The organism is uncultured Altibacter sp. (genome assembly GCF_963972995.1).
Lineage (GTDB): Bacteria > Bacteroidota > Bacteroidia > Flavobacteriales > Flavobacteriaceae > Altibacter.
This window is the reverse complement of record NZ_CAXAXI010000005.1, coordinates 1-115,343: the sequence shown is the minus strand read 5'-3', so window position 1 is coordinate 115,343 and position 115,343 is coordinate 1. Positions and strand designations below refer to the sequence as shown.

The window sequence follows — 115,343 nt, the reverse complement described above, 5'->3', positions numbered from 1 at the left end:
TGAATCTTTTCGAACTTACGTTACGGTTAAAAGGTTTTCCCATTGCGGAAGCTAAAAAGCGATTGGCGAAGATCCAAGAAATCTCCAAGGACGATTACCCGGATTATGTGTCACGCTTACAAGCCGATATCGTTGCCTATCATCAACGCGAAAACTCATGGTACCGGGAGTTCGCCGGATCCCAACCTTTTACAGATTGGAACAGCATTCCTATTCTTTCTAAAAAGGATTTACAACAACCACTTGCCGGACGTTTATCACGTGGTTTTACAGCCAAGAATGTGTATGTCAACAAGACTTCCGGTTCGAGCGGGCATCCCTTTATTTTCGCGAAAGACCGCTTTTCTCATGCCCTCACCTGGGCCATAATCATGGACAGGTATAAGGGACACGGTATCGTGTATTCACATTCTTTGGAAGCGCGTTTTTACGGAATTCCCTTAGACCGAAAAGGATATCGCAAAGAGCGCTTAAAAGATTGGTTAAGCCGCCGCTATCGTTTTCCAATCTTTGACCTTTCGGATGCGAAACTAGAAGGATTCCTGGAAACCTTCCGAAGAAAAAAATTCGATTATATCAACGGCTACACCAGTTCCTTGGTGTTGTTTGCTAAATTCCTTCAGAAAAAAGGAATCCTCCTCAAAGATGTTTGTCCGTCGCTGTGTCACTGTATCGTAACCAGCGAAATGCTTTTCGATGAAGACAAAGTACTTTTACAGCGCGTTTTTGGTGTTCCTGTCATTAATGAATATGGTGCCAGTGAATTGGACCTCATCGCTTTTACCGGTATAGACAACACGTTTTTAGTGAATAGCGCTTCCCTGTTTGTAGAGATTGTAGACCCCAACAATCGGCCTGTCCCTCATGGCACGGCAGGGCGAATTATTATCACTTCTCTATATAACCGTGCACACCCCATGATTCGCTATGATATAGGAGACACCGGCGTATTAGCTCCAGAAAGCACGCTAAAAACCCCTGTTCTGCAGCAACTCATTGGCCGAACGAATGATGTGGCGGTGCTGCCCGGCGGAAAGACCATCCCCGGACTAACCTTTTACTATGTCACTAAAAGTGTGATAGAGGACCATGGAAATGTAAAAGAGTTTGTAGTAGAACAGACCAAACCTTCCACCTTTAGAATAATTTATGTTTCTGAAAGACCATTAAGCGATAAAGAGATCGACACTATCAAGAATGCATTATACGAATACGTAGCTCCGCAGCTTACCTTGGAGTTTGAACGTGTTTCGGTACTTGACCGAAGCAGCCGGGGTAAACTGAAACAATTTAATACCTTACTGAAATAGTCACAGCTGTGCTTATTTCTTATTTTTGAACCAATAACCAACAGAGACCTCAATGAGAATTACGATTGTCGCCGGTGCACGTCCCAATTTTATGAAGATCGCTCCCATTATTCATGAGATCGAAAAACAGCAAGAAAAAGGGGCGCCTATCTCATATCGATTGGTCCACACAGGACAGCATTACGATTCTAACCTTAGCGCGACCTTCTTTGAGGACTTGAATATTCCTAAACCTCATCGAAATCTCGAGGTACACAGTGGGACTCAGGCAGAACAAACCGGTGGTATCATGGTGGGGTTTGAACAAGAACTACAAGAAAATCCAACCGATCTTGTCCTGGTGGTAGGTGACGTTACTTCAACGATGGCCTGTACCTTGGTGGCAAAAAAAGCGCATGTGAAAGTAGCGCATGTGGAGGCCGGGATCCGGAGCGGGGATCGAACCATGCCGGAAGAGATCAATCGCATTGTTACAGACAGTATCTCCGATTATTTCTTTACTACTTCTCGACAAGCAAGTGAACATTTACAAAGTATAGGCATCCCTAGGGACCACATCCATTTTGTGGGGAATGTCATGATAGACACCTTGAAGAATAATCTACATCGCATCAAAAAGCCCTTGTTTTGGGACCATATGGCTTTAGATGTTAAAGAATACTACGTCCTCACGTTACATCGACCTTCCAATGTGGATGCTCTGGAGGCGTTTACTTCCCTTCTATCCCATATTCTAAAGAACACCAACGGTGCGCCTGTGATTTTTCCTGTGCATCCCCGAACTCAAAAATTAATACAGGACGCTTCCGTTTCATTTGATAATTTGCACTGTATCGAACCGCAAGGGTATCTGCATTTTATTTATTTAGTAAAACACGCCAAAGCCGTACTTACCGATTCCGGAGGGATCACCGAAGAAGCTTCTATTCTCAACGTACCATGCCTAACCTTTAGAGACAGCACGGAACGTCCTGAAACAATTACACAAGGGACCAATATGTTAGTAGGTACCGATCCCGATGCTATAGACAAGGCATTTAGCACCTTGAAAGCCGACCACTGGAAGCAAACACAGCCCATTGAAAAGTGGGATGGTAAAGCCGCACAACGCATTGTAGCGCATATCTTGAAATATTATGGCCACTAAAAACATCTTACTTGTCACGAACTATTTTCCGCCGGAAAAAGGAGCTGCGGCTAATAGAATGGAGTCGCTGGCAAATGCGCTAAAAAGCGCGGGGTACTGCGTGCAAGTGGTTTGTCCATTCCCTAATTACCCTACGGGATCCATTTTTGAAGGCTTTCGAGGAAAGCTATATCAAAAAACTGAAATGGAAGGAATGGTGATCCACCGCCTGTGGGTATGGCCAAGTAATTCAAGTAATAAAGTGGTTCGATTGTTGTCCATGCTCTCCTTTGCCACGAGCTTGAAAGTATTCTTTATTTTGAAGACGCTTCCGAAAAAAATTATCATTCAATATTCCCCCGTGTTTGTAGGCTTCACGGCTGTATTTTGGTCATGGTGCTTCAAAAAACGAATTATTTTGAACGTATCAGACCTTTGGCCGCTGGCAGGTCTTGAAATGAGATTGATTCAAAAGGGGTTCTACTATTCAACCCTGGAAAAGATGGAACGATTTTGCTATCGTAAAGCTCATTTGATTCTAGGTCAATCTGAAGAGATCTTGCAACACGTATCTGTAATAGATCCAAAATCGAAGCGCTTTCTGTACAGGAACATCCCCGATTTCCCTGTGCCGGATGTTTCAGAAAAAAATGGCGAAAGTACTATAACTATCGTATATGCCGGACTACTCGGTTTAGCGCAAGGCGTTGCGGCTATTTGTGAAAAAATTACATTTCCGGAACACGTCACATTTCATATGTATGGTTCCGGTCCTGAGGTCAACAGGATTAAAAGCTTAACATCCCATCAGGTGATCTATCATGGAGAGGTATCAAGAGCAGTGCTGCATCAAGAAATATCTTCGTACGATCTGGCGTTCATCCCCTTGACCAACCGCATCTACGGGTCGGTTCCTTCAAAGATATTCGAATATACACGCCTAGGACTGCCGGTACTTTATTTTGCAGGGGGTGAGGGTGGTGCTCTAGTGCTGGAACATGAATTAGGCTGGGTGATTCCAGTGAATAATATTCAGGAGCTTCAGTCTTTTATAGATTCACTTTCGGCTGAAGTCCTTCAAAAGCACCCCAAAAGAGAGGTTCAGAAATCTGTTGTAAACAATTTCAGATTTGACAAGCAAATTGAAGCACTAATTCATACGATCGAAATAGTCTAATAGGCCTTTTCTTCACCCCGCAAGGCATTATAGATAGTTTGAAAGACAACTTTTAGGTCTAAGAACATTGACCAGTTCTCAAGATAGAAAATATCATACTTTACACGGTTAATGATATCGTTATCGCTTTCCACTTCCCCGCGGTACCCACTTACCTGCGCCAGACCTGTGATTCCCGGTTTAATGAAGTGACGTACCATAAACTTATCGATACGCTCGGCATACATGTGGGTATGACTTACCATGTGCGGTCTAGGCCCAACCACAGACATGTCTCCCTTCAGCACGTTTATAAACTGTGGCAACTCATCAATACTGGTCTTTCTAATAATTCTCCCCACACGCGTAATTCGCTCATCCCCCTTTCGCACCTGATGGATATGTGCCAACGGATTGGGTTTCATAGATCGGAATTTATAGCAGTAGAATTCTTGATAGTCCAGACCGTTTCGGCGTTGTTTAAAAAAGACAGGACCTTTAGACTCCAGTTTAATGATCAATCCCAGAATAGGGGTAAGCCACGAAAGAATTCCTACAATAACAATTAACGACAACAGGATATCGAAGCTACGTTTTATGAACTTATTGAAAGGCTCGTCCATTGGGATCTTCCGAAGGGATAAGATGGGTAGAAAGCCGTAGTAACTAAAATCAAGCTTCTTGCTGTATATTTCTTTATTATCGGGAAGGAATTTAAGAATACGCAGGTTATTATCGGCAAAATCGATGAGTTTAATGAGGTCTCGGTTGCTTATTTGTGCTACGGAAGAGTAGATCTCTTCGATCTTGTTCTCAATAATATAATCGAAACAATCTTCAATGGTCGTTTTCTCGGGACCGTGCAAATCGAAGGTATGCTTTAGTTTATATCCATACGAAGGGTTATCGTTGAAGAATTTGCGAAGCTGGTCGGTCTTCTGGTTAAGACCTATGATCACTACCTTTCTTGAATTTCCTCCCAATAACAATCGATATTTTTTGAGAAGGTAGTAGATGGTCAGCTTCACAATGGAGATCAAAAACATGACCAATGCCACGTATTTTAAGATATCAATAGAGCGGTTGTCAATATCTTTATAAAAGCCAAAAAAGGAAAAAACAATTAAGAAAAAGACTACTCCTTGTTTTCCAACCAACGACATGATCTTGGTTACATGCGTAAAACGGTATATTTCGTAGAAATTGGATTTCAGTGACAGAATGATCCACGCAGCACTCACAAGCAGTACATACTTAATGTACGGAATAGAATACCCGAAGAATTGATATGCCAAGATATGAATTATGGCCAAGTCGATCCCGTATGAGATGGGTCGCAGAAATCCTGAATATCTTCCTCTTTTAAATAACATCGCTATTGCCTAATGTGCTTTGAAAAATCCTTGTGTTCGCTTTTGAACAATTCTTCTTTAGAAAGGCTCTTGAAATAATCGAATGTTTTTTTCATCCCTTGTTCACGAGTGACTTTTGGTTCCCATTGCAGGATCTCTTTTGCCCTACTTATATCCGGCTGGCGCTGTAAGGGGTCATCTTGGGGAAGTTCTTTATAAACGATCTTTTGTTCTGAAGCGGTAAGTTTCAGAATTTCGTTAGCAAAATCAAGGATGCTGATCTCATGTGGATTTCCAATATTAACAGGCAGACTATAATCGCTTAAAAGCAAACGGTAAAGCCCTTCCACTTGGTCATCAACGTAACAGAACGATCGTGTCTGGCTCCCATCTCCAAAAACGGTAAGATCCTCTCCGCGTAAAGCTTGCCCTATAAATGCAGGAATAACTCGTCCATCGTTGAGCCGCATTCGGGGACCGTAGGTATTGAATATTCGGGCGATCCTTGTTTCCAGTCCGTGAAAACGGTGATACGCCATGGTGATCGATTCCTGAAATCTTTTTGCTTCATCGTAAACCCCACGAGGTCCAATGGTGTTTACATTGCCATAGTAATCTTCGGTTTGCGGATGTACCAGAGGATCTCCGTATACTTCCGAAGTAGAAGCGATAAGGATGCGTGCGTTCTTCTCTTTCGCCAATCCTAAAAGATTGTGAGTACCCAAAGAACCCACTTTTAAGGTTTGGATGGGAATCTTTAAATAATCGATGGGACTGGCAGGCGATGCAAAATGTAGGATGTAATCCACGTGCCCCGGAACATGCACAAACTTGGTTACATCGTGATGATAGAATTCAAAATCCTCCAGCTTGAAAAGGTGCTCGATATTTTTAAGGTCTCCGGTAATAAGGTTATCCATTGCGACGACCTGATATCCTTCTTCGAGGAATTTATCGCATAAATGAGATCCAAGAAATCCTGCTGCTCCTGTAATTAAAACTCTTTTCTTCATTGATGTATTGCTTTCCTGCCAATGGATATATAGGTGAACCCTTCTGATTCCATATCGTTTACATTGTAGAGGTTTCTACCATCAAAGATGACCGGATGGCTCAATCGTTGCTTCAACTCCTTATAATTTGGTGTTCTAAAAATGCTCCACTCGGTACAAATCACCAAAGCCTCGGCATTATCGAGGGCTTCGTACATTGAATCTGCATACGTAAGTGCATCACCAAACTGTTTTTTTATATTGGGCATCGCTTCAGGATCGAACACAGTTAGTTGCGCACCTTTATCGAGTAGTGCTCTCATGATATCGATAGAGGGAGCTTCGCGAACATCATCGGTTTCAGGCTTGAAAGCAAGTCCCCAGATCGCAATTCGCTTTCCTTTCAAATCGTTATTAAAGTAGGATAAAATGTGCGGAACTAAGATTGTCTTCTGTTTGGCGTTCACTTCAATCACGGCATTTAGGATCTTGAAGTCATACGCTTCATCTTTTCCCGCTTTTTGAAGTGCCTTTACATCTTTAGGAAAACAAGACCCTCCATAGCCGATTCCGGGAAATAAAAACCGTTTTCCAATACGACTATCGGCTCCAATTCCCGCTCGTATTTGATCTACATCGGCCCCTACCTTTTCACAGTAATTTGCGATCTCGTTCATGAAGGTGATCTTGGTGGCAAGAAACGCATTGGCTGCGTATTTGGTAAGTTCTGCCGATTTCTCATCCATAACAATTATGGGGTTCCCTGAACGAACAAACGGGCTGTAGAGTTTTTGCATTAATTTGGTGGCACGTTCACTACTGGACCCAATAATGATCCGTTCCGGCTTCAAAAAATCGTCCACAGCAAAGCCTTCGCGCAAGAACTCCGGATTAGAGACCACATCGAAATCACAGCTTGCTCGTTTCGCAATGACGTCCCTTACCTTGTCGGCAGTCCCTACCGGTACGGTGCTCTTGTCTACAATTACCTTGTATTCATTTATAAGGGTGCCAATTTCTTCGGAAACATTCAAAACATACTTAAGATCTGCCGATCCATCATCTCCTTCGGGTGTAGGAAGCGCTAGAAAGATGATATCACCATGCTCTAGGCCTTCAGCTAAAGAAGTGCTAAAACGCAGCCTATTCGCTTTGATGTTCCGTTCAAAAAGAACATCCAAGTGGGGTTCATAAATAGGAACCACCCCGGCCCGCATTTGGGCTACCTTTTCTTGGTCAATATCTACGCAAATAACCTCGTTGCCTGTTTCGGCCAAACACGTTCCTGTCACTAAACCCACATATCCTGTTCCAATTACTGCTATCTTCATTCGCTTGTTTCTCTTGTTACTTTGCTAGCATTTTCTTTTAAAAATCCAATAAAAGCAAATGTTAGTAAAAAAATGATGGGCTGATTCGCACTTATAATAAATCCACTGGCAAAAAAGCCTGCTATTAGATAGATAATCAGCATACCAATTAAAAAAATGCCGGCATTTAAAAACCGCATCACATCTTTTAAAAGCCACGCAAAAATACATATACCTACTATCCCAAAAAAGAAATAAATGTCAAAAAACTCCATTTCAGGTCGGTGGTTATAGAATTCTGAGCCTCCCACCAGGTAGTTCAAAAAACTCCATTTTGGAACGATGACTTCGGAGATCGTATTCGCCAGTTCGATATTTCGGGTGCTGGTTATGCTTGTGATCAAGCCCTGTTCGTGGTAAATATCTACCAATACTTTGAACTTTTCAGTTATAAAACGCCCGATAGCCTTATAAAAAGCAATCCCGATAATAATGATCCCCGCCAAACCAACCCAAAACCACTTTTGTACATATCGTTTAAAATAAAAGAAGTCGAACGCCAAAAGCAAGGGAAAGAAAAAATACATTTTCTTGGTTCCAAGCAACAACGAACAAGCTACCGCTATTATTAACTTATAGGGTTTGTAGGTTAAAAAGAACGTTTTGTAATAGTACACAACAATCATAAACATAAAATAGAAACTCGCCTGATTGTTCGAGTTATAGATCCCCATGTAGCCGTAGCGCTTAAAGCTAATATACGTTCGAAACACATGCACATCGAAAATGGCACCTAACACCATAAGACCACAGTTTATGAAAAAGAGAATTTCAAAAAATCGAAACAACTTGTTGACTTTATCCTCACTCTTCAACAAGGGAGAGAATATTAAAAATGTAATAGGTAAGAACAAGAACCTGGACAGATATACCAAATTTTCACGAATACGATACAGGTATTCACTCGTGTCGTTGATAACTGCCTGAGACAGTAAGAAGGAAAAGATCAAGATTGATATGGCATAAAGTAAATACCTACTCCGTTGCTCTTTTCTATAAATTCTGAAAAAATAAGCCAGAACTCCACCATAGCAAGCTAAAACAAGCCCTTTTGAGATAGCCGTATACCGAACAAAATCGTCGTGTGAGTTTAATGCTAATTTTCTTAATATATCCCCAAACAAGAAGATGATCAAAGTCGCAAGAAAAAGATAATAGAGCACTTTTATACGCTTGTCATCGATAGAAGGTAGGGTCATTTTTTAAGGATTTGCCGTAAGGCAAGGTAAAAAAATTTCGTGTTAGTGTAGAGATACCTTCTAAACATTCTTTTGGGCTCCATGATAAGTCGGTACAGCCACTCCAGTCCACTTTTTTGCATCCACAGCGGTGCTCGTTTGATCACCCCTACAAAAACGGGGAAAGCACCCCCAACACCATAGAGCGTTGCATTAATCTTTTCACTGTGTTCAAACATCCACCGTTCTTGTTTAGGACACCCCAAAGCTACAAATACCATATGCGTGTTCGCAGCGTTTATCCTTTCAATATACGTATCGTTATCCCAAGCCTCATTAAATGGAGGAGAGACGGCAAACGTAATTTCAATGTTCTTGTATTCATTCCTTACTTTTTCTTGAAGTGCGTTCAGTACCTCCGGAGTAGCACCTACAAACGCAACCCTCAGGGATTCTTCGTTGCATTTTTGCAACAAGTATGGAAAAAGGTCCATTCCGGCAATACGCTCTTGAGAAACGCTATATAGCAACTTGAACATTTTAGCTACCGGAGTTCCGTCGGGAAAAGCATAGGTCGCCGAATTCACCACATATTGAAAATCCGGGTCATCATAGCCTTCAATAAGCATGTGTACGTTGGTAAGACAAACATAGCTTGGCGTGTGCGATGTAGCGAGCGCCAAGAGGTTTGGTGTTTGTTCCGCAAGACTTCCTTGATTGATGTATGATCTAATTATTTTCCGCTTCATGGGTCGTTATTACTTCTTTATAGATCTGCATCAAAGAAGTGTAATTTTTCTCGTGAGTATAGTTTGCTTCAAATGTACTTCGGGCGTTCTCGTAGTATTTCAAAGCGTTGTTTTGGTCGAAATATTGTATCGTCTTTCGAAGGTCTTCAGCATTGGAAACCTGAAAAAGCTGTCCGTTCACTCCGTCTTCCACGATACTATTGATGTTGTCTATATTGGAAGCAATTACAGGAGTTCCGGCAGAAAACGCCTCAATAATTGTATTTGGCAATCCTTCATAGATTATTGAGGTGAAGAGCAAAGCCTTAGCGTTTCTTACTTTTTCACTTACCACAGAAGTCGGCTGCTGTCCCATAAACTCAATGGTATCATTAGCACGCGCTTTAAGCTTAGTTTCCAGTTCTCCCGTCCCTAAAATGAACAGTTTTAGATGAGGAAGTTCATTAAAGGCATCTATAAGGGTCTCTATTCCCTTTTCTTCTGAAAGACGGCCCACAAACACGTATCCATTCCTTAATTCGGGTGGTATAAGGGCATGCGATGTACCCTTAGTGCTATTGGGTTTTACGGCAATTTTAGCAGGATCTACCCGCAGTGCCGAACTTGTAATCATCTTTTTGGCAAAGGGCGTAAGCACAATAAATTTATCTACCGTATTCCCCCAGGTTCCAAAAACGTTGTGTGCAAACAATGAAGCCGAGAGTGTTGCAGATTTTAGATAGGAATCTTTAAAGCATTTATGCTGAATGGCGGGAAAAGGAAATGTCTTGTTTTTACATTTTACGCACACTTTGTGGTCTCTCAAGAACATGGCATTTGGACATACCAACCGATAGTTATGCAATGTCATTACCACCGGAATCCCGTGTCGCTTCGCTTCATACAGAATACTTGGAGTCGCTTTGTAGAAGAGATTATGTACATGAATAAGGTCCGGTTTAAAAAGCGCTAATTTCTTCTGAAGGGTTTTTGCCGAAGATGCGTTGTATATAAGTTGCAACGGATTGACGGAGGTGTTGTCGAAAAATAGACGTTCTACTTCCACCCCGTGGGACGTTAACAGCGTATATTCATTCTCAACGACCGTGTCCTCGCCGCCATCGAAATGGTATGTATTATGTATCTGAAGAATCCGCAAGTGCCTCTGTATTATTAGTATAAATAAATGCGCTAAAGAACGCCAAAAATAAAACTCCTGCGTTAACCTGCAAAAAAGATTCGGTCATCCCGGAGGCTACAAAGGTTGCTATAAAAATAAGATACAAATAATTTTTCTTACGTTTTGCCATCCATGACGTATAAATTACAAAAAGAAGAAACAAGAACAGACCCAATAGCCCGGCCCTAACAGCAGCCTGTAAAAAGATATTGTGGGCATGGAAGGTCTTTCCTGCCACCAATAACTGATTTCTCATGTATACCTTGTAACAAAGCGTAAGTTGGTCGATCTCGTCACCTACTCCTACTCCTAACATAGGGTCATTCGATATCACCTTTATAGCACAATCCCAAATTAGAAGGCGCATTCCCGTACCTCCCCAATAGCTATCTGAAGGGTTTTCTTCATTTTCAAAATTATACACTTCGGTCCAGCGTTCTTCGAAGGTTTCACTGTTTGATAGAAATAGTGCGCATCCCGAGACAACTGCAGCAATAATCAAAGTTGGAACTACATAATTACGATGTTTTACGGCAGAATATAGCGCAAAAGCAAAGAGGAAAAGTGCTGTAACAAAGATTGAGGTACGACCTCCTAAAATCACCAATGCCCCTGACAAAAAGATGATGAGGAGTATCATAATTACCTTATACTTTCTCTTTAATCTAAAAGATGTATCCACAAAAAGAATATAACTACATGCGATGACAGCAAATGAAGCATAGAGCGACAGCGAAAGGTATTGAATGCTAATAAGTGCAGTAGATAAATTATTTCCAACGAGCGCTTGTAATCCCGAGTCGGGCCCTTCGAAGTAAAGGGGAAGTTGCTTTAGAAACGAAAGAAAGATCAAGACAGCTACAGAAGTGCTAAACCCCAGCAATGTTATGTAAACAGTCTTCTTCGGTAGTCTGTAAGGCATGGTAAAGAAAAGCACCGGGAAGAACAGTAAAAATCCTTGCATGGTAAGTTTCCGTTGAAAAAAATCTACATTTTCAGAATAGAAAAAAGTAAGTAGATACCATAAGAAATAGCCGGTGAAAATAAGGATGATCCCTATTCGCTCTTTAGATACCACAAGCTTTCCTCGCACCAAATGAAGCAACCAGAACACGCCTAACAGTCCCACTACTATATTGGGAATTGCCGGCCCAAACGGCAGCACAAAGGCGAAGAGGATCAGCAATAACCCCCATATCTTACGATTCAAGAGTTGGTGCATCTTGGTTACTTTTAGCATTTAGTAAATCCACTTCTATAAGCTTTACCATAAGCAGCATAGGAAATACAATCTCTATCACCTCCAAATAATACTGAAACAGGAATAAGATAAGACAGTAATAGAAGATAAATTTCACAAAATTAGAACTTTCCCGTCTAGAGGTCGCCTTTCTCACCCTACGTATGCTCGAGAAGAACAAGAAAAGGATGATGGATCCAAATATGAATCCGTATTCCAGTAGTACAGAGACTAGTGACGAGAACGGTTGATTTCTTGTACCGTCATTCCACATTGTATTGGCCAAATACTTTCTGTTCAAAATTGGCAGTACATAATCGTGATGATATTCGGTTTGATAATTAAACAACTTTTTATAGGTCTTATTCTGAATAAAGTCTCCGTTGAGATAAAATGCCACCCTGCTATTATAGGTGCCGGGAGATGTGCCAAGAAAGAAGACTTTTGCATCACTAAAGAACAAGCGCCTGGATCCGTCAAGAAAAGTGATGTAACGGGGAATGTAGGTTCGACGATGATCCTTCATCTTTTCGATCTCATATTCGTAGTCGTATTCTTCAAAAATGAGTTCGGCGTAGGCAATATTAACTCGTATGTACTTAAAATTCGCCGGATTAATGAGATAGACTACCGAGAAGAAACTTACGGCAATAAATACGATCTTGAGTGTTGTAGCTACATTCTTCAGTAAATAGGGCAAAATAACCAATCCAAAGGCTATTACATATATAAAGAGACCCTGCCCGTAAAACCCAAGGATCCCACAAACAAAGAAAAATGCAAAATTTTTATATTTCTTTTCGAAGAAATAGTAGGTCGCCATCAAAAAATTAATGACCGAAAGACTATGAGAACCAAACCCCCCCTTACCGTATAATCCGGTAAATACGTCTTCGGGATAATCTGCCGTTGCCAAAACTAGAACAGCGTAGATCGCTGCCGAAATATTGACAACTACCAGAAAATAGGAAAAGATCTTAATAAAGGAGTTGAAATAGGCCTTGTCCTGAAACCGGTCTCGCTGAACAGGTTTAGCAGTAGCAAATAACAGCGTAGTAATGATCAAATAGAGGGAGAAGACGAGGTTGTATACAAAGAATCCTTCGATGATCATGGAAATAGTTCCTGCCACGATAATCGCCAAACACGCCAGCCCTACCGTTTTGTTGAGCCGTAACCTCAGCAGCAAAAAAAATAAAAAAACAAGTATGGGGTATGTGAACAGTAGAAGCGGTCTGAACAATGTCAAACACAAGAATGTTACTACTATAAATAAGAATTTCACTTGTATTATTTAGTATTATTGAAATGCGACGTCAAAAAAGTTAAGTTTAAATAGCCGTCCTTCCATAGTGTCACATACAATCCCAAGTCGAACCTCCTCAAAGCTAAACTGTTCAAGCTTCACTTCACGCATAAACACTAGTTTATCTTTTCCGGGAACATTTTTAAGATCCATATTTACCAAATGGTTGCCCCCTTTTTTGGGATATGCATGAAAAAACAGAAAGCATCCATCCCGATAGCGTTCTATATTTCCTTGATAGACGGCCTTTAAGGTGATCACCGAGTCTCGCCTGCTATAGGAAAGCGATTCCAGCCTTACGCCTGCTTCTTCAAAAATGTAGGGATGTTGAATAAGGTTATACTCTTGGGTATCCTTATTGTATTCCTCGATGGTATATAAAGAAGTATCGTAGGGCTTTCCTTCTTGGCAGGAAACAAACAGACCTAAAAGGAAAAGCAAAGAATACTTCATAATGCGAATATAAGGATTAGCTTTTTTTAACCTTTCCGATAAACAAATGTCTGTTGATCTCTAATTCTTCGTCCAAATGATAATCAAAATGTGCCGAAAAAGCCTCTTTAAACCATGCTAAGGTATAAAAATCGGGAACGGGAGGTGTGGTCTTAAGGTCACCGGCATATAGACCCAATGGCATAAACTCTACAACAACATAGGTATCGGATAAAGATTCAAGGATGCTGAAGATATGTTTTAAACCTATCTCTTGTGTCAAGATAAGATGGTGTGTTACAGCCAATGCCATGACCACATCTGCTTTGATTCGGTCTTGAATTCGTGTATCGGTAATGCGACCGTTTGGACGCACAAAGTCGTATACGAGTGGTAAGACGTTATCAGACCCTTTATTATTTTTGTAAATCGCATCTACTGCGTTCTTATCATAATCGGTGGCTATCACTTTATCGATTTGTGAATTTGCCAATAAATGGTTTGCAAATTTTCCTTGGTTGGAAGCCAATTCTATCAGGCTTTTAGCATCTTTGAGATCCGTGTTAAAAAGTTCGGTAATGCGTTGAAACCGTTTATTTGTGGCTGGATCTATTTCGTTGTGATAATTCATCCAATAAGAATCGAACTTGCTGTTCTTTAATCCTTTCATCAAGCGACGCGCTTTCTTTATGCTGAAAATATTCTGAAAATTGTTCTTGAAGAAAAGAATGTATTGGCTGTACTTATGTTTGCCAAACTTTTCTACCACCCGAAAGTGTCTCGCGTTGGCAAGTTTTCTCGCATTAAAATAGAATTTGAACACTAGATTCGATAGCCACGATCCAAAAAATGTAGCGTATTTAAACCGAAGGTTGAAAAAATCCTTTTCGTTATAATAGCCGTGAAATAATTGAATGCTCTGTGGCAGGTCTGAGTACCCTTTGGTATAAAGGTAAGTAGGAATGTAGAACGCATTATAGAAGCTAAGGTAGCCCGTCCATGATTTCCCGTCATTGGGATCTTTTCTGAAAAAGCTTCCGAGGTCGATAAACTTTGGCGTCCCCATATCGAATACCACGTTATGGGAGTGTACATCGAAAAGTTCGAAGTTATAGGATTGCGCTATTTCTGAAATGGTCAACACCGTATTTGCAGCATCCTTAAGCATTGAGAACGACCATTCGTATGGGTAATTCCAGAAGGACACCCGTTGATGCTCTACAACCAGATTAAAACCTTCGATCTTAACATCTGTGATCCATGAATTGATTAGAAGATTCTTGTCAATAAGCTCCTGTATCATTCCGCAGGAGAACATCTCCTGGACCTGCGCTTCATAAGGTGTATTGATCGCACGAAAAACACGGTCTTCATAGAAGAACAGTTGGCATACTTTATCAATTGAAAAGCCCACCGTCTTTAAATCCTTCACCTTTAATTCACTTTCTAAAATGGCTTTATCCATGTTCTAATGTTGAAAAAATGTAAGAGCGAATAGGTTTGTAAATAAAAATTCGCTCGTGTACTCTTAAATAAATAATTTACAAAATACCCGGATATCGAATACGAGATCAAGGTTGCATAAGCTGCCCCGGTGAGACCGTATAATTCAATAAAATAGATATTAAGCGCAATATTAATAACGGCACCAATGATAAGTCTAAGGCTCGCAAATTTCTCCAAATTCTCATTCAAATAATAGCTCCAAGAACCATTACTTAAAAACACAAAGACTATCGACCAAATATAAATTATCACGACCTCAACACTTTCAGCGTACTCATTACCAAAAAGAAAGGTCACGATAAAGTTTGCAAATATCGTATACAATACTGAAACAACGATGGCAATTTTCATTAAAAGGTCATATAATTGCTGCAAACGTTCTAAAAATTCCTTTCTACTTCGTTTTCGAAGGGCTACCAACGTGGGAAACACCGACTGAGTGATGGCTACCGTTACAAACAGCCAAATACTGCTTAGTTTTACAGCTACACTATACAAGCCAACGGCTCTTTCGTCCAAGATCTCCTTAATCATGACCTGATCTATCTTAAAGTACAACGCCGCAGCAATGGCTCCAATGATCAAAAACCAGCTCTTTCGCAGCAAATAACCGGACATCCTCAAACTGAACTTCCATTTAAGCGCCGAAAGCTTTTTATAAGAATAGCTTAAAAGCAATCCTAATGCTATCAAAACAGCTTCACCTACATACACATAGGCAAAGTTTATAAGGTCGGCCTGTGTTATGATAAGTGATACTTTAGCCACCGCCGCCACCCCCACAGCAATACTGTTTGTGATAACCACATATTTGCTATGTATCTTACTTTGGAAATAATAGTCGATCCCGCTGAAGCTTTTAAAAAATACCGAACAAGCAATAATAAGTACAATGCTATTAGTAAGCGTATCATTGTTGAGTAACTGTAACGTGCCCCATAATAACACCAGCATTATAGCAAAACCTATAATTCGTAGAACGAAGGTGGTTCCAAGAATCTCATTCTGCTTGGGTGCATCCTTGACCAACTCTCGAACCACTATTTGGTCTAGCCCCATGGCTGCAACGGCTGTGAACAAATATACCATGGACTCGGCATAGCTTAAAATACCAAACTGCTCGGGACCTAAGTATCTTGCCAACCATATCCCAATAAAGAAGGCATCCAGAATTCGCAAACCCTTTTCCATAAGAAGCCATGCCGTATTTTTGAAGTACTTGGCGTAACGTTGGTTTAAAAAGGAAAGGTTGCTTAGCATCAGTTACAGGGTTGAAATGGATCCAATAATAAGTGGCGGTTGAACCACATCTAAGGTCTTCGCATCTTGAAAATACAACAGGATGGTTTCATAGGCTGTTATTTGGGTAGCAGGTATTTCAAAGACGAGAAAAAAACGCTCCTTTACTCGTATAGCCTTAGGTCGTCCATACCAAATGTTTCGATCTCGACCTTTTGATTTTGCTTCACTCGATATAAATTGTTTTTGAGCTTCAATAGGTTTGCCGTGAAACTGAATTATATATTCCTCCCCTGTTGTTTGTAAAGGGCTTTTAAGCTCTAATATAATTTTTGACATATTCGAGGGCTTTGAATGGATATAAAACTTTTTAACCTGCAGGCTGTCCCACGCGGTATACATAACTTTTGTCCCGGGCAATCTATCCAAAAGCTTAGGTGTTTTTAATACATATTCGAAGTTCTCACTTTGTTCTTCAATCCACAAACTATCCTTTTGACGTTTCTTTAGTAGAAAATCTTTCTCCCTAATGTAACCCGCGAAGAATTGAGAGACCTTTTCTGCCCCAATGGCATTAACATGGGCCACATCCTTGAAGTCTGAAAAATCCAACGGTAAAGAATCATATTGCTTATTGAAATTTAAATAAGGAACGTCCAAACTATCGCTCATTCTTTGAATTGCCGTGGTAAACTCATAATAATTGCCATTGGGATCCTTATACCAGTCTAAATAAGGAGTGGAAACGAACATTAAATTTTTATTGTGCTTCTTTATAATAGAATCGATCTTAATTATAATATCCTTGACTTTTTTTGGTATAGATCTTCTAATTGTATCATAACTATAGCGTGTAGAATTAAAGTTTTTGTAATGTTGTTTATCTGAGTCTTTTAGTCGAACTTCATTGTTATTCCAAAAACCTCTATTATAAACATCATTCTCTTTAATAAAGTCAAACTTCCCAAAAATCCTATCATTCCAGTCCTTGTGATTTCGAATCGTTGGACTTAACACACTGGGAAACTCACGAACGGAATATAACGACCTTAAATACTTCAGTTTTTTCACACTGTTTTCCAGATTATCAAAAACTTCCAATTGAAAACCTTTGGCCGTAGGCGCATTGAGGTGGTAATTGTTCCCCGGAAACACATCTAGCACAATTAATTTCGGGTTGTAGTCCTCTAAGATCTCATTTATTAAGAACGCGGTGGTTTCAAGATTCTGAGCGCCGCTTCCCAGATTCATACTGTTTAGATGTAACTCTTTATCGATAATTTCCGGATTGAATGCCGTGAATACATGCGAACTTCCGCAGAAAAAAATATCTACTTCATCTGCCTCATAGCGATTCAATTCACGCATTGTTCTATTAAAATGCGTATTGGTAAGGAACAGCCGATCCATGACGCCAAACAAGAGCACCAAAACGATGATCGTGAAAAGTATAGACTTTAAGAGCAGCTGTTTCATGGGCGGTTAAAATTGAAAATAAATAAACTCTGATACTTGATCGTCTCCATAAATACCGAACACTAGCAGGGTAAATACAACCACAATGTATAAGCTCCAGCGCATATAAATAGGTCGGTGCGAAACATAACGTGCCATTGGTATCTTTCTATGGCTAAGTTCAAAGAGTACCAACAGTACAATAAAAACTACTAATAAATAGATTTCTGCTTCAGCCAACCCCATGGTGCCTAGTCCCCCATGGAAGAGTTTCCCATAATTTAGATCAAGACTGTTTTTCAGAATCAGACCTGCCTCTCGCAGACTTTCGGCTCTAAAAAATACCCACGCGACACAAACAATAAAAAAAGTTATTAGTAAGGATCCTAGGGCGTACAACTTACTTAATTTTAGTTTCTGAAAGTTCTTCTTTATATCCTCTCTTTGTTTTGTAAATGCTTTCTCAAGCACGATGATCACTCCGTGTATAGCGCCCCAAATTACAAAGGTGAACGCTGCACCATGCCATAGGCCACTCACTAGGAAAACGATGAATAAGTTGGCATAGGTCTTGTACTTTCCTCCCCGGCTGCCTCCCAATGGTATGTACACATAATCCCGAAACCAGGTAGATAGGGAAATATGCCAGCGACGCCAAAACTCGGTAATGGATTTTGAGAAATACGGACTGTCGAAATTCTTCATGAGATCGAATCCCATGGTGCGTGCGATCCCAATGGCAATATCACTATAACCTGAAAAATCACAATAGATCTGTACTGCAAAAAAGAAAGTAGCCACAACAAGTTGATATCCGTCATAGCTTCCGGGGTCACCATATACTTGATTCACTAAGATCGCTGCACGGTCTGCGATCACCATTTTCTTGAACAGACCGAATGCCATCAACAACAAGCCCGATTTTACATGTTTATAGTTAAAATGATAGGTTTTAAAGAATTGTGGCAGGAGATGCGATGCTCTTTCAATAGGTCCGGCAACCAACTGTGGAAAAAACGCCACGAACGTAAAGAAAGCTAAAGCGTTATGGGTAGGCTCTAATTTGCGCTTGTAAATATCTATGGTGTAGCTAAGCGTTTGAAAGGTGTAGAAGCTAATCCCCACTGGAAGAATGATCTGTAGCGGTGCAACTTCCAACTCTTGGCCAAATAACCTGAATGAATCTACAAAAGATTCAATAAAGAAATTAGCATATTTGAAATAGGCCAACAGACCTATATTTACTGAAATACTGGTCCAAAGTAAAAGTTTACGCTTTGCGCTTCCCGTAGCTTTGTAAAGGTATTTTCCAACGAAAAAATCTACTAGCGAACTAAACGCGATTAAGAACAAGAATCGCCAGTCCCACCAACCGTAGAAAAAATAGCTGGCCGCTAAAAGAAATGTGTTGCGAAGTGTTAGATGTTTTGCGAATGCCCAATACAGCAAAAACACAACCGGGAAGAAGAGCGCAAAATCTAAGGAGTTAAATAGCATAGGTTACTTTTTTGCTAAGTACCATTGATACATCTTTTGAATGCCGTCCTCCAAAGCCACCTTGTGTTTCCACCCTAGCGCATGTAATTTTGAGACATCGGTTAATTTGCGTAACGTGCCATCCGGCTTGGAAGCATTGAATTTGAAATTCCCTTTAAAACCAACTGTTTCTTTAATGATCTCGGCCAATGCCGCTATCGAAATATCTTCTCCGGTTCCAATATTAATATGGGTATTGCGTATTTCTGAAGGATCTTCGATCACATCCTTAAAATCTACTTCTTCCATGATATAAACACAGGCATCCGCCATGTCTTGTGACCATAAGAACTCACGCTTGGGCTTTCCGGAACCCCAGATCTCCACGCTTTCTTTAGAAATACCGAACGTATGTAATATCTTTTCTGCCTCCTGAAAATCAGCAATGCCTAGATCGTTCAAAATGGCGGTTTCGTTATTTTCTGAAAGTAATTTTGCCAAATGTATCTTTCTAATTAAGGCCGGAAGTACGTGTGATTTTTCAAGATCGAAATTATCATTATAGCCATATAAATTGGTTGGCATTACTGAAATAAAATTCGTTCCGTATTGAATGTTATAGCTTTCGCACATCTTGATCCCGGCAATCTTAGCGATCGCATAGGGTTCATTGGTATATTCTAAAACGTCGGTTAGTAAAGAAGATTCCGGCATGGGCTGTGGCGCCTCCTTTGGATAGATGCAAGTGCTTCCCAAAAAAAGCAACTTCTTAACACCATGCCGATAACTTTGATGAATAACATTGTTTTGTATCATCAGGTTCTCATAGATGAAATCGGCCCGGTAGACATTATTCGCAACAATCCCTCCTACTTTGGCTGCTGCCAAAAATACATAATCGGGTTTGTGTTGCTCAAAGAAGTCAGCAACTGCAACTTGATCTGTAAGATCTAATTGTGCATGTGTTCGGGTGAGTATGTTAGTATACCCTCGTGCGTTCAACGCCTTTACTATGGCGCTTCCTACCAATCCTCTGTGTCCGGCTACATAATAGGTTGCATGCTTGTCCATAGGCTTCTATTCGAAATAGTTCATGATCTTATAGCCGCCATCTTTCAAATAACTTTCTTTTCGCATCAATTTCAGGTCTCCGGCCATCATTTCATCGACCAAGCCTTGAAGTTCGTATTGCGGTTTCCAACCCAATTTTTTATAGGCTTTGGTCGCGTCGCCAATTAGAAGATCAACTTCCGTAGGTCTAAAATACTTTTCATCGACAGCAACCACTTCCTTCCCAATTTCAAGTTGGTACGCCGGATCATTACATTTTTTTACGATCCCTTTTTCTTCAATCCCTTCGCCAGTAAATTCAAGTTCCACGCCTATGTGTTGAAAAGCCATTCTCACAAAATCGCGTACAGCTGTAGTCTTCCCGGTGGCGATCACCCAGTCTTCTGCTTCATCTGCTTGCAGGATCATCCACATCATTTTCACATAATCCTTAGCATGCCCCCAATCTCTTTTTGCATCGAGGTTCCCCAAATACATCTTGTCTTGTAGCCCTAAGGCGATGCGTGATGTGGCGCGCGTGATCTTTCGGGTAACGAAGGTTTCTCCTCGAATAGGGGATTCATGGTTGAATAAGATCCCGTTACAGGCAAAGATATTGTAGGCTTCCCTGTAGTTTATGGTCGCCCAATAAGCGTACAATTTTGCAACTGCATAGGGGCTTCGCGGGTAAAAAGGAGTCGTTTCGGTCTGTGGTACTTCTTGTACCTTTCCGTATAATTCAGATGTAGACGCTTGATAAAGTTTCGTCTTCTTTTCCAAGCCAAGAATTCGTATGGCTTCTAATATTCGCAGTGATCCCAAAGCATCTGTATTGGCTGTATATTCAGGCATTTCAAAAGATACCTGTACATGACTCATGGCCGCCAGATTATAGATCTCGTCAGGCTGAACTTCCTGTATAATGCGTATGAGGTTGGTACTATCGGTGAGATCACCATAGTGCAAAAAGAAATTCTGGTTCTCTATGTGTGGATCCTGATAAAGATGATCAATCCTGTCGGTATTAAAAAGCGAAGAGCGCCTTTTAATTCCGTGTACAATATAGTCCTTCTTCAATAGGAATTCGCTTAAATAAGCCCCATCTTGACCGGTTACTCCTGTAATTAATGCTACTTTCTTGCTCAAAATCTTACTGTTTCTATCGGTTGTTAAAAATGTCTGCCCTGTGCGGCAATCGTGCACAAAATTACAATAATTATTGCGTTAGGTTGCGCTTTGTTGGTCTGCAATAAGCTTTTTCAAACTCACTTTCCAATGCGGAAGCATCACATTTCCAACATCTTTTATCCTTTCCTTGCTCAACACACTATAGACGGGCCGTCTTGCCTTTGTTTTAAAGTGATCTGTTCGCTCTAAGTGAATGTCGTTATTTTCGTGTTCTTGGAAGATCATTTCAGCAAAATCGAACCAAGTAGCTTCGCCTTCATTACTCAAGTGATAGTAATCAAAGGGAAGTGTTTTTTCCGCAATGATCTGCAAGCTCACCTCAGCTAACACATTAGCATTGGTAGGCGTCCCACGCTCTCCGGTGGTAATGCTAAGTATCTTTCTCTCTTTCGCCAAACGCAACATCGTGGTATAAAAATTCTTTCCGTATTGAGAATACAACCAGGAGGTCCTAAAAATATAAGCGTCTGCTCCCGATGCTGAAACCGCTTCTTCTCCTTTTTGTTTTGATGCCCCGTAGACATTGATTGGATGTGTAGGATCGGTTTCGGTATAGGGCATCCCTTTGTTTCCGTCAAAAACATAGTCGGTAGAAAAATGCACTAATACCATACGCTGTTCTTTACAGATCGTTGCCAGATGTGCCACGGCTGTATGATTTGTGTGGTATGCCTTCTCCGGTTCTTCCTCGGCTTGATCGACCGCAGTATAGGCAGCGGTATTGATCACTACATCGAATATGTGTGATTCAAAAAATGTTGAAACAGCATCCAGGTCATCCACATCAAATTCCGCTCTGGTAGCGAAGAACAGTTCAAGTTCGGGATATCGGTGTGCCGCATCTGCGATACAGCGTCCCAATTGTCCGTTTGCTCCTGTTACCAGTACCTTTCTCATCGAATCACCTCCTTGAATGTAGGAAGTTGTAAGTCTTTTTCTGAAATGATTAAATCTTCTTTCGGAAGATGCCAATCCAACGATAAGGTTGCGTCATTGTAGATGATACCTCCTTCGGAAGCTTTATCGTAATAATTATCGCACTTATAGGCAAACACCGAAGTTTCAGAAAGTGTTACAAAGCCGTGAGCGAAACCTTTGGGTACAAACAGTTGCTTTCCTTCCGAAGCATTTAAGATCATAGAAAAATGCTTTCCGAAGGTTTTAGAGTCCTTCCGAAGATCTACGACGATATCCAAAACGTTCCCTTGTAAGACCCTCACCAATTTTGCCTGTGCTCCATTCCCTACTTGAAAGTGGAGCCCGCGTAGGACCCCGTATCTTGAGGTGGACTGATTGTCCTGTACAAAATGAACCGAAAGACCCGTGGTTTCATTGAATGTTTGTTGATTGTAGGTTTCCACAAAGTGCCCGCGCTCATCTTTATACACAGGCGGAGTGAGAATAAAACAGTCTTGCAGTGGTGTGTGTTGCAGTTTCAAATCGTATTACAGTTGCATTAAATGTTTGCCGTATCCGCTCTTTAACAAGGGCTTGGCCAATTCAATGAGTTGTTCTTTGGAAATAAAACCCATTTCGTACGCAGCTTCTTCAATAGCACCTATTTTAAGCCCTTGCCGTTCTTCGATCACCTCCACAAATTGTGCAGCTTGCATAAGTGATTCGAAAGTTCCCGTGTCCAACCAAGCAGTTCCTTTGTCCAAAATACTAACGCGCAGTTTCCCACGCTTCAAATACGCGTTGTTCACATCGGTGATCTCGAGTTCGCCTCTTGCACTTGGTTTGATGTTCTCTGCGATTTCAATGACATTATTGTCGTAGAAATAGATGCCCGGCACAGCATAATTGGATTTAGGCTGTTTGGGTTTTTCTTCTATCGATAATGCTTTTCCATTGGTGTCGAAAGCGACCACACCGTAACGTTCGGGGTCGTGAACATGGTATGCATAGATGATCCCGCCGTCGGGATCATTGTTTGCCTGAAGCAGTTCTTTTAATCCCGATCCATAAAAAATATTGTCTCCTAATATGAGCGCTACTTTATCCTTCCCTATAAATTCTTTACCAATAATAAAAGCTTCTGCCAAGCCATTTGGCTGTGGTTGCTCGGCATAGCTGAAGGTACAGCCAAATTTACTTCCGTCTCCAAGCAGTTTTTTGAATAGCGGAAGATCCTCCGGCGTAGAGATGATAAGTATGTCATGGATACCGGCATACATTAGTGTCGACAGCGGGTAATAGATCATGGGTTTGTCGTAGACCGGCATTAATTGCTTGCTCACGGCAAGAGTGATGGGATGTAGGCGGGTTCCGGAGCCACCGGCTAGGATGATTCCCTTCATAGTCTATCTGTGTTTTTTAAGTACCAACGCACTGTCTTCTCAATACCACTTTCAAAATTCTCTTTGGCTTGCCATTTCAGCTCGCTCTCGATCTTCGTTGCGTCAATCGCGTACCGAAAATCATGACCCGGACGGTCAGCTACAAAGCTTATTTGATCTTTATAACTCGTGTCTTTTGGTCTTAGTGTATCCAATAATTCACAAATGGTGTGTGCAATGTAAAGGTTTTCGCGTTCATTCTTCCCACCAATGTTATAGGTTTCCCCCAAACGGCCCTTTTCTAATGCAAGGTGAATGCCAGAACAGTGGTCTTTAACATACAACCAATCCCGAACATTCTTGCCGTCACCGTAAATGGGAATAGGCTCCCCGGCCAATGCCTTCCGAAGGATGGTAGGTATCAATTTCTCCTTATGTTGATGCGGCCCGTAGTTGTTGGAACAATTGGTTGTTATTACAGGAAGGCCGTAGGTATGAAAATAACTACGCACAAGAAAATCTGAAGAAGCCTTGGAGGCACTGTAGGGACTGTTAGGCGCATAGGGTGTTTTTTCGGTGAATTCTCCGGTTTTACCGAGCGTTCCATAGACTTCATCGGTAGAGATGTGTAGGAAACGAGCCTCTCTATAGTGGGCCTTTACCGAATGTGGTCCTTCCATCCAAGCTTTATAGGCGGCCTGCAATAAGGTAAACGTTCCTACGATATTTGTTTGAACAAAGGCTCCGGGGCCCGTTATGGAGTTATCGACGTGAGATTCTGCAGCGAAATGGACGACCTTTGAGAATTGATGCATTTTGAATAATGATTCAACCAAAGTAGCATCACAAATGTCCCCCTTGATAAAATGATAATTAGGATGTTCGGAAATGGCCTCTAAATTCTTCAGATCTCCTGCATAGGTCAGCTTATCCAACACAAAAATGGAATCGGTTGTGTTTTCAAGAACATAATGAACATAATTGGAGCCAATGAAGCCCGCTCCCCCTGTAATTAATACTTTGTTGTTATTCAAAATTAATTTTTAGTTGCGCCTAAATGAATTTTTAACATTTTTGGGCGTTCATTTTTACTGTTTCTCCGCTTCGTTCTCTTCTGCGATTCGCTTCACCTGAACATAGAGGAACCGAATAAATGCTGCTATAAGAAATATGGAAACCAAGAAGAAAGGATATAGGAATTTTAATCTTCCGTCGGTAAATGCACGGACCTTTACAAGGTCTGCATTGCTCAATAGCACCACAGAATCTGTACTTTTCAATAATTCTGATTCCAGCATTTCTGTTTCCGTTTGCAACTCTAGCTTTTTATCGAAAACCTTATCTATTTCCATATTTTTCTCAACAACGAATTGTGCCGGGAGGCCTGTAATACTAGGCCGATCCTTGGCAAAGCTCTCAATAACTGCATCTATTTGAGTTAGTGTGCGTTGATTGGCAGCAATCCTGTCCTTTACATTTTCAAAATAAATAGCTCCCATATCGGCAACAAGTTTGTTCGCATTTATATAAGCAATCAATTTATCTACAACGCTGGGAGTGGCCCCCGGACCAGCAATAATTTCAATGCTGTGGTATTTGTATTCTTCGAGAAATGCTTGCGATTCCAGCATTTTTTCCTCTTCTTCTTCAAATGGAACGATATCAACAAATACATCAAGGCTCCTGTTATTTACCTCGTCGTATTTATCGATTAAATTATTAATATTCACGATAGGTGTTGCCACTACTGCGATCAATTCGTTGTGTCCTTTATCAAATCCATGAGATTGTAAAAATAGAGAGTCCTTATCTTTGATCTTTCTATCTAATTTTTCCAGTGCATTATAAGCATAGTTCACGTTATCATTGTTGATTTGAACTATAAGTGTGGATTCTTTATAACTGCGCTTGTTGGCATCCATATAAAATCCCCAAGCTGCACCAAGGACGATGAGCACGACAACAACAATCCAAAATTTCAAAACGAATTGAAACGCCCGAAATAATAAGACCAAGGTCTTTTTAAATGTACTGGAAATAAATTCTAATACCGCCTTTAAATCCAATTCTTCAGACTTGTAATTCTCGTTATTCATAGTGATTAGTTTTTACTTAAAATTTGTTTTAAAATCTTGTCGGTTATTAAATAGGTGGGTTTCACTCCTGTAGTGCCCAACCCTCCTGAAGCTAGTGTGCTTCCCGTTTCCAGTGGATTATCGGAAGCATAATACGCATAGCGTACCGCAACATTGGCGTTAATACTGCTTCGTATTTTGGAGGCCGCCTGTATCGCTTTTTGATAGTGTGCTCCTTCCATTTCCAACCCAATAACATTCCAGGTGGAGGTATGGAAAAACTTTAAAATATCTCTGTTCTGAAGGGAGGTGCCCAATACAGTGATCATAGCACCCGTACAAACATGGACATTGTCATCTTCGAACATGGATTTCTTTAACTTGTTTTTAAACGGATAATTGTCTGCTGTACCTTCAAATACGTGAGCCGAAGGGATCATAATGTCTCCTTTTCCACCTTCTAAGATTCCTGCTTTTCCCATAATCGATATGGAAGCCACGTTCAAGAAATAGCGGGTCTTGTTCTTTTCGTAAGGTTTTAAAAGTTCATCCATACTTTCATATGCCTGTTCTCCAAATGCATAGTCCATTACAATTAGTACAGGTTGAGATTCTGCCGAAGCACCTGTGTTTCCGGGTAATTGCGAAGTATCGACGATCTGGACGTCAATATTAGTCCCGCTTGTATCTTCTATAAATATCATCCCGTTTTGCAGTGCGGTCTTCGTCACTTTTTCACGTAATTTTACATTGGTGCTCTTACTTAGAGATTCAAATATTTCTAAAGGTTGCTTTTTCTTAAGTTCTGAAGCCAATGCGATGGGTGCGTAAAGACTGTTCATTACGCTATGCATATTTGCACTAATAATGTGAAGGGGTCGTGAGAGTAATCCTTTTTCATCTAAGGCTCGTTTTATGTCCAACGCCCAACGCTCGCCATGGATATGATGCCCCAAACGCTCCCGAAGCACCGGGCTGAAGGTTATAATTCGCTTATTGTCGTCAATAACCTCTTCAATGGCGTATTTTCCTAAGTAATAGATAATGCGCAAGAATCTGTTCTCGTCTTCAGCAGCGGCAAATTTTGGGTATATCTCGTTCACTTCTTCAAAGGTCCTTCCTAAAAAATTTGCCGTGTGCGTAAGGGCGATCTCCTTATCGTTCTGACTTAACGCTCCCTTTTTAAGAATGGCCTCTTCCAGTTTTCTCCAATCCCGTATCACTTCACCCTTATCGTTGATAAGCACTTGTTTCATGATCTTATGGGATTCTATATAAAGGAATGTTAGGTGTGTAAGAATGTCATAGATTTCAGATCGTCCGCGTGTGATCTCAATATTCATCTGCTCTTCATCGATCCGATAGCAATTTCTGCGTCGTTTGGCGGGTATGATCGCCTTAAAATGTGATTTCTTATACCCTTCATCGCTTGTTAGGTTCACGAACCGGCATTCTTCAATACCGTACGGCAAACGGTCCATGACGTACAACAATCCTTGAAGTTCTATTTTCTCTTCGGCTATCGATCCATAGATCTCGGGACGGAGAATAAGCAACGCTTCGCGTAAGGTTTCTCCTGAAACACCCATGGGTTTATAATACCCTTGATTAAACAGGTGCCGCATGGTAATATACATGCGCTCTATCGCGCCGGAACTCTCTTGGGCTCTTGTTCGAGTATGGGTATTCAACGTTTTCATGTCGCTGCAAATATAAACTAATTTTGCCCTTGCATCTTAACAAGTTCGTTTGCTATCTTCCGATCATTGGACAATCGAGGTGTTTTATTCTGACCGCCCAATTTTCCTTGTGATTTCATATATTTCGTAAAGCTGTTCTTTGACAAAGTTGTTATTTTTAATGGCTGAAGGACACTCCCTTGTATCAAATCTTCGTAATAGCTGTTTTGTGTCTGCATGAAAACATCTAAAGCGGCTGCAACTTTCTGAAGCTCTTTTGGTGGTTCATCGAACTCTACGAGCCATTCGTGATAGGGTAATTCTCCTGTTTCGGGTGCAATTTGCGGGGCCACGGTAAATTCAGAAATAGAAAAACCAAATTGATCTATAGCCAAATTCATTGCTTCTTCCACCTCTTTACCAATAACATGCTCTCCAAAGGCCGAAATAAAGTGCTTGATACGCCCTGAAACGATGATCCTATAGGGCATAAGCGAGGTAAATTGTATTGTGTCTCCTACATTATAGGCCCATAATCCGGCATTGGTAGAGACGATCAAGACATAATTGATTCCTAGCTTTACATCTTTTACCGTAAGGCGTGGAGGGTCGTTATCAAAAAACCGCTCAGCTTCAATAAATTCGTAAAAGATGCCCGAGTCAAGTAGCAGCAGCATACCCTTTTGAGATTGTGTGTCTTGAAATGCAAAGAAGCCTTCACTGGCCGGAAACAGTTCTATACTGTCTACACTGCGCCCAATTAAACTTTCAAATTTTGCGCGATACGGCTCGTAATTCACACCTCCGTAGATGAATAACTGAAAGTTTTTAAAGAGGTCTCCTACTTTCTTATTTGTTGCTAATTGAAGACGCTCAAAGTACATTTGTACCCACGAAGGTATCCCGCTTATCACCGTCATGTTCTCATTTTTGGTCTCCGCTACGATCGCGTCCACTTTCTCTTCCCAATCCTCAATACAGTTAGTCTTAAAGCTTGGAAGCCGGTTCTTTTGAAGGTACCCGGGCACGTAATGTGCCGCTATGCCCGAAAGTCTTCCTAATTTTATACCGTTCTGTTCTTTTAGCTTGGGACTTCCCTGTAAGAATATCATCTTCCCGTTCACAAAATCGGCGTTTCCGGTTTCATGGATATAACATAAGATGGCGTTTCGAGCAGCGTCTATGTGATGAGGTACCGATGCTTTGGTGAGTGGAATGTATTTAGCGCCGCTCGTGGTTCCGGAGGTTTTAGCAAAGTATAGCGGTTTCCCGGGCCACAGGATATCGGGCTCCCCTTGCACCACCCTGTCGATATAGGGGGTGAGATCTTCATAATCCCTAATGGGAACTTTCTTCGCAAAACTCTCGAAGCTTGTAATCTTCTCAAAATCATGATCTTTTCCAAAAACGGTATCCTTGGCATTGGTTATTAATTGTTCAAAGACCTTTTGTTGGGTTTCTACAGGCCGATTGGACCATTTACGGATCCGGCGAGCCACATAGTGAGCAAATAATTTAGCAGCAAAGGATTTTAACGACATAATTGATCAATCAAAATCTATGAAATTCGTAGGGTTGATAGGATAACCGTCACTCCACAGTTCAAAATGAAGATGAGGACCTGTAGAAAATTCTCCGGTGTTCCCTACAATAGCTATTACTTCTCCTGCTTTTACAAGTTCTCCTTGTTCTTTATTTAGAGAAGCATTGTGTTTATATACTGAGATCAGATTATTGGAGTGCTCCAGAATAATAACATAGCCTGTTTCTGCGGTCCAGCTGGCAAAAATTACGGTCCCGTCTGCGGTTGCTTTTACGGGAGCGTCCTTTACCGTAACTATATCCACTGCAAAATGTTTCTTTTTAGGGTCATATCCTTCAGAAATAGAGCCCTTGGCAGGTGCAAAGAGCGCAAAACGCTTTTCGGCTCCGGCTACCAACGGGTTGTATTTATCTTCCTGAATTACCTTCTCGCGAAGTAAAGAATCCTCGCGTGATGCAGACAGCTTTATTTTAGAAAAATCCTGATTTGCCGCTTCAATGATGGAATCCTTGTTAAATTCGACTGTTTTAACGTCTCCTGTGAGTACTTTTCGTATAGAAGCAAGGTATTGTTCATTTACATTGATAACTTGCTGTAGGGAATCTGTTTTGAAGGTTAAATCGGTGGCGCGCTTCTTCAAAGATGTTGAAGAATACCCCGGAATGTATTCTCGCAGGGGCGTAAATGCAATAATAACCGTCGTAATAGTAATTAAGAACACAGCAAAGATCGTACTAAATACAAAGACATTCAGGCGATTCAATTTAAATGAGAAGCGTTCTTCAAAAGTATCTTCATTAAGCACCACCAAACGGTACTTATGCAATAACTTCTTTTTAATCTTTCTAGCGCGTTGCTCTTTTTTTGCCATTGCCTATGCTTCTTGATGCAAATATAAAATAAAGTCCTGCGTCCCCATGCTAAACTTAGACTGAAAACGTTATATCTAAGTAATTCTTGTTACATTTGCCTTATAAATTTTTTAGAAATGAATGCATTAGTACTCCCTTTAGCCATTGGCCCCTGGCAAATCGCCTTAATCGTCGTGATCGTGTTATTGTTGTTTGGAGGACGTAAAATCCCCGAATTAATGCGCGGATTGGGAAGCGGAATCAAAGAATTTAAAGACGCTTCTAAAGAAGACAGTGATGATAAAAAGATAGACGAAAAGAAGTAATTTTCTTGTCGATTCTTGTATACAAAAAAGCCTGCTCGTTGTGATGAGCAGGCTTTTTTGTAGGTATCACTTTATCTTAGCAGACCTCAATATGGCTTCCAGCTCGAACTGAAGATCTCTTTTTGTTTCAGAAGGGGCATAAGTGAAGCCTTCCAAGATAAGATAACGGTCGTTGGCCTCATCCCGAATGGCGTAATTTAAGAAGGGCCCGGCCATGTATTGATCTTTCACCTCCCAAGTCCCCTTGGTTTCATAGGCAAACTTTCCATCAATCTCACTATTGAATAAATAAGGCGCATACGCTTCCTCCGTAATAAATCGCCCCTCGTCCTCTACCGGTAAATAACCCGCGCCTATGGAATCCCGAATTTTAATGATGTCGCTTACAACAGAATCCTTCCCAATAAGAGCCATGGGAACTTCATATACAATTATATTTGTGGTTCCCGACTTCAAGTCTTTACGGAACCAATAGAAATCATCGCTAGCAAGGGCCGTTCGATAGGCCGACGGCATTTTAAGAGTAACGCGCAATCGATCTTGCAGCGAATCCAATTGCTTTAATGAGACATTGATGCGTCTTTGTTTTTCGGTGATCTCAGATGTTTTAAAAGCCTCTAAGATCTTATCTTTATTCTCGGTAATAAGTCCTGCCAAACGTTGCGGTGACTTTGCAGTTACAAAAACTCCTGTTTGTGGCTTGGCGTAGGGATCTTCTTTTACGGTAACCTCCTCAGCAGCACCTAGAGTCACATGTAAGAAGATTCGGTTCTTACGCGCAAATCCTGTGTATGTAGCAGGCGGCATTTGGTTGATGGAATACAAAGGCTCTTCCTGAGGCAACCCGTCTGTGGGCGCTGCTAAGAAATCCCTAATCACCTCACCTACATCTCCATTCCATAGATCATTTTCGATGATCACTTGGAGCGAATTGATATTTCCTAACGATTTAGGCAAAAAAGAGGTGTCCTTCTTGCCGTTATTATTGCATGCGAGCAGTATAAACGCAAAAAGCACTCCTAGAGATAACGATTTCATTGTAATTGGTTTTGAAGGGAACTATCCTTGAGAAACCCTTAGCTTCATTCCCGGTTTTAGTTTTGTACCACTAATATCGTTCCATTTTTTTATATTCTGAACGGTTACGCCGGGAAATTTTTGTGAAATACTCCATAAAGAGTCTCCACTGCGCACCGTGTACATCTCAACTTCTCCTTTTACCGAAGCTTTTGTCTGCGTGACGCTTCCGGAAGAGGCTGTCTTTCTTGTATGGATGGTAAGTCGTTGTCCTACTTTTAAGCGGTTGCTTCGCAGCCCGTTCCAGCGCTTGATCTGACTCACCGTCACGCCATATTTTTCGGCAATCCTGCCCAAATAATCTCCACTGCGTACCCGGTACTGAACACTGCTTGATTCTTCAAAGAATTCAGGTAGCGGTTTTTCTCGATCATTGAATTCCTTTTCCGCAAAAGCATAGACAGCATCTTCATTAGCCACGAATTTCCCAACAGCATCCAACGGCAATCGCAACACATAATTTTCATCTTCAACGAAAGGGATAATATCCAATTTATACGATGGATTCAAGAACTGAAGTTCCTCCAGATCTACATTTGTGATCTTAGCCACCTGTTCTAGGGTGATCATTCGTTTTACATGAAGCGTATCAGTAGCAACGTACGGAATGGCCGGACCTTCACTGGTGAAGCCGTGTTCCTTGGCATACTCGAATATATACATGGTAGCTAAGAATGCCGGAAGATATCCCGCTGTTTCACGGGGTAAATGATGACGAATGTTCCAATAATTGGTGTAGCCGCCGGCACGACGCAGGGCCTTTGCCACATTCCCGGGACCGGAATTATATGCTGCAAGGGCAAGATCCCAGTCGCCAAGGCTGTTGTAGAGGCTTTTCAAATATTGGCTTGCCGCCTCTGTTGCCAAAAGCGGATCGGATCTTTCGTCTACATAAGAGCTTACTTCTAATCCGTATATTTTCCCGGTATTGTACATGAATTGCCACAGCCCTGTGGCGCCAACCCTCGATTTTGCCCTTGGGTTTAAGGCAGATTCGACAATAGCAAGATATTTCAATTCCAAGGGAAGATTATGCTTGTCCAATGTCTCTTCGAACATAGGGAAATAGTAATCGCTTAGTGCCATAAGTCTTCCCATCGTTCTTCTGCGATTTTTCAGATAGTGTTTGATAACACTTTCAAGAGACGGATTGTATTCTACGTTAAAAGGTGTTCGGTCATTCAGTTTTGCCAGACGTTCTTTCAGGAGCTCGGTTGGTAATTCTTCATATTCAACGGCTTCGTAAGATTGATTGGTAACGGTTCCGTAGACATCTTCGAACAACTCAGACTTGTAAAGTTCCTGAAGCCATAAGCTGTCTACTTTTCGGGCACGTTTAAGATCTTCCAAAGCGAATACTAGCGTATCCTTGGTCTTGGTAGCCACAACGGTAGTTGGCAATTCATTTGAAATTTGTTGCACCGTTATGGAATCAACAATTTGAATCTTCTTAGTTTTCAAAGAAGACGTTGTATTTTTTTCTTGGCCATACAGTATACCGACCAACAAAAACAACACAAAGGGGATGAATGTTTGTTTCATAGTGAAAATAACGTAGGTTCTTGGGCAAAATTTTGCTAAAATTAATGAAATGAGGTTACTAGGCAAATTTTTAACACTCCAAACCTACTCTTGAATTGCTTTTATTCCCGGTAATTCCTTGCCTTCCAACATCTCCAGCATTGCTCCGCCACCGGTGGACACATAACTCACCTTATCACTAAAATTAAATTTTTTCACTGCAGCTACGGAATCTCCGCCTCCAACTAAAGAAAATGCCCCGTTCTTAGTAGCATCAGCTATGGCTTCTCCAAGTGCAATGGTTCCTTGAGCAAAAGGTTCCATCTCAAAAACGCCCACCGGGCCATTCCATAGGATGGTTCTGGATTGTGCGATAATTTCAGCGAACAAATCGTTGGTCTTAGGCCCTGTATCCAAGCCCATCCAGCCTTGTGGAATATCATTGACCGGGTCGATCTCCGTGCTTGCAAATTCTGAAAAACTATCGGCGACTACAGCATCTACCGGTAAATGTACCTGTACTTTTTTCTTTTTGGCTGCCTGTAATATCTCCAAGGCCAATTTTTGCTTGTCTTCTTCTACCAGAGAACTTCCAACGCTGCCTCCTTGCGCCTTGATAAAGGTAAACGCCATGCCGCCGCCAATAATTAAATGATCAATGGTATCTAAAATGCTTTCAATGATCGTGATCTTAGAGGAAACCTTAGCGCCGCCAATAATCGCCGTCACAGGGGACTCTCCATGCGCTAAGACTCTCTGTACGTTCTCTATTTCTGAAGCAAGCAACAACCCGAAGCATTTGTGCTTCGGAAAAAAATCGGCAATAATCGCTGTAGAAGCATGGGCTCTGTGCGCTGTTCCGAAGGCATCGTTTACATAGATATCTCCCCATTGCGATAATTTTTTCGCAAAAGCCCTATCTCCTTTTGTTTCTTCCTCATAATACCGAAGGTTCTCCAAAAGCAGGATCTCTCCGGGTTTGACGGCACTCACAGCTTCAGCTACCCTAGGGCCTATGCAATCTGACACGAACGTAACCGTCACACCTAAAATATCGGAGGCGCTTTTTACAATATGTTGTAATGAAAATTCGGCTTCTTTGTTCTTAGGTCTTCCCAAATGCGACATAAGGATACAACTTCCGCCATCCTCGAGTATCTTGATAATGGTGGGTTTTGCAGCCTCAATTCGAGTGGCATCGGTCACTTCAAGGTCGTCATTGAGCGGAACGTTGAAATCTACCCGAATAAGGGCCTTTTTATTCTTAAAATCGAAGTCATTTACTGTTTTCATAGGCACAATGTTCAACTGCAAATATACAGTTTTGCAAGGTCTTATCTACTAGTAAAATTTGTGTAGTTTTGTGCATGGATTTTTCCGAAATAATTGGTCAAAAGCACCTGCAGTCCCATCTTATCAAAACCGTTGACAATGGGCGGGTTCCTCATGCTCAATTGTTTGTTGGTAACAGCGGAAGCGGTCTTTTACCTATGGCTATTGCGTATGCGCAATACTTACTTTGCCAGAGCCACGAGCCCAATAGTACAGCGCAGTTGCATTGTAAGCAGAAAATAGCCAAGTTGGCACATCCCGATCTGCATTTTGTGTACCCCGTAAATACGAACGATGTCGTAAAGAAGAATCCTGTATCCTCTCTTTTTTCTGAAGAATGGCGGGCTTTTGTTCTTTCAAACCCGTATGCATCACTATTCGATTGGTTCCAAACTTTGGGAATTGAGAACAAACAAGGAAATATCAATGTGCGGGAGGCCGAAGAGATTGCCAAGCGGCTTTCACTGAAAGCCTATGAGGGAGGCTATAAGGTCATGATTATTTGGATGGCCGATAAAATGAATACCGAATGTGCTAACAAAATATTGAAGTTGGTGGAAGAACCCCCTGAAAGAACGGTGCTTTTACTCCTTACCGAACAGGAAGAACAGATCTTGGCAACTATTAGGTCCCGCTGCCAACGGCTTCATTTCCCCCTCCTTCCCGAAGAACAAATAGCAAAAGCTTTGCAGGCCAAACACGCCGTACCGGAAAAAGTTGCGAAGAAAGTCAGCCGCCAAGCACATGGTGATTTTAATAAAGCACTGCACTTGTACCAACAGGATGGGGACGACAAAGTCTTTGAAGCGTGGTTCGTCCAGTGGGTGCGCACAGCATTTAAGGCTAAAGGGAATAAGGCGGTCATTCACAGTTTATTGCTGTGGAGCGATTCCATAGCTTCGGAAGGTAGAGAAACCCAAAAAAAATTCTTGTTATTCTGTATGGAACTGTTTCGGCAAGCGATGTTGCAAAATTACAAAGCAGATAGCCTTATCTTTTTTGAAGCGCAAGATTCAGTCTTTTCTATTGAAAAGTTTGCTCCTTTCATTCACCAAAATAATATTTATGAGATTACGAAAGCATTAGAAGATGCGATCTACCATGTAGAGCGAAACGGAAATGCAAAAATTATTTTTACAGATCTCTCTATGCAACTTACCCGCCTTATTCACGCTTCTGAGAAAGTATAGACATTTCTTATTTTTGCTGTGATTTAAATAATTTCCTCTTATCGTTTTTTACAGCCTTTTAATGCAATTCCTCGGCTTTTCTATTGCATACGCATAAGATGGCTTGGCAACCGCGCAAAACACGCTTAAAAAGGCTTAAAATGCCTATTTGGACTTTTGATAGCAGTAAATAAGAGAAGAGTATTCCTTTGTCCTCCAAGCTTCGATATTAGAGCGCAATCCAATAAAGAAAGATCGTATTAAAAAGAACACATCAGATCTTTTATATTTTTCAGAAAGCAGACTCACGTAAAAGGAATCAAAAAGCATGGGTCTCACATTTTTCAACTTCATTTTTTCCGAGAATAGCATTTTCATTGCGTCTCTGGAAAAATGCCACAAATGTCTGGGTGTATCATAAGCAGCCCAAAAGGACCCGTAATATTTTGCGTCGTACGATCTATAGTTAGGAACTGCAATAATTAAATAGCCTCCCGGAGCTACTAAAGATTCAATTTTGGTGACCGTCGTTTCCAAATCCGGTAGATGTTCCAAAACATGCCAAAGTGTTACAACGTCAAATTGCTTTTCGGTAACTGCCTCTAAGTTCTTTAACAGTTCAATATCCTTCTTTTGCGACAACGCTCTTGCTGTTTCATTTGGCTCCACACCGGTTACACTCCATCCTTTATCTTTAGCTGCCTTTAAGAAATCGCCGGTGCCTGCACCGATATCGAGAACATGGCCTTTATTTTCCTGAATCGAGCAAATTAAGCTTACTTTTTTTCGAAGTGCATATTTCTTTACAATTTGATACACTCGATCAAGCCAACTTGAGTGACTATCGGTATGCGATATATACTCGGCACTGTCATAATATTTTGTAAGCTCCGATTCATTTGGTTGCGGATGCGTATAAAGGAGTTGGCGTTGTGTGTCGAGGCGAAGCTCAAAAGATTCTCCCGTAACAAGGTAATCTTTGGTTTTTATAAATACAGCCGTTTCTTCTTTTTTAGAACTCATAAAGTAGAGTGTTCCACGTGAAACATCCTATCTAACGCCCCATATAAACAAGCATTACCGAAATATCATTGGGAGAGACTCCGCTAATTCGGCTTGCTTGTGAGACAGTAGTCGGTTTAATTTGTGTTAATTTTTCTCTGGCTTCGTATGACAACGATTTAAGGCGGGAATAGTCAAAATTATCCGGAATCTTAATACCCTCCAACCGGTTTAATTTATCAGCATTGTTCTTTTCCTTTTCTATATATCCTGCGTATTTCACTTGAATCTCGGTTTGTTGAAGTACTTCGTGATCCAAGTTATTTTCTGCCATATACTGCGCTACTTCGTCAATCGTACGCATATCTTCCATAGTGATATTAGGCCTAGAAAAAAGCTTGAACATTTTGTCACTTTGCGAAACCAAGGCAGAATCTCTAGCTTCCAAAATTGGATTTATGACTTCGGGCGTGACACTGGTATCCTTAAAGAACTGCACAAACGCTTTGGAACGATCTTTCTTATCTTCCATTTTACGCATCCTTTCTTTTGTGGCTAATCCTATCTCAAAAGATTTCGGCGTAAGTCGAAAATCAGCATTGTCCTGACGTAATAGCGTCCTGTATTCTGCCCGTGAGGTGAACATTCTATACGGTTCTTCTGTTCCTTTAGTAATGAGATCGTCTACTAAAACGCCAATATAGGCTTCGTTTCTTTTCAGAATAAAAGGGTCGCGCTCCTGCACTTGTAAGGCAGCATTGATCCCTGCCATAAGTCCTTGTGAGGCGGCTTCCTCATAGCCTGTTGTACCATTTATCTGTCCGGCAAAATACAAACCGGAAACAATCTTCGTTTCCAAAGTATGCTTTAATTGTGTTGGCGGAAAGTAGTCGTATTCTATAGCATATCCGGGCCGGAAGAACTTCACTTGTTCAAACCCGGCAACTTCACGTAAGGCTTTAAATTGTACATCTTCCGGTAATGAAGTAGAAAAACCATTGACGTAATACTCCACCGTATCCCAGCCTTCCGGCTCCACAAAAATCTGATGCCGGTCCTTGTCGGCAAAACGGTTAATCTTATCCTCAATGGACGGACAGTATCGCGGTCCAATGCTTTGAATTGCGCCATTGAACATTGGAGAACGATCAAAACCCTCCTGTAACAATTCGTGTACACGAGTACTTGTATATGTCATGTGGCAAGGCCGTTGCTCCTTTAAGGGCTTCGTAATATCTAAATAAGAAAACTTTTCAGGGTCGTCATCGCCGGGCTGAATGATCATTTTGGAAAAATCCAGAGATCTTCCGTCCACGCGTGGCGGGGTTCCTGTCTTCATTCTCCCGGCATCAAAACCGAGATCAACGAGATCCTTGGTAATTCCTGTGGCTGCACGTTCACCGGCCCTACCGCCTCCAAACTGCTTTTCACCAATATGAATAAGACCATTTAAAAAAGTACCATTTGTAAGCACGACCGTCTTTCCCTTAACTTCAAGACCCAACGAGGTTCTTACCCCAATTATACGCCCGTTATCCACTAAAATTCCGGAAACCATCTCTTGGTAAAAATCCAGATTTTTTGTTTGTTCCAACATGGTACGCCAGGTTTCGGCAAAGCGCATCCGATCACTTTGCACTCTGGGACTCCACATCGCAGGACCTTTGCTCTTATTTAGCATTTTAAACTGAATGGCAGTCTTGTCAGATACTATACCACTATAACCGCCCAGCGCATCGATCTCACGAACGATCTGTCCCTTGGCTATTCCGCCCATAGCAGGATTGCAGGACATTTGTGCAATATTTTGAAGATTCATGGTGATAAGCAGAGTGCTTGACCCCATGTTCGCAGCCGCAGCCGCCGCTTCAGAACCTGCGTGTCCTCCGCCAACTACTATAACGTCATACTCCTTCTCAAACATATTTCTTATACTGTTCCACGTGGAACATTTCGGTTTACTATCTTATTAAATTTTCGGGCTGCAAATATACTGTAAATTCCTTAGAATCAACACGTTAAAATTATAAAAACTTGATTATCAAGCAGCTATAGAAAGGTTCTGGACGCTAATGCTTTCGTTTCCCGGCTTCGCATCTCATGCTGTTGCTGTTTTGTCTTGTCCTTATACCCGCAAAAATGCAGTATGCCATGTATCATCACTCTGTGAAGCTCGTCTTCAAAACTATCGGAATATAGAATGGCGTTCTCCTTTACTCGTTCTATCGAGATGTAGATCTCACCGTGCAATTGTTTTCCCAAACTATAGTCGAAACTAATAATGTCTGTTAGTGTATCGTGATCCAAATATTCAAGATTGAGGCTCAGCAAAAACGCATCATCACAAAAAACAAAAGAAATATCTCCTTCTTCGCATCCTTCGGAAATAATCTCCTGCGAGATCCATTGCTGTACCTCTTTAGATTGCGCAATATTGAAATCAGTTTCAGAAAAAAAATCAATCATCTTTTGACTTAAAATACAGCTGAACTTTTTCTTTATACTCCTGACGCAAAGGGAGCGACTCTCTATTCAGAATTTCTGCAGCATTAAAATATTTCTTCACCTCATCCGGATTCAATCGAAGCGTGTTCTCAAAATTATTCCTATTGGTACGAGATTCGCGGCGTGACTCCTGACCCTGTTCAAAATCTGCTTTATCGAGTTTCAGCAGTTCATATTTTAAGTTCAGCATTTTTTCTAGCGTTCGTTGATTGAATCCTTTATCCAAAAGCTGCTGTTCTATATCCTCCATCTTACGAAGCAATTCTCCGCCTTTTCCATTAAGTCCTTCCTTGCTAAGTTTATCTTGAAGCTGTTGCCGGAGTAATTGTTGTTGTTTATAGATCTCGTAGAGCTCACCATTCATATCTTCACTGTTCCCTTCTCCATCACCATTCCTACCATTACTTTTGCCTTCTTTTCCATCCTTTCCATCACCATTCCCTTCACCATCTCCTTCACCTTGACCATCCCCTTCTCCCTGTCCTTGTCCTTCTCCCTCACCTTCACCTTGGCCTTGACCTTCCTTACCCTTTTGCATACCTTCCTTCATTTTATCTCCTAAGCTCTCTTGCTTCTGAATAATGTCCGGTAGTTGAAATCCGCGGCCCTGACCTTCTCCTTCTCCTTGACCTTGACCTTGACCAGTGCCAGAACCTTGCATTTGCATGGCATTCTGCATTGAATTAAGCAGTTCGCTTAACAATATTGCGAGTTCATTGGCTCCGGTAACTGTATACTGCTGACTGGCCAATCCCTGTCGCATCTCGTTCTCAGCAAGCCTTTCCATAGCCTTATCCATATTGTATTGGACCTCAGTGAGCGATTCGTTGATCGCATTGCTAATCATAGGTTGTCGCAATGAAAGGCTAAACAAGCTGTCGTCAATATGCTGGAAATTCTGTTTTAGATCGTTCTGAATCGTGAGTTTCTTTCCGAAGACAGGATTGCCGTAATCTGTAACTTTGAAGTCCTCCATTAAATTCTCCTGCTCAAAAGAGAAAACCACCAAATTATCCAAGATCTGCCGAAGCATTTCCACATCTTCCTGAATGGTTTCCATCTGCCCTGACTGCATTTGCATTTGCATCTGCTGCCCCATTTGTTTCATCTTCTTCCCTGCCTTTTTCTGATTTTCTGAAGCGCCCTTCTTGTCTTGCTGTTGTAGTTTATCTGAAGCCTTTTGCTGCTCCTCATCTACCTGCTTCTCTCCGGATTTATCTTGCGGAATATCCATAGGCTTCTTTAAAGCCTCGTTCTCCTTTTTAAGGGCGTCCATCTCCTTCTTATAAGCCTCGAACTTTTCATTGAGTTCCTCTTGCTTCTCTTGGGTGTTCTTATCTTCGGGAGCATCTGCTAATTTTTCCTGTTCCTCCCCTAGCTTATAGAGTTCTTCTGCCAGCTTCTCTGCCTTCTTGGTAACATAATAACGCTTGGTCAATTCCAACAGTTGTTCCAAGTTCTTCTCTTGATTCTTGTTTTGCTTGGCTAATTTTTCAAGTTTTTCTGTGAGGTCTTCCTTTCTAATTTTGTCTTGAAGTCGCTCCAGTTCTTCCAGCAGCTTCTCATTTTCCTCCAGTCGTTCTTCGTTCTCTTCCAATCGTTCCTTCAATTGTTCTTTAAATGCATCCTTTTCTTCATTCTCCGGCTGAAAATTCTCCAAGTTCTCTTTTAGTTCTTTGGAGAAATTCTTCATCATCTGCTCTTGCTGTTTTTGTTTCTTTATAAAGTTCTCTAGCTTCTTTTTGTCATTCCAGTTGAGTTCGTTCTTCTCTTTTTGTGTTTTTGAGATATCTTCCAGCTTCTTCTCCTGATCTTTGAGCTCTTCTAACGACTTATCCAAACCTTTAATGGAATTCTCCTGATTTTTCAATTGTTCATTCTCCAGCTCATCTTTTGTAAGCTTTCGATACGAATACACCCCCGACTTGCTTGATTTAAAATTGTGAATGGCATCATTATCAAACACTTCAAAATAATATTCGTACGCCACGCCCTCGGTTAGCGATAATGAACCCGGGAATACGTGTGCAAATTGTTCGAAGTTTGATCTATTTAAAGGCAAATCCCTTGTTTTCTTAAGTTCTTCTTCGCCTTCGGGATAATAGACAATTCTAAGTTTTGTGAGTCCGTAGTCATCACTTACTCTTCCCAAAAAGAAGAATTGCTGCATATCTGTACTATCCTGTTTAGACTGCACAGTGATCTCTGGATATTCGTCCTTTATTACCCCTAGGGTAAAAGCAAGATTCTCGTAATTCTTAAGTTGGTTGTTGGAGGTAGTGATCGCGTAATCAAGTTTTGAAAATACCCCTCTATTGTATGAAAATTGTTCATTCTTTCCTTCAAAAGCATAGATTGTATCTTGGGTTTGAAGGTGCACAGCGTTTGTGTGTTGTGTTGCCACATTCCACGTAACACGTGTGCCTTCGGGAATTGTGGCATTTCCGGTGCTTTTCACTATCTCATCCCGCTTTCCGGTATAAGCCGGGTAGTCCAGAACCATTTCAAACCCTGTGAGCGAAGGTGTTTTCACCACAGCTAACGTGTATTCTCTTGAAGTGACCGAATTTGCCGAGAGTGTAAAATCTATTGCTTCGGAAGGTTGTATGAATGTATATTCAAAATGGCCGGGTGCTGTTTGTTGCAGGTAATACGTCTCATTATTATAGGCAATACTGGCGTTTTCCGGCACAAGCGTCCCTTGCGCGCGCACTTTTAAAGTAAATTGCTTATTTTCAATGGCTTGCAGGGTATCATTCAGAATAAAAAAAGAAAATGGAGCCGGCGGCTCATAGGCAGTATCGTAATTGACAACCCGTTTATAGCTATTGGAAAAAAGACCTTCTTCTCCTAGTAGAGACACCAAAACAAAAATAAGCACCGGAATGGCAGCGTACTTCAAATACGTTACATTCTTTTTAAAGTTAACGGCTCCCACAAAAGGAATGGGTTGCAGTGCACTTGCTTTTTGGTCAATGCTGGCGGCAAGCAATTCACTCTCTCGAATGTTTCGGTTGAGTTGAATAACGTTGAGAAGCTTATCGTTCACTTGCGGAAAATAACTCCCAATAATTTTAGACGCTTCTTCATGTGATATCCCCTGTTGCAACCGAAACAGTTTTGCCAACGGAAAGGCAATAAACCTTATAAACAAGCCAATTTCAACGGCCACAAAAGTCCAAAACAATACGGTACGCCCGTTAGGACTCAACCACAAGAAATATTCAACCAGCAGGGTAATCAAAAAATACAAAACGCCTATAGCGAAAAAAAGGATGCTCCCTTTGATCAACTCATTGGTGTAGTATTTTTTAATAAATTGTTCCAGCTTTTGCTGAATAATGCTGAATGAACTCATTCGATGGGTTTATAGTATCAGAACTTCGAAAGTACAATATTATTTTGTATCAAAAATAGCTCCAAATTACCCCAATTCCTGAAGGATCTGAAATAACTTTTTACCGCTCTGCTCTATTTAGACCTTTTTTCCAGGCCTTTATACATTATCCGCATCCTTCAGTCTGCAAGAAAACCTAGACAAGAAGGATGCTTTCCATGGTTGTTCTCTTACAGAATTAGTACCTTTGTGCCCTTAATTGTAGTAACCTAAAAAAGATCCCGCAACTGCGGAAAATACCTATGACCCAAAAAGTTCGCGTACGTTTTGCTCCCAGTCCTACCGGTCCGCTTCACATTGGAGGCGTTCGGACCGCTTTGTTCAATTATCTTTTTGCCAAAAAACACGGAGGAGATTTTCTACTTCGTATTGAAGATACAGATCAATCCCGCTACGTAGAAGGTGCTGAAGCATATATCACGGAAGCTCTAGAGTGGTTGCAGATCCCTTATGACGAAGGGCCGGGTAAGGAAGCTGGTTACGGTCCTTACCGTCAAAGCGAACGAAAATATCTCTATAAACAATACGCCGATGCCCTTATTGAGTCCGGTGATGCCTATTATGCATTCGATACCGCCGAGGCTTTGGATGCGCATCGGGCAGCACATGAAGCAGAAGGAAAAACGTTTATCTACAATTGGCATAATAGGACAAAACTCAATAATTCTTTGTCTCTTTCTGAAGCGGAGGTCCAATCAAAATTGAACGCCGGCGAACCCTATGTTATTCGCTTTAAGTCCCCCGAGAATGAACTACTTCACTTACAAGACAGCATTCGCGGAACTATGGAAATAGATAGCAGTATTCTGGACGATAAAGTGTTGTTTAAAAGTGATGGTATGCCTACCTATCATTTGGCCAATATCGTAGATGATCATCTTATGGAGATCACACATGTGATTCGTGGAGAAGAGTGGTTGCCTTCACTGGCGCTTCACGTGTTGCTGTATCGTGCTTTTGGATGGGACGCGCCTCAATTTGCACACCTTCCGCTTATTTTAAAACCCGAGGGAAAAGGGAAGTTGAGCAAACGAGACGGTGACAAGATGGGCTTTCCTGTCTTTCCTTTAGAGTGGAAAACGACCGAGGGTGAAATCTATTCAGGATACAGGGAAGACGGCTATTTACCCGGGGCTGTCGTCAATATGCTTGCTTTCTTGGGTTGGAACCCCGGAACAGAACAGGAGATTTTTAATTTGGAAGAACTCACCGCTGCTTTCGAGCTGGAGCGCGTTAACAAGGCCGGAGCAAAATTTGATCCTGAAAAAACCAAGTGGTTTCAACACCACTATTTTCAAGCGCTGGACGATGCCATTTTGATGGATTTATTTACAGGCTTTCTGAAGACGAGAGGTATTACCATCCCCGCTAATCTTTCAACTATTGTGTCGCTTCTGAAAGAGCGTGCAACCTTCGTACCGGATCTCTGGGAACAAGGCAGCTTCTTTTTTGAAGCCCCCTTGTCCTACGATGAAAAAGCTTCGGCTAAAGCATTTAAGCCCAACACGCCTGAAATTCTTTCAGAAATTATCGCGCTTTTAAAGAGTGAAACAGACTTTTCTGCCCCCAACCTATCCGATAAAATTAAAGGGTGGATCACACAAAACGATATAGGATTTGGCAATGTAATGATGCCTATGCGACTTGCATTAGTGGGCGAAATGAAAGGTCCCGATGTGTTTGAGATCGCAGCGATACTCGGTAAGGACGAAACCATTCGTAGGCTTGAAGCAGCAAAAAGCTTTATTGCTTAGAAATAGATGACGGCTGCAATAACAATGGTGGAGCTGTGGCCTTCAAATTCCATTTCATTATCCTGTAGGGTTTTATCATTTAGATTTCCTAACATATTGGTAACTCCATATTGATAATGCGCACTAACACGAAAGTTTTCCAGGCCGCCAGTAATACCGCCCATAACATGAAAATTTATTTTTGATATATCTTGAATATCGCCGGCAGTAAGGGCATCGTAACCGCTCACAACATAGTCTTCAAAGGTCTCATCTTTAAGGTTCATTTTGCCGTTGACATTGAGTATGGGGCCAAATTCCAGACTTAGATGATGCTTTATAATGTTGTAACTCCCCAAGAAATTGATCTGCGCCGATTGGATCGTGTATTCCAAAGCACGTTGTTGTGCGGTAGTTGGGATCCCCGCGCTAAAAGCATTGATCTTTACGGTATTATTATAAAAATTGATCCCATAAATAAGATCGAAATTATTACGGAAAGAGCCTCGTGTTGTGAAACCTACCATAAATCCTTCTCCCTGCTGGGTTTCAAAATTATCTGTATTGATATCGAAAAGGGTCAATCCCCCATTGAGACCTAATCGATTGTATTCTTCATAGTTGCGCTGACTGTGAACATGGTGAATAATAAGGGCAAAAAAAGTAACAAGAAGAAGGTTTCGTAGACTCATAGTTAGGTTCGGTTAATAAGGGGTTAAAAATAGCTTTAATTTCGTATCTTCAACGAACTTATTAATTTAATATTTCAAACAACAATGGGTGGTTTTCTAATTTTAATGGTTCCAATAGGGATAGTTCTTTTCTTTTTAATGTTGTCCTCTTTCTTTATTGTGCGGCAGCAAACAGCGGCTGTCGTTGAGAATTTTGGTCGCTTTAGCAGCATCCGCAACTCCGGACTGCAATTTAAGATCCCTGTGGTACAGCGTATTGCGGGGCGTATCAATTTAAAGATCCAGCAATTGGATGTATTGGTAGAGACAAAGACAAAGGATGATGTGTTCGTGCGCCTTAAGATCTCGGTACAATTTCAGGTTATTAAAGATAAGGTCTACGATGCATTTTATAAGCTTGAGAATCCACACGACCAGATCACATCCTACGTATTCGATGTGGTGCGTGCCGAAGTGCCAAAGATGAAATTAGATGATGTTTTTGAGCGAAAGGATGATATTGCCATCGCTGTAAAACAAGAATTGAACGATGCCATGATCAATTACGGATACGATATCATTAAAACCTTGGTTACCGATATTGATCCCGATGTGCAGGTAAAAGCAGCCATGAACCGTATCAATGCAGCAGAGCGCGAAAAGGTGGCTGCCGAATACGAAGCGGAGGCCGAACGTATCAAGATCGTAGCCAAAGCAAGGGCTGAGGCAGAAAGCAAGCGGTTGCAGGGACAGGGTATTGCAGATCAGCGACGAGAGATCGCAAGAGGATTGGAAGAAAGTGTGGACGTATTGAACAATGTAGGTATCAACTCACAAGAAGCTTCGGCCCTTATTGTGGTAACCCAGCATTATGATACACTTCAATCCATTGGGGAAGAAACCAATACCAATTTGATACTGCTTCCCAACTCTCCTCAGGGGGGCAGCAATATGCTCAACGATATGATCGCTTCTTTTGTGGCAAGTAATCAAATAGGTGAACAGATGCGCAAAGAGAATGAAGCAAAGGGTATTGGCAAGACAACCCGGAAGAAAAGGACACCGCCTCCTCCACGCGCTGCCGAGGGTGACGATCTAAAATACTAAAAAGAAAAAAGCCCTTTTTAAAAAGGGCTTTTAGTATATATAAAGGGAAGACTATTTAATATTAGTCTTCCTCGTATTCTTTTTTCTTCACGGGCTTTATTCCAATTAACAGATCTACCATTTTAAGAACGAATGCCTTCTTTGCGATAGATGCTACGGTATTAGCAATGAGATTAAAGGGGGAAAAGGTTTCAGAAACGGTGTCCTTTGTTTCAGAAAATCCCAACTTTAGTTCTTCTTTATCAATTTGCGACTTAAGTTTCAAATACTTAAGGTCTCTGTCTATTTCTTCAAACGTAGTGTATCGTCTCATAAGCGCTCTACGGGTTGGTTCTTTTCCAGTTGTTCCAATTCGGCTTCAGCCATTTGTTTTGGTGGGATGTCATCTTCATCATACAAGAGAACAGAAAACTTATACAGCATTTTCCGCTCAATCGTTTTTCTTCCGAAGGCATACATAAGCATAAGGATGACTCCATAAAATGCACCCACGATAAAGAATCCAACCGAAACCGTCCCTATACTGTTTCCAATGAGGAAGGCAACTCCTACGGAGAGAAATAGTAATACAAACAGAAAAATACTGCCAAAGACCAATAAGTTCACCAGCGAGATAGCTCCCTTCATGGATGATTTAAAGAGGCGGAGCTTATAGTACTCCGCCGTACTTATTCCATATTCTTGAAACTTATCACTTATTCTGTCCAGACTATTTGTGAGACGCTCAAAGGCCATCTTATGCAGTTACTTTTTTGGCTGTGGTTTTGGCTTTGGCCTGAGTAGTCTCTTTTTGAAGCTTAGCGTTTTGTCTGCGTAATGCTTCTAACTTGTCTTCCATGGCAACTAGAATATCATCGGCCTTATAGCTTGCAGAGGACAAGGTATCCTCCAATTTTTGTTCGAAGCTAAGTCGGGCTTGCTGTGCTTTCGAACTTAAGTTGCTGGTTGTTTCTTTGATCTGTTTGTTGAGTCTCTTCTGAGCTTTTTTGGTTTCCTTACTGATCTTGCTACGTGTTTTCGATCCCTTATCTGGTGCATATAAGATTCCAATGCCTGCTCCAATCGCAGCTCCGGTCAATAATGCTAATAAGGTTTGTCCTGTATTCGATGCCATAATTATACTTGTTTAATTGTTATTATTTAGATTGTCTCACAAAATTACTTATAGCATCCGCAATTGGCTGTTAATAACCGGTTAATAGTTGATTTGCAACACACAAAGAAATCTTAAAAAGAACCTTTTTTAGCCAATTATTCTTAAAATTTCACATAAAAAAATGGGAAGACACACTTTGGCATCTTCCCATTAATTATATCTGTAGTCTATGCTAAGCTAATTTGGCCCAAGAATCTCGCAAAGCGACCGTTCGATTAAAGACCAGGTTATCTTCAGTGCTGTCTCGGTCTACTACAAAATAACCCAATCGCTGAAACTGAAAACTATCTTCGGGTTGTGCATCTTTCAGGCTTGGTTCGACATAGGCCGTGATTACCTGCAACGAATCAGGGTTGATAAATTCCATAAAATCTTTCTCCTTTTGGGCATCCGGAGCCGGTTCTGTAAACAGGCGGTCATAGAGCCGCACTTCGGCCGGTATGGCATGAGCCACAGAAACCCAATGCAGGGTTCCCTTTACCTTTCGCATTGATTCTTCGGTGCCACTGCCGCTTCGGCTTTTTGGGTCGTAGGTACAGTGGATCTCTGTAATATTTCCTTCGGAATCCTTTACCACCCGCTCGCCTTTTATTATGTAGGCGTTTTTAAGTCTGACTTCTTTATCTAATGTAAGACGAAAGAATTTTCTGTTTGCTTCCTCCTGAAAATCCTCACGTTCAATGAACAATTCTCTTGAAAAAGGGATGTTTCGGTTTCCGGCAGATTCATCTTCGGGGTTGTTCTCGGCCTCCAGCCACTCGGTTTCTCCTTCGGGATAATTGGTAATGACTAATTTTACCGGATCTAACACAGCCATGACACGAGGAGCTTTTTTGTTAAGATCTTCGCGTACATTAAACTCAAGGTGTGACACGTCAATTAAGTTCTCTCGCTTTCCGACACCTATACTATCGGCAAAATTCTTTATTGAATCCGGTGTATACCCCCGGCGACGAAGCCCTGAAATGGTGGGCATACGCGGATCGTCCCATCCGGTCACTACGCCTTCCTCCACCAACTTGGCAAGTTTGCGTTTACTAACTACTGTATGACTAAGATTACGACGTGCAAACTCACGCTGTTTAGGGCGTAATTTGTTGTTGTCGTATACTTGATCCAAAAACCAATCGTACAATTCTCTGTGTGGCAGGAACTCAAGTGTACAGAAGGAATGTGATACTTGTTCTATGTAATCACTCTCCCCATGGGTCCAATCATACATAGGGAAAATCTTCCAATGGGTTCCTGTGCGGTGATGGTGTTTGTGAAGCACTCTGTACATAACGGGATCCCGCATCAACATATTTGGTGAAGCCATATCTATCTTAGCACGAAGCACATGGGCGCCTTCGCCCACGTCTCCATTCTTCATTTTCTCCAGCAATTCTAAATTTTCTTCTACTGATCGATCTCTGTAAGGGCTTGCCGTTCCGGGTGTATTAGGTGTCCCTTTCTGTTGGGCAATCGCTTCGGAAGATTGAGAGTCTACATACGCCTTACCCTCCTTGATGAGTTGTACGGCCCAATCGTAAAGCTGTTGGAAATAATCTGAAGCATAACATTCCTTAGCCCACGTGAATCCCAACCATTCGATATCACGCTTTATGGCATCCACAAATTCTTGTTCTTCTTTGGCCGGATTAGTATCATCGAATCGTAAATTGACGGGAGCGCTGTATTTTTCCCCCAAGCCAAAGTTTAGGCAGATGGAAGAGGCGTGACCAATGTGTAAATACCCATTGGGTTCCGGGGGGAATCGAAAGCAAAGATCGCTTTTCTCGTGCGTTGTTCTTAAATCTTCTTCTATAATGTGCTCAATAAAATTGAGGGATTCCTTTTCTTCAGACATAGTATAAAAAATATGTGCAAAGTTAATGAAAAACAGCCCCCCTAACGCATTCCTCTAACTCATTTTTCGATCGCAGTTAGCAGGGAGGGTTGATTTTTCTATCTTTGCGCAAAGCGTGTTTATGAGTACCATTCGGTTGAAGAATATTAAGATCTATGCATTCCACGGGTGTTTGGTCGAGGAAGAGAAAATAGGTAGTGACTATCTGGTAAACCTTGAAGTCAAGGCCAATCTGGCGAAGGCCGCGAGTACAGATCATCTAGCAGATACTGTGGATTATGTACATCTTCAAAAAATAGTAAAAGAAGAGATGTCCGTACGTTCTAAACTGTTGGAACATGTGGGGCAGCGTATTATTAACTCCATTTTTACCCAACTTCCGTTAGTGACCGTGGTGAAAGTGACCGTAGCAAAAGTGAACCCTCCCATTGGCGGTGACGTCGAAGAAGTGAGCGTCACCATGAAATCTGAACGGTAAATAGGTTTTTATAGGAATTTTCAGTTTAATCTTTTTATATTTGCCGAACTTATTTCAGGTAGATAGGGCATCATGGCCGAGTGGCTAGGCAGAGGTCTGCAAAACCTTCTACAGCGGTTCGAATCCGCTTGATGCCTCAAAAGAACCTTCAGCGAAAACTGAAGGTTTTTTTATTTAAACGCTTCCACAGGAGGAATGGGGTTCTCCACAGGATGGCCTTGCCCCGGTATTCGATCTAGCCCTGCTTTCACTTCGTTTGGAAAGATTCCTTGAAGCAAGAGAAGGACACCAAAGCCCATGATTAAGATACTCACCCATTTTTTGGTCTTAAAGATAAAACGAGGCGTCATCTTACTTTTAAGCTTCTTTGCGAGGGTTATCTTAAGAAGGTCCGTGGCAAAAAAAGTGATGAGAACCGTGCTTAAGAACAGTAATATGCCATTTTCGGAAGAAGTTAAGGCATTCGCCATGATAATAGTTCCTATCCAGCCGGCCAACACTCCAAAATTTACAAAATTTAACAGAAAGCCCTTCAGAAAAAGACCGCTTAAATTCTTCTTTACCTTCACAGCATAGTGTTCTCTGGCGATCTTAATGAATGATTTTGCTGTACGTATATAGGAAATGATACCATAAGCGATCAAAACAGCACCTCCAAAAATAAGCAGTCCCGGGTCATCCTTGACTTTTTCCAAGATCTTACTGGTACTGTAGTACGCAATGAGAATGAAAATGATATCGGCAAAGATAGCGCCAAGATCAAAGAATAATCCCGCTTTAAAACCCTTGGTGATACTGGTTTCAATGAGTGTAAAAAACACCGGTCCTACTGCGAATGCAAGTAGAAATCCATAGAAGGCGGCGTACCATAAACCATCGAACATAGATAGTAAAAGTACAAATTATTTTATCCTTTATTGCGAGGTTGGTACTCCTTTCGGTGGCCCAACATCGTAAAATCCAAATGTTTTTTTACAAGGTCTGCATTTTTCACTCTTACATAGACTTCATCTCCCAGACGATACACATTTTTGGTGCGTTGTCCAATAACAGCATATTCATCCTTGTCAAAGGTATAGCGGTCATCCTTTAAATCCTGAAGGCGCACCATTCCTTCGCATTTGTTAGAGATGATTTCCACATACACACCCCATTCGGTCACACCGGAAATAACCCCTAGAAAGTCTTGATCCTGATGATCTTGCATGTATTTAACCTGCATATACTTGATGCTGTCTCGTTCGGCATTGGAGGCAAGATTCTCCATATCGCTGGAATGATTGCACATTTCCTCATACTTATCTTCCTTAGCCGATTTCGTCCCGTCCAAGTATCGCTGTAGAAGACGATGAACCATAACGTCGGGATACCGTCTAATAGGAGAGGTAAAATGCGTGTAATAATCGAAAGCCAGCCCGTAATGGCCAATATTGTTGGTTGTATAGATTGCTTTACTCATGGATCGTATCGCCAGTGTATCGACCAGATTCTGTTCCTTCTTTCCTTGAACATCATGCAGTAATTTATTAAGCGATGCTGCGGTCGTACTTCGATTCTTGGTATTTAATTGGTAGCCGAAGCGTTTGATGATATTCTCCAAAGCTGCGATCTTTTCGTCATCCGGCTCATCGTGCACTCTATAAACAAAGGTTTTCTTCTTGCTTTGCTTCCCTATAAACTCGGCTACACTTCTGTTTGCCAAGAGCATGAATTCTTCGATCAACTTATTGGCATCCTTACTTTCTTTGAAATAAACGCCTTCCGGATTGTTTTGTTCATCCAGAATAAATTTAACTTCCACTTTATCGAAGGAAATCGCTCCCTGCCGCATTCTCTTCTGCCGAAGAATTTTCGCAAGTCGGTCCATTTCCAAAATAGCTTCTGCTATTTCTTGCTTTACTGTATACGGTTTCCCGGTAAGCGATATTTCTGAAGGAATGGTATGCGAAGCCTCATTTTGGTTTTCTATCACATGTTGGGCCTCTTCGTACGCAAAGCGAGCATCGCTGTATGTAACCGTTCTTCCGAACCATTGCTTAACAACTTCAGCTTTAGGCGTCATTTCAAACACTGCAGAAAAGGTGTACTTTTCTTCATGAGGTCGTAAAGAGCAGGCTCCATTGGAAAGAATTTCAGGAAGCATAGGAACCACACGATCTACAAGATATACCGAGGTGGCACGCTCATACGCTTCATCATCCAATACCGTTCCCGGTTTGAGATAGTGAGATACATCGGCAATGTGGATACCAATCTCGTAATTTCCATGTTCAAGTTTGGTGAATGACAAGGCATCATCAAAATCTTTAGCGTCTTTAGGGTCGATGGTAAAGGTGAGATCCTTTCGCATATCGCGGCGTTTTTCAATCTCTTCTTGATGTATTTTGGTGTCTAATTTATTAGCATAGGCTTCCACTTCGGGTGGGAACTCATACGGAAGTCCGTACTGCGCCAAGATGGAATGGATCTCTGTATTGTGTTCACCCGGCATTCCTAATACCTTTAGGACTTTTCCGTAGGGAGAATCTGCTTTTTCCGGCCAGTCTTCCATAGCTACCAGCACCTTTTCTCCGTTTTTGGCGTTTCCAATATTCGCTTTCGGAATAAAGATATCGGTATACATTTTATAATCGGTCACTTCAACGAACGCAAAGTTATCCATGACTTGGATCGTTCCAACAAATTCGGTTCGTTTGCGTTCTAAGATCTTGGTAACCTCTCCTTCTGTCTTTCCTCCTTTTCTGCGTTTAAATACGTACACCTCTACGGTGTCCCCTTGCAATGCTTTGTTAAGATTCTTGTTCTTTATTAGAATATCTTCCTCCAACTCTTCCACGATCACGTAGCCTTGTCCGCGACCTGCAATATCCATTCTACCGGTATAATAATTTTGAGATGGGGTAATGATGTATTTTCCTCGTTCCACCTCTTGAATGTTTCCTTTGCCTTGGAGTTCTTTTAGTTTTTTAATGATCTGATTACGGCTGCTGGCATCATCCATTCCTAATTTTGCTGCAATTTGTTTGTAATTATGGGGTTTGGAATGATCCTTTCTAAGAATGGCTAGAATGCTTTCGGTAAGTCCTTCAATTTTTTGTTTTCTCCTTTTTTTATTCTTCTGAGGCATGGTAATTAATTATTGATGGTAAAAGTACATTATATAAAGCAATCAACTTCCCTTATTCACAAAGATTTAGTACCTTGGTAAGACAGCTCCCTACCTAATGAAACACTTTAAAACCATAGCAATATTTACCTTTCCAAGCGAATATACTGTGTTACGTCATCTATTTGAACAGCAGGAGATAAGACATGGTTTTCTTCATGAAACCATGATTGGTGTGCTTCCTTTCCACTCGAACGCTTTTGGAGGAATACGGCTCCAAGTCCATGAAGAGGACATAGAAATCGCACAAGAAATCATCAACCAACTCAACGACACCTCGAATCTTCACATCGTCTAAATCTTCTTATCAACAACTAATACATATTCATTTTTTTCTTTTCTAAATTTTTTAAATAAAATGATGATGATGATAGCTTGTTGATAGGTACAATAACTTTTATAAAATTGGTTTTGGATTTAAGTTATCGCTATTTTTTGAATCTTTATTAACAACTTTTAAGCTAATAATCTATTTGATTTTGAAGGATTTATTTATACTGATTAACAACTGTCAACAAACACTATTGACAGGTAAATTTTAATAAGATTTTAGTAAGAATTTGTTAAGAATAGAAAAGAGAAGTCTCATAAAACGAAGATAAAACACCACGTTAAAATTTGCATACTGTATTTTTAATTCGAGTATATACAACTAATGAAATCATGCAAGTTTTTTTACTGAATTTCTACGAACAAATATGAACATAGTTATTAACTTTATGTTTAGGTAAACATTAATAAATAGTAAACTTCAAGATTTACAATATCTTTGAAAAAAACACAGGCCATGAAAATAGCTATTGGAAACGATCACGCAGGAACCGAATACAAGAAAACCATTGTTGCATATCTTCAAAAAGAGGGCTATGAGGTGATCAATCACGGCACAGACTCCCAAGATAGTGTGGATTATCCCGATTTTGTACATCCGGTTGCACAGGATGTAGAATCAAATAAAGCCGAATTTGGGATCATCATCTGCGGAAGCGGTAACGGTGCAAACATGACAGCCAACAAGCATCAAAACGTACGTTCTGCGCTGTGTTGGACTAAAGAGATCACGGCCTTGGCCAGGGAACACAACAATGCCAATGTATTGAGCATTCCGGCGCGCTTTACCAGCGAACCCCAAGTTTTGGATATGGTAAAGACCTTTTTAAATACTGCTTTTGAAGGAGGAAGACACGAGCGTCGCGTCGCCAAAATTGCATGCTCGTAGTTTCCTGAGATGGGCCAGTCGTATACTACACATACCCATTCTCACGATTTAAAAGGAAAGAAGCTCCTTCTATCCATACTATTAAACATCATTATAACCGTATCTCAAGTGATTGGCGGATTGCTCTCCGGCAGTCTTTCGTTATTAAGTGACGCCTTACACAACTTTAGTGATGTTCTATCTTTAGGCGTTAGTTATATAGCAGATAGGTATTCAAAAAAGGAAGCGTCTTTAGATAAGACCTTTGGTTATAAAAGGGCGGAGATCATTGCGGCATTCGTAAACGCTGCGTCTTTGTTGATTGTTGCAGCCTATCTTATTTACGAAGCTATACTTCGGTTTTTGAATCCGCAAGAGATTGAAAGTAGCCTGGTTATTTGGTTGGCACTTTTAGGAATTGTAGCCAATGGCTTTAGCGTTTTGTTGCTTCGGAAGGAATCGAAAGAAAATATGAATATGCGTTCGGCCTACTTACATTTGTTTACAGATATGTCTGCTTCGGTCGCAGTATTAATAGGCGGTTTGCTTATGATGTATTTTGGTTGGTTTTGGGTAGACAGTGTGCTTACTGTCCTCATTGCTATATATCTGTTATTTATGGGGTATTCGCTTCTGAAAAGCTCTTTCAATGTATTGATGCTTTTTACACCCGAAACGATGAATCTTGAAAAGATACATGATGCCATCACTTCTTTTTCAGAAATAAGGAATGTACATCATATGCACGTCTGGCAACTCAATGAGAATGAAACACACCTCGAGGCACATGTGGAGTTCAAACAGGACATCACACTATCAGAATTTGATGTGATATCAGACCGCGTAGAAGAAATGCTCAACAATAAGTTTGGCATCAATCATGTAAATTTACAACCTGAATACCAACGCGACGATCCAAAGGACATCGTTGTACAAGACTAACCTATGGAGATTACCGTAAAAACTTTCGAGGAGCTCACCACGGCAGAATTATATGATCTGTTGCAATTGCGCAGTGAAGTTTTTGTGGTCGAGCAAGACTGTGTATATCAGGATATTGATGGAAAGGACCGGAAGGCACTTCATATTATTGGGAGACACGAGAACAAATTGGTTGCTTATACCCGCTGTTTTCCACAAGGTGTGTATTTTGAAGAGGCCGCTATTGGAAGAGTTGTGGTGGCACAACCCTTCAGGAAATACGGCTACGGTCACGAGATCATGAAGGCATCGATCGAGGCCATAAAAAATAGGTTTGAAACAAAAAGCATCAAGCTTTCAGCACAAACCTATCTCATAAAATTTTACGAATCTCACGGATTCACCACCACTGGCGATGGATACCTCGAGGACGGGATTCCACACATTGCCATGGTTACAACTTAATTAAATTCTTTTGAAGGTTAAGATCTTCCAACATCTCGTTCGTAAACTTGTAATGACCGCGACGTGTAATGATCTTAAATCGTTCGTTTCGCATACGGGTCAATACATCTAAGAAACGCCATTTCGACTTTAACAATGTGGGTTTTTGAGATTTTAAACTAACCTCAAAATAATGCTTGATCCCGGCGCGTTCTGCCACGATGTCCGGCGTGATAATTTCATCACTTCCCTTTTTTAAATACGACTTGGGAGTCTCGTAGCCTTCAATATCGGCTTTGATATTTTCAAAACCTTTGCTCTCTAAATACACTACAGAATCTTTTATAACTTCTGTACTTTCTGCTTTATCTACTTGTACCATAACTCACAAAATACGCATAAAAGTGCAGAATCCCTGTTAATGGGGTGTTAAGACTTATTTGAGACAACGTTCCTGTTAAACGGAATTCGCAGTTGAACACCAAAATTCTCATCGTCGGTATGATCTGAAATATCCAGCCCATACTGTATATCATCAACATTACCATAGATAAAGGTCCCGAAAATTCGATCCCATATTGATAGCATATTCCCATAATTGGTATCTGTCCAAGGAAGCTTATAATGATGATGAAATTTATGCATGTTGGGAGTGACGATGACATAACTCAATGTTTTATCCAACCACAAGGGCATGCGAATGTTGGCGTGCGTAAAATAGGTAAAAAGCACACTTAAAATCCTGTAGAAGAAGTAGAATGAGATAGGCATTCCCATGATAACGACAGCCAACAGAGCAAAGGTCTCCCTAAGCAGAAAATCAAAAGGATGATGTCTGGTTCCCGTTGTGGCATCCACATGTTTGTCGCTGTGATGCACGATATGCAATCGCCAAAGTACCGGAACCTTATGCAAAACATAATGAACGCCGTACTGAGCGATGAGATCCAAGACCAGAATTGCCATTAAAAGTTCTATCCAAACCGGTAATTCAAAAAAATGTAATATCCCAAATTGATTGGTATCCAGCCAGACAAATATCCCAAGCGTCAAAACGCCAAAAACCGCATTAATGATCATTACAAGAACAAGAAGTAATAAATTGACTTTTGCATGTTTCCATTTCCTGTACTTTTTCACGAACAACGCATAATACCCTTCCAGAATCCAAAAAACCGCTAAGCAAAAAAACACCCATCCGGCTTTCATCCAGATGGGCATGGTCTCAAAAAAATTCAAAAAGGAATCCACGTTTATTTCAAGATGTTTCTATATCTATTTTCGTTGGACAGCACGGCGATGGCCTCTAGGATTTCAGGATTTTTTTCTACCTGATAGTTATAAAGACCATCCCGATAAAAATAGCGCTTCAATATTTCATCACTTAACAATGATTTGATTTCTGCCTTTTTAGCTACGATAGCTTTGTCTTTAGCTGCATCAATAGCCGTCATTAACACGTTATAGCTGCTGTTGATCTCTTTCTTTAAATCGTCATCTTCCGAGCGTCGTAAGGCTTCAGCGAATTCTTTTTCAGTCTCAGTCTCATAGCTGAAATTATTTTGCTTCAAGAAGGACAGAAAATCTTGGAAATCGGAATCGGAAAAAGAAAAGTTGTTCCAATCGGTCATTTGATGACTGTAATAATACTTGGTAGCGTAATCGAATATCACATTGTCCTTTAACAAGGCTGTAGTAATTGGGCTAAAGATAGCTGTTTCTACTTCCACGTCTGGCATGATTCCACCCCCGTCATACACGGTACGCCCCCCCTTGGTCTTAAATTTATTGTACTCCTTGGCATCTACTCTAATAGGATCTCCATTTTCGTCCCGGTTCCAATAATCAAGCGCTTGAATACACCGTCCGCTTGGCGTGTAATAACGCGAAATGGTAACCTTGAGCTGAGTTCCGTAGGTCAATTTTTTGGGACGTTGTACAAGCCCTTTTCCAAAACTACGGGCTCCCACAATGACCGCACGATCCAAATCCTGTAGTCCTCCGGAAACAATCTCACTCGCCGAAGCACTGCGTCCATTTATTAGGACCGCCAATGGGATCTCTGTATCGATAGGATCCCGCGTGGTCTTATAGGTCTTATTGTATTTTTCGATCACCGATTTGGTTGTTGTGATCACCTCTCCTTTCGGCACAAAAAGATTCACGATATTGATCGCTTCATTAAGCAATCCGCCGGGATTTCCTCGCAGGTCCAAAATGATTTTCTTCGCACCTTGGTCTTTCAAGTCTTCCAGAGCCGCTTTGGTCTCGACTGTAGTTTTGCGGTTGAAGGTGGTCAGCACGATGTATCCAATATCGTTATTGATAAGCTTATAATAGGGGACTGCCTTTACATCTACCGCCGAACGTGTAATCGTGGCTGTGCTGGTTTTTCCTTGGCGAAGGTACGTTACCTCCACGGTCGATCCCGGAGCGCCTTTCAACAATTCTCCGGCATCATCTTCAAAATCGGCGAGACGTATATTCCCGATTTTAATGATTTCGTCGCCCGCTTTTAAACCGGCCTTATCTGCAGGATAATCCTGATACGGCTCTACAATAACGATCTTGTCTTTTTCCGAACGTGCCGCAGCACCAATTCCCGTATACACTCCGGCATTGTTGATTCGCGCGTCCTCCACCGCTTGTTCGTTCCAATAGACGGTATACGGATCGAGATCTTCTAGCATACCTTTAATGGCTTTATCCATGAGTATGGCAGGAGTTACCTCATCTACATAATTCATGTTCAACTCCTTGAACAGGGTCGTAAAAATTTCGATTTGTTTTGCGATCTCAAAAAAATCGCTTTTAAAACTTGCAGTAGAGACCAAAATCCCAATTGCCAAAACGGGGATTAAAATTCTTTTTTTCAACATCTTCATATTAGTTCTTTTTTCTTCTTCGTATAAATCTACGTATTATCAATAGCGCCACCAAAACGATTAGGAATAAAGGCCATAAATACAACAAGCCTAAAAAGAAGATCGAGATCCCGTCCCAACCGCCTTTGAGGGCATTCAGCATCTTTTGACCGTATGATTGCGTAATGCCGGTTTCTGAAGTGAGCTTATAGAATTCAATATGTATGGTGCTCATAGATACACGGCTTTGCAGGTATTGCAAACGCCCCTGCTTGGCCTCAATCTCTTCCCGAATAGTAGAGAGCTCACGTTCAATTTCTAGCATTTCCTTGACGTTCTTTGCTTGTTTCAGCAGTTCGAGATAGCGGCTTTCCAATTCGCGCTTCGCTTTGAGACGGGCTTCAAGGTCTACGAATTCTTCGGTGACATCCTGTCGAGAAATATCTCGCTGATCGAAATAATCTACCCCTTCTGAAACACCATCTATAAAAGACTGGAAATGTTCCGTAGGAACACGTACCGTCATATTCCTAAAAATACGATTATAACCTTTTCCGCTATTGTCGCTCTGAACGATTGCCTTGTATTGCTGCGCCAACTGAAGAACCTTTTGATGCGTTTCTTCCGGCTGTTGGGTCTCAAATACAAGTTGTGCCGTTTTAATAATTTTTTGTTCTTGGACCACTGGGTTTTCCGAAATATCTTCGGAAACGCTTGTTTCTTCAACCATGGGTTCAACTTCGTAAGCGGCAGCTTTGCTTTCGGCGACCTCAAAACTGTCATTTTCTACGGAAGGCCCTCCGCAGGCCATGAAGAAGAGAATTAATAGGAAGCTAATTGTTTTCATCGATGATCTTGTTAAGAAGCGCACGCATGGAATTTTCCAAGTGCGCATACTGTGGTTGTTCTTTGTTAATGTATAGAAATAACAACGCAAATTTTGGGCCGTTATTAGCAGGTAGCAACTGTTTTTGAAGCCGATAGGCTTCCCGAAGCTGCCTTTTTATTTTATTTCGATCCACAGCCGACTTAAAATTTCGTTTGGGAACAGCAAAGGCCGCTTGATTTGTAGCAGCTTCGGAGAGGGGCATATAAAATACTTTAACGGGAAATTTTGTTATGGAGTGCCCCTCCAAAAACAGCGCTTCGATAGCTTTTCGGCTTTTTAATTTTTCGCGTTTCGGGAAACGAAGACTCATATTATAAATGTACAATAATACTGTATAAAAAAACCCGAATCTTAGGAATCGGGTTTGTTTACGGTTTTACTTAAAAACTTATTCCATTCCGAAAGAATTGTTCTTCGGATTGATATCTGCCAAACGCTGTGTGGCATCGATCACCATCATCTCTACTTTTTTACCGTTGGTGATCTCTAATTGATAGGTGGGATATGCCCACGCCCAATCCGGAAGCACCGTCCATTGTATTTGCGGAAAGGGATTCTCTTTTTCGGCACGCGCCATCTGCAGCGGAATATAGAAAACTTCTTCAGTACCGTCTTCGTAGCGAACATAGAGATCTATAGGCATTGGCATGAGCCCGATACGCTCCAATTGAACCATGGTTTTTCCGTTCTCTTCGGAAACCGATGTGATCCCATAATCGATGGTATTGGTTGTCTGCGTCCAGTCAGTTAAATACCAATCTAACTCGAATCCGGAAACTTTTTCGGCCACACGTATAAAATCGTTTGGTGTTGGGTGCTTGAACTTCCATTCGCTGTAATAACGCTTTAATGTTTCGCTTAGATTTTCTTCACCTATTACATACCCTAATTGTGCGAGAAAAACAGCGCCTTTGCTATATGCCGAAATTCCGTACGCACGATTACTGTGGTATCTATCTGCATGGGTGGATTGAGGCTGCTCCTTTCCACTGGTCGCTAAAAAGCCATATCCTCTATACGAACCCGCTTGCGGATTCGGATTCTTTTGATCCATAACAACGTTCATTGCCTCATCGGAGATATAAGATGTGAAACCTTCATCCATCCATTCGTGCTTTGCTTCGTTTGTTGCCAACAGGAATTGGAACCAACTGTGGGCCAACTCGTGTGCCGTAACGCCTACCAAGCTTTCAAATTTTCTCTCACCGGTTATTAGAGTACACATGGCATATTCCATACCGCCGTCACCACCTTGAATTACAGAATACTGCTTGTAAGGATAGGGACCAATGTGCTCGTTGAAAAAGGCAAGCAATTCAGCTGTTTTAGGCTGTAAGTTCTTCCAATTCTCTTTGATCTCCGGGTTGTTTTTATAGAAAAAGTGCAGGTCGACCCCGTTAGGGCCTTTGTAAATATCGTGGATGTATTCATCATCGGCTGCCCAGGTGAAGTCATGTACATTGGGAGCAACAAAATGCCACGTATATTTTCCGTTTGTAGGTTTCATTGTCTTTTGACCGGGCATTTGATACCCATGTCCAATTTCTGCCGGATTTTGAAGATAGCCTGTTCCTCCAATGGTATAATCGGCATCAATGGTGATTTTTACATCGAAATCACCCCATACTCCATGGAATTCACGAGCTATATAAGGATCGGCATGCCATCCCTCAAAATCATATTCCGCCATCTTAGGATACCATTGGGTCATGGAGAGCGCCACCCCTTCTGAACTATTCCTGCCGCTTCGGCGAATCTGTAAAGGCACTTGTGCATCCCACACCATGTCGAAGGTTGAGCTTTGTCCGGGCTGAATAGGTTTGTTCAGTTGTACTTCTAACACAGTGCCAACAACTTCATACGTAAGTGGCACCCCATCTTGTGTTAAGGAAGTAGGTTTTATGTATCCTATTTCCGAAGCAGATAACTTCGAAATACGATCTTTTACACGATCATCGGGATCTGCAATGGTGCGTGAACGCACATCCATTTCGCTTCCCGGTTGAAAGGCGTTAAAATAAAGATGATAGAACACCCGGTCCAAGGTATCGGGTGAGTTGTTAGTGTACACGAGCTGTTGTGTTCCTTTGTATTGATAGGTTTCTACATCCATATCAATGGTCATTTTATAATCGACCTTTTGTTGCCAATATCCCATAGTATTTTGAGATATTGCCGTTGTGAGGATCAACAGCGAAAAGATTGTTCCAAAAAACTTTTTCATTATCGAGACATTTTATCTGCCATAATCAAGGCGTTATACAAGTTCACCATTTTACCTCCTTTAGAGATATTAGTGAAATTATCGGTATTGGAAGGATCGCCACCTAATACAACCGGTGTCTTAGAAGACAGACCGCTGTTCATTAGGATATCTTTTACCTGTTTTGCTGAAAGATTTGGATAATACGAGCGTATCATTGCGGCTACCCCGGCAACAGCAGGAGCGGCCATAGACGTTCCTTGCAGATATTCGTAGTTGTTCAAGGGTGTTGTAGACCATATCTTCACTCCGGGAGCGAATGCATCTACATTTGATTTTCCGTAATTTGAAAAATCGGCAATCAACTCACTTCCATAGTCGTAATTAAGTGCTCCAATCGTGATAAAAGTTTCACCTATTTCAGCTTCAACCCCTTTTTGGTCGTTAGGATACACTTGAATAGTGTCAAGGTTATATCCCTCATTTCCGGCAGCATTCACAATTAGAACGTCCTTATCGGAGGCATATTTAATAGCATCCCAAACCCATTCCGGGTGTGGGGAATAATATTTTCCGAAGCTTGTATTGATTACTTTGGCGCCATTGTCTACCGCATAACGAATGGCTAAAGCAATGTCTTTATCGTATTCATCACCATCGGGAACGGCGCGCACTGCCATGATTTTTACATTCTGCGCGATTCCATCCATGCCTATGCCATTGTTTCGTTGAGCTGCGATAATACCCGCAACATGTGTTCCGTGCCGGGCGTCTTCTTTTTTAGGGTCCGGTCCGTCCACATCGGCATTTCCGTATACCTTGTCATTGATATCATCCGGATCGTCACCTAGGACAGCACGAAAATCTTTTTCAAGGTTAAAGTGTGTGTCCAATCTCCCTCCAAAGTAATCGATGCCACTTTTAAGCTCTTTTATAACAGCAGGAACAGACTCTCCAAATCCCAACATTTGGGTTAGCATCGCTATTTGCTGTTGTTCTTGAGCCGATGGATTTTGGATAGCAGCTAGGTCTTCTTTAGTATAGGTCTCTTTACCCAATTTTTTACTCATTGTTTCATGTGCAGGGGTGACTTGCGCAAGGATCTGCTCGTATTGCATCTTGTTGGCCAAGGCCTGCTGATATTCTTTCTCATATTCTGCTTTTGCTTTTTGAAACAAAATGAAGTCGGCACGGTCTGCAGCACTCACAGAAGCTTCCGTCTTACCTTCGAACTTGGGTCCAAGTTTTTTTAAGTAGCGTACATACTCCATATTCTCTGCAATGATATCACCAAGGAAATTCCATCCGTGTATATCATCCACATAACCATTGTTATCATCATCGATACCATTACCGGGAATTTCATCATCATTGACCCAAATAACATTTTTCAAGTCTTCATGCTCAATGTCAATTCCGCTATCGATCACCCCGACAATTACCGTTTCGCTTTTGCGTTTTGGCAACAATTCGGTGTAAGTTCTAGTAACGCTCATTCCGGGGATGGTGTCTGTTAAAAGGTCTGCTGAACTCCATGACTTAAGTTGTGTTTCGGTTAAAGGAGCCGCTTTTAGAGGCAGGGTATCGATGTTCTCTACAGGGGTTGCAACAATGGGAGCAACACTGCTTCCGCAGCTGCTCAAAAGGATCGCGGCGGTTGCAGCGATTAAAGGCATTTTAAAGATTTTCATAGCTTCAGTTTAATTAAAAATATCGGCACAGCGAAACACTTGGTCCATTCGAACACCTTTATCGGTGTGTTTCACGGTGATTATTGGATTGTGAGCGTCGTGCTCTAAAAATAAATAATAGTTATGGTCTGCCGCGGCAGTTAAAAATTTTTCTTTTTCAGGCAAAGTGAGTAACGGCCGGGTGTCATATCCCATCACAAAAGGAAGGGGTAAATGTCCTGCCGTTGGTAACAGATCTGCCATAAAAACAATGGTTTTTCCTTTGTATTTTATATGTGGGATCATTTGCTTGTCGGTGTGTCCATCTGCAAAGAAGATACCAAAGTCCAATTCATTAGCTTCAGAAAAGTCTGAAGCGGTATCGGAAACGAATTTCAATTGCCCGCTTTCTTCCATGGGAATAATATTCTCTTTTAGAAAAGAAGCTTGTTCCCTGCGATTAGGCTTAGTAGCCCATTCCCAATGTCGTGCATTGCTCCAGAATGTGGCGTTTTTAAAAGCGGGTTCGTATCCCGTACGTTGTTTGTTCCATTGTATGCTTCCGCCGCAATGATCAAAATGAAGATGTGTCATAAAGACGTCGGTAATATCATCGCGATGAAACCCGATTTTTTGCAAAGAATCATCTAGATTGAAGTCTCCCCAACGATAATAGTATCCAAAGAATTTTTCAGATTGTTTGTCTCCCATCCCTGTATCTATGAGCGTGAGTCTATTGCCATTTTTAATGAGCAAACATCTCGCTGCGATATCGATCATGTTATTTGTATCGGCAGGATTTGTCTTGGACCACAATGTTTTTGGCACTACACCAAACATAGCACCTCCGTCCAATTTAAAGTTTCCGGCTTCTACAGGGTATAAATTCATTGGGCATTAAAAGAGACGCAAAATACTAAAACCGTTAGAGAATGGTGACTCAGGAATAAATTAATTATACTATTTTTAACAAAAACTTAGCGTTTAACCGAAGCGAATGCACTTTATTTACCAAAATCAAAAAATATGCTCGAACTAGCCGGAATCATCATCCTTGGGATCTTGGCCCAGTGGGTCGCCTGGAAGTTTAAAATTCCCGCCATTTTACCGCTTATTCTTATAGGTCTTTTTGTAGGGCCCATTTCTACTTTTATTTCTGAAGATGGGAGCCAATGGATACAACCCATTTGGAACTCTTCAAAGGGATTCTTTCCCGGAAAAGGGTTGTTCTATTTTGTATCATTAGCTATTGGAATCATTCTTTTTGAAGGAGGTCTCACCCTTAAGATGGGAGAAGTGAAAAAAACCGGAAGCGTTATTGGTCGATTGATAAGTCTTGGATCCATAATTACCTTTTTGGGAGCAGGCGTTGCAGCACACTACATCTTTGGTCTCGATTGGCAGATTTCTATGCTATTTTCAGCATTAATAATTGTTACCGGACCGACAGTGATTACACCTATCTTGAGAAATATTCCCTTACGAAAAGATGTGTCTGCCGTATTGAAGTGGGAGGGAATCTTGATAGATCCCATAGGTGCCTTGGTGGCCGTATTAGTCTTTGGTTTTATAAGTGTAAACTTTCCTACCGGGTTGGAAGAAATAGCTACAGAAAACGCCGCGAGCGGCGCTCACAGCGTTGCAAATGGTCAAGTAAGCTACACCAAGCATGCGCTGTTGGAATTCGGAAAAATTATAGTCGTAGGCTTTGCATTTGGATTGGCAGGAGGATTTGCAATGTATCAAGCTGTAAAAAAGAAAATTATACCGCACTATCTACTCAATGTAGCCTCGCTTTCAATGGTATTGCTCATTTTCGTTCTTAGCGACTTGTTCGCCCACGAATCGGGTCTTTTGGCGGTCGTTGTTATGGGGATGTATTTGGGGAATAGCGACATTCCTAATTTAAAAGAGCTATTGTATTTTAAAGAATCGCTTAGCGTGCTGCTTATCTCGATATTGTTTATACTACTTTCGGCCAATATTAGGGTACAAGATCTTTTGCTTATAATCAATTGGAAAACAATTACTTTATTTTCAATAATTATATTTATTATTCGTCCCATAGGCGTCTTTTTAAGCACAATAGGATCTGATCTTAAACTTAATGAAAAGCTATTTATAAGTTGGGTAGGACCGCGAGGAATTGTTGCGGCAGGTATAGCTTCATTATTTGGAACCGAACTTGTCGACAAAGGCGTTGAAGGAGCCGAATATATCACACCATTGGTTTTCGGCGTTGTGCTGGTTACCGTTCTTTTAAACGCAACCACAGCCCGATTGGTTGCCTCCTTGTTAGGGGTTTTCTTAAAAAAATCGGAAGGAGTCTTGATAGTAGGAGGTTCGCGGGTTTCAAGATTAATAGCTTCTTATTTGATGAAAAACGATCGTCATGTAGTGTTGGTAGACAATAATCGAACGAATATAGAAAAAGCGAGAGAGTTAGGAATAGACGCCATAAATGCCAGTATTTACAGTGATGATCTTAGTGATAACATCGAATTGAGCGATGTGGGTTATCTCCTTGCGATGACCGGTAACGACGAAATTAACCGTCAAGCAATGCTACGGTTTGGAAAGCGGTTTGGGGAAAACGGAACGTTCAGACTTATGACCTCGGAAGAATTGCTCAACGAGAACAATGTGGATAAAGGAGAAGTTTTTAGCAATACACATGATTACATTCGATTTACTGAAGTGGCAAGAGACTATCCGTCCATACAAGAAATTGAAGTAGACAGTAATGAAAAGTTCGCCAGAGTACTTAAGACGATTCGTGACACGAGGGACGCCATTCCTTTATTCTTAAAAAGCGCAGAAAATAACATAGAACTTATTGATACGCTTACCGAATTTAATGTTGAACAAGGAAGTGTTATTGCGTATTTAGGAAAACCCATCGATTTTGAAGATGTAATTACAGCCACTCGAACAAAAGTTCAAAAAGACGTATAAGGGAATTTTAAAACACTCGATGGTATTTTTGAGGTCCTTTCACCAAATAAGGTGTTGAAATATAACTACTCAAGTTTTAATAGGTGTTACAATATTACAAATAAGCTTTTATGAATGAAATAATAGATATGCAATCCTACTTTACTGCCATTGCATATCTTGGATTTGCCTTGACCATAGTTTCATTTTTACCCCTATACACCAAAAAGGCTAAGATTACCTATATAGTTCCTCTTTTAATTTTTGGTTTTTTATTATACACTGTGAACGCACCGCTGCCTTGGCCAGACCCGTTATACGATTTGAATTATGGTAAAATAGTCACCGAAATAATTGTCATTATAAGTTTAATGACAGCAGGCCTGAAAATAGGAACCCATTATAAATGGAGCGAATGGAAAAGACCTTTATCTCTCATTTTTATAACCATGCCATTATTTATGGTATCGGTGTTTGCAATTAGCTTTTATTTTCTTGGTTTAAACGGGCCTGTTTCATTGTTGCTGGCAGCAGTTTTGGCCCCAACCGATCCGGTTCTCGCATCAGAGATGCAATTAAAAGAACAACAGCATGAACACGACAAAGAGACCGGTATGCAATTCACACTTACCGCAGAAGCGGGGATTAATGACGGATTGGCTTTTCCATTCGTATTTTTAGCAATTCTTTGGTCTAAATCCAATAGCTTCGGTGAGATTGATTGGGCACACTTTATAAATTTTTATCTGATATATAAAATCTTGGGAGGACTCCTCTTGGGTGCACTCATCGGATATGTTTACAGCAGCATCATAGCATTACACAAAAAAGAGAATAGAAAATACATACTTAATGGCTTCATAGCAGTCGCGCTTACATTTTTCTCCTACGGAGCAGCAGAACTTCTAAACACCTATGGCTTTATGTGTGTTTTTGCCACGGGCGTATTTGTGCAACACCATAGACCTAAAGATAAAAGCAAGGCAACCAAAGATTTTATGGTCCCATTTATTGAAGAAATAGAAAAGTTATTGGTTGTGCTGTGGACCATTTTCTTTGGAGGTGCTTTATGCTCGGGTATTTTGAATTATACGAATTATGAAGGGATTGTATTTAGTCTTGTTATTGTGCTAATTTTAAGACCTATCTTAGGCTATTTGGCCATGATAATCATGCCTTATTCCAATGCCAAACGCTGGGCTATTGGATTTTTCGGCATCAAAGGCATTGGCAGTGTTTTTTATTTAAGCTATGGGCTTTTACATGGCTTTTTTGAAGGATATACTGATTTATACGGAATTGTAAGCTATGTCATCTTATTCAGCATCATTATCCACGGACTGACGAGTCTTAGGGTATTGGACTATTTTAATTCGCTAAATACGAAGTAAAGTTGTTCGCGCCAAAGTTATTATCCCCGGCTCGCGCTAATGATTGAGGGAATCTCTTTCCATAAAAATGTAAAGCGGAGAATTGATCATTTAGAACCAAAAACAGTGCAACTCAAAATAATTGAGAACGGTATTCGTTCTATTTTTAAAGGAAAGACTTCTTATTAATGAAAAAAATTACACTTCTCTTGCTTTTTGCTTTTGCCGTCTTCTCATGTAAAAAGGATGACGGAAGAGCCTGCACCACCTGCAATTCCCCTCAAACTGCCAACTTCGAAGTTTGTGATGATGGCGAAGGCAATGCCACAGTCAACGGCGAAAATACCGGAACCTCTTTCGATGTGTATATTGCAGATCTCGAAGCTGCAGGAGCGACATGTGGAGGCTAGTCGTTAAGTTTTAAAACAGCCATAAATGCTTCCTGCGGAATCTCGACGTTACCCACTTGACGCATACGCTTTTTCCCTTTTTTCTGCTTTTCTAGAAGTTTCCGTTTCCTTGAAATATCCCCGCCATAACATTTTGCAGTTACATCCTTACGAAGTGCTTTCACGGTTTCACGTGCAATGATCTTAGCGCCAATCGCCGCCTGAATTGGGATGTCGAATTGCTGCCTCGGGATCAATTCTTTCAGTTTTTCGCACATTTTCTTACCAATATCGTAAGCATTGTCTTTGTGCAGCAAGGCAGAAAGGGCATCCACCACATTTCCGTTCAACAACACGTCTACCTTCACTAATTGTGAAGTACGCATTCCGATAGGTGAATAATCGAAAGAGGCATAGCCTCTGGAAACTGTTTTAAGACGATCGTAAAAGTCGAATACAATCTCTGCCAACGGCATATCGAACGATAGTTCAACACGCTCTGTGGTGAGGTACGTTTGATTAGTGATTTCCCCTCGCTTCTCGATACATAGCGACATCACAGGTCCAACATAGTCAGACTTAGTGATGATTGTAGCTTTAATATATGGCTCCTCTACTCGATTCAAGGAAGAAGGTTCCGGTAGATCTGAAGGATTATTGACCAAAATAATAGTGTCCGGTTCCTTGTTGGTATAGGCGTGGTAGGATACGTTTGGTACGGTGGTGATCACCGTCATATCAAACTCTCGCTCCAATCGTTCCTGAATGATTTCCAGATGCAACATTCCCAAGAAACCACAACGAAAACCAAAACCTAAGGCCGCAGAACTTTCGGGAATAAAAACCAAAGATGCATCGTTGAGCTGCAACTTCTCCATAGAAGCCCGAAGCTCTTCATAATCTTCGGTATCAACAGGATAGATTCCTGCAAACACCATGGGTTTTACGTCTTCGAAGCCTTCGATCATGTTGGTGGTTGGATTCTTGGCATCGGTAATCGTGTCGCCCACCTTTACCTCTTTCGCTTCTTTGATTCCTGTGATAAGATATCCTACATCACCGGTTTTTATAACTTCTTTAGGCTGTTGTTTAAGCCGAAGCGTACCTACTTCATCTGCATAATAAGATCGGCCGGTAGCCATGAACTTTATGTGCTGTCCTTTTCTAATTTCACCGTTTAGTACTCGAAAATAAGTTTCCACACCTCGGAAAGGATTGTACACAGAATCGAAGATAAGCGCTTGCAATGACTCCTCGGGATTTCCTTTAGGTGCAGGGATTCTTTTAATGATCGCTGCCAAGATCTCCTCAATACCGATCCCGGTCTTCGCACTGGCCGGGATTACCTCATCGGCATTACATCCTAATAAATCTACGATATCATCGGTAACTTCTTCAGGATTAGCAGAGGGAAGATCCACTTTATTCAATACGGGAATGATCTCCAGATCATTCTCCAAGGCTAAATACAAATTAGAAATGGTTTGCGCCTGAATACTCTGCGCAGCATCCACGACTAATAATGCTCCTTCACAGGCCGCTATGGAGCGTGAAACTTCATAAGAAAAATCAACGTGACCCGGGGTGTCAATTAGATTGAGAACGTAAGACTCTCCTTCATACACATAGTCCATTTGAATGGCATGGCTCTTTATTGTAATACCACGCTCACGTTCAAGATCCATGCTATCCAGCAATTGATCCTGTTTTTCGCGACTGGTCACAGAACCGGTTGCATCCAATAAACGATCGGCCAAGGTACTCTTACCGTGATCGATGTGTGCGATGATGCAAAAATTTCGAATGTTCTTCATAGCAATAGGTCTCAATTCGTTTGAGGCTGCAAATATAACTTAAAAAGACAGGATTATTCAATTAACCTTGTTTTCAGCGCAAAAAACTGAATATAGGATAATTCCTATTAAAAAAAAATGCCATCTTTGTATAGCGGCTTTCACAAACTCTACAACCATTTTTTTATCGCCACCTTAATTACAATCAACCAACTAAGCTGCACCCCAACATGAAAGCAATTGGATCCTTTATGGTGTTTTTGCTGTGTTCGATCCCCCTCTTCGCACAGGATTTTTCGGTTTCGGGAAAGGTGGAAGATGCTTCAGGGGAGCCTATGGCATTTCTTACAGTATTGGTTTTTTCAGAAAATGACCCTACAACTCCGTTGGCCGGAACTACCTGCGACGAACAAGGAATGTTTGTCATCGACAATCTTGTATCGCAGTCATACAGATTTACCTTCAGTTTTATTGGCTATGAAACTCAAGAGCAATTACTCGAACTTACAAACAATATGAGCCTACCTACCATTACTATGGAGAAGGCTGCCGAAGTGTTGGAGGAATCTGTTGTGACAGTGAAGAAACCTCTCATACATAAAGAACCCGGAAAACTTGTGGTCACCGTTGAGAACAGTTCGCTCTCTACCGGAAATACCTTGGAGCTACTTTCCAAGACACCGGGAGTGTTGGTGTTGCAGGACAAGGTGACCATTAAGAACGCCGCAACGACTATTTATATCAATGGGAAGCGGGTATACCTATCAGACACCGAGATCGCCTCATTCTTGAAAAGTTTGGATGCTTCGGTGATCAAGACGATTGAGGTGATCTCAAATCCTTCAGCCAAATACGATGCCGATGCCGGTGTCATACTTAATATCATTACCTCAAGACCAATTTCGGTAGGCTATAAGGGATCAGTTGAAGGTCGGTATGAACAAGCGGTATTTCCTAAATATTCTATAGGTACTTCTCATTTTTATAAAAATGACTGGCTCAATGTTTTTGGAAACTATAGTTTTAGTCCGCGCAAGGAGTATAAAGACCAATTCGATGAAATTCGTTTTTTCAACGAAGATGAAGTAACCACCCGATCGTTGTGGGAAACGAATTTTACTCGAACTACCCACTCCTATGCTCATCAAGGTAACTTGATTGCCGATGTTACCATAGACGAAAAGAATTCCATAAGCCTCACCTCTAATGTATTCGTTTCCCCTAATACAACGTTTCACAATACGGTATTTGCCGAGATCTTTGACGCTCAAAAACAATTGGACTCAACCTTTCGAACCAACAGCATGTTGGAAAACGACCAAAAAAACCTCGCTTTCAGTGCTGCCTATAATGCCACGTTGGATGAAAAGGGAACCGGCTTGACAACTACCATAAACTACATTGTTTATGACGACGAACAACAGCAGTATGTGGTTACCAATTATTTTCGTCCCAACGCGGATCTGTTGCGGACCAACAGTTTTTTTACTTATGCGCTTCAGGACAGTGATATTGCAACGGGTGCCATCGACCTAAAAATTCCAGAGGATTCGGGAACGTGGGAAATGGGATTGAAGTATTCTAATATCGACACACAAAGCAGGCTCGATTTTTTTAACACGAATTCGGGTTTGCTGCAATTCGATCCCAATCTGTCAGATTCCTTCACCTATCTGGAATCCATCTACGCGGGATACCTTTCGTTTTCAAAACGGTGGAAGAAGTGGGATCTTGTTGCAGGATTACGTACCGAATTTACAGCCGTGGAAGGGCTTTCCAGATCGCTTGGCCTTGTTAATAATCAGGAGTACATTGAGTTTTTCCCGTCCCTTTCCCTTCAGTATACGGTAAACGATCTCAATGCGCTAGGAATTAATTTTGCACGGCGTATTGAACGGCCTCGATACCAAAGCCTTAACCCGTTTAAATATTTTTTGAATGAGAATAATTTTAACGGAGGAAACCCCAATCTTGTTCCGGCGATCGATTCAAAAATAACAATAAGCTATAATTATAAAAGCAAATGGTTTGTCGATGTGTATTATCACCATACCGACAACGCCCTAAGCACCTTGCGCTTTCAGGATAATGAAAATTCGATCACGCGCACCGTGGATGCCAATCTTATACAAGACTTTCAGTACTCCGTAGATGTGCTGCACGTTTCTTCTCCCCTTAGCTGGTGGTATCTTAGTGTGTATGCATCCGGTTTTTATTTTGAGAATGAGTTTTTCGCTTTGGAAAGTCAGCAAGACACCTATTCTAACAGCACCTTCGGATTTTACGGAAACATCAACAACAACCTCACCCTCTCGAAGGACAAGTCGTTTACCGGGGATCTTACAGCTTTTTATCTATCTGATTTCATTTACGGTTCATTTGATTATGGCAATCAGTTCTCCCTTTCGGTTTCTCTTCGGAAAGCATTTTGGAACAATACCGCCAGTGTGAGCTTAGGAGTTTCAGATGTGTTCAACACCTACAACGTCCCCGTCGTTTCAAACTATTACAATCAGCAAAACAGCTATTTTGCGCAACCCGAATCACGGCTGTTTCGCGTGAGCTTTAAGTATACCTTCGGAAATGCCCGACTTAGCGATAACAATCGCGATATCAAACCGGAGGAGACCGAACGATTGGAAAAGAACTAATCGCACCTTTTTTCCGAAGCAGAGAAAACAAAGTAAATTGCTTATTTTTGCAGCAGCTATGGCAAAGATCGGAAATATAGATGTGGGAGAATTCCCGTTATTGCTCGCTCCTATGGAGGATGTGAGCGACCCTCCTTTTCGCGCACTTTGCAAGGAACAAGGCGCCGATGTAGTGTACACAGAATTCATCTCTTCGGAAGGCTTGATTCGCGATGCGGCGAAGAGCGTCATGAAGTTGGATATCTATGAAAAAGAACGACCCGTTGGGATTCAGATCTTCGGCGCAGTCCTCGATTCCATGCTCCAAAGTGTTGAGATCGTAGAGGCGAGCGGTCCGGACATTATTGATATTAATTTTGGTTGCCCCGTCAAGAAAGTAGTGAGCAAGGGCGCAGGTGCCGGAATTTTAAAGGATATCGATCTCATGGTTTCTCTAACCGAGGCCATGGTAAAACATACCAAACTGCCCATTACTGTTAAAACGCGTCTAGGGTGGGATCACGACTCCATACGAATTGTAGAAGTTGCCGAACGCTTGCAGGACGTAGGTTGTAAGGCACTTTCCATTCACGGAAGAACCCGTGCGCAAATGTATAAAGGGGAAGCAGATTGGGCTCCTATTGCCGAGGTTAAGAACAATCCGCGTATGCACATTCCTATTTTTGGCAACGGAGATGTTGATTCACCCGAAAAGGCCAAGGAAATGCGAGATGTTTACGGTCTTGACGGAGCTATGATAGGTCGTGCAAGTATTGGGTATCCGTGGTTCTTTAAAGAAGTAAAGCATTATTTTGAAACAGGAGAGCACGCATCTCCCCCTACCATGGCAGAACGCGTAGCTGCGGCAAGAAGACACCTTCAAATGGCCATTGACTGGAAAGGGGAGCAGTTGGGTGTTTTTGAGACACGCCGCCACTATACCAATTACTTTAAAGGTATTCCCAATTTCAAGGAGCACCGAATGAAGATGGTCACCAGCGATGATGCCGCTTCGGTGTTTGAAGCTTTTGATGAAGCTCTTGAATTATTTGGCGACTATCAGTTTGCTTAATTAAGAAGTTTTTCTCGTACTCTTCCGGAAGCGATCTTAGAAGCGATGAGCCCTAAAATAGTGATCGTGGCAAAAACCACCAGAACATTAATCAATTTTAAAGATACCGGATAGGGAAGGGTGGCTGTAATATTGACAAATTCAAACTGAAGTTGCGCACCCACGGCAAGAACACCAAGCAGGATACCCAGTAGTCCGCCAAAGGTAGTCAACAGCGTACCTTGTAAAAAGAATATTTTACGAATCTCCGGTAAGGTAGCCCCTAAATTGTACAGTGTTTTAATATTCTTCCTTTTATCAAGGATCATCATAATAATAGAACCTATTACATTAAACAGTGCAATAATAAGCACCAAGGTAAAGATGAGGTAGACGGCAATATTTTCGGTGTTCAACATCTTATACAGAGCGTCATTCTGCTGTATGCGATTCTTAATGACTATTTCTTCTGAAAAGAGAGGTTTCAATTGTTCGCGAATACCTTCTTCAGAAACACCCGGCAGGAGTTTCAACTCTATTGCCGAAACGGCTGTACTATCCATTTGAAGTAAAGTACGGGCGAATTCAATATCGGAAAAAACATATTTTGAATCCAAGTCCTCATTCACCTGATATACGCCGGACACTACGACCGATTGTTTTCTAAAGGCATCGGAAGGATCCAGCGCATTGAGCTGTCCGGTTCCGGGTGTTGGCACATAGAATTACTAATAGTCGATATAATCTTGTATTCCAATTGAAAGTTTTGCAGCGGTTCCTAACCCTATCACAACTTCGGGTTCATCGTGTGCTAACCAATTGCCAAAATAAAGGATGCTGTCTATAGGATTTACGGCCTTATAATTTGTATCGGTCCCTTTTATATATGCAATGTGGTTTTTTCCCTTATACTGAAGGAAAACCCGCTCTTCAATAGTTTTTGAGTAAGAAGCAACGCCCGGCACTTCCATTAGTTGCTTTTCTTTATCTTCATGAAAGGACAGTGTCTTACCACGTGCAGGAAATACTTTAAGGTCGCTGTCGAATACATTAGTGAACTGTAGACTAAAATCTTTCAGCCCCGAAAAACCGGAAAGAACTATAAATAAGGACATCGCCCCAACAACTACCCCAACCGCAGCAATACCTGTTATAATATTGATGGCATTATTGCTGCTTTTGGAGAATAAGTAGCGCTTTGCGATGTACAAAGGAAATTTCACCTTAACTTTTTTTGCGTTTGGGTAAAATAGTTGGATCTTCAATAGGGTTTTCGTCGCCTTTGACTGCTTTCTCAATACGCTCTATGTACTCCAAAGAATCATCGTTATAAAACTGAAGGTCGGGCATTTTGCGAAGTTGGTGCCGTGTAAGTTGTGCAATTTGATGCTTGATCTTTGATTTTAGCACGTTGAGATCCTTGGTCACGCCTTCGGCCTTTTCGGCGGGAAAGACACTCACATAAACCTTTGCTATCGAAAGGTCGGTTGTAACGGTTACTTTGGATACGGAAAGGATGATCCCCAATTGCCCTGCTTCACGCAGCATGCTCTGTAATACATTGGCTAGGTCGTTTTGTAGAACGCCCGCAATTTTCTTCTGTCTGTTACTTTCTTCCATACTACAAAAGTAGCATATTTAAAGGTTTGATATTTTTTTAATTAACGATACATTTACAATTATGAAGAAAATTGAACATCTTGGGATTGCTGTGAAAAATCTTTCTGAAGCTAATGATGTCTACTCACGATTATTAGGCAGCCCTCCCTACAAAACAGAAACTGTAGAGAGTGAAGGGGTGAACACGTCTTTTTTTGCTTGTGGCGAAAGTAAGATCGAGCTTTTAGAGGCTACAAATCCAAACAGTCCCATTGCAAAATTTTTAGAAAGGAAAGGAGAGGGGATCCATCACGTAGCGTTTTACGTAGATAATATTGAAGCCGAAGTAAAACGTTTAAAATCGGAAGGGTTTCAAATTTTAAATGAAACGCCTAAACGCGGCGCAGATAACAAATGGGTTGTATTTATACACCCCAAGTCTGCTAACGGGGTCTTGATAGAGTTGTGTCAGGATGTGGATCCTAGCGATCCATAACCTAATAATAACCTAAAATAGTTTTGCATTAAAAGCAAAGTGTTTTACATTTGCAGACTGTTTTAGGTCCCATAGCTCAGCTGGTTAGAGCACCTGACTCATAATCAGGGGGTCCATGGTTCGAGCCCATGTGGGACCACTTTTTTATTTCAGAGCATTAGTTAGAGTAGTGCTTACGAGTTTTTTCAGGTATTTGACAGGGCGAGAAGCATGCACTGAACGAAGTTGAAGTGAGCCCATGTGGGACCACTTTTTTTAAGACGGTGCGTTTTTTGAAGTATGAACAAGCATTTATACCCTTATAAAGGGTTTAAAAATATGTACATCCCTTTGCCTCGTTTGTACCAACCTACAGTCTGGAAAGTCTGTGAGGGACATTTTTTTGATGGGCGTTATTTGAAGCAACTGTATCATCTTGATCTGCATTTAAAAGGTTGAGAATATTTAGAATAGCAGGAATAATTTAATAACTTGCAAATAATAAGGGAAGTGTTCCCTAAAAAGCATGTTATTTATTCAAAACGAAGCAATTAAATTTTAAAAACTGAGTTAATAAGTTTTGGATAAATTGAATTTTTATTTGATGTTTAAAAAAAATTATTACATTAGCCCCTGAATATGCGACCCCAAATCGTTATAAAAACCATCATGGTACTTTGTTTACTTTCAAGTACCTCTATGCTTGCACAGCTTTCGGGCGGTGACTCAGGCACACCCCCTCCACCCAAAACCCCGCCACCGGAGCTACCACTGGATAGTGGAATTGCATTATTGCTCTTGGCAGGAATTATTTACGGCTGTTACGTGGTTTACAGCCACTTAAGATCTACAAGTAGCCGCTCATAAGTCGCTTCACGTACTTTCCAATCACGTCAAATTCTAAGTTTACCAAGTCTCCTTCTTTCAACAAATTGAAATTAGTATGCTCATACGTATAGGGGATGATCGCCACACGAAAAGAATCTTTCTTAGCATCTACAACGGTTAGGCTTACCCCATTCACCGTGATCGATCCCTTCTCTATGGTAAGGTTGCCTAATGACGAATCATAATCAAAACTAAAATACCAACTGCCATTCACCTCTTTTATTTTTGAACAAACAGCTGTTTGATCCACATGCCCCTGGACAATGTGTCCGTCAAGACGATCGCCCAATCGCATTGCACGCTCAAGATTTACGAGACTGCCTAACGCCAGGCGTCCTAAGTTGCTCTTATCTAAGGTTTCTTTAACGGCAGTGACTGTATAGGTCTCAGGAGTAAGATCCACAACAGTAAGACACACCCCGTTATGTGAAACACTTTGGTCGATTTTTAAATGGGAACTTAATTCGCTTTTAACTTGAATGTCCAAATTTTCTCCTTCGCTCTTAAGATCGGTGATTTCACCGATTGCTTCAATAATTCCTGTAAACATGCTTACATTTAGTTACATTTGTACTGCAAAAGTAACAATAAAATAAAGGCATTAACCACGAATGAATAAGCAAGATAAAATTGTATTGGGAATTTCGATAGGAGATTTGAACGGCATTGGAAGCGAGGTCGTACTTAAAACTTTTGCCGATTCTCGGATGTTGGAATTTTGTACTCCGGTTATTTTTGCATCGGTTAAGCTGATGTCTTTTTTCAAAAAAGCATATGAGCTGGATATTTCTTTTCATGGCATCGATGCTGTGGAAGATGTAGTTCAGAAAAAAATAAACGTTTTGAACGTTTGGAAAGAACCCGTAGATATCGAGTTTGGAAAAGATGACAAGAAAATGGGAGCCTATGCTTTACAGTCTTTGGAAGCTTCGGTGGCAGCACTGAAGGCCCAAAAGATCGACGTCTTGGTAACGGCGCCTATTAATAAATCAAACATCCAATCTGAAACTTTTACCTTTCCGGGACATACAGATTATCTCGCAAAAGAATTGGAGGGCGAGAGTCTTATGCTAATGATTTCTGAAGGACTGCGCGTGGGACTACTCACAGATCACGTAGCAGTCAAGGATGTATCTAAAACCATCACCCGCGAACTCATTGAAAAGAAGATCAATATTATTCACAGAACCTTGATCCAAGATTTCGGAATTGAAAAACCTCGCATCGCTGTTTTAGGGATCAATCCGCATGTGGGAGATAATGGTGTTATCGGGGATGAAGATGACAAGACCTTGATACCCACATTGGACAATCTGCGTAAAAATGGGAAGATCGTCTATGGTCCTTATGCAGCCGATAGCTTTTTTGGATCTGGAAATTACAAAAACTTCGACGTGATCGTTGCATCGTATCATGACCAAGGACTTATTCCTTTTAAAACCCTCGCTTTTGGTTCCGGGGTCAATTACACTGCAGGCCTAAGCCGAATCCGAACCTCTCCCGACCACGGCACAGCCTTCGATGTAGCGGGTAAGAATCAGGCAAATCACGACTCGTTTAAAGAAGCAGTATTTGCTGCAATCAATATCTACAAAAGGCGCAACGAATACGAAGAAATGGCTAAAAATCCCCTGCAAACAAATCGCAGAAAACAGCTTTCAAAAAAGAAAGGATAAATTATTTTCCTATTCAATTAATTTTTTATCTTTGCACCCGCCTTATTGCTAAGGTGTACGCGTAAAATTGGTGTGATCATGAAGGAATTGAAAGAATTTACCATCCCTTTCGTGGGATTGAAATTAGGAGAACATCACTTTGATTTTACCATCGGCCCTTCGTTCTTTGAGCATTTTGAGTATGACGAATTTAATGATGTAGCCATTAAACTCGACGTTGTATTGATCAAGAAAACCACCTTATTGGAATTTACACTTTCTTTCAATGGGTATGTAAATGTCCATTGTGATAGTACCAATGAGCCTTACGATCAAGAAATTTTAGGAGATTATCATTTTGTGGTAAAATTTGGTAATGAATACAACGATGAAAATGAAGACCTATTAATACTTCCACATGGAAGCTATGAGGTAAACATTCAACAATATGTGTACGAATCTATTGTGCTGGCGCTGCCGGCAAAAAGAATTCATCCGGGTGTTGAAGATGGAACATTACAAAGCGACATACTTGTTAAACTTGAAGAATTAAGTCCGAAGGAAACAAAAGAAGAAAAAGCTCCCGAAGGTGACGATACCGATCCACGATGGGACTCATTAAAAAAACTATTAACGGATAAATAAAATATAGTAATGGCACATCCTAAAAGAAAAATCTCGAAAACCAGAAGAGATAAGAGAAGAACGCATTACAAAGCAACAGCTCCTCAAATCGCTACCGATCCAACAACAGGAGAGGCTCACTTGTACCACAGAGCTCACTGGCACGAAGGTAAATTGTATTACCGCGGGCAGGTTGTAATCGATGCGACCGAAGAAGTAGAAGCGTAGGTTGCTTTCACATAATCTTTACAGACTCTCACACTCTTGTGAGAGTTTTTTGTTTTTTCTAGTTCAAACTTCAAAAACAACCTCTTTTTGAGTCGTTTTTGATTAAATTTTAGTAATTTTCCTTCCTTATTAAGGATTTTGACCAATTACCGAATCTAATTCAAATATATGAGTACAATTACAGCAGCAATCACAGCTGTAGGAGGCTATGTACCGGACTACGTTCTCACCAATAAGATCCTTGAGACTATGGTGGATACCAATGATGAATGGATCACGACAAGAACAGGAATTAAAGAACGTAGAATTTTAAAAGATAAGGATAAAGGCACCTCCTATTTGGCGATTCAAGCTGCCAAAGACCTACTCTCTAAAAGCAATACCGACCCTAAGGATATAGACATGGTTATTATGGCAACAGCCACGCCCGATATGCCCGTTGCCGCTACAGGTGTTTACGTTGCTACAGAAATAGGTGCCGTAAATGCTTTTTCTTTCGACCTGGTCGCTGCGTGTTCCAGTTTCTTATATGGAATGTCTACAGCCGCTCGTTACATAGAATCCGGAAAATATAAAAAAGTATTATTATTGGGAGCCGACAAAATGTCTTCCATCATCGATTATGAAGATCGAACTACTTGTATCATCTTTGGTGATGGCGGAGGAGCGCTTCTTTTTGAACCCAATACGGAAGGGTATGGAGTCTTGGACGAATATCTTCGAAGCGATGGTATTGGCAGACAAAGTCTAAAAATCGATGCCGGAGGCTCATTATTACCCCCAACGGCTGAGACCGTGGCCAAAAAACAACACTTTGTCTTTCAAGACGGAAAAACTGTATTTAAATTTGCCGTATCAAATATGGCAGATGTAAGTGAGAAGATCATGGAACGTAATAACTTAAAGGGGGTGGACGTTGATTGGCTGGTCCCGCATCAAGCCAATAAGCGAATTATTGATGCCACAGCAAAACGAATGAAACTTCCGGAAGAAAAAGTGATGATGAACATTCATAAATATGGGAATACAACATCAGCAACACTTCCTCTTTGTATTAGGGATTACGAAAAACAATTAAAAAAAGGCGATAATCTTGTCTTTGCCTCTTTTGGAGGCGGATTTACCTGGGGCGCCGTCTATGTAAAATGGGCGTACGATCCACAATAAAACAAACAGAACGATAATAAACACCAAAATTATGGATTTAAAAGACATTCAGAATTTAATAAAGTTCGTGGCCAAGTCCGGAGCTAGTGAAGTAAAGCTAGAGACAGACGACGTAAAGATAACCATTAGAACCGGCAGCGACAGTAAAGGAGAAACTACGTACATTCAGCAGATTCCTACAATGGCAGCACCACAACAAGCTGCTGCTGCTCCGGCACCAGCCGCAGCACCTGCGCCCAGCACGGCAGCACCTGCAGCACCTGCGGACGAATCTTCAAAATACATCACAATCAAATCACCTATTATTGGAACGTTCTACCGTAAACCATCACCGGACAAACCAATGTTTGTTGAGGTGGGAAGCACGATAAGTGCGGGGGATGTATTGTGCGTTATTGAAGCAATGAAGCTTTTCAATGAGATAGAAAGTGAAGTTTCCGGGAAAATTGTTAAGATATTGGTGGATGATGCTTCTCCTGTAGAGTTCGATCAGCCGTTATTTTTGGTAGACCCTTCGTAAATTGTCAAATCCCAAATCCTAAAGATTAAATTCCGGACATTATCTGGTATTTACTGTTTGCGGTTTGAAATTTCAATGAATTATGTTTAAAAAGATATTAATAGCAAATAGAGGAGAGATTGCACTTCGTATTATTCGCACGTGTAAAGAGATGGGTATTAAAACCGTTGCCGTGTACTCCAAAGCCGATGAAGAGAGCTTGCACGTTCGTTTTGCAGACGAGGCCGTATGTATTGGACCGCCGCCCAGCAGCGAAAGCTACCTCAAGATTTCAAATATTATTGCAGCGGCAGAGATCACAAATGCCGATGCCATACATCCGGGTTACGGATTTCTTGCTGAAAATGCAAAATTCTCTAAGATATGTGAAGAGCACAATATTAAATTTATTGGCGCTTCTCCCGAAATGATCGAAAAAATGGGGGACAAAGCCATGGCTAAGACCACCATGCTGGCAGCAGGGGTGCCTTGCGTTCCGGGTAGCGAGGGAATTATCCCGGATTTTGAAACATGTAAAAAATTAGCTAAAGAAACAGGATATCCGGTCATGCTAAAGGCTAGTGCCGGAGGCGGAGGAAAAGGTATGCGGGCCGTTTGGAAAGAAGAAAACCTCCAAGCAGCTTGGGAATCGGCACGACAAGAAAGTAAAGCTGCTTTTGGCAATGATGATATGTACATGGAAAAGCTTATTGAAGAACCAAGACATATCGAAATCCAGGTGGTTGGAGACAGCACAGGAAAAGCTTGTCATTTGAGCGAACGCGATTGCTCAATTCAACGCCGACATCAAAAACTTACCGAAGAAACTCCCAGTCCGTTCATGACCAAAAAGCTTAGAAACGACATGGGAATGGCTGCAGTAAAAGCAGCAGAATTTATAAAATATGAAGGCGCAGGAACCGTAGAATTTCTGGTGGACAAACACCGCAATTTCTACTTTATGGAAATGAATACTCGTATTCAAGTGGAGCATCCTATCACCGAACAGGTGATCGATTTCGATTTGATTCGTGAGCAAATACTTGTGGCTGCAGGAGTTCCAATTTCCGGTAAGCACTACACGCCAAATTTGCATTCTATAGAATGCAGGATCAATGCGGAAGATCCCTATAATGATTTCCGTCCTTCACCCGGAAAGATCACGGTCTTACACGCTCCGGGAGGACACGGCGTGCGTTTGGATACCCATGTGTATGCCGGCTATGTTATTCCGCCAAATTACGATTCAATGATTGCAAAGCTTATAACAACGGCTCAAACACGGGACGAGGCGATCAATAAAATGAAACGCGCTTTAGACGAATTTGTAATCGAAGGAGTAAAAACCACCATTCCGTTTCACCGTCAGTTAATGGACCACCCCGATTATGTAGCGGGGAATTACACCACTGCCTTCATGAATTCTTGGAAGATGGACGCTCCTCAAGAAGAGTAAGTTTGTAATACTAATTTCTAAAGAGCACCAAATCCTAAAGAATAACGGATTTTGGTGCTTTTTTAGTCTATATAGGCTGGGTTTCTCCCATTTTGTAGCACTTTTAAGGCGAAAGTCTGTCTCATACTACGTGTTAATGCAGTATCTTAACCAAGTAAATTTTTAAAAAACTGAGAATGAATCTATCCTATTGGGAACGGAAAACGTGGCTGGAAGATATTGACCATGCGATCATTGGAAGCGGAATCGTAGGATTAAGCTGTGCTCTAGCGCTTCGGAAAAAATACCCAAAAGCGAAGATCGTAGTCTTCGAAAAAGGTTCACTGCCCAGCGGTGCCAGTACTAAGAATGCCGGTTTTGCTTGCTTTGGAAGCGTTTCAGAAATTTTGGAGGACCTTAAAACTCATACTGAAGCAGAGGTCGTACAATTGGTAAACGATCGTGTAGCGGGTCTCGAATTACTTCGAGAAACGCTTGGGGATAAGAATCTCGATTATCAACAACATGGCGGATATGAATTATTCTCAAAAAATGATCCTGACCTATATGAGGAATGTCTTTTAAAGATTCCGTACATCAACGATTTACTAAAAAATGTTTTTTTATCGAAAAAAGACATTTTTTCAATTAAAAACGACGTATTCGGCTTCAAAAACATTCAAAACAAGCTTATTTTTAATGAATATGAAGGTCAACTGGATACAGGCCGAATGATGCTCGCGCTACTAGAAAAAATATCGAAAGAGAGTATTTTAGTGATAAATTGCGCTAAAATTGATGCTTTTGAGCAAAAAAACAGTGAAATATTACTAAAAATGTCTAATTCTGAAGATTTGTCGGTTGCATCGCTGTTTATCGCCACCAATGGTTTCGCTCAGCAATTTGTACGTGACGATGTACAACCCGCAAGGGCACAGGTGCTCATTACGAAACCTATTGCCGAATTAAAGGTTCGAGGGACCTTTCATTTGGACAAAGGGTACTATTATTTCAGGAATATTGATAACAGAATTCTCTTGGGAGGTGGCAGAAACTTAGATTTTAAGACAGAAAAAACTTCCGAAGCAGGGCTTACAGCGCTTGTACAAAATCGATTGGAAGAATTACTCTCTCATACAATACTACCCGATACGGCATTCGAGGTCGACACTAGATGGAGCGGTATCATGGGTGTAGGCGGCCAAAAGAAACCGATCTTAAGAGAGTTGGTGCCCAATGTCTATTGTGGCGTTCGTCTTGGTGGGATGGGGGTCGCCATAGGAAGCTCCGTAGGCCAACAATTAGCTAATTTGCATCAGAAATGAAACGTTTTTTTAGATTTATTCTCAAAGGTATTGGGTGGTTTGTGGTTCTCACCGTCCTTTGGGTATTACTGTATGGAGCCCTGCCGGTGCCGTACACCCCGCTCATGGGAATTCGGGCCATATCGGCAGGAAAGGAAGAGCAAACGAGGCACGACTGGGTACCTCTTACACAAATCTCACCTTATTTACAATTAGCGGTAATTTGTTCTGAAGATCAAAATTTCACGAAACATAATGGATTTGACGTAGAATCGATCAAGAAAGCTTACGAAAACAACAAAAAAGGTAAAAAAATAAAGGGAGGGAGCACCATTTCTCAACAAACTGCCAAGAATGTTTTTTTATGGCCTCATAGAAATTGGTTCCGTAAAGGAATGGAAACCTATTTTACATTTTTGATCGAGACATTTTGGACGAAAGAACGAATACTAGAAGTCTATCTTAACAGTATTGAAATGGGAAAAGGAGTGTATGGAGCCGAAGCTGCCGCACAATATTGGTATCATAAACCGGCAAACAAACTAGGTCGGGAGGAAGCAGCAGCCATTGCAGCTATCCTTCCGAATCCGCAGAACTACAAGGCGAACCCCAGGTCCAGATACATCCAAAATAGGACTGCGTGGATTGTGAAACAAATGCGGAATTATGGTACTTTTGACCTAAAAGAAAAAGATTCGGAATGACCGTTATAGAACTTAAATCTGCCTTAAAAGACCAATGTGCTCTCGTGGTGGAAAAACGATTTCAGAAAATAAAACAATCGATTGCCGATATTGAAGAATCGTTGTTAGAAGAGTCAAAAAACAGCAGCGGTGATAAACATGAAACCGGACGAGCGATGCTTCAGATAGACCGGGAGAATGCGGGAAAACAGTTACAAGAGATCGAGAATCTTCAATCTTTGGTAAAGAAGATTGACGTAAAAGCAACGTCAGATTATGCCCGCTTGGGCAGTCTTGTTTATACCAATCACGGAACTTTCTTCATTAGCATTTCCAAAGGTGCCACGGTAGTCAATGAACTAACCTATTTTTGTGTCGCACTTCATTCTCCTATTGGAAACTTTCTCTCCGGAAAGCGAATAAAGGATTCCTTTACATTTAATGAAAAAGAATATACTATTTCAAGTATACAATAACCTTACAACCAACTTTGCTCTTTTTGGGTTGCATCCCAGATCTTCACCTCCAGGATGGCGGCGACGTCCTTTGCCATTGCGAAAGCAGCACCGGGTTCTTCTGAAACATACGCTTCAATATGCTTATTCGAAGCGTAGAACAAATTAACCTTAAAGACATCAAACCCCAAATGAGCTTCGGCAGTAATCACTCGAGCTCTGCTGGTCTTTCGCGTCTTAAATACCGAAATATAGTCAATAGCAGGCAACGGTCTCCATGTGCCAAAATCAAATACCAATATGGAATGTAGTTTTCTATACCGCATTTTTTCCAGATCAAGCTCGACTCCTTCAATATAAGAGAGTCGTAATGCGGCACCTAAGAGTACAATGCCAAACAGAGTGCCTTCGAAGAATAGATATACCGCTGCGATCGAAAGCACTATCGAAAAGATAATTTTAGCACGGGAAAGCGAAGGGAGATTTTTATAAGTCATTAGCTATTTCAATAAAAACGTCATCGAATCTTTTTCCTTGCTTCTACTGTTATAGCAGAACCTTCTGCCAGCAGTACAGAAATTGGTTCTTGCTGATTGAGCATATCAAAATCAGTTCCGTAATTGGCAGTAAAATCAATAGTACTATCGAATGTTAGGATGGGATATTGCAGCCATCTGGGGTGTGTTACTTCATACTCGTTCGTGGCGTGGTCATTTACTTTTGCATAACCCCAATAGTGTTCGGTAATAAATTCGGCTTCACTTTCGGGTTCGATGGTTGTTGCGTTAGCCTCGGCAATTCCTTTTATAAACTGCCAGCCGCTGTTGAGCCGCCAATGATAGGACACCTCTAAATGGTGTTTGTCCTCTCTCCATACATGTTTCATGGGACGGGTCTCATAGTGTTCTTTGTAAAACGTATTGGCTACCCACGTGATCGCAGGTTTTGGTACGATCTCTTTGACAAACACAACACCCCGCTTCCATTGTCCCTGTTCTTTTCGCTTGACATAGAATCGCAGGTTTACTTCCTCGAATGTGACATGATATGGAATTTTAAATCCGAGCAAGCGCGTATTCTCGAATAGAAAGCCAACCATACTCACATAACAACGACCACACCATAAGTCTAATTCGGTACCATAAGGGAGGTATTTTGTAAGAAGTGAAGGAGGTACTTCATAATTCGCCAAAAGCAATTTGCGCCATTCTGCAGTTAAAAAAGACATGATCACGTAATTACGTCTTCCAAAAGGAAAGATTCTACATCCATTTCTTGATCTGTGTGCAAAACGCTCACATCGCCTGTAGTTTCCAAGATCACTGCTTTTGCCTGTTCGAGTCGTATCACATTCGCTTCCCGAAGCTTTCCTCGAAGTTCATCTTTAGTGACCTTACATCGTTTTAAGTTCTCTTCCAAAAAGGCTCCATTACGCATAAGCAGGATAGGGGAATTGTCCAATACACTTTGAGCAGCATTGCTTTTAAATTGCAGCAACGATATAAGGTAATTCATAAAATAAAGCAGGCCAATAAGAACACCGCCCACCACCAATTTAGGATTCCCGGTACCAATGCTCATTGCAAACAGATTTCCTATGGCAATGGTAGTGATAAAGTCAAAGCCGGTCATTTTACTAAAACTCTTAAGTCCAAAGAACCGTGTGTACAAAATAAGGGCGCCGTAAAGAAGTAGGGTTCCTATAAGTACCGAAGCTAATGAATCCCATGAAAGATCTTTGGTGAAATACTCCCAGTTCATGATTGTTAAATTGATATGAACTTAAAGATACGCATATTGCAGCTAGGAAAAGCGATATCCACAACAATCTTAAAATTGGTTAATTGGGTGCGTATTTCTTCGGAATGGGGGTTTCAGTAGTTTCAGGCGTCCAATAAATGTTCACGACCCACCAACGAGCACCATCGAAAAACAATTGAATGCTGTTGATGCCCCTCATAAAGGGCTCGGGATCTTCTTCAGAATAAAAAGAAGCATAGGTGCTAAAGACGTGAGCTATGTTTCCGAAGCGTTCTTCCACGCGAAAGATCTCCTTTTCGAAAAATCCATTGTCCAACAACCACTGTTGGGATGCCGCAATATAAACCTCCGGAGTCATGTACCGAACTGTTGAAGTTCCATCGCTTGCTTTTCCGGTTGGAATAAGCTTTGCTTCAGAAGCGAAAAGATACCGAAACAACTCCCAGTCGCGTGCCGCTCCCTTTTCGCCGGAAATGACAGCATATAGCGTTGAAATCGTGCTATCGATGGTCTGTACTTTTTCCAGGTATTTGAGATCTTCGTTTTCCTGCGCCAATATAGATCCGGCGAGCATATACAAAGCAATAAAAAGGATCTTTTTACTCATGATATTGAAGGTATAGTGGTGTTTCCGGTTCAATCGCTTCAAAATGATCAAACCATATAATTGTTTCGCCCCTTACTGCTCGAATGCGATAATAACTGCCTTTAAAGTACGATTTTTTTACCATAACCCGAAGGGGCGTGACCGATTGTGAGTAAATTAATTGATGGGGTAGGACGATTCTTGTAGCTGCTGAAGCAGTCCCCGAAAACAGCACCTTTTCCGACAATTCTGAAAAATCATTAAAAAAACCCGCCTGATACGGTGTTTCAAGTGTTTTAAAAAAGGTTTCGGGGGAATCGATCCTGTCTAGGGTGCCGTCCTTCAGCACTAAGATCCTGTTTGAATAGGTCAAGGCTTCTTCTGCATCATGCGTGGCCGTAATACAGCTAATATTGTTCAGGGTCAAATATTCAAACAGATTTCGCCGTAAAGCATTCTTTCTAAAAGTGTCTATGTTGCTAAAGGGCTCGTCCAACAATAGCAATTGAGGTGCGTTTGCAAGGGCTTTTGCCAAAGCCACACGTTGTTTTTGTCCGCCACTAAGATGCTTCACCAAAGTCTTCTCAAAACCTTCGAGATCGACCACCCTTAGTAATTCCCGTATACGATCATGATCCTTTTCCTCTTCCTGCCTTGTAAGGTGGCTGCCCACATTTTCCCATACGGTGCTGAATGGCATAATGTTAAACTCTTGGGCTACCAGCTTCATAAAAGACTCCCCTGGAATGAGATGATGCTTGGGCCCCAAAAGCGGAGTGTCATTCCATGAAATTGCTCCTTTTTCCAAGTGCAGCAAGCCATAAATAATATGCAACAATGTCGATTTACCGCATCCGCTTTCTCCCAACACGGCAAGGTGTTCTCCTCTCTTTAATTGAAAGGAAATATCCTTCAGAATTTCTTTGTCTGAATAGGAGAAGGATTCAATGGAAACGTTTAACATAATAGCTGATACGAAAAAGTTGTTAGTTTTCCTAGATACAGAGAACTAACAACCTTTTTAATGAATGCCTAAGGGCTTATTCTTTTACTTTGTCATTTACTTTTTGCGGGAGCACCTCGTAACCCATATTATAGAGTGTAAAGCCAAATATATCGGCATATTCCTCAATGGTTTTTGTAATTGGTGTTCCGGCACCGTGACCTGCATCGGTTTCAATTCTAATAAGCACCGGATTATTTCCTGCCTGTTTTTCCTGAAGTTCGGCAGCGTATTTAAAACTATGTGCCGGTACCACACGATCGTCGTGATCTCCTGTTGTCACCAAGGTAGCGGGATACTCAACACCTGCCTTTACATTGTGGACCGGAGAATACCCTTTTAAATATTCGAACATTTCTTTACTGTCTTCTGCGGTTCCGTAATCATACGCCCATCCTGCACCTGCGGTAAAGGTATGGTAGCGTAACATATCCATAACACCAACGGCAGGCAAGGCCACCTTCATGAGGTCGGGTCGCTGTGTCATGGCAGCCCCCACCAAAAGTCCGCCATTAGATCCTCCGCGTACTGCAAGATAATCCGGCGATGTATAATTGTTGGCAATTAAATATTCTGCAGCAGCGATAAAGTCGTCAAAGACATTTTGTTTTTGCATCTTGGTCCCTGCCTTGTGCCATTCTTTTCCATATTCACCACCACCACGGAGATTGGGAACGGCGTAGACGCCGCCTTGCTCCATCCAAACAGCATTGGTAATACTAAAACTAGGTGTTAATGAGATATTGAAACCACCGTAACCATATAAGATAGTGGGATTCTTTCCATCGAGCTTTAACCCTTTTTTATGAGTGATGATCATTGGGATCTTGGTCCCGTCCTTAGAAGTATAGAATACTTGCTTGCTTTCGTAGTTTTCGGGGTTGAAATCTATAGCGGGTTTTCGGTACAGCTCTGAAGTTCCATTCTTAATATCGTATTTGTAAATACTACCCGGAGTAACATAATTTGTAAAGGAATAATATAATTCAGATTCGTCCTTTTTTGCACTAAAACCACCGGCACTCCCAACGCCAGGAAGATCCACCTCACGGATCAATTTTCCGTTATAATCATATTGAAGTACTTTGGATACGGCATCGACCATATACTCGGTGAAAATGAAGCCACCTCCGGTAGATGCTGTCAGCACATTTTGGGTTTCAGGAATAAGTTCCACCCAATTGTTGGGTGTAGGATTTGCAGCGTCCACGGTAACTATTTTTTGATTGGGAGCGTTGAGGTTCGTTACCAAAATAAGCTTAGTTCCCACGTTGTCCAAAACAAAAGTATCGCTGTCTGTATGATCCAACACGGTAACGAATTTGCCATTAGGATCTTCTAGATCTCTTATAAATAGTTTATTCCCCGAGGTTGAGGTTTTCGCGGTTACTACAAGGTACTTATTGTCTTGTGTGACATACCCATTCACATATCTATGTTTTTCCGCAGGAACACCGCCAAATATCAATTTGTCTTCTTGTTGTGGCGCACCAAGTTTGTGATAGTATAGCTTATGCTGATCGGTCTTAGCAGATAATTCGCTCCCTTCGGGTTTGTCGTAACTGGAGTAGTAGAATCCTTCGTTACCTTTCCATGAGAGTCCGCTAAATTTTATATCGACTAGGGTATCTTCCACCACTTGCTTGGTTTCAGCATTCATCACCAAGACCTTGCGCCAATCGCTGCCACCTTCCGAAATACTGTACGCTGCCGTTTTTCCGTCTTCAGAAAAACTAAGTCCGCCCAAGGAGATCGTCCCGTCTTCTTTAAAGGTATTCGGGTCTAAGAAAACTTCAGCGGTACCGGGATCCTCACCGGTTTTGAATCGATAGACCACATATTGGTTTTGCAATCCGTCATTCTTATAAAAGTAAGTATAATCACCTTCTTTAAAAGGAGCCCCTACTTTTTCATAGTTCCATAGAGCAGAAAGTCGCTCTTTCAAGGCTTTCCGGAATGGGATGTTATCTAAATAGTCAAAAGTAACTTTATTCTGCCTTTTCACCCAGTCCTCGGTTTCGGCACTTCTATCATCTTCAAGCCAGCGATACGGGTCGCTTACCTCCACACCAAAATAGGTATCTACGGTGTCAACTTTTTTGGTTTGCGGGTAGGTCACAGCAACGGATTCTTTTTTAGTTTCTTCTTTACAGGCTACGAATATAAGTGCCATAGAAAAAGGGATAATGTACTTTTTCATCTTTTTTTGATTAATTAAGAGCCGTAAAAATAGTAAAAACTACGAGTTCAAACAGTTATAATGTGGTTAGAACCTTAAACAGGGGTGTAATTTTAACTAATACTGAAACAATGGACGGTACGCACGCCAGTATTTGTAAATAAGGATCGCGTTGAATACCGTGATCACGATGGCCACAATTACATCTGAAACATCCAAAAACAAATGGAAGAGCAGAATGTTTATTGAGATAGGCGCAAAGAGGATCAATGCAAAGGGAACCCATTTATTGATCAGAAGTAAAAGACCTACGGTAAGCTCCAAGATCGCAACCACGTAAAAGACGTAGCCCGAACTTTTAAGAGATTCCAAAAAGTTTGCAGCTGCATTGGGCATTTCAAACATGGGCATAAAATCGATGAATTTATTCAATCCGAAAAAGAGAAGAATGAGACCCAAAAGGATGCGAAGGATTTTAGTAAAAGTTGAATTCATAGGGATGGCGATTAGTGTTAAACAACTAAATATAAACAAAATAAAAACACGCAGTGAATTTGTGCGCTGCGTGTTTACAAATTTGTAGTCTATAGAAGGCTAAACCAGCGAATTTGCTACCAAATATTCTGCGATTTGAATGGCGTTAGTCGCTGCTCCTTTGCGCAAGTTGTCACTTACGATCCACATATTAAGTGAATTTGGCTGCGTTTCATCCCGGCGAATTCGGCCGACAAACACGTCGTCCTTATCGTATGCATACATGGGCATGGGGTAGGTATTGGTATCGGGATTGTCCTGAACGGTTATTCCGGGAACCTCATGAAGGATGGATCGAACCTCTCCGAGTTCGAAATCTTTGAGAAATTCTACGTTGACCGCTTCGCTATGGCCACCCGCCGTTGGGATTCGAACCGCGGTAGCCGTTACCGAAAAGCTTCTGTCATCCAATATTTTTTGCGGCTCACGTGCCAACTTCATTTCTTCTTTGGTATAGCCGTTGGCCTCGAACACATCGCAATGCGGTAATGCATTTTTATGAATAGGATAGGGATAGGCCATTTCGCCTTTGATTCCTTGTATTTCATTTTCCAGTTGATGTACAGCCTTGAGCCCTGTCCCTGAAACCGATTGGTAAGTAGAGACCACTACGCGTTTCATCCGGTATTTTTTATGTAGCGGTGCAAGCACCATCACCATTTGAATGGTTGAACAATTGGGATTTGCAATAATCTTATCCTCTTTAGTGAGCAGGTGGGCATTTATTTCAGGGACGATTAGTTTTTTTGTGGAATCCATTCGCCAAGCAGATGAATTGTCAATAACAGTAGTGCCTACAGCTGCGAATTTGGGTGCCCATTCAAGTGAAGTCTCTCCACCAGCTGAGAAAATCGCAATGTCCGGAGCTGCTGCTACCGCGGCGTCTAAACTCACTATTGTGTGTGGTTTTCCTTTAAAGACAATCTCATTCCCTACAGATTTTTCCGAAGCAACAGGAAAGAATTGCGTTACAGGGAAATTGCGTTCTTCTAAAAGCTTCAACATTACGGTTCCAACCATTCCGGTGGCCCCTACCACGGCTAATTTCATATATATTTCAATTTGAAGCAAAAATACAGCATCGTAAGAAGATTATTCAGAATAAAATGCAAAAAAAGACCCTTCTCCTGTTAGGAAGAAGGGTTTGGTTAAAACTATGTAGTGTAGCGGTCGCTAGCGTTTATTTTTTTCTCAATTCGTCGCGAATTTGTATCAATAGTTCTTCTTGTGTAGGACCCGCAGGCGCTGCAGGTGCTTCTTCTTTTGGCTTTTTAGTCTTATTATACGCCTTCACGATCATAAATAAAACAAATCCTACAATAATCAGATTGATCAATGCATTTACCCATTTACCCCACATAATGGCATTTTCGGGTTTTTCTATGGTTCCATCGGCTGCAACGACAGCTTCAGAAAGTACAACTTTAAGGTCGGAGAAATCGACGCCTCCCGTAAAATGACCTACAATAGGCATCATAATGTCATTGGTGAAACCGGAAACCACGCCTCCAACTGCTGCTGCGAGAATAACAGCGACCGCCAGATCGATAACGTTGCCGGTCATGATGAAATCTTTGAATTCTTTTAACATGTTTTGATGGGTTTAGAGTTAATACCCACTAAGTTAAACAAAAATGTAAATTCACATCTAATAAGACACATGCAGAACGCTATTTTCGATAAACGACACGTTTTACTCGTTGAGAAATGGCGGTGAGGAGTTCGTAGGGAATGGAGCCAATTGCTGCAGCGAGTTCTTCGGCGGTTGGATTTTCACCAAAGACAATCACTTCATCTCCTTCCTCGCATTCAATATTCGTTACCTCCACCATGATCATGTCCATACATACATTTCCCACGATGGGTGCCTTTTTACCATGTATGCTCACCCAACCTTTCCCTTTTCCATACGCCCTGCTAATACCGTCGGCATGACCTATAGGCAGTGTAGCCGTTCTACTTGCTCTTGAAGTGGTATGCCCCATATTATAACCAACATTTGCGCCTTCGGGAAGTTCGTGGATCTGTGAAATCACGGTTTTCAAGCTCGCTACCGGAGTGAGATGTGCTCGTTCTTTCGGGTCGTTTCCAAAGCCGTAAAGACCAATACCGCTACGCACCATATCGAACTGTGCTTCAGGATAGTTGAGTATACCCGATGTGTTGAGGGTGTGTAACATAGGTCGATAGCCAATGGCTTGTATAATTGCTTCGGAATGTTCTCTGAAAGCTTCGATCTGCCGAAGCGTAAACGGTCTTTGTTCTTTATCTTCGGTTGCTGCCAAGTGAGAGAACATAGAACGCACTTTTACTGAAGCAGTTGCTGAAAGTTTCTCTGTTATGAATTCGAGGTCCCCTTTTCCGAAGCCTAAACGATTTAATCCTGTATTGAACTTTAGGTGAATAGGATATTGCTTTTGCTGTTGTTTTTCTGTAAAAGCGATAAAGTCGGTAAGCATTTTCCGAGAATAGATGCTGGGCTCCATACAGCGGCGCACGATTAGATCGAAATTTGCAGGTAACGGGTGCAACACAAGTATGGGCGTTTCGATACCCCCATTGCGAAGCACTTCGCCTTCCCAAGCATAGGCGACGGCAAAATAGTCGATGCCCAAGTCGACCAGCTCTTTTGCCACAGCAACGCTGTCGCTACCGTACCCAAAGGCTTTTACAACAGCCAACATCTTTGTCTTGGGATCTATTTTGGAGGTAAGATACCTGTAGTTCTCACCTAGTGCGGTTAGGTCGATCTCCAGAAGGGTTTCGGTGGCTTGTGGCATGCTTAGGCTTGCTTTTTTGAAGGAAGTTCTTCGGGATCCTTCACTTCGATTTTACTTACTTTTTCTCGAAGCATTGCTTTAAAGTACGCTGCTCTACTTAGTGGTTCGTACTCTTCGGTCTCCCCCAATAGTACAAGATCGTTGCTCTTAGATTTGCGATAACTGTAATTGGCAAGATTCCCCGTTCGTGTACAAACGGCGTGAACTTTGGTCACATATTCGGCAGTGGCCATTAGCGCAGGCATAGGACCGAAGGGGTTTCCTTTGAAATCCATATCCAAGCCGGCTACGATCACGCGAACGCCCCTATTTGCAAGGTCATTGCAAACTTTTACTATCTCGTCGTCGAAGAACTGAGCTTCATCGATACCTACTACGTCGCAATTATCTGCCAAAATAGGAATGTTTGCCGCGGCTGGTACCGGAGTAGATCGAATCTCATTACTGTCATGAGATACGACCATGTCCTCATCGTACCTGTTATCAACATTCGGTTTAAAGATCTCTACGCGTTGTCGTGCAAATTTGGCACGCTTCAAGCGGCGGATGAGTTCTTCGGTCTTTCCCGAAAACATCGACCCGCAGATCACCTCAATCCATCCGAATTGCTCTTTTTGATTTACAGTATTTTCGAGAAACATAGGTTACTTTTAGACGAAAACAGAAATAGTTGACGTTTACATAAAGGTTGCGTAAATTTATAAAAACAAAATAGAGAATAAGAGATTAATTTCAAAAGTTATGAAGAAGAAGCTGTACGAAGAGATCAAGGCTCTGGCATCACAAATTGCATCACAAGAGACGCCATGGGCAACAACAGAATTAAAGAAAAAAGTAAGGGATCTGTATGAAAAATTGATGGTCTTAGCGTATTTGGAATCTCAAATTGAAGACGGATTTGAACGAAGCAAGAAAGAAGGTCTCGACTCTAAGAGCTTTCGCGAAGAGAACTGGTTTAAAGAGCCTGAACCTGTTCCGCAACCCGAGAATAAAGAGGAACTTATAGAACCCCTTATTGAAAAGATAAAGGATATTGTCGCGCAAATGCCCGAAGAGTCTCAACAAATTGATGAGCTTCTGGAGAAGGTGACGCCCAAGCCACAATACATGAAAAATGATCTTGAAGAATTTGCACAGACCTATCAACAGACTCCCACATTCGAAAGGAAAGAACCTACCAAAGGAGGTGAGATTCCGAAGAAGTCTTCCGGTTTAGTTCCGGATGCAGGTATTACCACACACAGACCACGCTCATTGAACGATGCGGTGCCTCAAGGGCTTAGCATAGGACTCAACGATCGCTTAGCGTTTGTAAAGCATTTGTTCAACGGAAATTCCGAAGATTACACCAGAGTACTTTCACAAATCAACACTATGAATTCCTTTGAAGAAGCATCCACCTTCATTAAAGGCAAGGTAAAGCCCGATTATAATTATTGGCTTGAAAAAGAAGAGTATTCAGAGCGCTTCATGCTTCTGGTTGAAAAAAGCTTTAATTAAAACGAATGGGAAAACTGTATTTGGTACCAACTCCCATAGGAAATCTAAAGGACATGACCTTTCGGGCTATTGAGGTATTGAAAGAAGTAGATCTAATCCTTGCTGAAGATACCAGAACAAGTGGCAAACTACTCAAACATTTTGAGATCGGCACTCAAATGCATTCACACCACATGCATAACGAGCACAAGACCACCGAAGGCATCGTAAACAGAATTAAAGCAGGCGAGAATGTGGCGCTTATTAGTGATGCAGGGACGCCGGCTATTAGTGACCCCGGCTTCCTCTTAACACGTGCTTGTGTGGAGGCAGACATAGAGGTCGATTGTTTGCCCGGTGCGACCGCTTTTGTACCTGCGCTTGTAAACAGTGCCCTCCCAAACGACCGCTTTGTATTTGAAGGTTTTTTGCCGATTAAAAAAGGAAGGCAAACACGACTTCAGGCCATGGCTGAAGAGCACCGAACGATCATCTTTTATGAATCACCTCACAAATTACTGAAAACATTGGCGCACCTCATAGAGTATGTGGGTGAAGATCGTCCGGTTTCTATTTCCCGAGAACTTTCAAAACTTCATGAAGAAACGATTCGAGGAAGCCTAAAAGAGGTACTGAAACACTTCACTGAAAAACCGCCTAAAGGGGAACTCGTTATTGTTATGGGAGGAAAAAAGTAATGCAAGCCTTACTAAAGGACATACGGGCTTGCGAGATATGTAAAGCCCATCTTCCGTTGGGGCCAAGACCTGTTGTGACTGCCCATCCCGAAGCAAAGATTGCCATTATTGGTCAGGCGCCCGGAAAGAAAGTCCATGAGACCGGGATCCCTTGGGATGACCCTAGCGGGAAACAACTTCGGCATTGGTTGGATGTTACATCGGAGGTATTTTACGATCCGAAACAAATCGCTCTCATTCCTATGGGATTCTGTTATCCGGGTAAGGGTAGAAGCGGCGATCTTCCGCCGAGACCCGAGTGTGCGCCTCAATGGCATTCGGTATTGCTAAAGCAATTACCCAATTTACAATTAACACTTTTTGTTGGGATGTACTCCCAGAAATATTATTTGAGTGCGAAAGCGGCTTCAACGCTTACGGAGACGGTACGAAATTATAAAGAATACCTGCCCACGTATCTTCCCTTACCACATCCTTCACCAAGAAATCGATTTTGGCTGTCTAAAAATCCTTGGTTCAATGAGACCGTCGTTCCGGAATTGCAGCAGCGTATTAAAGAAATAATTTCATAAATACAATAGGTTTACGCATGTTTCCCCTTTTCCCAACCGTGTTTGCCGAGGTATTGCTCACCACTTTCTACGGCTCCTTCTTCAATAGAAGTTCCCATAGAATCGTTCCAGCGGTTCAGATAACCAAATAAAGAAATCACACCCAGCATTTCAACGATCTCGCCTTCATCCCAATGTTCATATAACTTTGCCTTAATACTTTCATCGACTGCGTTAGGCACTTGAGACGCTGCCAATGAGAAATCCAAGGCGGCTCGTTCGGCCTCAGTAAAGGCCGGGTGGGTGCGATATTCCCAGATATTGTCCAATTGTTCCTGCTCGGCACCGTAGCGTTCTGCGGCACGAATGGCATGCGCTTGGCAATAACGGCAACCCGCTGCATTGCTGCTTACCCATGCGATCATTCGCTTTAAGGCAGAAGTGACGCGTCCTTCATTGGCCATAACTGCTTTGTTCAAATTTATAAACGCTTTGCTAATGGCAGGACGGTGTTGCATCGTGAGTACGCTGTTGGGACAGAATCCAAGGGTCTCATTAAAAAAAGCAGCAAGAACTTTGGTTTCCTGATCGTGTTCGGGGTCTAAAGGTGTGACAAGTGGCATATGATTTTTCGAAAGAATTAGTTTACCAAATTACAAACATCTTCTGACACAAAAAAGCTGCGGGACACCAAAGTACGAATGCCCCACAGCTCAGTCAACAAAAACAATTGTTTATCGGCAGAATAATACCCGATCCCAAATACCTTGGTGTTGTGTTTCACCGTTGGTTAATAACAAGGCCGCATTGAGCCGAATCTCATAGGCGCAGTTCTTCAGAGCGCCAAAGTTTCCGGTATAGCTTGAACTGCCATGTGCTTCTTCACCCGGACTCGGGAATACAATAGGGTCAAAGGAATTCGAGGCTCCTTGTCCGAAGAACTGCAGTGATACCGTTCCTAAATTCGGATTTGCAGCAGTATAATGTACTGTGATCGAATTCGTTATCTTGTTACAACCTCCACCTATTAATTCCTGAAGATCCAAGGTAGCGATCCCCAGCTCTTTGCTGCTACTTGGCAACCAAGAACCTCCTTGAGGAACATTGTCATAGAGTGTATTAAAGATGGCAAGGGGTCTGGAAAAACCTGCTGGTACTTTGCTCGCGTCGTTCCCCAATTCCCGCTTCAACATGCGCAATGCGAAATAGCTGTTCTTCTCTAAAGGGGCCGAACTGTTTCCGGGCGTGAGTCCCGACTTGTCTACCGTTCCACTCACCAGATTATTAGAGATTAGTTTGATCAACGATCCGTTGAAATGAATGTTGAAGCCACCTCCCGAGTATTGTGGTGCCTGTATCCAATTGCCGTTGAATTGTACTTCGATTTCCTGCCCGGTGGGTGTAGGGGAGGTCGTTCCATGAATCACGTACGATTCGTGTTTTATTACCGGAAAGAACTGTGTAAGTCGCGTCGCGATCTCTGTTCGGGCAATATCTGCCGGAGCAACATCTTTCCAATCGGTTTCGGGAATAGTTCCCACATCAATCGATGGGCTGCTCACTTTTGCATATTGAAATTTGTATTCCACAGGTTGTCCGTTCAGTTTCTGGGATAATGAACCTCGCAGGTCTAAGGTGCTGTAGAAAGCTTGGTTATTCAAACCTGCATCGGCTTTTCCTGTAGTTCTTCCGGTGGATGTATCAATATTCAAAACAGGATGATACTTTCGGGCGTACCCAATTTGATAAAAAGCGGCGGGAGGATCCAAAGGGGTTGTAGGAGCGTCTTTCAAACATAGCGTGACACACAAACAATTACCAACGTTCTTTCTGCTTGGTTTTTGAGCTTCAGAAGAATTTTCTGCATAGATTTCAGATCCGCCCACGGCGAATTTGAAATAAATGTCCGGACCATTATCAAAGCTGAAAGGAGGTGTGGTTTCCACATTGATCCAAGGCGACAAGAATGTCTTTTTAAAATCAATGGACCGATAATAAATGCAGAACCTTCCATTACTATCGGTGGTGGCACTTCCTAAACGATCATCGGTGATGATGTCATCGTCCATTGCTATGACCTCAATTCCGGGTAAGGGTTCTTGAGATTCACAATTTCGAAGCGTGCCGCAAATCACCCAAATGTCTAAACGCAATAGAATAAAGCACCAAATACGACGCAACAAAGTGTAATTGAAGCCCGCAACAAGGCCATTATTCGTTTCACGCCATTTAGGCTGGATGATATCTAACAGTACGGCAAAAGGGCGAAAACCTTTGGGCGGCTTGGTACTGTCCTGTCCGTATTCCGGGATGGCGTCGTAAAAAACAGTAACCGCCATGAGCCCGCCGTTATAGCCGGTTTTCTTTGCGTCGATGGCACACTCGTACACACCGTTTGCATCTGTGGTTGTTTCTGCAATAAGCCGTTTCTTACGGTCCTTGAGGTCTTTTTCTTCAAATACTTGAATAAGTTCTTTGCTTTGTGCAGCAGCATAGGCTGTTGAAGCATGGGTCTCTTCTTCTAATTGATACAGGCGTACCTGGGTAAATGGAAGGGGTTTCTGTTGATCGTCACAAATCGCAGTCTGCAATTTGCCTTTTAAAATGTAGTTCATGATAAGGGTTTTAGGTGAATAATAAGTACTTTTTTGAACTGCTAAACTACAACGACAGCAGGAAGCTTTATTACATGAAACAACTGATTATAAGATAATTAAACCCTGTAATTTGTTGTAGGAAAAACCCTCAGCCCATGACTGATATTATTACAATAGCTGAGGAAAAAACCTTTTTTCATTACGATTGAGAAGGTTTTTTGTAATTTTATACGGCTCCCCAATAATCGCTTCGAGAATACATGCGCTGGACCTTACAACCAAAACCACCCACTCACAAAGTTGAGCAGTTAGCCAATGCTTTAGGAGTTGAAAAACCAATTGCTTCATTATTATTGCAGCGTGGTATTGAGACCTATGACGATGCTAAGAAATTCTTCCGGCCCAGTCTGGAAGACTTGCACGATCCTTATTTAATGATGGATATGGCTAAAGCGGTTGCTCGTATTGAAAGGGCCGTAGAAAACCAAGAGAACATTCTTATCTATGGTGATTATGATGTTGATGGTACCACTAGTGTAGCCCTGCTGTCATCCTATCTTTTAAGTTACTATCCCAAGGTTGCCACTTATATTCCCGACCGTTATGATGAGGGTTATGGGGTTTCGTATAAAGGAATTGATTTTGCGGAAGACAATAGGATGTCGCTAATCATCGCTTTGGATTGCGGGATCAAGGCTGTGGATAAAGTACAATATGCCTCAAAAAAAGGGATTGATTTTATTATTTGTGATCACCACCGTCCCGGTGATGCTTTGCCAAAGGCCGTAGCCGTGCTCGATCCGAAGCGCGATGATTGCAACTACCCTTATAAAGAATTATGCGGTTGCGGGGTTGGCTTCAAATTGGTCCAAGCCCTCGCCGCCCGAAAGAATCAAGATCTGGAGGATCTATTGCTTTATCTGGATCTGGTCGCCACGGCGATCGGTGCCGATATCGTACCCATTACCGGAGAGAACAGGATCTTAGCCTATTACGGTTTACAAGTGATTAATTCGAATCCGCGTACCGGCTTTAAAGCCATTCTTCAGCATGTAAAAAAAGAAACCTTGAACATTACAGACGTGGTTTTTATATTGGCACCACGCATCAATGCGGCCGGGCGTATGAAACACGGCAATCATGCGGTTAGGTTACTTACTGAAACCAATAGTGAGCACGCCGAGCAGTGGGCAGGGGAGATCGAACAATTCAACACCGACCGGAAGGAGGCCGATCAACAGATCACAGAGGCGGCGCTACAAAAGATTATTGAGAACAAGGAAGAGAACCGAATGACCACTGTAGTATACGACGAGCATTGGCACAAGGGAGTTATAGGGATCGTGGCCTCAAGACTTACCGAAACCTATTACCGGCCTACGTTGGTCTTTACGAAAAGCGGTGATAAACTGGCCGCATCAGCACGTTCGGTAAAGGATTTCGATGTGTACAATGCTTTAGAAGCCTGCGCAGCACATATTGAGCAATTTGGCGGACATAAATATGCTGCCGGCCTTACTTTACATGAAGCAGACTATGAGAAGTTTAAAGCGGCCTTCGAAGAAGTTGTTGCCCAAACAATTGACCCAAAACTATTGGTTCCCGAGATCCGTATCGATGCAGAGATCGACTTGAAAGACATCACTCCAAAATTCTACCGTATCTTAAAACAGTTCGCTCCGTTCGGACCCGGGAATATGACCCCTGTTTTTATGTCGCAGCACCTAAAAGATACAGGATGGGGAAAATGTGTTGGAGAGGACAAAACACATCTTCGGCTTACGGTTAGGCAAGGAAACTCTCCTCAATTTACCGCCATTGGCTTCGGAATGGCCGACAAACAGGACATTGCATGTTCAGGAAATATTTTCAAAGCGGCCTATACCATCGATGAGAATGAATGGCAGGGGACGGTAAGCCTTCAGTTAAAGCTTAAGGACATTATTCCGTAAATTCTTTCAACTGAAGGGAAGTGCCATCAAATTCACCATAGGTATAATGAGAGATCCAATCACCCAAGTTGATGTAGGTAGCTTTTTCAGAAATGCGAATTTCCATGGGAAGATGGCGGTGACCAAATATAAAATAATCATAATGCTTCGTTTCCAGCTTTCGTTTTGCATACTGCGCCAACCATTCATTTTCTTCACCTAAGAACTTTTTGTCCTCATCACCCGAAATCAATTTGTTCTTTACGGAAAGATATTGCGCGAGGCGCATGCCTAATTCCGGATGAAACCAGCGGAACAACCAATTAAAGACCGGGTTGGTAAAGACCTTCTTCATACGTTTGTAGCCTTTATCACCGGGGCCTTTACCGTCTCCGTGGCCAATCAAGAACACCTTGTCATTAAAAATAAATTCTTTTGGTTCTCTGAACGTGGGAATGTTCAGTTCCTTTTCGAAATAGTCGCGCATCCATAAATCATGATTACCCACAAAAAAATAAATAGGGATTCCTCTATCGCTCAATTCCGCAAGTTTGCCTAGAACGCGAACAAATCCTTTTGGCACCACGGTCTTGTATTCGAACCAAAAATCGAACAGATCTCCTAACAGAAAAATAGCTGCGGCATCCTCCTTCACCATGTCCAGCCAACGCACAAATTTCTTTTCACGTGGAAGGCTTTCTGCCGGGGTCGGCGCCCCAAGGTGATTATCGCTCGAAAAATAGACTTTCTTTCCGTGTGGGATCTGCATGGCTCAAAGATAGAGAAAAAAGCTCCTATGGAGTATATTAAATGGTTGGGGGATCGAAAGACGCAGGTTTTATGATTCACGCGTTATCAGACGCGAACCATTCGGCATAACTGGTGGCAGTCTCCTGAAGCTTCAGCGAATGTAATTTGATCGTTTCGGGCAGTCTGGTTTTTATCTTTTCGGCAAAATCCATCACCATCATTTCACTTGTAGGTTGATAGTTCACCAATAATACATTGTGTCCTCGATCCTTGAGCTCGTTCGCCAATTCCACATGTGGGGTATTTTTGTTAAACACGGTCGCATGATCGAAAACATCCACAATTTCCTCCTTCACGATCTTTTTTAGATCACTAAAATCGATCACCATTCCGTATTTTACGTTCTCGGTGTTGGAAATAGGTGTTCCAATTACAGTTACGGACAGCCGGTAACTATGGCCATGCACATTGCGGCATTTCCCATCATAACCGTATAGGGCGTGCCCGGTTTCGAAAGAGAATTGTTTGGTGATTCGTATCTTATTCATACAATAGCTTTGGAAGCAAAGATACGGCATTTCCAAAAATCAACATTTTTAGTTTTCGAATCGTTTTCTGAAGTATATTTGCCGGCTTTTTATACGATATGGTACAGGAAAAAGAATTGTTCGAACAACTGGATTTTGTTGAGAATCCTTTATTTGAAAGTATTATCGCTCAGCTTTTAAAAAAAAAGTATGCGATCGTGGATGGTTTTTTTGATGCTTCGGAAGTGATCTCGCTTCGCGAATCGCTTTTGGAAACTTATGAAGTAAAAGGATTTAAGAAATCGGCCATTGGTAACTGGATTCAGGAAGAGGTAGACAAGACCGTGCGCGGGGATTTTATTTCATGGATCGATGAATCGAAAAAATCACCTGCGGAAGAAATATTCTTTCGGAAGATCAACACAATGGTAAATTATTTGAACAAGACCTGTTTTTTAGGGATCTTTGAGAAAGAATTTCACTATGCGATCTACCCTAAAGGAACCTTCTACAAACGGCACCTGGATACGTTTAAGAACGACGACCGGCGAAAACTTTCCATGGTTTGTTATTTGAACGAAGCGAACTGGCCTGCTTCTAACGGTGGAGAATTAACGTTATATCCCACAGAAACGGCGCTGGATATCCTGCCATTACCGGGCCGTATGGTTATCTTTGAAAGTCAAACACTGGAGCACGAGGTGAAAGAGGTAAAAGCTTCACAGCGTTTGAGCATTACAGGGTGGTTAAAAACCCGATAACTATCGCTTCTTGAACTTTTTATAACGAACCACGACTACCAACAAGATCCCGATCACCAAAAAGAGTCCGGGGCCGCCTAAAAATCGTAAAATATCCATAAGCACTTTTAGTTGTAAATGTATTAAATTTGGGAAAGCGGGCGGTATTTTCTATTGAACTTTATAAGCAATGCCACAGCCCTATATCCTATCCAAATTAAAATGGCTCCCCAAATACCCAATAAGCCCCAGTCCGTAAAACGAGAAAAATAAAGGAAGGGAACAAAACCTAAGAATGTGGCTCCTAAAAGTACGTTTCGCAGGTATTTCATTTCACCCAAACCTTTAAAAATAGCATCCAGCGTAAAGGCGAGCGCATTGATGGGCTGACTTATCAAAACCATAAAGAACATACCGTAGAAAATACGAAGCACTTGGGCATCCTTGTTGAATAAACGGCCCAGCGGCTCATAGAAAAGGAGCCCTATCACCACAAGAATAACGGATACGCCAAGATTATAGAGGTTGACCCGTTTGGTTAACACATATAACCGTGAGTAGTCCTTTGCACCTAATAGTTTACCACCAAGTATGTTTCCGGCGGCACCATAACCATCAATAAAAAAAGCAGAGAATAACCAGATATTAATTGCGATTGCATGGGCAGCAATAAATTCTTTTCCTAAACCGGTCGCTTCTCTTACAGCCAATAACAAAGCAATGTTAAGCGCTAAGGATCGTACAAAGAGATTAAAGCTCATGGATACTAAACGACGAATCTCAGGGTGGAGCGGAAATTGCAGATGTAAGGAAACCGTGGTCTTCTTTAGTAAAAAGATGAGGGCCAGCATCGCCATCATCCCTTGAGCAATTAGACTTGCCCAGGCCGCTCCTTTGATGCCAAGCGCAGGAACATAGTCCTCAACACCATACACTAAAATAAAATCCAGTGCTATATTCAATGCAGCTCCCGAGGTGGCTATGATCATAGGCCAAAAGGTATTCTGTAATCCGCGAAAAAGACCAAATACTGCAAAGGTGAACAAGGTAAGTGGGAACCCCCAAATACGAATGTTATAATAATCAATGCTGTATTGTAAGATAAGACCTTCGGCATTGAGCAATGTAAAAATCTCCTCAACGAAGAAATAGGTAGAGAAAAGAACAATAAGGCTTAGCGCAATATTGAAATAGATCGCTTGCGCCGGGAAGCTATCGAGGTCTCTTAGTTTCCCCGCACCCAGGTTTTGTGATACAATAGCCGAAATGGCGCTACGGCTTTGCGCGAGGATCCAGATAAGCATCGAAAGAAAGGACCCTACAATACCCACAGCTGCCAACGATTCAGTCCCAAACTGTGGAATATTACCCACAATGGCTGCGTCGGTACTTGAGAGGACCGGTTCTGCGATACCCGATAAGATGGCGGGCAACGCTAATTGTTGGATGCGCTTAAATGAAATGTTGGTCTTATCCATGCGTGAGCCGCAAAATTAGCCATTCAGGACCAATTCATAGCAATAAAATGGTGCATCACTTTGTTTCGGAAAATAGACGGAGCCCAACCGGGTGTAACCACGTTGTTCATAGAAGCGTTGATTCCTTGTATTTAAACTGAAAGTGTCTAAGCGTATAGAAGCGACATTGCTCTTTTTTGCTTTAGCTTCAGCGAAGTCCATAAGCTGTTGGGCATATCCTTTTCCCTGATAGGAAGGGTGCACTGCCAGTCGATGTATGTAGTAATGAATAGTGTCCGGTATGAGCCAGTGTACGTGATTATATTCCAGGTCTTTTTCCGAAGCGATACAAATACAGCCAACCACTTCATTTTTTACAAGGAGTACGTATAACTCTTGTTGTTCCAGGTCTTTCTGAAAGGCTCTAACAGTGGGATAATTCTCATTCCACTGATAGATACCCAGCTCACACATGTGCGCGGCACAGGCTTTTGTAATTGTTATAATTTTCTCAATTTCTAAACGTTTCGCGTGCCGAATCATTTTTAAAAATTAATTTTGCTTCAGGTTCTGCCAACGGAAGCAGATGATTAAAGATAAATGAATTAGAAAAACAATGAAAAACATTTTGGTGCCCATTGGCTCTTCGGAAAACGCAGTAAGCAATTTACAATATGCCATAGATCTGGCAAAGGTCGTTGAAGCAACCGTATATGTAGTTTCAGTTTTTCAAGAGTTGTCCAAAGTGGGCGGACTCTCTAAAGTGAATACCTTACTGAAGGAAGAATCCGAGGATCGTCTGGAAGAAGTCCTATCTAAAGTGGATAAAAAAGGGGTTTCTGTGATCGCCCATCCCATAAAGGGAGAGATCTTAGAAGGGATCAATCGTGTAAATCAACAAATTCCCATAGATCTAATGGTATTGGCCCCACGAAGTAATTCTATTAAAGAAGGGGTGTTTTTAGGCAAAACCTCAGGGAAGTTGCTAAAGCATACCAATCTTCCTATTCTTGTAGTTCCCGAAGGAGCCTCATTTTTGCCTCCAAAAAAGATTATGATGGCCTTTAAGAATGGCAATTTTGAGAACGATCAATTGCTGGAACCACTTCAAAAATTCATCCGACACTTTGAAAGTGAAGTACATGTACTTCATGTAGAAACACCGGAGAGCACCCCTGAAATGCTGGGAGTAAGCCATAATGTGAAACAATTACAAGCGTCGTATACCCAAACTCAAAATGCTACGACCTTTCAGGCGGTGTTAGAACACTTTCAAGGGTTTCAACCCGATATGATCTGCGTGGTGCGAAGAAAACGCGGATTCTTTAAGAAATTGTGGGAAAAGAATGAGATCATGAAAAAAGAATTTCATACAAGCAAACCTTTATTGGTTTTACCTGTACAAGATTAAAAAATTTATTATTTTCGCAGTTCTAAGTCGGGGGATTAGCTCAGCTGGCTAGAGCGCTTGCATGGCATGCAAGAGGTCATCGGTTCGACTCCGATATTCTCCACATCAAGCAGAAAATCCGTTTCTTTTTTAAGAAGCGGATTTTTTTATTTCTGTAAAATGGGAGCGTGCTTCTATTTCAGAGAAACCGGAATGTTTTGTATTTCGACTAAAATAAAAAGCACCATAGCGGGACACTTAAAAATAGTTTGTGTACAAACACATACGCATGGGGAGATACTTAACCTACCGGAAGAATTGCACTGTCTTTTGAATAACCAGTTCCAAATCTCTTGGGAGTTGGCTTTCATGCCACGGATGACTTGCTCCAAATACATGATCGGCACCATCAATGATGTGTAAGGTACTTTTGGGATTCCACAGCTGTAATTGTTGCGCTTCCTTTTCAGAGACCGTAGTATCTTCCGTCCCGTGAATGACAAGCATTGGTTTGTTGAGAGCGGTAACAGCACGTTTTATCGTGAGGCGCTCCTCATGGGCTAAAAAATCCTCATAGAACTGCCAGTCATGCGGCATTTGTTGTTTGGTACGTGCGTTTTCAATGTGGGTACGTCCTTTGTTCTTCCATTGCTGAAAGGCTTCGGTATGTTCTTGAAAACGCGCCCTGAAATCACTCACACTTGCCCAAGTCGCCACTTTTTGAATGCGCGGGTCTTCTTCGGCTTTAATAAGTGCGATTCCACCGCCTCGACTGTGTGCTAAAAGGTGAATTTGGTCTAGGTCTATCGGTAACTGCTGCTGCCCTTCAGCAAATATATAATCCAGCACCCGATCGAGATCTTCTAGTTCTTTGCTGAAATTGTTCTGTGCAAAGGCTTCCAGATCCGGGAAATCGATAGGCTGGTCGACGGTTCCTCCATTGTGTGAAAAATTAAATTTTAGAAAGAAGAATCCTGCGTTCGCAAAAGCCTCTGCCACCAAATGCCAAGCACCCCAATCTTTAAAACCTTTGTAGCCATGACAAAAAATTATTACCGGTTTAGCCAGACCTGAACCATCGTGGTAGGTATCAAACAAAATGGGTTTTTTATTTTTTAAAGGAAGTATGTTGTTCTTTTCAATATACATACGGATCGATCTCTTTTTCGGTAAATGGAATATTGGGGTCACAGATCTCCATGATCAATTTGTTTAATTCTTCAGTATAAGCATGGAGGACATCTTGTGTTATCAAAACATCTTTTTGTTGACTTCTGGGAGACGGTTTCGTAGCAAAGGGAAGAAAACCACTTCCTAGATTCTTGAAGGAAATGATCCCGGCAGTTGCTTTGGTTATGGGAGTGTCACCATTGAGCATCAAAGCGTACGAAAGTACTTGCAGTGCTTTACTGTATTTGTAATCGGTGGTGATCACTTCCCAGTCGGACACCTCTAGCTCTCCTTGCCTCACTAGTCCGGTTTTGTAATCGACAATGCGTAGTGTGCCGTCATATTCATCTACACGATCTACCTTCCCGCCAATATAAATTGGAAATTCAAGCCCCGGCACCGTAATGGGTACCCTCAGGTCATTTTCCACAGCAACTAACTTTATGCGGTGTCCATTTTTTATTTCAGAAATTTCAAGACCGATAAAATTATGGATATATCGCTTTGCCACTTCAAAAATAATCAGGTTTTTGCCGCTTGAAAAATCTCCTTCTTTGAATGTTTTTTTAAACTGAAGCTTTACTTCGGAATCGATGTTTTCTTTGGCCTGATTAAGGGAATCAATGGTTAGTAATTGGCCAATGAAGGGACCGTATAATTCCTGAAGCGTATCGTGTACGATTGTACCTAAAGTGTTCGCTGCCACGGTCTCTTCGATCTCTAAAAACTCATGGACCCCCAGAACTTTTTGATAGTAGAAGTCTAACGGATTACGAACATACGACGCAAGCGCTGAAGGAGAAAACCCTTTGCCGGCAATAGCTTGGATACGTTCGATGACCTCCGGTGTCTTGGTCATAGTAATGGGTGATTTGGGTGTCGTTTTTACCATCGGAGAAATACTACTTTTTGTAATGGTGTGTTGCGGTTGTTTCTCAATATCTAGTTGCAAAAGGAAACGACTTTTTTCTCCTAACGACAGTCCGTCGGAATACGAATTATACAGTAGGGTAATATGTTGGGCGCGATGCAGTAAGCGATAGAAATGATAGGTATAGATCGCGTCTTTTTCGGTATAAAGCGGCAAATTGAATTGCTTCTTAAGATCGTAGGTTATAAAGGATGCATTCGATTTTCCTGAAGGGATGATTCCTTCATTTACAGAGAGCATAATAATGCGCTCAAAGTCCAGAACTCGTGTTTCCAGTACTCCCATAATTTGTAAACCTTTGTAGGCATCTCCTTCAAAATCCAAGCTGGTGGTCGCTATGAGCTCGTTGAAAAGGCGGTGCACGGTCTTACAGCTTTTAAGATGAGGAAACGTAGTGTTCAACGCACTTATCTTTGTAAAAACGGTGTGTATATGGAATAGTACTATGCGATCCAGTCGATTTGTATCTTCGGAATCCTTAATAATATCAATAAGCGACAGACACATGTGTATCGCTGTATTGCTCAGGTTCTTCCAGTCCCCGAAGAGGGAATCTAAAACAGAATCGTCGTCCTCTCTAGCAAATGATTTTAAACGCTCTAGCGAGAAATGGGTGAGGTTCGATTGAACGATCTGTTGGATTATCTCTCTTGGTTCTGAAATTAATTTATTGACTAGCGGGTCTTGAATAATACTGATCACATCTTTAAAGTAGAGTGTGTTCAAGGGCTTTGAATGCAGAAGTAACAAAGAATCAAAAAACAGAGCTGCCGGGAATGACCGTAGCGGGGCTCCCATAGTTACGTTGACACTGTGAATCGAAGGAGGGAGTGAGTGTAAAACCGGCAGAAGGAGAGATTCGTCTGCAAGGACTATGGCCGTTTTTGAAAGCTCCTCTTCCGAAAATTTTTCTAAAACCGAGGCTACGTATTTTACTTGTCCCATATTTCGCTGAGCTTCCACGATATGAATTTCTTTGGAAGATTTGAAATTGTCCTGTATAGAAGTGAATTCATTTGTTTTGTAATAATTCCAAGATGCCTTATACCTTCTTAGGAACAGAGAGGCACTATGTTTCTCATTATCCATGAAAACCCTATCGGCATCCCAATAGATTTCAGACGGACCCTGAGCGAGTAGTGCTTGAATGATCTGTTGCTCGGCAGTATTTAAAGCGTTGAAACCAATAAATATGTGTGGTTTCAAGCCATGTTTCGAGAGGTAGAATTCTATATCTTCGGCGGCTTTTCTATAGACCAGTCCTTGATAACCAATGCCGTCTTGCAAAAGTTGATGGGTGAGGGATTCGTAAAAATAAGGCAACTGTTCCCAGAATTTCAAATACGCCTCAATTAGAGGTGTCTTTTCTTTGTCGACATTCCATTTTTCCAAAGATTTGATGCTTCCCAGATAACTGAAAAAGGGAGTGGGATCTACAAGGTATCGATCAATCTCATTGAAATCATTAAGTAAGGTTGTTGCCCAAGAAGTGAAAGATTCGAAGTTTTCTTTTTCTGAAGCAGTATCTATTTGGAGGTAGGCTTCAAAGCTTCTGAAGAGTAGTTCGGTGGTGTCGATGATCTTTAGATCGGATAGGGTTTCAATAAATTCTTCAATACTTATAACGGTAGGGGCAAAGGTCGTAGTTCGGACTTTTTTCCGAAGGTAATGTTTAAGAAATCCTCCGGCCCGTTTGCTAGGAAGAATAAGGGTTAGGGATGCGAGGTCCTCGTGTTTTTCTATAAGGCAATCAAGCGTCTCTTCAAGGAATGTTTGCATACCACTAAAATAAAAAACGCCTCCGTAAGAGGAGGCGTTTCTTCAGTATTTAATTCGCGTGTTTTCTTACTTGTTCAAAGAAATTTCAACACGTCTGTTTTGCTGTCTTCCGGCTGCTGTATTGTTTGTAGCAACTGGTCTTTCTTCACCGTAACCCTCAGAAGTCAATCTGTTGGCTGGCATACCAATAGTGGTTAAGTAGTTCATAACGGAAGCAGCTCTTTCTTTAGAAAGCTTCATGTTATAAGCATCTGAACCTCTACTGTCTGTGTGACCTTCAATATGGAATACTGTGTTCGGGTATTCTTTCATTACATCTGCAATGCTCTGAAGCGCAGAGTAAGATTCTTGACGGATGGTCGCTTTATCGTAATCGAACAAGATCGTTTTAGAATATTGGTTCAACTGCTCAATTACTTCAACAGTAACTTCCGGACAACCATTGTTTGCTACAGTTCCAGGAACATCAGGACACTGGTCATCTTTGTCAAGTACTCCGTCACCGTCTCTGTCTTGGTAAGGACATCCGTTGTTAGCTTTTGGTCCAGCTTCGTTAGGACACTCATCCTCAGCGTCAGTGATACCATCACCGTCAGCATCAGGACAACCATTTAAGGCAGCGATACCAGGAACAGTAGGACATGCATCTTGAGGATCTGGGATTCCATCACCATCAGTATCAGGACATCCGTTGAATTCTGCTAAACCAGGAGTATTAGGACAGGCGTCGTTTCTATCTTCGATTCCATCACCGTCGGTATCAGGACATCCGTTGAATTCTGGTAAACCAGGAGTTTCTGGACACTCATCGTCTTGATCGTAGATTCCGTCACCGTCGGTATCTTTACCACCGAACTTGAACATAATACCTGCAGAATGCTGGAAATGTTGAATTCCATAAGTATCTTCGAATGCATACTTATAAGTAGACTGGAAGTTCAACGCAATGTTTTCAGCAACCCAAAGACGGACGCTGGCAATACCGTTGGCAGTACCGAATCCAATATCGTCTACCCAAGTATAACCACCACCAACACCAATAGACGGATCAAACCATCCACCGTCACCGTTTATCAAGTCTCTAAGACTGTACTTGATCTCACCGTCAGCAGAGTAATACGTTAAATCGTCAACGCGTACGTCACCGATTTTGTCAATTTTGTTAATTGCTCCGGCAGCAGTGAAGGTAAAACCACCTCCAATGTATCTACCAATAGATACTCTGGAAACAGAAGGCAAGATGCTCCAGTGATCGTTTACATTAAAGTACTCATCGAAGAGTTCTCCTTTTACGGCCATTCCGTTGATCATTGATGGAAGCCTTCCTTTGTCGTCAATACCAACTGGGTAAACATCAACAGCGTTTACACCAACTTCTACTGCCCAAGGATTGTTTTCGTCTTGTGCGTTTGCTAACCCAACTCCTAGTAATAGGAGAGTAGCAACAAAAAAAGTGTTAAGATGTTTCATATTCGATTGTTTAATTTTTAAGTGTTAATTAGAGCAAAAGTAAGTTGTTAAAACTTATAAACAAAAGCAAATCTATTAAAATTTTCACAAATACAATGCTTTAGTAGCGCAAAAAAAGGGCGCTAGTCACTAATTATTTCTAGTTCTCGTCCTACTTTTTTAAATGCATTTATAGCCTTGTCCAAATGCTCTTTTGTATGTGCTGCCGAAAGTTGTACCCGTATACGAGCTTTTCCTTTTGGAACAACAGGATAAAAGAAACCTATAACATATATTCCTTCCTTTAAAAGCATATCTGCCATATTTTGAGAAAGTTGTGCATCGTATAGCATTACGGGCACAATTGCCGAATCACCGTCAATGATATCAAAACCGGCTTCCTTCATGCCTTTTTTGAAGTAGGCAGTATTTTTTGCCAGTTGATCTCGGAGGCTCGTATCATTCGCCAACATATCAAACACTTTAATAGAAGCACCCACGATTGCCGGAGCCAAAGAATTGGAGAATAAATAAGGCCGTGAACGTTGCCGCAAGATCTCTATAATCTCCTTTTTACCTGTAGTATATCCTCCCATTGCTCCTCCTAGGGCCTTTCCAAGGGTTCCTGTGATAATGTCGATCCTGCCCATCACTCCTTTTTCTTCCAGGGTACCCCTGCCTGTTTCACCAATAAATCCTGCCGCATGGCATTCATCGATCATCACCATGGCATCGTATGTATCGGCAAGGTCACATATCTTGTCTAAAGGAGCTACCAGACCGTCCATGGAGAACACTCCATCGGTCACAATGATCTTGAACCGTGCCCCATTTTCATTGGCTGCGATCAACTGTTGCTCCAGATCCTCCATATTATTATTCTCATACCGATAGCGGGCGGCTTTACACAATCGCACCCCATCTATTATGGAGGCATGGTTCAACGAATCTGATATGATCGCGTCTTCAGGGCCAAGTAGCGGTTCAAAAACACCTCCATTGGCATCAAAGGCCGCAGCATATAAGATAGTATCCTCGGTTTGATAAAAATCTGCGATCTTTTGTTCCAGCTCCTTATGGATGTCTTGGGTCCCACATATAAAGCGAACAGAGGACATCCCGAAACCATGTGAATCCAGTGTGTCCTTAGCCGCCTGAATAACATCTTTATGGGAGGATAGGCCCAAATAGTTGTTAGCGCAAAAATTAATCACCTCCTCACCGGTGCTAATGGTTATTACTGCATCCTGAGGGGATGTAATGATACGCTCCTTCTTATAAAGACCGTTGTCTTTGATCTCTTGTAGTTCCTTATTTAAATGGTCTTTGATTTTTCCGTACATAATGCATTGTTTTTTGGTAGTACAAAGTTATAGTTTATTTACGAGTATCCCTGTTTCTGAAATATAGACCAGCAATTTTTCGGCAACCTCGAATTGCATTGCTTCTAAGGCCGAAGCATAGCTTTGCAACTGAAATGCGTGCGATTCAAGCGGGGAGCCCGTTTTATAATCGACGAGACTTACCGAATTGTTTGTATAGATGTTCAATCGGTCCGGTCGCATCAATTCACCCTCTTGGGTGATGATGTCTCTTTCGGTTATCACTTGGGCTTGGCCGGCAGCATACAAATGCTCAAGTTCCGGGTGCGTTACAATTTCTTTCACCTGCTGAAGAAGAAGATCGATCTGTGTTGGTGGAACCACCGAACGATGTCCCATTTCTTCAAATACGATCTCAACATCCTCATGTGTCTTGACCTTGGACATGGTATCATGCAATAAGTTTCCTATGGAAATTGCAGCAGCAGCTTCGGTGCCCCATAGGCTTGCATCACGGGAAACAATAACGAGGTCGTGCTCTTCGGGAAAATGAACGGGATAGGATGGTGCGACCGTTTTTTCTGAATGGGGGGCAGTCCTCGAAACGTATCTATTGGGGGATCCAATGGTTACAATCGAAGACGTTTCATTATAGTCATGATGCGCCTTCAGAAATGCGGTAAATAATTGATTGAATTTGGTGGGACCTTCCTCTTTAATAACCGAAGAAGGCGTGGTAAACACGTATAATTGTTCTATGGCTCGGGTAAGTGTAACGTAGAGTAAGTTGATGTTGTCTAATTCGAGTGTGTTTCGGCGTTCTTCATACAAGGCAGCACCGTGACCTGGGTAGGCAGCCACTTCTTTTTTAAAGTTTATATACACCTCGTCAAATTGGTCGTCTTCCCATGGATACCAAGTTTTCGCATTTTGTTCTGCATACAGATCGACATCGGCATACGGAAAGATCACCACCGGGAACTCCAGTCCTTTCGATTTGTGAATGGTCATGATCTGCACTGCTTGGGCACCGTTGCTTGCCGGCAATCCGGCCGTTTCCTTTTTCGTGTCCCAGTATGATAAGAAAGATGCCTTGCCAGCCTGAGGTTGTTGCTGAAATTCAAAAATCAGATCCATAAATCCAAAAAGATAACCGTTGTCTTTTGATGCCAGCTCAAATTTTTTAATGATATACTCACAGGATTCATATAGAGATAAGGAAGTGATCGCTTTGAAATTGAAGGAAATCCCATAGGCTGCGAGTTTCTTTTCGAATGAATAGGTGTCGAGTCTTAGAAGGGAGGTGAAAAAGCGGTGTTTTTCTTCGGAAATTTTAAAATGCTCGTATAAAAAATGAAGCAACGCCACCTTGACCTCTTCATTTGAAGGATGCAGATGCAGGGTTAGTGTATTCACAAGACATTGAACAACAGGGGAAGTCGCCAGCAACAATGTTTCCGAAGAGACCACCGGAATCTCACGTTCCATTAAATAGGCAGCCACAGCAACGCCCTGCTTTCGGGTACGTGTGAGAACACAGATCTCTTCTTTTAAAAAACCATTCGCTTGCACCTGTTGAATGGTTTCCAATACTTTGGCACCGTATAACTCGTGTTCCTCTTCTTTGTTTTGGGCTTCAATAAATTCAAATTGTATAAGTCCTCCGTCCTTGAGCGTATTTTTTTGATTATTCCCTAGCCGATATAAATTGGCATAAGAGGGCTCTCCCAGAAAATCTGCTATATAACTAAAAAATGCATTGTTAAATGTTATTATGTTCTTGCAACTCCTGTAGTTGGTATCTAATGAAAGGACATTCTTCATACCACCCGCAAACGGGTTCTCATTGTTATACAGTTGAATGAACTGCTCCGGGAGGCCACCTCGCCATCTATAGATAGATTGTTTTGCATCACCTACCAGTAACAATGTACCTGTGGTTTCCTCAACGGTCTGTTGCGATAAGGCGTTATCGATCAAAGGGATTAGGTTGCGCCATTGCATGGCAGAGGTATCCTGAAATTCATCGATAAAGAAATGTCTGTACTTTTCCCCCAAGCGCTCATAGATGAAAGGAGCCGGCTGATCTTTTATTTCATTGTAAATTAAAGAATTGAACTCAGAAATAGGAAGTAACCCTCTATCTTCTTTAATTTCCGACAGTTCTTGATTCACCAAGTTAATAACCGATAAGGGAGTGATGTTTTGTATAATATTACTCAACAGCAAATACTCATGAACTTGTTGCTTTGTAGTTATAAATGTTTCAGTAAGCTTTGGTGCAATCGCCTCGATCACGGGAATAATTTCCGGGGAATCCTTTAAGACCCGACTGGGATACAGGGGTTTTTCACCTAATTCTTCCTGCCATTTTGCGTCCCAAGAGACCGAGTGGTCCTTATCTGCAAGTTTCTGAAAATGTTTTGGGAGAGAACCCCTGTTAAAATCATCAAATTGCAATCCGCTTTCTTCAATAAGCTGTAATACCTCTGAAGCTGCTTTCATTAGCGCCGACTCTACTTTTTGCTGTTTCACGAGCAAGCGCTTCTTAAATTCGTTAAAGTCTGCAAGTGACTTATCTTTCAGTTTGGCCACGTGAGGCGCATCGTTTTCATTGATAATGATCTGCGCGGCGAGTGCAATATCTTTGGCGATATCCCAAGACTTATCATCATCTATTTTTTCCAAAGCAAAGTCCAGCAAAACCTTAGTGATAAGAGCGTCTTTACCTGCTTTGGCAATAAGTTGGTCTACAGCTTCGGAAAGAAGTTGCCCGACTTCGAGACTTACTTCAAAATTTTGAGGAAGCTTTAAATCGCGGGCAAAGGTTCGCAACAATTGATGGTTGAACCGATCGATGGTTACCACGTTGAAACCGGCATAGTGATGCAAGAGATGTGTGAGGATGTTCGAAGCGCGGTGATTCAGTTCGGTTACTGTGAGCTTTGTTTCCTTTGCAATTTGAAGTAACATTTCTGAAGGAGAAGCAACCGCTTCCGGAGCAGCGAAAACAATCAAGTTATCAATAATTCGTTCTTTCATTTCTGCCACAGCCTTGTTGGTGAATGTGATGGCAAGCAAATGAGCATAATAACCTTCGTTCTTCGATAGAAGAAGTTTCTTCAAATATTCCTTAACAAGTGTAAAGGTTTTTCCACTTCCCGCAGAAGCATCGTAAATGGTGAATGAATGATCTTGCAACGAATGTCTTTTCCACGAAGATATTAAAAAGCCTGTCGATACGAATGCTGCTATCAATAGAATCTATACTGAAATAAAAATCTTATAAAATCTATAACACTTTTCCGTTTTTTTAATCCGTACTTTTGAAAGTGTTAGTTAAGTAAGAACCAAAAAGAAATTATTATGTCTTTCGAATTACCAAAATTACCATACGCTCACGATGCGCTTGAGCCGCACATAGATGAAAAAACCATGAAAATACATCATGGAAAACACCACCAAGGGTATACCGACAAATTGAATGATGCCATTGATGGTACGGACATGGAAGGGAAGACCATCGAAAATATTTTGATTAACCTGGACATGGAAAATAAAGCTGTACGAAACAATGGAGGCGGTTATTACAATCACAGTTTGTTTTGGGAGGTGATGTCACCAAACGGAGGAGGGAACCCTTCGGGAGAATTGGCAGCGGCCATCAATAGTGCCTTTGGAAGTTTCGAGGATTTCAAAGAAAAATTTGCAACGGCAGCAAAAACACAATTCGGATCCGGGTGGGCTTGGTTGTGTGTTCATAAAGGAGGCAAAGTAGACGTATGTTCTACGCCAAACCAAGACAACCCGTTAATGCCGGGTATTGGATGCGGAGGAACACCCATATTGGGATTAGATGTGTGGGAGCATGCGTACTATTTGAATTATCAAAACAGAAGACCGGACTACGTGGAAGCTTTCTTTAATGTGATCAACTGGGAAGAAGTTGGATCCCGGTATGAAAAGAATAAATAAACTTCCAAACGATTTATATAAAACCGTCTTAGTAATTTAAGGCGGTTTTTTTATAAAATAATTTTGGCTTCTCCTATTGACAGAGGACGGGAAGAGATGTTAGAACGTATAATCAGCATTCGTCTTTACAACAGCTCACCTTTCTTTTTTGTACTACAAAAAGTTACAAAAAAGCCAAGGTTCGCT

Annotated in this window: 106 protein-coding genes and 3 tRNA genes (1 of these 109 running past the window's edge); 37 read left to right on the top strand and 72 right to left on the bottom strand. The window is 41.6% G+C overall.

Going from position 1 to position 115,343, the window contains the following annotated elements; all coding sequences use genetic code 11:
- The 3 genes in view from AACZ11_RS03630 to AACZ11_RS03620 are tightly spaced (at most 52 nt apart) and all read left to right on the top strand, a layout consistent with a single transcriptional unit that may run on beyond the window.
- Positions 1-1,310, top strand: partial view of a phenylacetate--CoA ligase family protein gene (locus tag AACZ11_RS03630; protein ID WP_290626438.1) — the 3' portion only. 1 nt of this gene lie to the left of the window's left edge; 1,310 of the gene's 1,311 nt are visible here — the last part of the coding sequence; only part of the start codon is in view: it crosses the left edge, with 2 bases visible at positions 1-2; its stop codon occupies positions 1,308-1,310.
- Positions 1,311-1,362: 52 nt separating this feature from the next.
- Positions 1,363-2,457, top strand: a complete 1,095-nt coding sequence (gene wecB / locus AACZ11_RS03625; RefSeq protein WP_290626436.1) for a UDP-N-acetylglucosamine 2-epimerase (non-hydrolyzing) — start codon at positions 1,363-1,365, stop codon at positions 2,455-2,457.
- Entirely contained in the window at positions 2,447-3,613 is a 1,167-nt protein-coding gene (locus AACZ11_RS03620) for a glycosyltransferase family 4 protein (RefSeq protein ID WP_290626434.1), read from the top strand. The genes wecB and AACZ11_RS03620 overlap by 11 nt, the downstream gene beginning before the upstream one ends.
- Here AACZ11_RS03620 and AACZ11_RS03615 read toward each other — a convergent pair.
- The 23 genes from AACZ11_RS03615 to AACZ11_RS03505 form a co-directional block, all read right to left on the bottom strand.
- Complete coding sequence (locus AACZ11_RS03615) at positions 3,610-4,965, bottom strand: exopolysaccharide biosynthesis polyprenyl glycosylphosphotransferase (protein ID WP_290626430.1); 1,356 nt, start codon at positions 4,963-4,965, stop codon at positions 3,610-3,612. The two genes, AACZ11_RS03620 and AACZ11_RS03615, sit on opposite strands and share 4 nt — an antisense overlap.
- 2 nt (positions 4,966-4,967) lie before the next feature.
- Complete coding sequence (locus AACZ11_RS03610) at positions 4,968-5,957, bottom strand: UDP-glucuronic acid decarboxylase family protein (protein WP_290626426.1); 990 nt, start codon at positions 5,955-5,957, stop codon at positions 4,968-4,970.
- Complete coding sequence (locus AACZ11_RS03605; protein ID WP_290626423.1) at positions 5,954-7,267, bottom strand: UDP-glucose/GDP-mannose dehydrogenase family protein; 1,314 nt, start codon at positions 7,265-7,267, stop codon at positions 5,954-5,956. Before AACZ11_RS03605 ends, AACZ11_RS03610 begins: the two co-directional genes overlap by 4 nt.
- Positions 7,264-8,505: a hypothetical protein gene (locus AACZ11_RS03600; protein WP_290626421.1), complete on the bottom strand. Its 1,242-nt coding sequence runs from the start codon at positions 8,503-8,505 to the stop codon at positions 7,264-7,266. The genes AACZ11_RS03605 and AACZ11_RS03600 overlap by 4 nt, the downstream gene beginning before the upstream one ends.
- Positions 8,502-9,233 (bottom strand): WecB/TagA/CpsF family glycosyltransferase, encoded by a 732-nt coding sequence (locus AACZ11_RS03595; RefSeq protein WP_290626419.1) that lies wholly within the window; start codon positions 9,231-9,233, stop codon positions 8,502-8,504. The genes AACZ11_RS03600 and AACZ11_RS03595 overlap by 4 nt, the downstream gene beginning before the upstream one ends.
- Complete coding sequence (locus AACZ11_RS03590) at positions 9,214-10,371, bottom strand: glycosyltransferase family 4 protein (RefSeq protein ID WP_290626417.1); 1,158 nt, start codon at positions 10,369-10,371, stop codon at positions 9,214-9,216. Before AACZ11_RS03590 ends, AACZ11_RS03595 begins: the two co-directional genes overlap by 20 nt.
- Positions 10,349-11,614: an O-antigen ligase family protein gene (locus AACZ11_RS03585; protein ID WP_290626411.1), complete on the bottom strand. Its 1,266-nt coding sequence runs from the start codon at positions 11,612-11,614 to the stop codon at positions 10,349-10,351. Before AACZ11_RS03585 ends, AACZ11_RS03590 begins: the two co-directional genes overlap by 23 nt.
- Complete coding sequence (locus AACZ11_RS03580) at positions 11,592-12,776, bottom strand: hypothetical protein (RefSeq protein ID WP_290626409.1); 1,185 nt, start codon at positions 12,774-12,776, stop codon at positions 11,592-11,594. The genes AACZ11_RS03585 and AACZ11_RS03580 overlap by 23 nt, the downstream gene beginning before the upstream one ends.
- A 156-nt stretch (positions 12,777-12,932) precedes the next feature.
- Entirely contained in the window at positions 12,933-13,391 is a 459-nt protein-coding gene (locus AACZ11_RS03575; protein ID WP_290626407.1) for a hypothetical protein, read from the bottom strand.
- A gap of 16 nt (positions 13,392-13,407) precedes the next feature.
- A complete protein-coding gene (locus tag AACZ11_RS03570; RefSeq protein ID WP_290626405.1) occupies positions 13,408-14,835 on the bottom strand; it encodes a hypothetical protein in 1,428 nt (475 codons plus the stop codon).
- The gene (locus AACZ11_RS03565) at positions 14,817-16,136 is read right to left on the bottom strand and encodes a flippase (protein ID WP_290626403.1); all 1,320 of its coding nucleotides are present in this window, start codon (positions 16,134-16,136) and stop codon (positions 14,817-14,819) included. Before AACZ11_RS03565 ends, AACZ11_RS03570 begins: the two co-directional genes overlap by 19 nt.
- A gap of 3 nt (positions 16,137-16,139) precedes the next feature.
- Positions 16,140-17,591 (bottom strand): hypothetical protein, encoded by a 1,452-nt coding sequence (locus tag AACZ11_RS03560; protein WP_290626401.1) that lies wholly within the window; start codon positions 17,589-17,591, stop codon positions 16,140-16,142.
- Between the two features lie 6 nt (positions 17,592-17,597).
- Positions 17,598-19,067: an MBOAT family protein gene (locus tag AACZ11_RS03555; RefSeq protein ID WP_339831488.1), complete on the bottom strand. Its 1,470-nt coding sequence runs from the start codon at positions 19,065-19,067 to the stop codon at positions 17,598-17,600.
- A gap of 3 nt (positions 19,068-19,070) precedes the next feature.
- Positions 19,071-20,117, bottom strand: a complete 1,047-nt coding sequence (locus AACZ11_RS03550) for a GDP-L-fucose synthase (RefSeq protein WP_290628737.1) — start codon at positions 20,115-20,117, stop codon at positions 19,071-19,073.
- A gap of 6 nt (positions 20,118-20,123) precedes the next feature.
- The gene (gene gmd / locus AACZ11_RS03545; RefSeq protein ID WP_290628738.1) at positions 20,124-21,242 is read right to left on the bottom strand and encodes a GDP-mannose 4,6-dehydratase; all 1,119 of its coding nucleotides are present in this window, start codon (positions 21,240-21,242) and stop codon (positions 20,124-20,126) included.
- A gap of 78 nt (positions 21,243-21,320) precedes the next feature.
- The gene (gene rfbD / locus AACZ11_RS03540) at positions 21,321-22,181 is read right to left on the bottom strand and encodes a dTDP-4-dehydrorhamnose reductase (RefSeq protein WP_290628739.1); all 861 of its coding nucleotides are present in this window, start codon (positions 22,179-22,181) and stop codon (positions 21,321-21,323) included.
- Positions 22,178-22,723, bottom strand: a complete 546-nt coding sequence (gene rfbC / locus AACZ11_RS03535) for a dTDP-4-dehydrorhamnose 3,5-epimerase (RefSeq protein WP_290628740.1) — start codon at positions 22,721-22,723, stop codon at positions 22,178-22,180. Before rfbC ends, rfbD begins: the two co-directional genes overlap by 4 nt.
- Before the next feature lie 6 nt (positions 22,724-22,729).
- Positions 22,730-23,584: a glucose-1-phosphate thymidylyltransferase RfbA gene (gene rfbA, locus AACZ11_RS03530; RefSeq protein ID WP_290628741.1), complete on the bottom strand. Its 855-nt coding sequence runs from the start codon at positions 23,582-23,584 to the stop codon at positions 22,730-22,732.
- Complete coding sequence (gene rfbB / locus AACZ11_RS03525; RefSeq protein WP_290628742.1) at positions 23,581-24,597, bottom strand: dTDP-glucose 4,6-dehydratase; 1,017 nt, start codon at positions 24,595-24,597, stop codon at positions 23,581-23,583. Before rfbB ends, rfbA begins: the two co-directional genes overlap by 4 nt.
- 54 nt (positions 24,598-24,651) lie before the next feature.
- A complete protein-coding gene (locus tag AACZ11_RS03520) occupies positions 24,652-25,659 on the bottom strand; it encodes a hypothetical protein (RefSeq protein ID WP_290628743.1) in 1,008 nt (335 codons plus the stop codon).
- A 5-nt stretch (positions 25,660-25,664) separates the two neighbouring features.
- A complete protein-coding gene (locus tag AACZ11_RS03515) occupies positions 25,665-27,338 on the bottom strand; it encodes a hypothetical protein (protein ID WP_290628744.1) in 1,674 nt (557 codons plus the stop codon).
- A gap of 17 nt (positions 27,339-27,355) precedes the next feature.
- Positions 27,356-28,858 (bottom strand): GH3 auxin-responsive promoter family protein, encoded by a 1,503-nt coding sequence (locus AACZ11_RS03510; RefSeq protein ID WP_290628745.1) that lies wholly within the window; start codon positions 28,856-28,858, stop codon positions 27,356-27,358.
- 6 nt (positions 28,859-28,864) lie between these two features.
- Positions 28,865-29,731 (bottom strand): M23 family metallopeptidase, encoded by an 867-nt coding sequence (locus AACZ11_RS03505; RefSeq protein ID WP_290628746.1) that lies wholly within the window; start codon positions 29,729-29,731, stop codon positions 28,865-28,867.
- A gap of 117 nt (positions 29,732-29,848) precedes the next feature.
- Here AACZ11_RS03505 and AACZ11_RS03500 point away from each other — a divergent pair, with 117 nt between their 5' ends.
- Entirely contained in the window at positions 29,849-30,037 is a 189-nt protein-coding gene (locus tag AACZ11_RS03500) for a twin-arginine translocase TatA/TatE family subunit (RefSeq protein ID WP_034260087.1), read from the top strand.
- A gap of 66 nt (positions 30,038-30,103) precedes the next feature.
- Here AACZ11_RS03500 and AACZ11_RS03495 read toward each other — a convergent pair whose 3' ends face one another.
- The 3 genes from AACZ11_RS03495 to AACZ11_RS03485 all read right to left on the bottom strand — a co-directional run bounded on the left by AACZ11_RS03495 (position 30,104) and on the right by AACZ11_RS03485 (position 33,928).
- Positions 30,104-31,075, bottom strand: coding sequence for a DUF4837 family protein (locus tag AACZ11_RS03495; protein ID WP_290628747.1), 972 nt, complete (start codon positions 31,073-31,075; stop codon positions 30,104-30,106).
- 21 nt (positions 31,076-31,096) lie between these two features.
- Positions 31,097-32,656: a LysM peptidoglycan-binding domain-containing protein gene (locus tag AACZ11_RS03490; RefSeq protein ID WP_290628748.1), complete on the bottom strand. Its 1,560-nt coding sequence runs from the start codon at positions 32,654-32,656 to the stop codon at positions 31,097-31,099.
- An 84-nt stretch (positions 32,657-32,740) separates the two neighbouring features.
- A complete protein-coding gene (locus AACZ11_RS03485) occupies positions 32,741-33,928 on the bottom strand; it encodes a phosphoglycerate kinase (protein ID WP_290628749.1) in 1,188 nt (395 codons plus the stop codon).
- A gap of 74 nt (positions 33,929-34,002) precedes the next feature.
- Between AACZ11_RS03485 and AACZ11_RS03480 the strand changes: the two genes are divergently transcribed.
- Positions 34,003-35,157 (top strand): DNA polymerase III subunit delta', encoded by a 1,155-nt coding sequence (locus AACZ11_RS03480; RefSeq protein WP_290628750.1) that lies wholly within the window; start codon positions 34,003-34,005, stop codon positions 35,155-35,157.
- A 144-nt stretch (positions 35,158-35,301) separates the two neighbouring features.
- On the opposite strand, the gene AACZ11_RS03475 is transcribed toward AACZ11_RS03480, so the two are convergent.
- The 4 genes from AACZ11_RS03475 to AACZ11_RS03460 all read right to left on the bottom strand — a co-directional run bounded on the left by AACZ11_RS03475 (position 35,302) and on the right by AACZ11_RS03460 (position 42,001).
- Entirely contained in the window at positions 35,302-36,159 is an 858-nt protein-coding gene (locus AACZ11_RS03475; RefSeq protein ID WP_290628751.1) for a class I SAM-dependent methyltransferase, read from the bottom strand.
- A gap of 31 nt (positions 36,160-36,190) precedes the next feature.
- On the bottom strand, positions 36,191-38,062 hold the full coding sequence (gene mnmG, locus AACZ11_RS03470; protein ID WP_290628752.1) for a tRNA uridine-5-carboxymethylaminomethyl(34) synthesis enzyme MnmG: 1,872 nt from the start codon (positions 38,060-38,062) through the stop codon (positions 36,191-36,193).
- Between the two features lie 125 nt (positions 38,063-38,187).
- Complete coding sequence (gene ybeY, locus AACZ11_RS03465) at positions 38,188-38,604, bottom strand: rRNA maturation RNase YbeY (RefSeq protein ID WP_290628753.1); 417 nt, start codon at positions 38,602-38,604, stop codon at positions 38,188-38,190.
- Positions 38,597-42,001, bottom strand: coding sequence for a DUF4175 family protein (locus AACZ11_RS03460; protein WP_290628754.1), 3,405 nt, complete (start codon positions 41,999-42,001; stop codon positions 38,597-38,599). Before AACZ11_RS03460 ends, ybeY begins: the two co-directional genes overlap by 8 nt.
- A 281-nt stretch (positions 42,002-42,282) precedes the next feature.
- Here AACZ11_RS03460 and gltX point away from each other — a divergent pair, with 281 nt between their 5' ends.
- Positions 42,283-43,794 (top strand): glutamate--tRNA ligase, encoded by a 1,512-nt coding sequence (gltX, locus tag AACZ11_RS03455; RefSeq protein ID WP_290628755.1) that lies wholly within the window; start codon positions 42,283-42,285, stop codon positions 43,792-43,794.
- Here gltX and AACZ11_RS03450 read toward each other — a convergent pair.
- Positions 43,791-44,465 carry an outer membrane beta-barrel protein gene (locus AACZ11_RS03450; protein WP_290628756.1) on the bottom strand — a complete coding sequence of 225 codons (675 nt, stop codon included), beginning with the start codon at positions 44,463-44,465 and terminating at the stop codon, positions 43,791-43,793. The two genes, gltX and AACZ11_RS03450, sit on opposite strands and share 4 nt — an antisense overlap.
- Positions 44,466-44,549: 84 nt before the next feature.
- Between AACZ11_RS03450 and AACZ11_RS03445 the strand changes: the two genes are divergently transcribed.
- Entirely contained in the window at positions 44,550-45,551 is a 1,002-nt protein-coding gene (locus AACZ11_RS03445; RefSeq protein ID WP_290628757.1) for an SPFH domain-containing protein, read from the top strand.
- A 61-nt stretch (positions 45,552-45,612) separates the two neighbouring features.
- Here AACZ11_RS03445 and AACZ11_RS03440 read toward each other — a convergent pair whose 3' ends face one another.
- From AACZ11_RS03440 to AACZ11_RS03425, 4 genes are all read right to left on the bottom strand, one after another.
- On the bottom strand, positions 45,613-45,864 hold the full coding sequence (locus AACZ11_RS03440; protein WP_290628758.1) for a DUF6327 family protein: 252 nt from the start codon (positions 45,862-45,864) through the stop codon (positions 45,613-45,615).
- Positions 45,861-46,286 (bottom strand): phage holin family protein, encoded by a 426-nt coding sequence (locus tag AACZ11_RS03435; RefSeq protein WP_290628759.1) that lies wholly within the window; start codon positions 46,284-46,286, stop codon positions 45,861-45,863. Before AACZ11_RS03435 ends, AACZ11_RS03440 begins: the two co-directional genes overlap by 4 nt.
- A 1-nt stretch (position 46,287) precedes the next feature.
- Positions 46,288-46,665 (bottom strand): YtxH domain-containing protein, encoded by a 378-nt coding sequence (locus tag AACZ11_RS03430; protein ID WP_290628760.1) that lies wholly within the window; start codon positions 46,663-46,665, stop codon positions 46,288-46,290.
- A 214-nt stretch (positions 46,666-46,879) separates the two neighbouring features.
- Positions 46,880-48,556, bottom strand: coding sequence for a glutamine--tRNA ligase/YqeY domain fusion protein (locus AACZ11_RS03425; RefSeq protein WP_290628761.1), 1,677 nt, complete (start codon positions 48,554-48,556; stop codon positions 46,880-46,882).
- A 121-nt stretch (positions 48,557-48,677) separates the two neighbouring features.
- Here AACZ11_RS03425 and folB point away from each other — a divergent pair, with 121 nt between their 5' ends.
- A complete protein-coding gene (gene folB / locus AACZ11_RS03420) occupies positions 48,678-49,034 on the top strand; it encodes a dihydroneopterin aldolase (RefSeq protein ID WP_290628762.1) in 357 nt (118 codons plus the stop codon).
- A 66-nt stretch (positions 49,035-49,100) separates the two neighbouring features.
- Positions 49,101-49,171: transfer RNA gene (locus AACZ11_RS03415), tRNA-Cys, on the top strand.
- A gap of 33 nt (positions 49,172-49,204) precedes the next feature.
- On the opposite strand, the gene AACZ11_RS03410 is transcribed toward AACZ11_RS03415, so the two are convergent.
- A complete protein-coding gene (locus AACZ11_RS03410) occupies positions 49,205-49,918 on the bottom strand; it encodes a LysE family transporter (protein WP_290628763.1) in 714 nt (237 codons plus the stop codon).
- A 23-nt stretch (positions 49,919-49,941) separates the two neighbouring features.
- Positions 49,942-52,161 (bottom strand): ribonuclease R, encoded by a 2,220-nt coding sequence (gene rnr, locus AACZ11_RS03405; RefSeq protein ID WP_290628764.1) that lies wholly within the window; start codon positions 52,159-52,161, stop codon positions 49,942-49,944.
- A 148-nt stretch (positions 52,162-52,309) separates the two neighbouring features.
- Here rnr and AACZ11_RS03400 point away from each other — a divergent pair, with 148 nt between their 5' ends.
- The 4 genes from AACZ11_RS03400 to AACZ11_RS03385 all read left to right on the top strand — a co-directional run bounded on the left by AACZ11_RS03400 (position 52,310) and on the right by AACZ11_RS03385 (position 54,784).
- Positions 52,310-52,498, top strand: coding sequence for a DUF2007 domain-containing protein (locus AACZ11_RS03400; RefSeq protein WP_290628765.1), 189 nt, complete (start codon positions 52,310-52,312; stop codon positions 52,496-52,498).
- A gap of 489 nt (positions 52,499-52,987) precedes the next feature.
- A complete protein-coding gene (gene rpiB / locus AACZ11_RS03395; RefSeq protein WP_290628766.1) occupies positions 52,988-53,419 on the top strand; it encodes a ribose 5-phosphate isomerase B in 432 nt (143 codons plus the stop codon).
- 9 nt (positions 53,420-53,428) lie between these two features.
- The gene (locus tag AACZ11_RS03390; protein WP_290628767.1) at positions 53,429-54,340 is read left to right on the top strand and encodes a cation diffusion facilitator family transporter; all 912 of its coding nucleotides are present in this window, start codon (positions 53,429-53,431) and stop codon (positions 54,338-54,340) included.
- A 3-nt stretch (positions 54,341-54,343) separates the two neighbouring features.
- Complete coding sequence (locus AACZ11_RS03385) at positions 54,344-54,784, top strand: GNAT family N-acetyltransferase (protein ID WP_290628768.1); 441 nt, start codon at positions 54,344-54,346, stop codon at positions 54,782-54,784.
- Here AACZ11_RS03385 and AACZ11_RS03380 read toward each other — a convergent pair.
- The 8 genes from AACZ11_RS03380 to AACZ11_RS03345 form a co-directional block, all read right to left on the bottom strand.
- On the bottom strand, positions 54,774-55,145 hold the full coding sequence (locus tag AACZ11_RS03380; RefSeq protein ID WP_290628769.1) for a hypothetical protein: 372 nt from the start codon (positions 55,143-55,145) through the stop codon (positions 54,774-54,776). The genes AACZ11_RS03385 and AACZ11_RS03380 overlap by 11 nt on opposite strands.
- A gap of 47 nt (positions 55,146-55,192) precedes the next feature.
- A complete protein-coding gene (locus AACZ11_RS03375) occupies positions 55,193-56,014 on the bottom strand; it encodes a sterol desaturase family protein (protein ID WP_290628770.1) in 822 nt (273 codons plus the stop codon).
- Positions 56,015-56,016: 2 nt separating this feature from the next.
- Positions 56,017-57,648 (bottom strand): S41 family peptidase, encoded by a 1,632-nt coding sequence (locus tag AACZ11_RS03370; RefSeq protein WP_290628771.1) that lies wholly within the window; start codon positions 57,646-57,648, stop codon positions 56,017-56,019.
- A gap of 1 nt (position 57,649) precedes the next feature.
- Positions 57,650-58,474 carry a DUF4349 domain-containing protein gene (locus AACZ11_RS03365; protein ID WP_290628772.1) on the bottom strand — a complete coding sequence of 275 codons (825 nt, stop codon included), beginning with the start codon at positions 58,472-58,474 and terminating at the stop codon, positions 57,650-57,652.
- Positions 58,461-58,826: a ribonuclease P protein component gene (gene rnpA / locus AACZ11_RS03360; RefSeq protein ID WP_290628773.1), complete on the bottom strand. Its 366-nt coding sequence runs from the start codon at positions 58,824-58,826 to the stop codon at positions 58,461-58,463. Before rnpA ends, AACZ11_RS03365 begins: the two co-directional genes overlap by 14 nt.
- A gap of 78 nt (positions 58,827-58,904) precedes the next feature.
- The gene (locus AACZ11_RS03355) at positions 58,905-60,740 is read right to left on the bottom strand and encodes a M1 family metallopeptidase (RefSeq protein ID WP_290628774.1); all 1,836 of its coding nucleotides are present in this window, start codon (positions 60,738-60,740) and stop codon (positions 58,905-58,907) included.
- The gene (locus tag AACZ11_RS03350; protein WP_290628775.1) at positions 60,740-62,410 is read right to left on the bottom strand and encodes a S8 family peptidase; all 1,671 of its coding nucleotides are present in this window, start codon (positions 62,408-62,410) and stop codon (positions 60,740-60,742) included. Before AACZ11_RS03350 ends, AACZ11_RS03355 begins: the two co-directional genes overlap by 1 nt.
- A gap of 9 nt (positions 62,411-62,419) precedes the next feature.
- A complete protein-coding gene (locus AACZ11_RS03345) occupies positions 62,420-63,280 on the bottom strand; it encodes an MBL fold metallo-hydrolase (RefSeq protein WP_290628776.1) in 861 nt (286 codons plus the stop codon).
- 135 nt (positions 63,281-63,415) lie between these two features.
- Between AACZ11_RS03345 and AACZ11_RS03340 the strand changes: the two genes are divergently transcribed.
- From AACZ11_RS03340 to AACZ11_RS03330, 3 genes are all read left to right on the top strand, one after another.
- Complete coding sequence (locus AACZ11_RS03340) at positions 63,416-65,344, top strand: cation:proton antiporter (RefSeq protein WP_290628777.1); 1,929 nt, start codon at positions 63,416-63,418, stop codon at positions 65,342-65,344.
- 110 nt (positions 65,345-65,454) lie between these two features.
- Positions 65,455-66,714: a cation:proton antiporter gene (locus AACZ11_RS03335; protein ID WP_290628778.1), complete on the top strand. Its 1,260-nt coding sequence runs from the start codon at positions 65,455-65,457 to the stop codon at positions 66,712-66,714.
- 167 nt (positions 66,715-66,881) lie between these two features.
- Complete coding sequence (locus AACZ11_RS03330) at positions 66,882-67,103, top strand: hypothetical protein (RefSeq protein ID WP_290628779.1); 222 nt, start codon at positions 66,882-66,884, stop codon at positions 67,101-67,103.
- Here AACZ11_RS03330 and lepA read toward each other — a convergent pair.
- Complete coding sequence (gene lepA, locus AACZ11_RS03325) at positions 67,100-68,896, bottom strand: translation elongation factor 4 (protein ID WP_290628780.1); 1,797 nt, start codon at positions 68,894-68,896, stop codon at positions 67,100-67,102. The two genes, AACZ11_RS03330 and lepA, sit on opposite strands and share 4 nt — an antisense overlap.
- A gap of 209 nt (positions 68,897-69,105) precedes the next feature.
- Between lepA and AACZ11_RS03320 the strand changes: the two genes are divergently transcribed.
- Both AACZ11_RS03320 and dusB read left to right on the top strand, forming a co-directional pair.
- Positions 69,106-71,526 carry an outer membrane beta-barrel protein gene (locus AACZ11_RS03320; RefSeq protein WP_290628781.1) on the top strand — a complete coding sequence of 807 codons (2,421 nt, stop codon included), beginning with the start codon at positions 69,106-69,108 and terminating at the stop codon, positions 71,524-71,526.
- A 58-nt stretch (positions 71,527-71,584) separates the two neighbouring features.
- Positions 71,585-72,577 carry a tRNA dihydrouridine synthase DusB gene (gene dusB / locus AACZ11_RS03315; protein WP_290628995.1) on the top strand — a complete coding sequence of 331 codons (993 nt, stop codon included), beginning with the start codon at positions 71,585-71,587 and terminating at the stop codon, positions 72,575-72,577.
- Here dusB and AACZ11_RS03310 read toward each other — a convergent pair.
- The 3 genes from AACZ11_RS03310 to rbfA are packed head-to-tail and all read right to left on the bottom strand — an operon-like array spanning position 72,574 to position 74,176.
- Positions 72,574-73,275, bottom strand: a complete 702-nt coding sequence (locus tag AACZ11_RS03310) for an FtsX-like permease family protein (protein ID WP_339831461.1) — start codon at positions 73,273-73,275, stop codon at positions 72,574-72,576. The genes dusB and AACZ11_RS03310 overlap by 4 nt on opposite strands.
- Positions 73,276-73,284: 9 nt before the next feature.
- Complete coding sequence (locus AACZ11_RS03305) at positions 73,285-73,779, bottom strand: ABC transporter permease (protein ID WP_339831458.1); 495 nt, start codon at positions 73,777-73,779, stop codon at positions 73,285-73,287.
- A gap of 1 nt (position 73,780) precedes the next feature.
- Positions 73,781-74,176 (bottom strand): 30S ribosome-binding factor RbfA, encoded by a 396-nt coding sequence (gene rbfA / locus AACZ11_RS03300; RefSeq protein ID WP_290628783.1) that lies wholly within the window; start codon positions 74,174-74,176, stop codon positions 73,781-73,783.
- A gap of 61 nt (positions 74,177-74,237) precedes the next feature.
- Here rbfA and mce point away from each other — a divergent pair, with 61 nt between their 5' ends.
- Both mce and AACZ11_RS03290 read left to right on the top strand, forming a co-directional pair.
- Positions 74,238-74,651 (top strand): methylmalonyl-CoA epimerase, encoded by a 414-nt coding sequence (gene mce / locus AACZ11_RS03295; protein ID WP_290628784.1) that lies wholly within the window; start codon positions 74,238-74,240, stop codon positions 74,649-74,651.
- 65 nt (positions 74,652-74,716) lie between these two features.
- Positions 74,717-74,790, top strand: a tRNA-Ile gene (locus AACZ11_RS03290).
- Positions 74,791-75,477: 687 nt separating this feature from the next.
- On the opposite strand, the gene AACZ11_RS03285 is transcribed toward AACZ11_RS03290, so the two are convergent.
- Positions 75,478-76,068, bottom strand: coding sequence for a riboflavin synthase (locus AACZ11_RS03285; protein WP_290628785.1), 591 nt, complete (start codon positions 76,066-76,068; stop codon positions 75,478-75,480).
- Positions 76,069-76,129: 61 nt separating this feature from the next.
- Between AACZ11_RS03285 and pdxA the strand changes: the two genes are divergently transcribed.
- The 9 genes from pdxA to AACZ11_RS03240 all read left to right on the top strand — a co-directional run bounded on the left by pdxA (position 76,130) and on the right by AACZ11_RS03240 (position 83,589).
- Positions 76,130-77,194: a 4-hydroxythreonine-4-phosphate dehydrogenase PdxA gene (pdxA, locus tag AACZ11_RS03280; protein ID WP_290628786.1), complete on the top strand. Its 1,065-nt coding sequence runs from the start codon at positions 76,130-76,132 to the stop codon at positions 77,192-77,194.
- A gap of 78 nt (positions 77,195-77,272) precedes the next feature.
- A complete protein-coding gene (locus tag AACZ11_RS03275; protein ID WP_290628787.1) occupies positions 77,273-77,818 on the top strand; it encodes a DUF177 domain-containing protein in 546 nt (181 codons plus the stop codon).
- Between the two features lie 9 nt (positions 77,819-77,827).
- On the top strand, positions 77,828-78,025 hold the full coding sequence (rpmF, locus tag AACZ11_RS03270; RefSeq protein WP_084677470.1) for a 50S ribosomal protein L32: 198 nt from the start codon (positions 77,828-77,830) through the stop codon (positions 78,023-78,025).
- Between the two features lie 168 nt (positions 78,026-78,193).
- On the top strand, positions 78,194-79,192 hold the full coding sequence (locus tag AACZ11_RS03265; protein ID WP_290628788.1) for a beta-ketoacyl-ACP synthase III: 999 nt from the start codon (positions 78,194-78,196) through the stop codon (positions 79,190-79,192).
- A 31-nt stretch (positions 79,193-79,223) separates the two neighbouring features.
- A complete protein-coding gene (accB, locus tag AACZ11_RS03260) occupies positions 79,224-79,712 on the top strand; it encodes an acetyl-CoA carboxylase biotin carboxyl carrier protein (RefSeq protein WP_290628789.1) in 489 nt (162 codons plus the stop codon).
- 82 nt (positions 79,713-79,794) lie between these two features.
- Positions 79,795-81,147, top strand: coding sequence for an acetyl-CoA carboxylase biotin carboxylase subunit (gene accC, locus AACZ11_RS03255; protein WP_290628790.1), 1,353 nt, complete (start codon positions 79,795-79,797; stop codon positions 81,145-81,147).
- 176 nt (positions 81,148-81,323) lie between these two features.
- Positions 81,324-82,451, top strand: a complete 1,128-nt coding sequence (locus tag AACZ11_RS03250) for an FAD-dependent oxidoreductase (protein WP_290628791.1) — start codon at positions 81,324-81,326, stop codon at positions 82,449-82,451.
- Positions 82,448-83,134 (top strand): monofunctional biosynthetic peptidoglycan transglycosylase, encoded by a 687-nt coding sequence (gene mtgA, locus AACZ11_RS03245; RefSeq protein ID WP_339831448.1) that lies wholly within the window; start codon positions 82,448-82,450, stop codon positions 83,132-83,134. Before AACZ11_RS03250 ends, mtgA begins: the two co-directional genes overlap by 4 nt.
- Positions 83,131-83,589, top strand: a complete 459-nt coding sequence (locus tag AACZ11_RS03240) for a 3-oxoacyl-ACP synthase (RefSeq protein WP_290628793.1) — start codon at positions 83,131-83,133, stop codon at positions 83,587-83,589. Before mtgA ends, AACZ11_RS03240 begins: the two co-directional genes overlap by 4 nt.
- A gap of 2 nt (positions 83,590-83,591) precedes the next feature.
- Here the strand turns inward: AACZ11_RS03240 and AACZ11_RS03235 are convergent, their stop codons facing one another.
- The 11 genes from AACZ11_RS03235 to AACZ11_RS03185 all read right to left on the bottom strand — a co-directional run bounded on the left by AACZ11_RS03235 (position 83,592) and on the right by AACZ11_RS03185 (position 93,052).
- On the bottom strand, positions 83,592-84,065 hold the full coding sequence (locus tag AACZ11_RS03235) for a hypothetical protein (RefSeq protein WP_290628794.1): 474 nt from the start codon (positions 84,063-84,065) through the stop codon (positions 83,592-83,594).
- A gap of 20 nt (positions 84,066-84,085) precedes the next feature.
- Entirely contained in the window at positions 84,086-84,796 is a 711-nt protein-coding gene (locus AACZ11_RS03230; RefSeq protein ID WP_290628795.1) for a DUF2071 domain-containing protein, read from the bottom strand.
- A gap of 2 nt (positions 84,797-84,798) precedes the next feature.
- A complete protein-coding gene (locus AACZ11_RS03225) occupies positions 84,799-85,329 on the bottom strand; it encodes a YetF domain-containing protein (protein WP_290628796.1) in 531 nt (176 codons plus the stop codon).
- Between the two features lie 79 nt (positions 85,330-85,408).
- Positions 85,409-85,936, bottom strand: a complete 528-nt coding sequence (locus AACZ11_RS03220) for a hypothetical protein (protein ID WP_290628797.1) — start codon at positions 85,934-85,936, stop codon at positions 85,409-85,411.
- Complete coding sequence (locus AACZ11_RS03215; RefSeq protein ID WP_290628798.1) at positions 85,929-86,879, bottom strand: ATP-binding cassette domain-containing protein; 951 nt, start codon at positions 86,877-86,879, stop codon at positions 85,929-85,931. The genes AACZ11_RS03220 and AACZ11_RS03215 overlap by 8 nt, the downstream gene beginning before the upstream one ends.
- A 76-nt stretch (positions 86,880-86,955) precedes the next feature.
- Positions 86,956-89,118: a prolyl oligopeptidase family serine peptidase gene (locus AACZ11_RS03210; protein WP_290628799.1), complete on the bottom strand. Its 2,163-nt coding sequence runs from the start codon at positions 89,116-89,118 to the stop codon at positions 86,956-86,958.
- Positions 89,119-89,214: 96 nt separating this feature from the next.
- The gene (locus AACZ11_RS03205) at positions 89,215-89,592 is read right to left on the bottom strand and encodes a DoxX family membrane protein (protein WP_290628800.1); all 378 of its coding nucleotides are present in this window, start codon (positions 89,590-89,592) and stop codon (positions 89,215-89,217) included.
- A gap of 99 nt (positions 89,593-89,691) precedes the next feature.
- Positions 89,692-90,681: an aspartate-semialdehyde dehydrogenase gene (locus tag AACZ11_RS03200; protein WP_290628801.1), complete on the bottom strand. Its 990-nt coding sequence runs from the start codon at positions 90,679-90,681 to the stop codon at positions 89,692-89,694.
- A gap of 130 nt (positions 90,682-90,811) precedes the next feature.
- Positions 90,812-91,222 carry a large conductance mechanosensitive channel protein MscL gene (gene mscL, locus AACZ11_RS03195; RefSeq protein WP_290628802.1) on the bottom strand — a complete coding sequence of 137 codons (411 nt, stop codon included), beginning with the start codon at positions 91,220-91,222 and terminating at the stop codon, positions 90,812-90,814.
- Between the two features lie 79 nt (positions 91,223-91,301).
- Positions 91,302-92,411, bottom strand: coding sequence for an alanine racemase (gene alr / locus AACZ11_RS03190; RefSeq protein ID WP_290628803.1), 1,110 nt, complete (start codon positions 92,409-92,411; stop codon positions 91,302-91,304).
- A gap of 2 nt (positions 92,412-92,413) precedes the next feature.
- Positions 92,414-93,052 (bottom strand): thymidine kinase, encoded by a 639-nt coding sequence (locus tag AACZ11_RS03185; RefSeq protein ID WP_290628804.1) that lies wholly within the window; start codon positions 93,050-93,052, stop codon positions 92,414-92,416.
- A 100-nt stretch (positions 93,053-93,152) separates the two neighbouring features.
- Between AACZ11_RS03185 and AACZ11_RS03180 the strand changes: the two genes are divergently transcribed.
- Genes AACZ11_RS03180 through AACZ11_RS03170 form a run of 3 tightly spaced genes read left to right on the top strand, consistent with a single transcriptional unit; the run spans position 93,153 to position 95,160 of the window.
- The gene (locus AACZ11_RS03180; protein ID WP_290628805.1) at positions 93,153-93,911 is read left to right on the top strand and encodes a hypothetical protein; all 759 of its coding nucleotides are present in this window, start codon (positions 93,153-93,155) and stop codon (positions 93,909-93,911) included.
- 5 nt (positions 93,912-93,916) lie between these two features.
- The gene (gene rsmI, locus AACZ11_RS03175; RefSeq protein WP_290628806.1) at positions 93,917-94,588 is read left to right on the top strand and encodes a 16S rRNA (cytidine(1402)-2'-O)-methyltransferase; all 672 of its coding nucleotides are present in this window, start codon (positions 93,917-93,919) and stop codon (positions 94,586-94,588) included.
- On the top strand, positions 94,588-95,160 hold the full coding sequence (locus tag AACZ11_RS03170) for a uracil-DNA glycosylase family protein (protein ID WP_290628807.1): 573 nt from the start codon (positions 94,588-94,590) through the stop codon (positions 95,158-95,160). The genes rsmI and AACZ11_RS03170 overlap by 1 nt, the downstream gene beginning before the upstream one ends.
- 11 nt (positions 95,161-95,171) lie before the next feature.
- On the opposite strand, the gene AACZ11_RS03165 is transcribed toward AACZ11_RS03170, so the two are convergent.
- Both AACZ11_RS03165 and AACZ11_RS03160 read right to left on the bottom strand, forming a co-directional pair.
- Entirely contained in the window at positions 95,172-95,762 is a 591-nt protein-coding gene (locus AACZ11_RS03165) for a carboxymuconolactone decarboxylase family protein (RefSeq protein WP_290628808.1), read from the bottom strand.
- A gap of 111 nt (positions 95,763-95,873) precedes the next feature.
- Entirely contained in the window at positions 95,874-97,754 is a 1,881-nt protein-coding gene (locus tag AACZ11_RS03160) for a hypothetical protein (RefSeq protein WP_290628809.1), read from the bottom strand.
- Between the two features lie 242 nt (positions 97,755-97,996).
- On the opposite strand from AACZ11_RS03160, the gene recJ reads away from it, so the two are divergent.
- On the top strand, positions 97,997-99,688 hold the full coding sequence (recJ, locus tag AACZ11_RS03155) for a single-stranded-DNA-specific exonuclease RecJ (RefSeq protein ID WP_290628810.1): 1,692 nt from the start codon (positions 97,997-97,999) through the stop codon (positions 99,686-99,688).
- On the opposite strand, the gene AACZ11_RS03150 is transcribed toward recJ, so the two are convergent.
- Together AACZ11_RS03150 and AACZ11_RS03145 are read right to left on the bottom strand one after the other, a co-directional pair.
- Positions 99,678-100,436: a UDP-2,3-diacylglucosamine diphosphatase gene (locus tag AACZ11_RS03150; RefSeq protein WP_290628811.1), complete on the bottom strand. Its 759-nt coding sequence runs from the start codon at positions 100,434-100,436 to the stop codon at positions 99,678-99,680. The two genes, recJ and AACZ11_RS03150, sit on opposite strands and share 11 nt — an antisense overlap.
- A gap of 76 nt (positions 100,437-100,512) precedes the next feature.
- The gene (locus AACZ11_RS03145) at positions 100,513-100,965 is read right to left on the bottom strand and encodes a 6-carboxytetrahydropterin synthase (RefSeq protein WP_290628812.1); all 453 of its coding nucleotides are present in this window, start codon (positions 100,963-100,965) and stop codon (positions 100,513-100,515) included.
- A gap of 98 nt (positions 100,966-101,063) precedes the next feature.
- On the opposite strand from AACZ11_RS03145, the gene AACZ11_RS03140 reads away from it, so the two are divergent.
- Entirely contained in the window at positions 101,064-101,705 is a 642-nt protein-coding gene (locus tag AACZ11_RS03140; RefSeq protein WP_290628813.1) for a 2OG-Fe(II) oxygenase, read from the top strand.
- Between the two features lie 122 nt (positions 101,706-101,827).
- On the opposite strand, the gene AACZ11_RS03135 is transcribed toward AACZ11_RS03140, so the two are convergent.
- Both AACZ11_RS03135 and AACZ11_RS03130 read right to left on the bottom strand, forming a co-directional pair.
- Positions 101,828-103,162: an MATE family efflux transporter gene (locus AACZ11_RS03135; protein WP_290628814.1), complete on the bottom strand. Its 1,335-nt coding sequence runs from the start codon at positions 103,160-103,162 to the stop codon at positions 101,828-101,830.
- A gap of 15 nt (positions 103,163-103,177) precedes the next feature.
- Entirely contained in the window at positions 103,178-103,615 is a 438-nt protein-coding gene (locus AACZ11_RS03130; RefSeq protein WP_339831429.1) for a GNAT family N-acetyltransferase, read from the bottom strand.
- A 142-nt stretch (positions 103,616-103,757) separates the two neighbouring features.
- Here AACZ11_RS03130 and AACZ11_RS03125 point away from each other — a divergent pair, with 142 nt between their 5' ends.
- Both AACZ11_RS03125 and AACZ11_RS03120 read left to right on the top strand, forming a co-directional pair.
- The gene (locus AACZ11_RS03125; protein WP_290628816.1) at positions 103,758-104,552 is read left to right on the top strand and encodes a universal stress protein; all 795 of its coding nucleotides are present in this window, start codon (positions 103,758-103,760) and stop codon (positions 104,550-104,552) included.
- 29 nt (positions 104,553-104,581) lie between these two features.
- Positions 104,582-104,655: transfer RNA gene (locus tag AACZ11_RS03120), tRNA-Ala, on the top strand.
- 182 nt (positions 104,656-104,837) lie between these two features.
- Here AACZ11_RS03120 and AACZ11_RS03115 read toward each other — a convergent pair.
- The 5 genes from AACZ11_RS03115 to AACZ11_RS03095 form a co-directional block, all read right to left on the bottom strand.
- Positions 104,838-105,680, bottom strand: coding sequence for an alpha/beta fold hydrolase (locus AACZ11_RS03115; protein WP_290628817.1), 843 nt, complete (start codon positions 105,678-105,680; stop codon positions 104,838-104,840).
- On the bottom strand, positions 105,670-108,411 hold the full coding sequence (locus tag AACZ11_RS03110; protein WP_290628818.1) for a PD-(D/E)XK nuclease family protein: 2,742 nt from the start codon (positions 108,409-108,411) through the stop codon (positions 105,670-105,672). Before AACZ11_RS03110 ends, AACZ11_RS03115 begins: the two co-directional genes overlap by 11 nt.
- 66 nt (positions 108,412-108,477) lie before the next feature.
- A complete protein-coding gene (locus AACZ11_RS03105) occupies positions 108,478-109,881 on the bottom strand; it encodes an OmpA family protein (RefSeq protein ID WP_290628819.1) in 1,404 nt (467 codons plus the stop codon).
- Positions 109,882-110,003: 122 nt separating this feature from the next.
- Entirely contained in the window at positions 110,004-111,203 is a 1,200-nt protein-coding gene (gene kbl / locus AACZ11_RS03100; RefSeq protein WP_290628820.1) for a glycine C-acetyltransferase, read from the bottom strand.
- A gap of 27 nt (positions 111,204-111,230) precedes the next feature.
- The gene (locus AACZ11_RS03095) at positions 111,231-114,383 is read right to left on the bottom strand and encodes a UvrD-helicase domain-containing protein (RefSeq protein ID WP_290628821.1); all 3,153 of its coding nucleotides are present in this window, start codon (positions 114,381-114,383) and stop codon (positions 111,231-111,233) included.
- A gap of 165 nt (positions 114,384-114,548) precedes the next feature.
- Here AACZ11_RS03095 and AACZ11_RS03090 point away from each other — a divergent pair, with 165 nt between their 5' ends.
- Positions 114,549-115,157: a superoxide dismutase gene (locus AACZ11_RS03090; RefSeq protein ID WP_290628822.1), complete on the top strand. Its 609-nt coding sequence runs from the start codon at positions 114,549-114,551 to the stop codon at positions 115,155-115,157.
- Positions 115,158-115,343 lie beyond the last annotated feature (186 nt).

Bases quoted from the DNA above. Each gene is read 5' to 3' on its own strand.
- accB (WP_290628789.1), top strand. From the start codon at position 79,224: ATGGATTTAAAAGACATTCAGAATTTAATAAAGTTCGTGGCCAAGTCC.
- lepA (WP_290628780.1), bottom strand. From the start codon at position 68,896: ATGAAGAACATTCGAAATTTTTGCATCATCGCACACATCGATCACGGT.
- AACZ11_RS03390 (WP_290628767.1), top strand. From the start codon at position 53,429: ATGGGCCAGTCGTATACTACACATACCCATTCTCACGATTTAAAAGGA.
- AACZ11_RS03560 (WP_290626401.1), bottom strand. From the start codon at position 17,591: ATGAAACAGCTGCTCTTAAAGTCTATACTTTTCACGATCATCGTTTTG.
- AACZ11_RS03595 (WP_290626419.1), bottom strand. From the start codon at position 9,233: ATGAAGCGGAAAATAATTAGATCATACATCAATCAAGGAAGTCTTGCG.
- AACZ11_RS03090 (WP_290628822.1), top strand. From the start codon at position 114,549: ATGTCTTTCGAATTACCAAAATTACCATACGCTCACGATGCGCTTGAG.
- AACZ11_RS03115 (WP_290628817.1), bottom strand. From the start codon at position 105,680: ATGTATATTGAAAAGAACAACATACTTCCTTTAAAAAATAAAAAACCC.
- AACZ11_RS03475 (WP_290628751.1), bottom strand. From the start codon at position 36,159: ATGAGTTCTAAAAAAGAAGAAACGGCTGTATTTATAAAAACCAAAGAT.
- AACZ11_RS03570 (WP_290626405.1), bottom strand. From the start codon at position 14,835: ATGGATAAAGCCATTTTAGAAAGTGAATTAAAGGTGAAGGATTTAAAG.
- AACZ11_RS03445 (WP_290628757.1), top strand. From the start codon at position 44,550: ATGGGTGGTTTTCTAATTTTAATGGTTCCAATAGGGATAGTTCTTTTC.
- AACZ11_RS03490 (WP_290628748.1), bottom strand. From the start codon at position 32,656: ATGAAACAAACATTCATCCCCTTTGTGTTGTTTTTGTTGGTCGGTATA.
- dusB (WP_290628995.1), top strand. From the start codon at position 71,585: ATGGCAAAGATCGGAAATATAGATGTGGGAGAATTCCCGTTATTGCTC.
- rbfA (WP_290628783.1), bottom strand. From the start codon at position 74,176: ATGGAAGAAAGTAACAGACAGAAGAAAATTGCGGGCGTTCTACAAAAC.
- AACZ11_RS03365 (WP_290628772.1), bottom strand. From the start codon at position 58,474: ATGAAAACAATTAGCTTCCTATTAATTCTCTTCTTCATGGCCTGCGGA.
- AACZ11_RS03605 (WP_290626423.1), bottom strand. From the start codon at position 7,267: ATGAAGATAGCAGTAATTGGAACAGGATATGTGGGTTTAGTGACAGGA.
- accC (WP_290628790.1), top strand. From the start codon at position 79,795: ATGTTTAAAAAGATATTAATAGCAAATAGAGGAGAGATTGCACTTCGT.
- mnmG (WP_290628752.1), bottom strand. From the start codon at position 38,062: ATGTTTGAGAAGGAGTATGACGTTATAGTAGTTGGCGGAGGACACGCA.
- AACZ11_RS03140 (WP_290628813.1), top strand. From the start codon at position 101,064: ATGGTACAGGAAAAAGAATTGTTCGAACAACTGGATTTTGTTGAGAAT.
- mce (WP_290628784.1), top strand. From the start codon at position 74,238: ATGAAGAAAATTGAACATCTTGGGATTGCTGTGAAAAATCTTTCTGAA.
- AACZ11_RS03425 (WP_290628761.1), bottom strand. From the start codon at position 48,556: ATGTCTGAAGAAAAGGAATCCCTCAATTTTATTGAGCACATTATAGAA.
- rpiB (WP_290628766.1), top strand. From the start codon at position 52,988: ATGAAAATAGCTATTGGAAACGATCACGCAGGAACCGAATACAAGAAA.
- AACZ11_RS03505 (WP_290628746.1), bottom strand. From the start codon at position 29,731: ATGGCAAAAAAAGAGCAACGCGCTAGAAAGATTAAAAAGAAGTTATTG.
- rnr (WP_290628764.1), bottom strand. From the start codon at position 52,161: ATGCCTCAGAAGAATAAAAAAAGGAGAAAACAAAAAATTGAAGGACTT.
- AACZ11_RS03440 (WP_290628758.1), bottom strand. From the start codon at position 45,864: ATGAGACGATACACTACGTTTGAAGAAATAGACAGAGACCTTAAGTAT.
- AACZ11_RS03575 (WP_290626407.1), bottom strand. From the start codon at position 13,391: ATGAAGTATTCTTTGCTTTTCCTTTTAGGTCTGTTTGTTTCCTGCCAA.
- rsmI (WP_290628806.1), top strand. From the start codon at position 93,917: ATGGGAAAACTGTATTTGGTACCAACTCCCATAGGAAATCTAAAGGAC.
- kbl (WP_290628820.1), bottom strand. From the start codon at position 111,203: ATGTACGGAAAAATCAAAGACCATTTAAATAAGGAACTACAAGAGATC.
- AACZ11_RS03330 (WP_290628779.1), top strand. From the start codon at position 66,882: ATGAAAAAAATTACACTTCTCTTGCTTTTTGCTTTTGCCGTCTTCTCA.
- AACZ11_RS03125 (WP_290628816.1), top strand. From the start codon at position 103,758: ATGAAAAACATTTTGGTGCCCATTGGCTCTTCGGAAAACGCAGTAAGC.
- AACZ11_RS03385 (WP_290628768.1), top strand. From the start codon at position 54,344: ATGGAGATTACCGTAAAAACTTTCGAGGAGCTCACCACGGCAGAATTA.
- AACZ11_RS03485 (WP_290628749.1), bottom strand. From the start codon at position 33,928: ATGAAAACAGTAAATGACTTCGATTTTAAGAATAAAAAGGCCCTTATT.
- AACZ11_RS03285 (WP_290628785.1), bottom strand. From the start codon at position 76,068: ATGTTTACAGGAATTATTGAAGCAATCGGTGAAATCACCGATCTTAAG.
- wecB (WP_290626436.1), top strand. From the start codon at position 1,363: ATGAGAATTACGATTGTCGCCGGTGCACGTCCCAATTTTATGAAGATC.
- AACZ11_RS03370 (WP_290628771.1), bottom strand. From the start codon at position 57,648: ATGAAGATGTTGAAAAAAAGAATTTTAATCCCCGTTTTGGCAATTGGG.
- alr (WP_290628803.1), bottom strand. From the start codon at position 92,411: ATGCCACAAGCCACCGAAACCCTTCTGGAGATCGACCTAACCGCACTA.
- folB (WP_290628762.1), top strand. From the start codon at position 48,678: ATGAGTACCATTCGGTTGAAGAATATTAAGATCTATGCATTCCACGGG.
- rnpA (WP_290628773.1), bottom strand. From the start codon at position 58,826: ATGAGTCTTCGTTTCCCGAAACGCGAAAAATTAAAAAGCCGAAAAGCT.
- AACZ11_RS03555 (WP_339831488.1), bottom strand. From the start codon at position 19,067: ATGCTATTTAACTCCTTAGATTTTGCGCTCTTCTTCCCGGTTGTGTTT.
- AACZ11_RS03210 (WP_290628799.1), bottom strand. From the start codon at position 89,118: ATGAAAAAGTACATTATCCCTTTTTCTATGGCACTTATATTCGTAGCC.
- AACZ11_RS03585 (WP_290626411.1), bottom strand. From the start codon at position 11,614: ATGCACCAACTCTTGAATCGTAAGATATGGGGGTTATTGCTGATCCTC.
- rfbA (WP_290628741.1), bottom strand. From the start codon at position 23,584: ATGAAGGGAATCATCCTAGCCGGTGGCTCCGGAACCCGCCTACATCCC.
- AACZ11_RS03510 (WP_290628745.1), bottom strand. From the start codon at position 28,858: ATGTCGTTAAAATCCTTTGCTGCTAAATTATTTGCTCACTATGTGGCT.
- AACZ11_RS03435 (WP_290628759.1), bottom strand. From the start codon at position 46,286: ATGGCCTTTGAGCGTCTCACAAATAGTCTGGACAGAATAAGTGATAAG.
- AACZ11_RS03515 (WP_290628744.1), bottom strand. From the start codon at position 27,338: ATGAAAACGTTGAATACCCATACTCGAACAAGAGCCCAAGAGAGTTCC.
- mscL (WP_290628802.1), bottom strand. From the start codon at position 91,222: ATGTTAAAAGAATTCAAAGATTTCATCATGACCGGCAACGTTATCGAT.
- AACZ11_RS03205 (WP_290628800.1), bottom strand. From the start codon at position 89,592: ATGAATTCAACTTTTACTAAAATCCTTCGCATCCTTTTGGGTCTCATT.
- AACZ11_RS03215 (WP_290628798.1), bottom strand. From the start codon at position 86,879: ATGTTAAACGTTTCCATTGAATCCTTCTCCTATTCAGACAAAGAAATT.
- AACZ11_RS03235 (WP_290628794.1), bottom strand. From the start codon at position 84,065: ATGACTTATAAAAATCTCCCTTCGCTTTCCCGTGCTAAAATTATCTTT.
- AACZ11_RS03145 (WP_290628812.1), bottom strand. From the start codon at position 100,965: ATGAATAAGATACGAATCACCAAACAATTCTCTTTCGAAACCGGGCAC.
- AACZ11_RS03430 (WP_290628760.1), bottom strand. From the start codon at position 46,665: ATGGCATCGAATACAGGACAAACCTTATTAGCATTATTGACCGGAGCT.
- AACZ11_RS03600 (WP_290626421.1), bottom strand. From the start codon at position 8,505: ATGACCCTACCTTCTATCGATGACAAGCGTATAAAAGTGCTCTATTAT.
- AACZ11_RS03200 (WP_290628801.1), bottom strand. From the start codon at position 90,681: ATGAAATTAGCCGTGGTAGGGGCCACCGGAATGGTTGGAACCGTAATG.
- AACZ11_RS03220 (WP_290628797.1), bottom strand. From the start codon at position 85,936: ATGAGTAAAAAGATCCTTTTTATTGCTTTGTATATGCTCGCCGGATCT.
- AACZ11_RS03335 (WP_290628778.1), top strand. From the start codon at position 65,455: ATGAATGAAATAATAGATATGCAATCCTACTTTACTGCCATTGCATAT.
- AACZ11_RS03565 (WP_290626403.1), bottom strand. From the start codon at position 16,136: ATGCTAAGCAACCTTTCCTTTTTAAACCAACGTTACGCCAAGTACTTC.
- AACZ11_RS03185 (WP_290628804.1), bottom strand. From the start codon at position 93,052: ATGTTTCTCGAAAATACTGTAAATCAAAAAGAGCAATTCGGATGGATT.
- AACZ11_RS03615 (WP_290626430.1), bottom strand. From the start codon at position 4,965: ATGTTATTTAAAAGAGGAAGATATTCAGGATTTCTGCGACCCATCTCA.
- AACZ11_RS03550 (WP_290628737.1), bottom strand. From the start codon at position 20,117: ATGGACAAGCATGCAACCTATTATGTAGCCGGACACAGAGGATTGGTA.
- ybeY (WP_290628753.1), bottom strand. From the start codon at position 38,604: ATGATTGATTTTTTTTCTGAAACTGATTTCAATATTGCGCAATCTAAA.
- pdxA (WP_290628786.1), top strand. From the start codon at position 76,130: ATGAATAAGCAAGATAAAATTGTATTGGGAATTTCGATAGGAGATTTG.
- AACZ11_RS03410 (WP_290628763.1), bottom strand. From the start codon at position 49,918: ATGTTCGATGGTTTATGGTACGCCGCCTTCTATGGATTTCTACTTGCA.
- AACZ11_RS03380 (WP_290628769.1), bottom strand. From the start codon at position 55,145: ATGGTACAAGTAGATAAAGCAGAAAGTACAGAAGTTATAAAAGATTCT.
- AACZ11_RS03345 (WP_290628776.1), bottom strand. From the start codon at position 63,280: ATGAATTTATACCCTGTAGAAGCCGGAAACTTTAAATTGGACGGAGGT.
- rpmF (WP_084677470.1), top strand. From the start codon at position 77,828: ATGGCACATCCTAAAAGAAAAATCTCGAAAACCAGAAGAGATAAGAGA.
- AACZ11_RS03105 (WP_290628819.1), bottom strand. From the start codon at position 109,881: ATGAAACATCTTAACACTTTTTTTGTTGCTACTCTCCTATTACTAGGA.
- AACZ11_RS03520 (WP_290628743.1), bottom strand. From the start codon at position 25,659: ATGAATAACGAGAATTACAAGTCTGAAGAATTGGATTTAAAGGCGGTA.
- AACZ11_RS03230 (WP_290628795.1), bottom strand. From the start codon at position 84,796: ATGTCTTTTTTAACTGCAGAATGGCGCAAATTGCTTTTGGCGAATTAT.
- AACZ11_RS03165 (WP_290628808.1), bottom strand. From the start codon at position 95,762: ATGCCACTTGTCACACCTTTAGACCCCGAACACGATCAGGAAACCAAA.
- AACZ11_RS03135 (WP_290628814.1), bottom strand. From the start codon at position 103,162: ATGGATAAGACCAACATTTCATTTAAGCGCATCCAACAATTAGCGTTG.
- AACZ11_RS03350 (WP_290628775.1), bottom strand. From the start codon at position 62,410: ATGAAAATCTTTAAAATGCCTTTAATCGCTGCAACCGCCGCGATCCTT.
- AACZ11_RS03340 (WP_290628777.1), top strand. From the start codon at position 63,416: ATGCTCGAACTAGCCGGAATCATCATCCTTGGGATCTTGGCCCAGTGG.
- AACZ11_RS03450 (WP_290628756.1), bottom strand. From the start codon at position 44,465: ATGAGTCTACGAAACCTTCTTCTTGTTACTTTTTTTGCCCTTATTATT.
- AACZ11_RS03495 (WP_290628747.1), bottom strand. From the start codon at position 31,075: ATGAAATCGTTATCTCTAGGAGTGCTTTTTGCGTTTATACTGCTCGCA.
- AACZ11_RS03265 (WP_290628788.1), top strand. From the start codon at position 78,194: ATGAGTACAATTACAGCAGCAATCACAGCTGTAGGAGGCTATGTACCG.
- rfbD (WP_290628739.1), bottom strand. From the start codon at position 22,181: ATGAGAAAGGTACTGGTAACAGGAGCAAACGGACAATTGGGACGCTGT.
- AACZ11_RS03480 (WP_290628750.1), top strand. From the start codon at position 34,003: ATGGATTTTTCCGAAATAATTGGTCAAAAGCACCTGCAGTCCCATCTT.
- AACZ11_RS03620 (WP_290626434.1), top strand. From the start codon at position 2,447: ATGGCCACTAAAAACATCTTACTTGTCACGAACTATTTTCCGCCGGAA.
- AACZ11_RS03460 (WP_290628754.1), bottom strand. From the start codon at position 42,001: ATGAGTTCATTCAGCATTATTCAGCAAAAGCTGGAACAATTTATTAAA.
- AACZ11_RS03500 (WP_034260087.1), top strand. From the start codon at position 29,849: ATGAATGCATTAGTACTCCCTTTAGCCATTGGCCCCTGGCAAATCGCC.
- AACZ11_RS03130 (WP_339831429.1), bottom strand. From the start codon at position 103,615: ATGTGTGAGCTGGGTATCTATCAGTGGAATGAGAATTATCCCACTGTT.
- AACZ11_RS03275 (WP_290628787.1), top strand. From the start codon at position 77,273: ATGAAGGAATTGAAAGAATTTACCATCCCTTTCGTGGGATTGAAATTA.
- AACZ11_RS03150 (WP_290628811.1), bottom strand. From the start codon at position 100,436: ATGCAGATCCCACACGGAAAGAAAGTCTATTTTTCGAGCGATAATCAC.
- AACZ11_RS03170 (WP_290628807.1), top strand. From the start codon at position 94,588: ATGCAAGCCTTACTAAAGGACATACGGGCTTGCGAGATATGTAAAGCC.
- AACZ11_RS03240 (WP_290628793.1), top strand. From the start codon at position 83,131: ATGACCGTTATAGAACTTAAATCTGCCTTAAAAGACCAATGTGCTCTC.
- gltX (WP_290628755.1), top strand. From the start codon at position 42,283: ATGACCCAAAAAGTTCGCGTACGTTTTGCTCCCAGTCCTACCGGTCCG.
- AACZ11_RS03110 (WP_290628818.1), bottom strand. From the start codon at position 108,411: ATGCAAACATTCCTTGAAGAGACGCTTGATTGCCTTATAGAAAAACAC.
- AACZ11_RS03250 (WP_290628791.1), top strand. From the start codon at position 81,324: ATGAATCTATCCTATTGGGAACGGAAAACGTGGCTGGAAGATATTGAC.
- AACZ11_RS03355 (WP_290628774.1), bottom strand. From the start codon at position 60,740: ATGAAAAAGTTTTTTGGAACAATCTTTTCGCTGTTGATCCTCACAACG.
- mtgA (WP_339831448.1), top strand. From the start codon at position 82,448: ATGAAACGTTTTTTTAGATTTATTCTCAAAGGTATTGGGTGGTTTGTG.
- AACZ11_RS03160 (WP_290628809.1), bottom strand. From the start codon at position 97,754: ATGAACTACATTTTAAAAGGCAAATTGCAGACTGCGATTTGTGACGAT.
- recJ (WP_290628810.1), top strand. From the start codon at position 97,997: ATGCGCTGGACCTTACAACCAAAACCACCCACTCACAAAGTTGAGCAG.
- AACZ11_RS03180 (WP_290628805.1), top strand. From the start codon at position 93,153: ATGAAGAAGAAGCTGTACGAAGAGATCAAGGCTCTGGCATCACAAATT.
- AACZ11_RS03225 (WP_290628796.1), bottom strand. From the start codon at position 85,329: ATGAACTGGGAGTATTTCACCAAAGATCTTTCATGGGATTCATTAGCT.
- AACZ11_RS03320 (WP_290628781.1), top strand. From the start codon at position 69,106: ATGAAAGCAATTGGATCCTTTATGGTGTTTTTGCTGTGTTCGATCCCC.
- AACZ11_RS03610 (WP_290626426.1), bottom strand. From the start codon at position 5,957: ATGAAGAAAAGAGTTTTAATTACAGGAGCAGCAGGATTTCTTGGATCT.